95 protein-coding genes, 1 tRNA gene and 2 pseudogenes are annotated in these 115,343 nt (G+C 57.9%); 46 read left to right on the forward strand and 52 right to left on the reverse strand.

From position 1 onward, the window contains the following. Positions 1-17 precede the first annotated feature (17 nt). The 4 genes from HUV30_RS00740 to HUV30_RS00755 all read left to right on the forward strand — a co-directional run bounded on the left by HUV30_RS00740 (position 18) and on the right by HUV30_RS00755 (position 3,994). Positions 18-2,036: a monovalent cation:proton antiporter family protein gene (locus tag HUV30_RS00740; RefSeq protein ID WP_174403488.1), complete on the forward strand. Its 2,019-nt coding sequence runs from the start codon at positions 18-20 to the stop codon at positions 2,034-2,036. Positions 2,037-2,229: 193 nt separating this feature from the next. Next, on the forward strand, positions 2,230-2,934 hold the full coding sequence (locus HUV30_RS00745; RefSeq protein WP_174403489.1) for a DUF1538 domain-containing protein: 705 nt from the start codon (positions 2,230-2,232) through the stop codon (positions 2,932-2,934). After that, complete coding sequence (locus HUV30_RS00750; protein WP_174403490.1) at positions 2,931-3,659, forward strand: DUF1538 domain-containing protein; 729 nt, start codon at positions 2,931-2,933, stop codon at positions 3,657-3,659. Before HUV30_RS00745 ends, HUV30_RS00750 begins: the two co-directional genes overlap by 4 nt. Continuing rightward, a complete protein-coding gene (locus HUV30_RS00755; protein ID WP_174403491.1) occupies positions 3,659-3,994 on the forward strand; it encodes a P-II family nitrogen regulator in 336 nt (111 codons plus the stop codon). Before HUV30_RS00750 ends, HUV30_RS00755 begins: the two co-directional genes overlap by 1 nt. Before the next feature lie 52 nt (positions 3,995-4,046). Here HUV30_RS00755 and HUV30_RS00760 read toward each other — a convergent pair whose 3' ends face one another. From HUV30_RS00760 to HUV30_RS00775, 4 genes are all read right to left on the reverse strand, one after another. Continuing rightward, positions 4,047-4,529, reverse strand: a complete 483-nt coding sequence (locus HUV30_RS00760) for a chemotaxis protein CheX (RefSeq protein ID WP_174403492.1) — start codon at positions 4,527-4,529, stop codon at positions 4,047-4,049. 100 nt (positions 4,530-4,629) lie between these two features. Continuing rightward, positions 4,630-5,685, reverse strand: coding sequence for an HDOD domain-containing protein (locus HUV30_RS00765; protein WP_174403493.1), 1,056 nt, complete (start codon positions 5,683-5,685; stop codon positions 4,630-4,632). A gap of 75 nt (positions 5,686-5,760) precedes the next feature. Next, positions 5,761-6,657, reverse strand: a complete 897-nt coding sequence (locus tag HUV30_RS00770) for a CheR family methyltransferase (protein WP_243452025.1) — start codon at positions 6,655-6,657, stop codon at positions 5,761-5,763. A gap of 193 nt (positions 6,658-6,850) precedes the next feature. Next, a complete protein-coding gene (locus HUV30_RS00775) occupies positions 6,851-7,981 on the reverse strand; it encodes an alpha/beta hydrolase family protein (RefSeq protein ID WP_174403495.1) in 1,131 nt (376 codons plus the stop codon). 562 nt (positions 7,982-8,543) lie between these two features. Here HUV30_RS00775 and HUV30_RS00780 point away from each other — a divergent pair. From HUV30_RS00780 to HUV30_RS00800, 5 genes are all read left to right on the forward strand, one after another. Continuing rightward, positions 8,544-9,662, forward strand: coding sequence for a branched-chain amino acid ABC transporter substrate-binding protein (locus HUV30_RS00780; protein ID WP_174403496.1), 1,119 nt, complete (start codon positions 8,544-8,546; stop codon positions 9,660-9,662). An 87-nt stretch (positions 9,663-9,749) separates the two neighbouring features. Then, entirely contained in the window at positions 9,750-10,655 is a 906-nt protein-coding gene (locus HUV30_RS00785; RefSeq protein ID WP_174403497.1) for a branched-chain amino acid ABC transporter permease, read from the forward strand. After that, the gene (locus tag HUV30_RS00790; RefSeq protein WP_373869320.1) at positions 10,655-11,641 is read left to right on the forward strand and encodes a branched-chain amino acid ABC transporter permease; all 987 of its coding nucleotides are present in this window, start codon (positions 10,655-10,657) and stop codon (positions 11,639-11,641) included. The genes HUV30_RS00785 and HUV30_RS00790 overlap by 1 nt, the downstream gene beginning before the upstream one ends. Next, complete coding sequence (locus tag HUV30_RS00795) at positions 11,641-12,411, forward strand: ABC transporter ATP-binding protein (protein WP_174403499.1); 771 nt, start codon at positions 11,641-11,643, stop codon at positions 12,409-12,411. Before HUV30_RS00790 ends, HUV30_RS00795 begins: the two co-directional genes overlap by 1 nt. Positions 12,412-12,424: 13 nt before the next feature. Beyond that, entirely contained in the window at positions 12,425-13,135 is a 711-nt protein-coding gene (locus HUV30_RS00800) for an ABC transporter ATP-binding protein (protein WP_174403500.1), read from the forward strand. A 72-nt stretch (positions 13,136-13,207) separates the two neighbouring features. Here the strand turns inward: HUV30_RS00800 and HUV30_RS00805 are convergent, their stop codons facing one another. Further along, positions 13,208-14,911, reverse strand: coding sequence for a SulP family inorganic anion transporter (locus HUV30_RS00805; protein WP_174403501.1), 1,704 nt, complete (start codon positions 14,909-14,911; stop codon positions 13,208-13,210). Positions 14,912-15,548: 637 nt separating this feature from the next. Here HUV30_RS00805 and uppS point away from each other — a divergent pair. From uppS to fliS, 8 genes are all read left to right on the forward strand, one after another. Then, positions 15,549-16,289, forward strand: a complete 741-nt coding sequence (gene uppS, locus HUV30_RS00810) for an undecaprenyl pyrophosphate synthase (protein ID WP_276512303.1) — start codon at positions 15,549-15,551, stop codon at positions 16,287-16,289. Further along, positions 16,286-17,089 (forward strand): phosphatidate cytidylyltransferase, encoded by an 804-nt coding sequence (locus tag HUV30_RS00815; protein WP_174403502.1) that lies wholly within the window; start codon positions 16,286-16,288, stop codon positions 17,087-17,089. Before uppS ends, HUV30_RS00815 begins: the two co-directional genes overlap by 4 nt. 20 nt (positions 17,090-17,109) lie before the next feature. Then, entirely contained in the window at positions 17,110-18,600 is a 1,491-nt protein-coding gene (locus tag HUV30_RS00820; RefSeq protein ID WP_174403503.1) for a pyridoxal phosphate-dependent decarboxylase family protein, read from the forward strand. Further along, entirely contained in the window at positions 18,597-19,799 is a 1,203-nt protein-coding gene (gene dxr, locus HUV30_RS00825) for a 1-deoxy-D-xylulose-5-phosphate reductoisomerase (RefSeq protein WP_174403504.1), read from the forward strand. Before HUV30_RS00820 ends, dxr begins: the two co-directional genes overlap by 4 nt. 31 nt (positions 19,800-19,830) lie before the next feature. Further along, positions 19,831-20,889 carry an RIP metalloprotease RseP gene (gene rseP, locus HUV30_RS00830; protein ID WP_174403505.1) on the forward strand — a complete coding sequence of 353 codons (1,059 nt, stop codon included), beginning with the start codon at positions 19,831-19,833 and terminating at the stop codon, positions 20,887-20,889. Then, positions 20,873-21,634, forward strand: a complete 762-nt coding sequence (tsaB, locus tag HUV30_RS00835) for a tRNA (adenosine(37)-N6)-threonylcarbamoyltransferase complex dimerization subunit type 1 TsaB (protein ID WP_174403506.1) — start codon at positions 20,873-20,875, stop codon at positions 21,632-21,634. Before rseP ends, tsaB begins: the two co-directional genes overlap by 17 nt. A 255-nt stretch (positions 21,635-21,889) precedes the next feature. Further along, a complete protein-coding gene (gene fliD, locus HUV30_RS00840) occupies positions 21,890-23,629 on the forward strand; it encodes a flagellar filament capping protein FliD (protein ID WP_243452046.1) in 1,740 nt (579 codons plus the stop codon). Between the two features lie 9 nt (positions 23,630-23,638). Next, entirely contained in the window at positions 23,639-24,418 is a 780-nt protein-coding gene (gene fliS / locus HUV30_RS00845; RefSeq protein WP_174403508.1) for a flagellar export chaperone FliS, read from the forward strand. A 60-nt stretch (positions 24,419-24,478) separates the two neighbouring features. Here the strand turns inward: fliS and HUV30_RS00850 are convergent, their stop codons facing one another. The 8 genes from HUV30_RS00850 to HUV30_RS00885 all read right to left on the reverse strand — a co-directional run bounded on the left by HUV30_RS00850 (position 24,479) and on the right by HUV30_RS00885 (position 33,041). Next, positions 24,479-25,141 carry a hypothetical protein gene (locus HUV30_RS00850; RefSeq protein WP_174403509.1) on the reverse strand — a complete coding sequence of 221 codons (663 nt, stop codon included), beginning with the start codon at positions 25,139-25,141 and terminating at the stop codon, positions 24,479-24,481. Between the two features lie 452 nt (positions 25,142-25,593). Next, positions 25,594-25,929 carry a hypothetical protein gene (locus HUV30_RS00855; RefSeq protein ID WP_174403510.1) on the reverse strand — a complete coding sequence of 112 codons (336 nt, stop codon included), beginning with the start codon at positions 25,927-25,929 and terminating at the stop codon, positions 25,594-25,596. A gap of 38 nt (positions 25,930-25,967) precedes the next feature. Further along, complete coding sequence (locus HUV30_RS18325; RefSeq protein WP_243452026.1) at positions 25,968-27,524, reverse strand: YIP1 family protein; 1,557 nt, start codon at positions 27,522-27,524, stop codon at positions 25,968-25,970. Positions 27,525-27,650: 126 nt separating this feature from the next. Further along, positions 27,651-28,514, reverse strand: coding sequence for a YIP1 family protein (locus HUV30_RS00865; protein ID WP_174403930.1), 864 nt, complete (start codon positions 28,512-28,514; stop codon positions 27,651-27,653). 205 nt (positions 28,515-28,719) lie between these two features. Beyond that, positions 28,720-29,520 carry a hypothetical protein gene (locus HUV30_RS00870; protein ID WP_174403511.1) on the reverse strand — a complete coding sequence of 267 codons (801 nt, stop codon included), beginning with the start codon at positions 29,518-29,520 and terminating at the stop codon, positions 28,720-28,722. A 49-nt stretch (positions 29,521-29,569) separates the two neighbouring features. Then, a complete protein-coding gene (locus HUV30_RS00875) occupies positions 29,570-30,535 on the reverse strand; it encodes a YIP1 family protein (protein ID WP_205245181.1) in 966 nt (321 codons plus the stop codon). 71 nt (positions 30,536-30,606) lie between these two features. Continuing rightward, positions 30,607-31,941, reverse strand: a complete 1,335-nt coding sequence (locus HUV30_RS00880; RefSeq protein WP_174403513.1) for a glycosyltransferase family protein — start codon at positions 31,939-31,941, stop codon at positions 30,607-30,609. Continuing rightward, a complete protein-coding gene (locus HUV30_RS00885; protein ID WP_174403514.1) occupies positions 31,938-33,041 on the reverse strand; it encodes a glycosyltransferase family 4 protein in 1,104 nt (367 codons plus the stop codon). Before HUV30_RS00885 ends, HUV30_RS00880 begins: the two co-directional genes overlap by 4 nt. 373 nt (positions 33,042-33,414) lie before the next feature. Here HUV30_RS00885 and ahbC point away from each other — a divergent pair, with 373 nt between their 5' ends. The 5 genes from ahbC to HUV30_RS00910 all read left to right on the forward strand — a co-directional run bounded on the left by ahbC (position 33,415) and on the right by HUV30_RS00910 (position 39,685). After that, positions 33,415-34,599, forward strand: a complete 1,185-nt coding sequence (ahbC, locus tag HUV30_RS00890) for a 12,18-didecarboxysiroheme deacetylase (RefSeq protein WP_174403515.1) — start codon at positions 33,415-33,417, stop codon at positions 34,597-34,599. 170 nt (positions 34,600-34,769) lie between these two features. Then, entirely contained in the window at positions 34,770-35,762 is a 993-nt protein-coding gene (gene hemB, locus HUV30_RS00895; RefSeq protein WP_174403516.1) for a porphobilinogen synthase, read from the forward strand. Position 35,763: 1 nt separating this feature from the next. Continuing rightward, positions 35,764-37,017 carry a heme b synthase gene (ahbD, locus tag HUV30_RS00900; protein WP_174403517.1) on the forward strand — a complete coding sequence of 418 codons (1,254 nt, stop codon included), beginning with the start codon at positions 35,764-35,766 and terminating at the stop codon, positions 37,015-37,017. Positions 37,018-37,118: 101 nt separating this feature from the next. Continuing rightward, positions 37,119-37,592 (forward strand): siroheme decarboxylase subunit alpha, encoded by a 474-nt coding sequence (ahbA, locus tag HUV30_RS00905; protein ID WP_174403518.1) that lies wholly within the window; start codon positions 37,119-37,121, stop codon positions 37,590-37,592. A 182-nt stretch (positions 37,593-37,774) separates the two neighbouring features. Beyond that, positions 37,775-39,685: a sensor domain-containing protein gene (locus HUV30_RS00910; RefSeq protein ID WP_174403519.1), complete on the forward strand. Its 1,911-nt coding sequence runs from the start codon at positions 37,775-37,777 to the stop codon at positions 39,683-39,685. Here the strand turns inward: HUV30_RS00910 and HUV30_RS00915 are convergent. From HUV30_RS00915 to HUV30_RS00925, 3 genes are read right to left on the reverse strand one after another with little or no spacing between them, the layout of a single operon-like run. Next, a complete protein-coding gene (locus tag HUV30_RS00915) occupies positions 39,682-40,383 on the reverse strand; it encodes a response regulator (RefSeq protein WP_174403520.1) in 702 nt (233 codons plus the stop codon). The two genes, HUV30_RS00910 and HUV30_RS00915, sit on opposite strands and share 4 nt — an antisense overlap. A gap of 29 nt (positions 40,384-40,412) precedes the next feature. Continuing rightward, positions 40,413-42,410: an ATP-binding protein gene (locus tag HUV30_RS00920; RefSeq protein WP_174403521.1), complete on the reverse strand. Its 1,998-nt coding sequence runs from the start codon at positions 42,408-42,410 to the stop codon at positions 40,413-40,415. Continuing rightward, positions 42,407-43,810 (reverse strand): ABC transporter substrate-binding protein, encoded by a 1,404-nt coding sequence (locus HUV30_RS00925; protein ID WP_174403522.1) that lies wholly within the window; start codon positions 43,808-43,810, stop codon positions 42,407-42,409. The genes HUV30_RS00920 and HUV30_RS00925 overlap by 4 nt, the downstream gene beginning before the upstream one ends. Positions 43,811-44,000: 190 nt before the next feature. On the opposite strand from HUV30_RS00925, the gene HUV30_RS00930 reads away from it, so the two are divergent. The 5 genes from HUV30_RS00930 (at position 44,001) to HUV30_RS00950 (ending at position 49,710) form a co-directional block, all read left to right on the forward strand. Further along, positions 44,001-44,609, forward strand: coding sequence for a TlpA family protein disulfide reductase (locus tag HUV30_RS00930; protein ID WP_174403523.1), 609 nt, complete (start codon positions 44,001-44,003; stop codon positions 44,607-44,609). A 39-nt stretch (positions 44,610-44,648) separates the two neighbouring features. Then, the gene (locus HUV30_RS00935; protein WP_174403524.1) at positions 44,649-45,518 is read left to right on the forward strand and encodes a transposase; all 870 of its coding nucleotides are present in this window, start codon (positions 44,649-44,651) and stop codon (positions 45,516-45,518) included. Positions 45,519-45,707: 189 nt separating this feature from the next. Next, a complete protein-coding gene (locus tag HUV30_RS00940; protein WP_174403525.1) occupies positions 45,708-45,926 on the forward strand; it encodes a hypothetical protein in 219 nt (72 codons plus the stop codon). 25 nt (positions 45,927-45,951) lie between these two features. Then, positions 45,952-48,984 carry a formate dehydrogenase-N subunit alpha gene (gene fdnG / locus HUV30_RS00945; RefSeq protein ID WP_174403526.1) on the forward strand — a complete coding sequence of 1,011 codons (3,033 nt, stop codon included), beginning with the start codon at positions 45,952-45,954 and terminating at the stop codon, positions 48,982-48,984. A gap of 3 nt (positions 48,985-48,987) precedes the next feature. Next, positions 48,988-49,710, forward strand: coding sequence for a 4Fe-4S dicluster domain-containing protein (locus HUV30_RS00950; RefSeq protein WP_174403527.1), 723 nt, complete (start codon positions 48,988-48,990; stop codon positions 49,708-49,710). 275 nt (positions 49,711-49,985) lie between these two features. On the opposite strand, the gene HUV30_RS00955 is transcribed toward HUV30_RS00950, so the two are convergent. The 3 genes from HUV30_RS00955 to HUV30_RS00965 all read right to left on the reverse strand — a co-directional run bounded on the left by HUV30_RS00955 (position 49,986) and on the right by HUV30_RS00965 (position 55,033). Beyond that, complete coding sequence (locus HUV30_RS00955; RefSeq protein WP_174403528.1) at positions 49,986-50,447, reverse strand: MarR family winged helix-turn-helix transcriptional regulator; 462 nt, start codon at positions 50,445-50,447, stop codon at positions 49,986-49,988. Between the two features lie 192 nt (positions 50,448-50,639). Next, the gene (locus HUV30_RS00960; RefSeq protein ID WP_174403529.1) at positions 50,640-53,807 is read right to left on the reverse strand and encodes an efflux RND transporter permease subunit; all 3,168 of its coding nucleotides are present in this window, start codon (positions 53,805-53,807) and stop codon (positions 50,640-50,642) included. A gap of 14 nt (positions 53,808-53,821) precedes the next feature. Then, positions 53,822-55,033, reverse strand: coding sequence for an efflux RND transporter periplasmic adaptor subunit (locus tag HUV30_RS00965; RefSeq protein ID WP_174403530.1), 1,212 nt, complete (start codon positions 55,031-55,033; stop codon positions 53,822-53,824). Positions 55,034-55,386: 353 nt separating this feature from the next. On the opposite strand from HUV30_RS00965, the gene HUV30_RS00970 reads away from it, so the two are divergent. The 4 genes and pseudogenes from HUV30_RS00970 to HUV30_RS00985 form a co-directional block, all read left to right on the forward strand. Next, positions 55,387-55,626: a hypothetical protein gene (locus HUV30_RS00970; protein ID WP_174403531.1), complete on the forward strand. Its 240-nt coding sequence runs from the start codon at positions 55,387-55,389 to the stop codon at positions 55,624-55,626. Positions 55,627-55,656: 30 nt separating this feature from the next. After that, complete coding sequence (gene fdnG, locus HUV30_RS00975) at positions 55,657-58,689, forward strand: formate dehydrogenase-N subunit alpha (RefSeq protein ID WP_174403532.1); 3,033 nt, start codon at positions 55,657-55,659, stop codon at positions 58,687-58,689. Positions 58,690-58,692: 3 nt separating this feature from the next. After that, positions 58,693-59,409, forward strand: a complete 717-nt coding sequence (locus HUV30_RS00980; protein WP_174403533.1) for a 4Fe-4S dicluster domain-containing protein — start codon at positions 58,693-58,695, stop codon at positions 59,407-59,409. 473 nt (positions 59,410-59,882) lie between these two features. Then, positions 59,883-60,596: pseudogene (locus HUV30_RS00985) on the forward strand (molybdopterin-guanine dinucleotide biosynthesis protein MobB); the annotation flags it as partial. Between the two features lie 47 nt (positions 60,597-60,643). Here the strand turns inward: HUV30_RS00985 and HUV30_RS00990 are convergent. After that, positions 60,644-61,360 (reverse strand): TerC family protein, encoded by a 717-nt coding sequence (locus HUV30_RS00990; protein WP_174403535.1) that lies wholly within the window; start codon positions 61,358-61,360, stop codon positions 60,644-60,646. A gap of 408 nt (positions 61,361-61,768) precedes the next feature. On the opposite strand from HUV30_RS00990, the gene HUV30_RS00995 reads away from it, so the two are divergent. Together HUV30_RS00995 and hydG are read left to right on the forward strand one after the other, a co-directional pair. Beyond that, positions 61,769-63,232 carry a 4Fe-4S dicluster domain-containing protein gene (locus tag HUV30_RS00995; protein ID WP_174403536.1) on the forward strand — a complete coding sequence of 488 codons (1,464 nt, stop codon included), beginning with the start codon at positions 61,769-61,771 and terminating at the stop codon, positions 63,230-63,232. Between the two features lie 199 nt (positions 63,233-63,431). Then, a complete protein-coding gene (hydG, locus tag HUV30_RS01000) occupies positions 63,432-64,928 on the forward strand; it encodes a [FeFe] hydrogenase H-cluster radical SAM maturase HydG (protein WP_174403537.1) in 1,497 nt (498 codons plus the stop codon). Here hydG and HUV30_RS01005 read toward each other — a convergent pair. The 8 genes from HUV30_RS01005 to HUV30_RS01040 all read right to left on the reverse strand — a co-directional run bounded on the left by HUV30_RS01005 (position 64,925) and on the right by HUV30_RS01040 (position 74,432). Then, a complete protein-coding gene (locus HUV30_RS01005; protein ID WP_174403538.1) occupies positions 64,925-65,887 on the reverse strand; it encodes an ATP-binding protein in 963 nt (320 codons plus the stop codon). The genes hydG and HUV30_RS01005 overlap by 4 nt on opposite strands. Positions 65,888-66,053: 166 nt before the next feature. Further along, positions 66,054-66,869 carry a precorrin-4 C(11)-methyltransferase gene (cobM, locus tag HUV30_RS01010; RefSeq protein WP_174403539.1) on the reverse strand — a complete coding sequence of 272 codons (816 nt, stop codon included), beginning with the start codon at positions 66,867-66,869 and terminating at the stop codon, positions 66,054-66,056. Continuing rightward, positions 66,856-67,479, reverse strand: coding sequence for a substrate-binding periplasmic protein (locus HUV30_RS01015; RefSeq protein ID WP_373869317.1), 624 nt, complete (start codon positions 67,477-67,479; stop codon positions 66,856-66,858). Before HUV30_RS01015 ends, cobM begins: the two co-directional genes overlap by 14 nt. Before the next feature lie 245 nt (positions 67,480-67,724). Next, positions 67,725-68,498 carry a substrate-binding periplasmic protein gene (locus HUV30_RS01020; protein ID WP_174403541.1) on the reverse strand — a complete coding sequence of 258 codons (774 nt, stop codon included), beginning with the start codon at positions 68,496-68,498 and terminating at the stop codon, positions 67,725-67,727. After that, a complete protein-coding gene (cbiE, locus tag HUV30_RS01025) occupies positions 68,498-69,715 on the reverse strand; it encodes a precorrin-6y C5,15-methyltransferase (decarboxylating) subunit CbiE (RefSeq protein WP_243452027.1) in 1,218 nt (405 codons plus the stop codon). Before cbiE ends, HUV30_RS01020 begins: the two co-directional genes overlap by 1 nt. A 58-nt stretch (positions 69,716-69,773) precedes the next feature. Next, positions 69,774-70,910 (reverse strand): cobalt-precorrin-5B (C(1))-methyltransferase, encoded by a 1,137-nt coding sequence (locus tag HUV30_RS01030; RefSeq protein WP_174403543.1) that lies wholly within the window; start codon positions 70,908-70,910, stop codon positions 69,774-69,776. A gap of 69 nt (positions 70,911-70,979) precedes the next feature. Beyond that, positions 70,980-71,945 carry a DMT family transporter gene (locus HUV30_RS01035; RefSeq protein ID WP_174403544.1) on the reverse strand — a complete coding sequence of 322 codons (966 nt, stop codon included), beginning with the start codon at positions 71,943-71,945 and terminating at the stop codon, positions 70,980-70,982. A 45-nt stretch (positions 71,946-71,990) separates the two neighbouring features. Next, a complete protein-coding gene (locus HUV30_RS01040) occupies positions 71,991-74,432 on the reverse strand; it encodes a tetratricopeptide repeat-containing diguanylate cyclase (RefSeq protein WP_243452028.1) in 2,442 nt (813 codons plus the stop codon). Positions 74,433-74,612: 180 nt separating this feature from the next. On the opposite strand from HUV30_RS01040, the gene HUV30_RS01045 reads away from it, so the two are divergent. The 5 genes from HUV30_RS01045 to HUV30_RS01065 all read left to right on the forward strand — a co-directional run bounded on the left by HUV30_RS01045 (position 74,613) and on the right by HUV30_RS01065 (position 79,697). Continuing rightward, complete coding sequence (locus HUV30_RS01045) at positions 74,613-75,128, forward strand: nitroreductase family protein (protein ID WP_174403545.1); 516 nt, start codon at positions 74,613-74,615, stop codon at positions 75,126-75,128. Further along, a complete protein-coding gene (locus tag HUV30_RS01050; RefSeq protein WP_174403546.1) occupies positions 75,128-75,754 on the forward strand; it encodes an MBL fold metallo-hydrolase in 627 nt (208 codons plus the stop codon). The genes HUV30_RS01045 and HUV30_RS01050 overlap by 1 nt, the downstream gene beginning before the upstream one ends. A gap of 314 nt (positions 75,755-76,068) precedes the next feature. Continuing rightward, on the forward strand, positions 76,069-76,725 hold the full coding sequence (locus tag HUV30_RS01055) for a flavodoxin family protein (protein WP_174403547.1): 657 nt from the start codon (positions 76,069-76,071) through the stop codon (positions 76,723-76,725). An 8-nt stretch (positions 76,726-76,733) separates the two neighbouring features. Beyond that, entirely contained in the window at positions 76,734-77,525 is a 792-nt protein-coding gene (locus tag HUV30_RS01060; RefSeq protein WP_174403548.1) for a ComFC family protein, read from the forward strand. Positions 77,526-78,053: 528 nt separating this feature from the next. After that, positions 78,054-79,697, forward strand: a complete 1,644-nt coding sequence (locus HUV30_RS01065; protein ID WP_174403549.1) for a glutamate synthase-related protein — start codon at positions 78,054-78,056, stop codon at positions 79,695-79,697. 277 nt (positions 79,698-79,974) lie between these two features. On the opposite strand, the gene HUV30_RS01070 is transcribed toward HUV30_RS01065, so the two are convergent. After that, positions 79,975-80,403 carry an arsenate reductase ArsC gene (locus tag HUV30_RS01070; protein ID WP_174403550.1) on the reverse strand — a complete coding sequence of 143 codons (429 nt, stop codon included), beginning with the start codon at positions 80,401-80,403 and terminating at the stop codon, positions 79,975-79,977. A gap of 279 nt (positions 80,404-80,682) precedes the next feature. Between HUV30_RS01070 and HUV30_RS01075 the strand changes: the two genes are divergently transcribed. Together HUV30_RS01075 and acs are read left to right on the forward strand one after the other, a co-directional pair. Continuing rightward, positions 80,683-81,579: a LytR/AlgR family response regulator transcription factor gene (locus tag HUV30_RS01075; protein WP_174403551.1), complete on the forward strand. Its 897-nt coding sequence runs from the start codon at positions 80,683-80,685 to the stop codon at positions 81,577-81,579. 80 nt (positions 81,580-81,659) lie between these two features. Further along, a complete protein-coding gene (acs, locus tag HUV30_RS01080) occupies positions 81,660-83,603 on the forward strand; it encodes an acetate--CoA ligase (RefSeq protein WP_174403932.1) in 1,944 nt (647 codons plus the stop codon). Positions 83,604-83,880: 277 nt separating this feature from the next. On the opposite strand, the gene HUV30_RS01085 is transcribed toward acs, so the two are convergent. The 4 genes from HUV30_RS01085 to mqnE all read right to left on the reverse strand — a co-directional run bounded on the left by HUV30_RS01085 (position 83,881) and on the right by mqnE (position 88,185). After that, a complete protein-coding gene (locus HUV30_RS01085) occupies positions 83,881-84,849 on the reverse strand; it encodes a DUF429 domain-containing protein (protein WP_174403552.1) in 969 nt (322 codons plus the stop codon). Positions 84,850-85,035: 186 nt separating this feature from the next. Then, positions 85,036-85,917 (reverse strand): menaquinone biosynthetic enzyme MqnA/MqnD family protein, encoded by an 882-nt coding sequence (locus tag HUV30_RS01090; protein ID WP_174403553.1) that lies wholly within the window; start codon positions 85,915-85,917, stop codon positions 85,036-85,038. A 1-nt stretch (position 85,918) separates the two neighbouring features. Beyond that, on the reverse strand, positions 85,919-87,034 hold the full coding sequence (mqnC, locus tag HUV30_RS01095) for a cyclic dehypoxanthinyl futalosine synthase (RefSeq protein ID WP_174403554.1): 1,116 nt from the start codon (positions 87,032-87,034) through the stop codon (positions 85,919-85,921). Beyond that, positions 87,031-88,185, reverse strand: a complete 1,155-nt coding sequence (mqnE, locus tag HUV30_RS01100) for an aminofutalosine synthase MqnE (RefSeq protein ID WP_174403933.1) — start codon at positions 88,183-88,185, stop codon at positions 87,031-87,033. Before mqnE ends, mqnC begins: the two co-directional genes overlap by 4 nt. Positions 88,186-88,333: 148 nt before the next feature. On the opposite strand from mqnE, the gene HUV30_RS01105 reads away from it, so the two are divergent. Next, positions 88,334-89,173 carry a 1,4-dihydroxy-6-naphtoate synthase gene (locus tag HUV30_RS01105; protein WP_174403555.1) on the forward strand — a complete coding sequence of 280 codons (840 nt, stop codon included), beginning with the start codon at positions 88,334-88,336 and terminating at the stop codon, positions 89,171-89,173. A 138-nt stretch (positions 89,174-89,311) separates the two neighbouring features. Further along, positions 89,312-90,532 (forward strand): HD domain-containing phosphohydrolase, encoded by a 1,221-nt coding sequence (locus HUV30_RS01110; protein ID WP_174403556.1) that lies wholly within the window; start codon positions 89,312-89,314, stop codon positions 90,530-90,532. A 210-nt stretch (positions 90,533-90,742) separates the two neighbouring features. Here HUV30_RS01110 and HUV30_RS01115 read toward each other — a convergent pair whose 3' ends face one another. The 14 genes and pseudogenes from HUV30_RS01115 to HUV30_RS01180 all read right to left on the reverse strand — a co-directional run bounded on the left by HUV30_RS01115 (position 90,743) and on the right by HUV30_RS01180 (position 106,007). After that, the gene (locus HUV30_RS01115; protein ID WP_174403557.1) at positions 90,743-91,720 is read right to left on the reverse strand and encodes a quinone oxidoreductase family protein; all 978 of its coding nucleotides are present in this window, start codon (positions 91,718-91,720) and stop codon (positions 90,743-90,745) included. Between the two features lie 273 nt (positions 91,721-91,993). Continuing rightward, positions 91,994-92,512, reverse strand: coding sequence for a rhodanese-like domain-containing protein (locus tag HUV30_RS01120; protein ID WP_174403558.1), 519 nt, complete (start codon positions 92,510-92,512; stop codon positions 91,994-91,996). Further along, positions 92,509-93,012, reverse strand: a complete 504-nt coding sequence (locus tag HUV30_RS01125; RefSeq protein WP_174403559.1) for a MauE/DoxX family redox-associated membrane protein — start codon at positions 93,010-93,012, stop codon at positions 92,509-92,511. The genes HUV30_RS01120 and HUV30_RS01125 overlap by 4 nt, the downstream gene beginning before the upstream one ends. A gap of 379 nt (positions 93,013-93,391) precedes the next feature. Beyond that, positions 93,392-94,570: a phosphoglycerate kinase gene (locus tag HUV30_RS01130; RefSeq protein WP_174403560.1), complete on the reverse strand. Its 1,179-nt coding sequence runs from the start codon at positions 94,568-94,570 to the stop codon at positions 93,392-93,394. Positions 94,571-94,866: 296 nt separating this feature from the next. Beyond that, positions 94,867-96,864 (reverse strand): transketolase, encoded by a 1,998-nt coding sequence (tkt, locus tag HUV30_RS01135; protein ID WP_174403561.1) that lies wholly within the window; start codon positions 96,862-96,864, stop codon positions 94,867-94,869. Between the two features lie 213 nt (positions 96,865-97,077). Continuing rightward, on the reverse strand, positions 97,078-97,734 hold the full coding sequence (gene rpe, locus HUV30_RS01140; protein ID WP_174403562.1) for a ribulose-phosphate 3-epimerase: 657 nt from the start codon (positions 97,732-97,734) through the stop codon (positions 97,078-97,080). A 920-nt stretch (positions 97,735-98,654) separates the two neighbouring features. Next, positions 98,655-98,882, reverse strand: a pseudogene (locus HUV30_RS01145) (MerR family transcriptional regulator); the annotation flags it as partial. Between the two features lie 88 nt (positions 98,883-98,970). Further along, a complete protein-coding gene (gene pheT / locus HUV30_RS01150; RefSeq protein WP_174403563.1) occupies positions 98,971-101,379 on the reverse strand; it encodes a phenylalanine--tRNA ligase subunit beta in 2,409 nt (802 codons plus the stop codon). 108 nt (positions 101,380-101,487) lie between these two features. Beyond that, a complete protein-coding gene (pheS, locus tag HUV30_RS01155; RefSeq protein WP_174403564.1) occupies positions 101,488-102,525 on the reverse strand; it encodes a phenylalanine--tRNA ligase subunit alpha in 1,038 nt (345 codons plus the stop codon). Between the two features lie 14 nt (positions 102,526-102,539). Next, positions 102,540-102,893 carry a 50S ribosomal protein L20 gene (gene rplT / locus HUV30_RS01160; RefSeq protein WP_174403565.1) on the reverse strand — a complete coding sequence of 118 codons (354 nt, stop codon included), beginning with the start codon at positions 102,891-102,893 and terminating at the stop codon, positions 102,540-102,542. A gap of 99 nt (positions 102,894-102,992) precedes the next feature. Then, a complete protein-coding gene (gene rpmI / locus HUV30_RS01165; protein WP_174403566.1) occupies positions 102,993-103,190 on the reverse strand; it encodes a 50S ribosomal protein L35 in 198 nt (65 codons plus the stop codon). Positions 103,191-103,386: 196 nt separating this feature from the next. After that, entirely contained in the window at positions 103,387-103,893 is a 507-nt protein-coding gene (infC, locus tag HUV30_RS01170) for a translation initiation factor IF-3 (protein WP_174403567.1), read from the reverse strand. 25 nt (positions 103,894-103,918) lie between these two features. Continuing rightward, positions 103,919-105,853 carry a threonine--tRNA ligase gene (thrS, locus tag HUV30_RS01175; protein ID WP_174403568.1) on the reverse strand — a complete coding sequence of 645 codons (1,935 nt, stop codon included), beginning with the start codon at positions 105,851-105,853 and terminating at the stop codon, positions 103,919-103,921. Positions 105,854-105,932: 79 nt separating this feature from the next. Continuing rightward, positions 105,933-106,007, reverse strand: a tRNA-Val gene (locus HUV30_RS01180). 439 nt (positions 106,008-106,446) lie between these two features. Between HUV30_RS01180 and hcp the strand changes: the two genes are divergently transcribed. Both hcp and HUV30_RS01190 read left to right on the forward strand, forming a co-directional pair. Further along, the gene (gene hcp, locus HUV30_RS01185; protein ID WP_174403934.1) at positions 106,447-108,051 is read left to right on the forward strand and encodes a hydroxylamine reductase; all 1,605 of its coding nucleotides are present in this window, start codon (positions 106,447-106,449) and stop codon (positions 108,049-108,051) included. 235 nt (positions 108,052-108,286) lie between these two features. Beyond that, the gene (locus tag HUV30_RS01190) at positions 108,287-109,138 is read left to right on the forward strand and encodes an ATP-binding protein (RefSeq protein WP_174403569.1); all 852 of its coding nucleotides are present in this window, start codon (positions 108,287-108,289) and stop codon (positions 109,136-109,138) included. An 81-nt stretch (positions 109,139-109,219) separates the two neighbouring features. Here HUV30_RS01190 and HUV30_RS01195 read toward each other — a convergent pair whose 3' ends face one another. The 3 genes from HUV30_RS01195 to HUV30_RS01205 all read right to left on the reverse strand — a co-directional run bounded on the left by HUV30_RS01195 (position 109,220) and on the right by HUV30_RS01205 (position 110,879). Next, complete coding sequence (locus HUV30_RS01195) at positions 109,220-109,450, reverse strand: DUF1737 domain-containing protein (RefSeq protein ID WP_174403570.1); 231 nt, start codon at positions 109,448-109,450, stop codon at positions 109,220-109,222. A 46-nt stretch (positions 109,451-109,496) separates the two neighbouring features. Continuing rightward, on the reverse strand, positions 109,497-110,180 hold the full coding sequence (locus HUV30_RS01200) for a Crp/Fnr family transcriptional regulator (protein WP_174403571.1): 684 nt from the start codon (positions 110,178-110,180) through the stop codon (positions 109,497-109,499). A 69-nt stretch (positions 110,181-110,249) separates the two neighbouring features. Beyond that, positions 110,250-110,879 (reverse strand): FMN-dependent NADH-azoreductase, encoded by a 630-nt coding sequence (locus HUV30_RS01205; protein WP_174403572.1) that lies wholly within the window; start codon positions 110,877-110,879, stop codon positions 110,250-110,252. A 252-nt stretch (positions 110,880-111,131) separates the two neighbouring features. Between HUV30_RS01205 and HUV30_RS01210 the strand changes: the two genes are divergently transcribed. Continuing rightward, entirely contained in the window at positions 111,132-111,395 is a 264-nt protein-coding gene (locus tag HUV30_RS01210) for a hypothetical protein (protein WP_174403573.1), read from the forward strand. Positions 111,396-111,503: 108 nt separating this feature from the next. Here the strand turns inward: HUV30_RS01210 and rdgB are convergent, their stop codons facing one another. Then, on the reverse strand, positions 111,504-112,136 hold the full coding sequence (gene rdgB / locus HUV30_RS01215) for an RdgB/HAM1 family non-canonical purine NTP pyrophosphatase (RefSeq protein ID WP_174403574.1): 633 nt from the start codon (positions 112,134-112,136) through the stop codon (positions 111,504-111,506). Beyond that, entirely contained in the window at positions 112,105-113,835 is a 1,731-nt protein-coding gene (locus tag HUV30_RS01220) for a two-component system sensor histidine kinase NtrB (RefSeq protein ID WP_174403575.1), read from the reverse strand. The genes rdgB and HUV30_RS01220 overlap by 32 nt, the downstream gene beginning before the upstream one ends. 150 nt (positions 113,836-113,985) lie before the next feature. On the opposite strand from HUV30_RS01220, the gene rimO reads away from it, so the two are divergent. Beyond that, positions 113,986-115,278: a 30S ribosomal protein S12 methylthiotransferase RimO gene (gene rimO / locus HUV30_RS01225; protein WP_174403576.1), complete on the forward strand. Its 1,293-nt coding sequence runs from the start codon at positions 113,986-113,988 to the stop codon at positions 115,276-115,278. Positions 115,279-115,343: the final 65 nt, after the last annotated feature.

Consider the following 115,343-nt stretch of genomic DNA (forward strand, 5'->3'; position numbering starts at 1 on the left):
TTTACCGTGGAGCTTGTATGGGAATCGCAGCTGATATTGTCATCATCATAGTCGCCGGACTGTTCGGCGGACTCATTGCCCAGTTTTTCAGACAGCCACTCATTCTGGGATACATTCTGGCAGGTATTCTGGTCGGCCCGTACACGGGTGGCATCACGGTATCCGACATCCATGATATCGAGCTGCTGGCCGAAATAGGTGTCGCTCTGCTGCTTTTCGCCCTGGGGCTGGAATTTTCGCTTAAAGACCTCAAGCCGGTGCGGCTGATCGCGCTTATAGGCACGCCCATCCAGATTGTGCTGTGCATGGCCGTGGGATATGTGACAGGCCGCGTAGCCGGATGGGACCCCATTCCCGCCCTGTGGTTCGGTGCCTTCATTTCCCTGTCGAGCACCATGGTCATTCTGAAAACGCTTGAAGGACAGGGCTGGCTCGGCACACTCTCAAGCCGCATCATGATCGGCATGCTCATCGTGCAGGACCTTGCCGTAGTCCCCATGCTTATCATCATGCCCAAACTGGGCATGGCAGATGCGGGATATCTTGATCTGGCATGGGCCGCCGTCAAGGCAGGCCTCTTCCTTGCAGGGATGATGATGCTCGGCACGCGCATCATGCCCCGCATCCTGCGCCGCGTGGCAGAATGGAACTCGCGCGAGATGTTCATGCTCGCATGCAGCGCCATAGGCCTCGGCATCGGCTACGGCACGTATCTGCTGGGTCTTTCCTTCGCCTTCGGCGCCTTTGTCGCAGGCATGGTGCTCAGCGAATCGGACTACGGCCATCAGGCACTGAGCGACATCATTCCCCTACGCGACCTTTTCGGCCTGCTCTTCTTCGCCTCTATGGGCATGCTGGTCGACCCGCACTTCATCTGGGCCAATATAGGCACCATAACCGGCATTGCCATTGCAGCCTTTGCAGTGAAGGGCGTGCTCTTCTCCGTTCTCGGGCGAGTCTTCGGCTACGGCAACGTCGTGCCCATGGCGCTTGGCCTGAGCATGTTTCAAGCCGGAGAACTCTCGTTCCTGCTGGCCCGCGTGGGCGTGGAAAGCGGCAGCCTGCCGCACCAGCAATACACCATGTTCCTTGCCGTCGGCATACTGGGCATGGTGGCCACTCCGCCCATGTCATCCCTTACCGCACCGCTGTATGCACTGCGCAGGCGCTACATGCCCGCACCGATCATGGAAAGCGTCAACCTGCCGCAAGACGGCCTGTGCGGTCACGTGGTCATAGCTGGCGGCGGACGCGTGGGACGCTATGTTGCAAGCATCCTTTCCCGCCTTGCGCAGCCCTTTGTTGTAATCGAATCCAACTCACGCCGGTTTGAGCAGTGCCGCATAGCGGGATATCCGGTCATATACGGCGATGCAGGCCAGCATAACGTACTGGAGGCAGCGGGAACCGAAAAGGCTTGCCTGCTGCTGGTTACCATCCCCTATCTGGCAGATGCCAAGGCTGTGGTTGGCCACGCCCGCAGAATGAAACCTTCTCTTTCCGTAGTTGCCCGCGTGGCGGGCGCGGAACAGATGGAGGCCCTTGCTGATCTCGGCGTGCGCCAGACCATTCAACCAGAATTCGAAGCCGGACTGGAGCTCACGCGACAGGCCCTGCTGCACCTCGGTCTGCCTGTGGGCGAAATTCAGCGTTTTTCCGATACGGTGCGACGTGAACGTTACGCAGCCATATTCGAGGCACATCCCGAATACCGCACACTCACCCAGATAGGCGACGCAGCTTCGAGCATGCAGCTTTCATGGATCGCGCTGGAAGAAGGAAGCAAGCTCGCCGGCCGCAGCCTGGCCGGGTTACAGTTACGTACGACGGTCGGAGTTTCCGTTGTCGGTATACTGCGCAATGGCTCGCTCATGCCCAACCCGGAAGCGGAGTTCGTACTGCAGGCAGGCGACATTGCAGGCATAATGGGTACAACCGAAGCCATGGAAGCCTTCACCGCAAGGGCCAGAAACGAGGTTACCGCCGTGCATGAAGAAGAAGTTCACGCAGGGGGACTTGCCTCAATCCATAGCTGATCCTGCGGATAAAAATTACTTCACATAAGAAGTGCCACATTCCGTTGCAGCCCATGCCGGAATGTGGCATCTTTTCATAAAATGCCCTGACGCGCATTCCTTTGGAAAGGCGCTTCGCTGCCGACCGGCGCGTGTGGCATGCAACAACTTCGGCACCCCCTACTTTTTCCCCCTTATCCCTGTACGAGGCCTCATGAAAAGAGACCATTCTCACCTCACGGAACTTAGCAAAGAAGTGCTGTTTGCCGTTTTGCCCATCGCTGCCATTGTCTGCGTGCTGCAAATTTCGCTGCTCCACATGCCGTGGGACATATTCGCACGCTTCATACTCGGCAGCCTGTTTGTGGGCGGCGGCCTGTTTCTCTTCCTGCTCGGTGTGCGGGCAGGCCTGCTCCCCATGGGAGAAACCATCGGCGGCGAGCTGCCAAAATCGGGCTCGGTTGCCTATCTGCTCATCATGTCCTTTCTGCTCGGCACGGTAGTGACTCTGGCTGAGCCTGACGTGCGCGTGCTGGCGCATCAGGTTGACTATGTTTCGGCGGGGCTTGTGTCCCGCAACCTGCTGGTCATCGTCGTGGCCATAAGTGTAGGCATATGCCTGTGCGGCGCCATTCTGCGCATCCTGCTCGGGATACCCATCGTCCGGGTGCTCACGGCAGGCTATCTGGCAGTGCTCGTGCTGGCCTTTTTCACGCCTGCCAGCTTTCTGCCCATTGCCTTTGATGCAGGGGGCGTAACTACCGGTCCCGTTACCGTTCCGTTCATTCTGGCGCTCGGCATCGGTACCGTGGGCGTTTTGCGTGGCAAGAACTCCTTCAGTGAAGGCTTCGGCCTTGTGGGGCTGGCCTCCATCGGACCTGTCATCGGCGTAATGCTCATAGGAATGCTTTACGGATGAACCTGATACTCGACTTTCTCGATATGCGGCATGTGGCCGCCGAACTGGCTATGGCATTTGCTCCGCTGGTCGTCTTTTTTCTGTATATGCAATACCGCTCATTGCACCTGCCCACCGCCTATGTCATGCGCATGTTCAAAGGCGTTGCGCTTTCCTATGTCGGGCTTGTGCTCTTTCTGCAGGGCGTAACCCAGGGCTTTCTGCCTGCAGGTACAGAAATTGGACGCATCATCGGCGGTGCGGAATGGCGCTGGGCACTTGTGCCGCTCGGATTTCTGTTCGGCTTTGCCGCCACGGCTGCCGAACCGGCTGTGCGTGTGCTCGCCACTGAAATGGAAAAGGCATCATCCGGTGCCGTGAAACAGCGCCCAGTGCTGATAACCCTGTCACTTGGCGTGGGGGTGTTCGTTGCCCTCGGCATGGCCAAGCTGCTGGCGGGTTTTCCGATATTGTGGGTTGTGGTGCCCGGCTATCTGCTGGTGCTGGCCATGGCCCGTTTTTCCAAACCGGACTATGTGGCTGCCGCGTTTGACGCAGGCGGTGTGGCTACCGGCCCCATGACGGTTACCTTCGTCATGGCGGTCGTACTGGGTGCGGCAGAGGCACTGGAAGGAAGAGACCCTGTTGCCGACGGATTCGGTCTTATCGCCATGGTGGCCCTTGCGCCCATTCTGTCGATAATGATCCTCGGCATGATCTATTCGCGGAGAAGGAGCGATACCTGATGAACATTCATGACGATTTCGACTGCATCGTCACTATTGTGAACAAAGGCCACAGCGGCCCCGTGGTTGAGGCATCCCGCAAGGCCGGTGCCGAAGGGGGGACCATTATTCTAGGCCGCGGCACGGGGCTGCGCGAGGTTAAGAGCATAATGGGCATTGCCATTGAACCGGAAAAAGAAATCGTGCTCACGCTGGTGAAGGGCGACATCAGCAGAAAGGTACTTGAATCCATTGTAGAGGCAGGCAATCTGGAACAGCCCGGAGCAGGGATAGCATTCATCCTGCCAGTCAAGGGCGTTGCAGGCATCTGCCATTTGGATTGCGCAATACCTTAGAAATAACAGACGGATCGGCGTTCGCGCGAGGATTCCTTGCGCGACGCCCGGTCTATTCTTCTGCCTTGTTCAGGGATATTTCCACAACCAGATTACCATCTGGCGTGGTGAACGGAATGGAGAGTATGGGCTGCTTGTTGATGTGTCCCAGTGTATGGTTCTTGCCGATAATGACCGAAGGTGTTGAAGCCTGAAACTTCATCCCCTCGTTGGCAAGATGCGCACGGGCCTGCCCCGCGATCATGTTGGTGAGCTCACCGACCGCGTCTGCAATTTCCTCGTTGATCTTGGTATAATCTTCCCCCAGCATGTTGGACACAATGCGCAGTATGCACTTTTCGTCCAGTGTAAGGGAAATAACCCCCTCAGCATAGCCGGTAACACCGATAAGACCTGTAACATCGCCAACCGCAGTCCGGCGGGCGTTGATATACGGCTTGCCGGGACGGGCTTCCACCATGGCCATGGTGCCAAGCACATCGATGACGGCAGCAAGAAAGGGGTTTATGAAACTTACGTTATATTGCGCACTCATGAGAGTTGTTCTTCCAGTGAGCGAACGAGTTGTCAAGTGGAAGCGAGGGGAAGATGAGGTTCAAAAGGCCGGAATAACGTTATTCCGGCCTCCTTGCACACTACAGGAAAGAGGCAAACAATTCGTCGATGTGATTGTCGAACAAACCGACGATGGTCACCAGATCGCTGGATTTCAGCGGCAGCCGTTCCCATGCCCCCTCTTCCATCCCCGGCAGCACATACATGGACCCCAGGGATATCTCCATGGCGTTGGTCATGTTGTCAGCCAACTGAATAATGGAAGCCGCCAGAGGATCCTGAGCACCGGAAGGCTTATGGTGCCATGTCATGGCATCTACGAGGGATGACGGAAAACGCCATTCATTCAGCAGCATGTTGCCTACATCAGTATGATCGAATCCCAGCACGTCACGCTCTGCATCCACCAGCGGCAGCATGTTCTCACGGGCATACAGAAGCGTCTGGACCGATGCATACGGAAGCTTCTTGAAAATGATCAGGCGGCCCACGTCATGCAGCAACCCTGCCGTGAAGAATTTGTCGGCCTTCAGTCCGTCTATCTTGGAGGCTATGAGCTTGGCAAATACGCCGCAGCTCACTGAATGCTTCCAGAAGGTTTTCACATCCATCAGTTCCGGAGGAATATCCTTGAACACCTTGATAGCGGAAATGCCGAGAGCAAGGTTCGAGACTTCCGTCACCCCCACAAGGGCGATGGCGTGCGTCACGTCTTCCACCGTTTCCAGAAGACCGTAAAAGGGGCTGTTCACCAGTTTGAGCAGCTTGGCGGTGAGCTCCATATCGTTACTGACGATACGGGCCACGTCCTCCGCCGAACTGGTCGGAGAATCCAGCACTTCCTTGATGCGGAAATACACATCGGGAAACGAGGCAAGCTGCGCTTCGCTGTCTGCAAGTGATTTGGGATCAACCAACCCCGGCGTGAATGTATCCTTGAGATATTCCGTATTCCGGGTAAGACGAGCATCTTCGTCCGGAATCTCCCATCCCAATCCCAGCGCCGCGCTGGTACGGAACACACTCAAACGGTACAACTCCGCAATAGCGTCGTTGTCATGGTCGGTATACATGAAAAAGTTGCGCACATATTCTTCGCTGAGCGCCATCTGGGCTGCGGGCGATTCGGGTTTCATGCCATTCCTCCGTTTGGCTGATTACGCCTTGGGGCACACGTGACTGTCCGGTTCGTTGCCTTCATTCGCAACGCACTAGCCTTCCTTCCGGTAGCACATGCCGCCGGGTTTGAGCACCGGCTTGAATGCGGTGGAAAGCTTGTGGATACTCTCTGAATGACCGAGGAACAGATAGCCCCCGGGAACCAGATTGTCATAGAAGGCAGTGATGACGCTCTGCTTCATCGGATCATCAAAATAGATGATCACGTTGCGGCAGAACACGATGTGCGACTTGGGAACACGCTTGAGCGCCATGCCATCACTCAGGTTTATCGGCCCGAAATTGATAAGCTTCTTGATGCGTGGCTTGACTCTGAAGTTGTCCCCTTCCTGATCGAAGTACTTGGCAATGATGCCCTTCGGGGTGGTACGCAGGGAGTATTCCGTATACAGCCCCTCTTTCGCCTTGGTGAGCATGGCGGGAGAAAGGTCGTTGGCCGTGATACGTATGTTCCAGCCGATGACGGACATACCCAGAACTTCACTGATCATGATGGCGAGGGTGTAAGGTTCCTCACCCGATGAACAGCCGGCGGACCAGATGAACAGTTCTTTGCGGCCAGCCGCCTCCTGTTCCTTGATTATGTCCTTGAGTATGTCGTTCTGGAAAATGCCGAGCTGGCGTACATCCCGGTAAAAACTGGTTTCATTTGTGGTCACCTTTTCGCAGAGCTTGTCCATCTCAAGGGTCTTGTTCCGGTCAAGACGCAGATAGTCATAATATTCCTTGAAGGTCTTGAGTCCAAGCTCCTGCAGGCGCGACCCCAGACGGTTCTCAAGCAGATATTTCCGCTTGTCGGGAATGCTGATGCCAGTCTTCTCGTAGATGAAGGCACTCAGCTGAGCGAACTCGTCGTCTGAGATCTTGGGGGTTTTGCGCAACGAAAGCCCACCTGAAAAGGCGCGCTCCTGTTTGCTTAAATCGGTCATGAGTCCGCCGGTTCTGCCGCCGGGCAAACCTGTGGATGCTGTCGCCCGGGCACCCGCCGCTGTGGTTGTGGACCCGAATTTACCGGATGATAACAAGGCCATTGTTTCCTCATTTGTTATCAGAAGGTTATCTGGAATACTTTACAGTATACCTCGCAAGAAAACAAAGGCAACAAAAAACTCGAAACTCCTGTTATAACGCTTTGCCTTGCAACTTGTTTCCGAAGAACCGCAGGAGGATATCATTCACGGCCTTATGCACTGCCTCCCGGTCCGCGCTGCCCGAATCCCGGCATATGGCAGGATAATTCGCCTGCATGCGCTCCGAACAAACCGAGTGAAGGGTAAAGCTCGTTGCATCGGACAATATAAAATAGCTGGTACTTTCCGGCAGCAACGTGCGCAGATACCGTGCATGCAGGTCCGGCATATTCATGGCGTCCTGTTCCGCCTCGATCATCACCACGGGTACCTGCATGGAAGCCACCCCCTGCGCCGTGAAGAGCATTCCGTAGCCCGGGGCCAGAAGCGCAAGGCACCTGACTCTGGGGTCCTGCCAGGCACGGCCTTCAACTGGCAACAGCTGCTGCGGGGTCTTCTCCATGAAACGGGCAAGGCGCGCATGGGACCATTCGGAACAATAGGGATCATCCATACCCGCCCGCGTGCAATAGGTGCGCAACCCCGCTGGGTCGGGCACGGCTCCCGCCAGCAGCATGGCACCGGCGGCACCGGCTCCGTAGCCGATCACGCCAATGCTGCTCATATCGGCAATGGGGCCAAGTTCCGGATGCGCGGCCACGACATCCAGCGCCTGCTGCAGATGGTACGGTCTGTCGGTCACCTGATGTTCCGTGTAGATGCGGGAGGTATCAAGGTAATTATCGCCGGGATGCGTGGGGGCAATAACCACAAATCCCCTTCGCGCCAGAAATTCCGCCGTATCATGGTGTGACAGGCCCGATTCCGCGGCAGCGTGGGAAAGGAGGATTACCGGAAACTTACCCTCTTCAGGCATCCCTTCACGGGCGGCGGAGAGAGTATACGGCTCAAGAAACACCGGCCGCTCGGGACGAATAGTCGGATACCATACATAAATGGCTATCCGCGATCCTGAGTTCTCTTCCCATGCGTTCAGGATATGCAGCCCCACCCGGCCGCCATCCGACTCGCCCGCACCCATGGTCCATCCCGGCACCGCAAGACACAGCAGGCACGGTACTACCGCACAGAAAACCAACAGCTTTCCCGCAAGACCGGAGACCGGCCCGGCAACGCCTCGCACACAAGAACCGGCCACCCGCCGCAATGACAATATTAGCATAATCACTCCGATACGAAATTGCGCAACAGGTAGCCTATCCGGAAACCCGAAGCAAGCAGAACAAGGCCCTACGCCGCCCGGCCGTCTCCCCCCTTCATGGCCCACGGCACAAGACCTGTGAGCCTTCCCGGCCATACCATTCCTCCTGATCCGCGAATGGACGTAGAGGAGTAGCACGCATCCTGAAAGGCTACGCGGAAACGCGCAAAATTTATTAATGTCGACAATCGACTGTTTTTCTTAGGGATTGCCTTTCCATCTGAATTTCATATATATTCCCCTGCTTCTCACGCTTGCGATTTTTGTGGTACATTCTGCATGAAAATGCGCAGGAATTGCTGAAAAATGCAGCAATACCCCTGAATTACGCTTTTGTATAAAAAAACTTGCGAAGCATTTGGGTATTTAAACAATTTTTGACAATTCCGTCTTTCCACGTTAGTGTGCCACGCAGTATGCTCCGAGATCCCTTTATGGATCTTGGTGTAAAATTCGGAGGTTGAGGAGAGTGGTTAGGGATCATCTTTACTCCATATGTTGAGCGACAATGAGGAGAGCTTCGATGAAGAAATTGATTCACGCGCTGTTACTCGGACTGGTGCTGTCACTGATGCTGTCGGGAATTTCCTGGGCCGACACCATCAAGATCGGCGTGCAGGCCCCCCTGACGGGCAAATATGCCTCCGAAGGGCAGGACATGAAGAACATTGTGGACATTCTTGCAGAAAAAGTGAACGCCGCTGGGGGCGTGAACGGCAAGAAGGTTGAAATCATCGCGGAAGACGACGCGTTTGATCCCAAAACGGCCGCACTGGCCGCACAGCGCCTGACCACCAGCGGAGTGGTTGCAGTCATAGGCACTTACGGTTCCGCCATCACGGAAGCCGCACAGGGTATCTACGACGAGGCGGAAGTCATTCAGATCGCCACCGGTTCCACCATGGTGCGTCTGACTGAAAAAGGCATGAAGTATTTCTTCCGCACCTGCCCCCGCGATGACGCGCAGGGCGCAGCTGCTGCCAGCATCATCAAGAGCTTCGGCAGCAAGCGCATCGCCATTCTGCATGACAACAGCTCCTACTCCAAGGGTCTGGCAGAAGAAACCAAGGCGCTGCTCGATCCTTCCACCATCGTATTCTACGATGCTCTTACTCCCGGCGAACAGGACTACACCACCATTCTGACCAAGGTCAAAGGCTCCAACCCTGACCTGCTCTACTTCCCCGGCTACTACAACGAAGCCGGTCTGCTGCTCCGTCAGAAGATGGAAATGAAGTGGAACGTGCCCATGCTGGGCGGCGATGCCACCAACAATGCCGACCTCGTGAAGATCGCCGGTGTTGAAGCTGCCAAGGGATTCATGTTTGTAGGCCCTCCCGGTGTTAACGACCTGGACGATCCCGCCACCAAGGAATTTCTTGCAACGTACAAGGCCCGTTTCAACGTCATGCCCGCTTCCATATGGTCCGTATTCGCAGGTGATGCATTCAACGTTATCATCGAAGCCGTCAAGCAGACCGGTTCCACCGAGCCTGAAAAGATCGCTGAATACTTCCACAAGGGTCTGAAGGACTACCCGAGCCTCACCGGCACCATATCTTTTGATGCCAAGGGTGACCGCGCAGGTAAGTTCTACCGCCTGAGCAAGGTCAACGAGAAGGGCGAATTCATCCTTCAGTAACCTTTCGGCCCGTTCGCGGGGCGCGGACGGCCAGACCGGCCGCGCCCCGATTTTCGCTGCGCTTCATCTGCTACCACGGGACACTCCATGGAAGAGTTTTTTCAGCAATTGACCAACGGTCTTGCGGTGGGAGGCATCTATGCCCTTATCGCATTGGGATACACCATGGTGTATGGTGTACTTAAGCTTATCAACTTTGCTCACGGCGATCTGTTCACCATAGGGGCCTTTCTGGGGCTCACGCTGCTCACCTCGCTGGGACTGACCGACCATCTGGGAGCTTTCGCCGGAGTGGTGGTGCTGGCTGCGATGGTTATCGTGCTGGTTGGCCTCATCGGATTCCTGCTTGAGCGCACGGCATATCGCCCGCTGCGCAATTCTCCCCGCCTTTCCGCCGTGGTGAGCGCACTCGGGGCTTCCATCTTTTTCCAGAATGCCGTCATGCTCATCTGGGGTGCCCGCCCTCTGGTCTATCCTCATAACATCCTGCCCAAGACCATCGTCTCGATCTTCGGCATGGATGTTCCGCTTGTGCGCATCATCATGCTGGGCACGTCGCTCGTGCTGATGTACGCCCTGTATTATCTCACCCACAAGACCAAGATCGGCGCAGCCATCCGCGCCGCGGCCATAGATCAGGGCGCGGCCAAGCTCATGGGCATTGACGTGAACCGCGTCATTGCTCTGGTGTTCTGTATCGGACCCGCACTGGGCGGTGCCGCAGGCGTGATGGTCGGCCTCTACTACGGCCAGATCAGCTTCACCATGGGCTGGCTCTACGGTCTCAAGGCATTTACCGCAGCCATTCTCGGCGGCATCGGCAACATCCCCGGTGCCATGGTCGGCGGCCTTCTGCTCGGCGTTATCGAATCATTGGGTGCCGCCTACATCTCGATCGCATGGAAGGACGCCATTTCCTTCCTCGTACTCATTCTCATTCTGATAATCAGACCCACCGGACTGCTCGGCGAAAGGGTGGCAGACAAGGTATGATGGATAAACGCACACTCGCGCTGTTTGCTGGCTGTATCCTGTTCGGCATTCTGCCCATGTTCATCAACCCATACTGGACCGACGTATTGAACAACGTGGGCCTGTATACCATTCTGGCGCTCAGCCTGAATATCATCCTCGGCCATGCCGGACTGTTCCACATGGGCCATGCCGCCTTCTACGCTGTAGGTGCCTACACCACAGCCATTCTGAACACCCAGTACGGCGTACCGGTCATGTACACCATGCCCCTTGCCGGACTTCTGGCAGGCATTTTTGCCTTGATCGTGGCGCGTCCCATCATCCACCTGCGCGGCGACTATCTGCTTATCGTCACCATCGGGATCGTGGAAATCGTACGCATTGCCCTTGTGAACGACATTTTCGGCCTCACAGGCGGTGCCAACGGCATTTTCGGCATTGCCCGCCCCTCCATGTTCGGTTTCAAGATCAAGAAGCCGGAACACTTCTTCTACCTGATATGGGGCTTCTGTCTGCTCACCATCTTCTTCATGCACAGGCTTGAGAATTCCCGCTTCGGGCGGGCGCTCAACTATATCAAGGAAGACGATGTCGCGGCGGAAGGCTCCGGCATAGACACGGCCTACTACAAGCTTATCGCGTTTGTACTCGGTGCTTTCTGGGCAGGAATGACCGGCACCATCTTCGCCGCAAAGATGACCATCATCTCCCCTGAATCCTTCTCTTTCTGGGAATCCGTCGTGCTCTTCACCATCGTCATCCTCGGCGGCATGGGCTCCATACGCGGCGTGCTGGTGGGTGCATTCCTCATCATCGGACTGCCGGAACTGTTCCGCGAACTTGCCATGTGGCGTATGCTGGTCTTCGGTCTGGCCATGATCCTGATGATGATCTTCCGCACACAGGGTCTCATTCCGCCTCCTCCCCGCAAGTACGATGTACTTGCCTATCTTAAGGATGCAATAAAGCCGTCCGCTGCCTCCGCAGAAGGAGGTGCACGCTGATGAGCCTGGTGCAGCTGAAAGATCTTACCAAAACCTTCGGCGGCCTTGTGGCCGTGAATGATGTCTCGTTCAATGTGGAACAGGGTTCCATCGTGGGGCTCATCGGCCCCAACGGAGCCGGAAAGACCACAGTGTTCAACCTTATTACGGGCAACTATATCCCTGATACCGGACAGGTGCTCTTTGACGGCAAGGATCTGGTGGGCATGCGCACGAACCGTATCGTGCAGCATGGCATTGCCCGTACCTTCCAGACCATCCGGCTGTTCCAGAACATGAGCGCTCTGGAAAACGTGCTCTCGGGCTGCCACTGTCGCATGCAGTCCGGTGTGTTTTCCGCCATGTTCCGCACTCCCGCGCAAAAACGCGAGGAACGGCTTGCCGTGGACCGCGCCATGGGTGAACTGCAGTTCGTGGGGCTTCTCGACCAGTGGAACAACGCTGCCAAGAACCTTTCCTACGGCAAGCAGCGTCTTCTGGAAATCGCACGCGCCCTTGCCACGCAACCGCGGTTCATCATTCTTGATGAACCCGCAGGCGGCATGAACGATCAGGAAACTCAGGAACTTATTGAGCTCATCAAGGCTATCCGCGACCGTGGCATCACCGTACTGCTCATTGAACACGACATGAGCCTTGTCATGAAGGTCTGCGAGCACCTTGTAGTGCTGGAATACGGAGCCGTTATCGCACAGGGCGGCCCCAGTGAGATCAAGAACAATCCGCGCGTCATCGAGGCCTACCTCGGTGTCGACGACGATTTGCTCTAGGGAGATTGCCGGAATGCTCGAAATTCGTAACCTGCATGTGAACTACGGCAATGTGGAAGCCCTGCACGGAATCAATCTTTCCGTGCAGAAAGGGGAAATCGTCACCATTCTCGGTGCCAACGGCGCGGGAAAATCCACCACCCTCAACGCCATCTGCGGACTCGTAAAGGCAACCAAGGGCGAAATACTGTTCAACGGCGAGCCGCTGCATACCCAGCGGGCGCACACCATCGTATCCAAGGGCATAGCCCAGTCGCCGGAAGGCCGCCGCGTGTTCTCCACCCTCACGGTGGCGGAAAACATGATGCTCGGCGCCTTCACCATCAAGGACAAGGCGCTCATCAGCAAGAACGAGGATTGGATATATGATCTGTTCCCCCGTCTTGCCGAACGCCGCGACCAGCTGGCAGGCACTCTTTCAGGCGGTGAACAGCAGATGCTCGCCATCGGCCGCGCCCTCATGGCCAACCCGCGCATCCTGCTGCTGGATGAGCCGTCGCTCGGCCTTGCCCCCATTCTGGTGAAATCCATCTTCGACACAGTGCGTACCATCAACTCCCACGGCGTGACCGTGGTACTGGTGGAACAGAACGCCCGCGCAGCGCTCAAGCTGGCCAACCGTGGCTATGTCATGGAAGTGGGTAACATCGTGCTCGAAGACAAGGCCGCAAGCCTGCTCAACAACCCGGATATCCAGAAGGCTTATCTGGGCGGCGGACACTAGGCTCCCCACGAGGCTCACCTTGCAGACACAAAAAAGCCCTCCTTCCGGAGGGCTTTTTCTTTCACATATCCATTACATACTGCTCAATGCAAGGTTGTCTGCCCGCAGCATGGCCGACTTGAGATCCTTCAGGACGTTTCCGTCCCCGAAGCGGTTGAGCGTGCCCAGCTTGGTCAGCACAAAGGTCACCCTTTCCTGCAGGCCGCATACAACCAGTTGTATATGCATTCTGCTGGCATGGGCGATAAAGGTCTCCAGAGCATGAATGGCCGTCGCATCAATGGTTGGCACGTTATCCATGCGGATGACGATGACCTTGGGTGGCTCGCGCAGCGAATGCAGCACACCGAGGAACCGCTCGGCCACACCGAAGAAGAACGGCCCTTCAATTTCATAAATCATGACGGATGAGGGGCAGAACGCACTGTCCGCACAGGCCGCGCGCGAATCATTGGAAAGGTCTTCAGCCTGCTGGTCTCCGGCACCGCCAAGACGCAGATTGCCCACCTCGCTCATGCGGCGCATGAACAGCAGCGCGGCGAGCACCACGCCCACCTGCACGGCAACGGTCAGGTCCACCAGCACCGTAAGCAGGAATGTAGTCATGAGAACGAACACATCGGAACGTGGCGCACGCAGCAGGCGCGCAAACTTGTGCGTTTCACTCATGTCCCACGCCACGATACACAGAACCCCCGCAAGGCTGGCCAGCGGAATGAGCGAGGCCAGAGGCGCTAGGCAGATCATGAACAGAGCAAGGGTAATTGCATGTATGATCCCCGCCACGGGCGACACGGCCCCCGCACGGATATTCGTGGCCGTACGGGCGATGGCACCGGTAGCAGGAATACCGCCGAACAAGCCGGATGCCACGTTGGCAATACCCTGTGCCACAAGCTCCGTAGACGGCTCATGGCGCTCGCCTGTCATACCGTCGGCCACCACCGCGCTCAGCAGTGATTCGATACCGGCGAGCAGCGCAATGGCCAGAGCGTCCGGCAGCATGGTGGCCGCCAGTGCCAGAAAGTCGTGCGGCATGGAGAACGAAGGCAGTGTGGCCGGAATGCCGCCGAAACGGGAACCGATGGTTTCCACCTCAAGCCCGCCTAGCCAGACAACCAGCATGGAAGAGACAATACCCACAATGTGCGCAGGCACACGGGGACAGAACCGGCGGATGAGCACCATGGCAAGAATCGTCACGCCGCCCGCAATGACAGCGCCGTGCTGCATGGTGCCTATGCCGCTCCAGCAGGATTCAAGCTTGCCGATGAACTCCGGCGGCTGCGCCCCGATCTGCAGACCCAGCAAATCCTTGATCTGCGATGAGAAGATATAGAGCCCGATACCGGCCGTAAAACCTGTGGTCACGGGATACGGTATGAACTGCAGCACCTTGCCGAGCTTGAAGAACCCCATGAGCATGAGGAAGAAACCGGCCATGATGGTGGCAACAACAAGACCTTCATAGCCGTGACGGGCAATGACGCCTGCCACGATAACGACGAAGGCCCCTGTGGGACCGCCAATCTGGAACCGGGAACCGCCGAGCAGCGAGATAAGGGCACCGGCGACAATGGCCGTGAAAAGCCCCCGTTCCGGCGGTGCTCCTGAAGCTATGGCGAACGCCATGGCCAGCGGCAAGGCAACAACGCCCACCGTCAGACCGGCGCACAGGTCGCGGGTAAATAATGGTAAGGAATACCCCGCCTTCAAAACAGAAAGCAGAGAGGGCCTGATCTTGAACGAGACCAGGCCGGAACGCTGATCACTCATGGTAACCTCCGAATAGAATCCTTGCGAACAAGGCTCTGAACGGCTTGGTCACGGTCCGGCAGCGCTGGAAGTGTGTCGGGCCGACCGACCCCGCATCTCCGGAAATCCTCATATTCCGGTACGTTCTGACACAGGGTGTCGTCAGGGCTGTTGTATGGAGTATTCACTAACCCCCCAGAAACACAGTTGCAACACTTATTATTTGCACCAGTGCATTAAAAAAAGACACTGTCACAACATATAAATACAGGCACTTCTTCCATCAGCAGCATATCTTTTTGAGGTATCCGCATAAATACTGTGCATTCTGCTTGACAGCTTCTTCCAAGCTGTTATCTTTGAATCAAGGTTAGGAAACGTCTCATTCAACCTTCAGCCAACATCTAAACACAGTTTCAGTTTGTAGGCTTTAGGCCCTGGCCAGAAATCAACATCATGCCTTAATTCCGAACCGGGATCTCCGCACCAGCGGGGGTCCCGTTCTTCATTAGTCAGCCCGCCTTTTCCCCCGCTGCATTGACTGCGACTCTGCACCTTTGCCCCGCAGGGCTTGTTCTGCCTTGACGCCCTGCAGTAAAGGAACTATCATCTCAAGTTCGCAAATTACAATTTACACCACGATATCAAGAGGTTGCAGTTGAGTACGGACAACCGGCCCGATTGGGTCGCCCCAGAAGACCTGCCCGCCCATGTATCCATTATCATGGATGGCAACGGGCGTTGGGCAAAAGCCCGGGGGCTTGAAAGAACGGAAGGACACCGCGCCGGAACGGAAACCGTCCGCACAATCGTCCGTGAGGCCAGGGCTCTGGGCATCCGCCACCTTACCCTCTATACGTTTTCGAGCGAGAACTGGGCGCGCCCCAAGCACGAAGTGGGCTTTCTGTTCGAGTTGCTTGTTTCGTTCCTGAAAAGGGAACTGCCGGAACTCATGGAACAGAACATCCGCCTGCAGATTCTGGGTGAACTGAAGGATCTGCCGCTCCCTGCCCGCACTGCCCTGCAGCACGCCATAAAAAAAACCGCAGCCAACACGGCCATGACGCTGAACCTTGCCTTGAACTATTCCGGGCGGGGCGAGATAGTGCGGGCCGTGAAAGCCATAGTTGCCAAAGGCATTTCCCCCGATGAGATCGACGAGGCAACCATCTCGGACCACCTGTATTCCGCAGGCCAGCCCGATCCGGACCTCATGATACGCACCAGCGGCGAAGAACGCCTCTCCAACTTTCTGCTGTATCAGCATGCATACAGCGAGTTCCATTTCACCACGACCTACTGGCCAGATTTCAGCGTGGAGGAGTTTCGCTCCGCGCTCTGTGCATACGCCAACCGCGAAAGACGGTTCGGCAAGACCGGAGACCAGATCAAGGCATGACCGACTCACATAAACAACGCTGGATAACCTCCCTCGTCGTCCTTCCCTTTCTCATCATTTCCCTGCTGCTCGGCGGGCGGGCTCTTTTTGCGGCAACCCTGATCGTTGCCGCTGCCGGTCAGTATGAGTTCTACTCCATGTTCTGGCCCGGCAGACGCAACCTCGTCTACAAGCTGCTCGGCTGCCTTCTCGGTGCCGGAGTTCTCTACGGGGCGCACATAGACAGCCAGTACACCATGCTGGCCTGTATTACCGGCGCGTTCTGGATGGGAGCCATCGGCTTTCTGGTCCGCTACGGCATGGGCGAGGACCACTCGGTCCGCTTTGAAGAAGCCAACATCCTCACGGCGGGTATTCTGTACCTGCCGCTGGTCATACAGATAGCCCTGCGCCTCACGCCAGTGGAAGCGGCCCTCGTCCTGCTGGCCTGTTTCGCCTCGGACATCGGCGGCTTTTATACCGGCTGCAAGTTCGGCAAGCACAAAATATGGCCTACCGTGAGCCCCAAGAAAACGTGGGAAGGTTCACTCGGCGGCATGACACTCTGCATGATAGTCTGTCTCGCCATAGGTCTTGCTTCCGGCTCCGCGCCGTGGTGGGCATGGCTGATGCTCGGCCTGTTCCTGAACATTGCCTCGCAGTGCGGTGACTTTTTCGAGTCCGCTCTCAAGCGGACCCTCGGGGTCAAGGATTCCGGCACGCTCCTGCCCGGTCATGGCGGCATCCTTGACCGGATCGATTCCATTCTGCTCGCCCTGCCAGCCTATGCGCTGGCCCGTGCCGTATACACCTTCTTCTAGGTTATCGGAGAGCTAACCACATGACCTCCCAGTCTACGGACTATACACTCGACCTTGAGCGGCTGGACGACCATCTGGACCGCGTCATGCAGATCATAGGCGACCACATCCGCACCGTGCGGACCGACCCTGTGGTCGCGCAGACCAGCTTTGAAAAGGTACGCGCCTCGTTCCCCTCGGAACTGCCGTATCAGGGAAACGATCCCGATCAGGTGCTGGATGAGGTTGTCGCCTCCTTCCCGCCCGTGAATACCCGCATCGGCCACCCCCGCTTTCTGGCGTGGATAACCACAAGCCCCTCGCCCGCCGGAACCATAGGCGAGCTGCTCAGCGTGGGATTCAATCAGGCTCCCCTGTCCTTCAAGGGCGGGCCTGCGGCTACGGCGCTTGAGAACATCGTACTCACGTGGTTTTCCGAAATCTTCGGCTACGGCGAGGGCTGGGGCGGCACGCTCGTTTCCGGCGGAACCGTGGCCAACCTCATGGGCATTACCGTTGCCCGACAGGCCCACGTACCCAACGTGGCGGAAAAAGGCCTGCAGGGCATTGAAAAGCCCATCACCCTGTACGTATCCGATCAGGGACACATGTCCATTTCGCGCTCGGCAATGCTGCTGGGTATTGGACACGACCACGTCCGCAGCATTCCTTCGGACGAAAATTTCCGCATGCGGGTGGATGCCCTGCGCGAAGCCGTTGAGGCAGACCACAAGGCCGGCTTCCATCCCTTCTGCGTTGTGGCGCAGGCGGGTTCTGTTTCCACGGGTGCCATCGATCCGCTCAACGATCTTGCCGACTTCTGCGAAGATCAGGGCCTGTGGCTGCACGTTGATGCGGCCTACGGCGGCGCCGCCCTGCTTTCCGAAACGCACCGGCCCAAACTGCACGGCATCAATCGCGCAGATTCCGTCTGCGTTGACCCGCACAAGTGGTTCTTCGTACCGCTGGAATGCGGCATCACACTCTTCAAGAGCAGCGCTCAGCAGAAAGCCACGTTCAGGGCCAAGGCTGCCTATCTCGGGCAGGAATCGGACTGGGATCTGAAGAACACCAATTTCCAGCTTTCACGGCAGGGGCGCGCGCTCAAGCTGTGGTTCTCGTTCCGCACCTACGGACTGGACCGGCTTGCCGCCATTGTGGACAGAAACTGCGCCATGGCACAGCTCTTCCTGACACTTGCCGCTGCCTCTCCCAACTGGACTCCGGCCGCACCTGCCGACCTTTCCATCGCCTGCGCCCGCTTCGTTCCCGAAGGGCATGAACGTTGGACGCAGGAAGAACTGGACCAGCTGCACATTGACCTGCTTGCGGAACTGGAGCGTAGCGGAAAGGGCTTTCTCACCCCTGCGCGCATCGGCGGCAAGGCCGCTGTTCGCCTGTGCATTGCCAACCATCGCACCACCGAAGACGACATCCGCCTGCTCTTCGACGTGATGACCGAGATCGGCCTGCGCCTTTCCGCCAACGGCCCCCGTCAGGCACAGGGCACTGCAGAAGGTTCCCGCACATGATCAATTACATATCTCCCCTGCCGGACGCCGCGTGGGCTGATGCATTTCCCCGCCCCGTGGTCATTCTGGGGTCAACCGGCTCCATAGGCACAAGCGCCCTGCAGGTACTTCGCGAACAGCCGCACATGTTCAGGGTGATCGGCCTTGCCGGTGCCCGCAATGTGGAACTGCTCGCCCGTCAGGCGGGAGAATGGCGCCCCCCCTATCTTGCCGTGCTGGATGCTGCCGCGGCGCAAAATCTCAAGGCTGCGCTGCCTGCGGGCTACACCCCTACCATTCTGCACGGGCCGGACGGTTACGCGCGGCTCGCCACGTTGGATGAAGCCACAACTGTTCTGTCCGCACAGGTTGGCGCTGCCGGCCTGCGGGCCACCTTTGCTGCTGCAAAGGCAGGCAAGGTCATTGCCCTTGCCAACAAGGAATCACTTGTTCTGGCTGGCGACCTCATACGGGAAGTCTGCCGCACGTCAGGTGCCTCCATCCTGCCTGTGGATTCTGAACACAACGCCATATTTCAGGCGCTGTGTGGTCATGACGGCGCAGATGTCCGCCGCATAATCCTCACGGCCTCGGGCGGCCCTTTCCGCGGCAGGGACCGGGAATTTCTCGGCTCAGTCACGCGGGCGCAGGCGCTTGCCCATCCAAACTGGTCCATGGGCGCAAAGATTTCCATAGATTCTGCAACGCTCATGAACAAAGGGCTTGAGGTCATTGAAGCGCATCACCTGTATGGACTTGCGCTCGACAGGATAGATGTGGTCGTTCACCCCCAGTCCATTATCCATTCTCTGGTGGAATATTCCGACTGTTCGCAGATAGCCCACATGGGCCCGCCGGATATGCGCATTGCCATCGGCTACTGTATGGGATGGCCGAAACTCCTGAATACCGGGGTCCGTCCGCTGGACCTTGTGAAGTGCGGCCCCTTGACCTTTGAAGAACCGGATATATCCTCCTTTCCATGTCTGGAGCTTGCGCGTGAGTCTCTGCGGGGGGGCAATGGACTGCCTGTAGTACTTAACGCCGCAAACGAAGTGGCCGTGGAGAGCTTTCTGCACGACCGCATAGGCTTCGCCACCATTCCCGAGCTTATAGAACGGGCCATGCGTACCCATGACGGTTCGCAACCTGAATCCCTTGACGATATCGAAGCGCTAGACGCTGCTACCCGCGCACGCGTGCGCGAATGGGCGACCTGATCTCACCCCCAGCACGGAGCAAAGAACAACCATGACCAGCGCCATAGCCATTATCCTTGTCCTTGGCGGACTGATATTTTTTCATGAACTCGGCCATTTTGCCGTCGCCCGCCTGTTCGGCATTGGCGTACGGGCCTTTTCACTTGGTTTCGGACCTGTCATTCTCAAAAAGCAGTACGGCAAGACCGAATACCGCCTTTCCGCCGTACCGCTGGGCGGATATGTCTCGCTCGCAGGCGAAAACGACGAGAATGATCTTACCGGCGGCTTCACCGACGCCGAAAGCTTCATCAAACGCCCCACATGGCACCGCATGTGCGTCATTGTGGCAGGCCCCATTGCCAACCTTATTCTGGCCTTCTTCATCTACTGGGGCTTGTTCTGGAACAGCGGGCAGATGTTCATGGCACCGGAAATTGGCGACGTACGCGCGGGCACACCTGCAGCGAGCGTCGGCCTTCTTGCCGGTGACTCGGTTCTGGATATCGCCGGAACCCCCATCAAGTACTGGAACGACGTTGCGGATACCATAGGCAAGAGCGGCGGGAGCGAAATCACCGTCACGGTGGACCGGCAGGGGCAGGTGCTGAGCTTTGATGTTGTGCCTGAGCGCCTTACCCGCAAGAATATTTTCGGAGAAGAGGAAGAGAGCTTCCTCATCGGTATAGCCGCTTCCGGCAAAACCATTTCGGTCCCGCTCAATGGCGGCTCTGCTGCCGTGGCCGGTCTTGAACAGACGTGGGATATGATTGTCATCACCGCGCAGGGCTTTGCCAAGATCATTCAGCGCGTCATTCCCATGGACAACGTGGGCGGTCCCATCATGATCGCCCAGATGGTCAGCCAGCAGACCGAGCACGGCGTTGCCGCAGTTCTGGCTCTGGCGGCACTCATCAGCGTCAACCTTGGCCTGCTGAACCTGCTGCCCGTTCCCGTGCTCGACGGCGGACACCTTGTCATGCTGCTCATAGAAACCGTCATCCGCAGGCCCGTGCCGCCCCGCGTCATGGACATTGCCTCGCGTATCGGCATTCTGCTGCTCATAACCCTCATGATCTGGGCCACGTTCAACGATGTACGCAGACTCTAGCCTCACCCTTATCCTGAACGGAGCAGAAGCCCGCCTGCAGATTCTCTGTGGCAACGGAAGCGAACTGCTGTTTTCGCAGGAATGGTTCACGCCGCGACACGGCATGCAGGTGCTTGTGCCAGCCCTTATGGAAGGACTTGCCCGCATGGGGCTGTCTCTGCGTCAGGTGGGCCGCATAGCCATTGTCCGCGGCCCGGGCTCTTTCACCGGACTGCGGCTCGTCCTCTCAACGGCGCTGGGCATGGCACGCCCGCTGAACATGACCATGGGCGGCATCGGGTACATGGACGCCCTTGCCGCAGACCCGCTGGCACTGGCAGGCGAAAGACCTGTCTGGACAGTCACCCATGCACGCCGGGGCATTGTACACCTGCAGGGCTTCTGCAACACCGCAGGTGCGCCCGGAACGCTCTGCCAGCCGGACTCCGCAACACTGGAAGATGCCGCAGCGCGCATTGCCGCCAGCGGCCCCTGTCCCGTACTGCTGGGAACGGGTATACGCAAGAATCTCGATTTCTTTGCCGAGGCGCTGCCACAGGCCCTCGTGCTGCCGGAACGCTTTGATCATCCGGCCCCCGAGACCCTGCTGGCGCTGGCACAGACAGTAGACTATTCAACCGACCCTGTTGATCCGCTCTATATCCGCCCCTGCGATGCGGAAGAAAATCTGGACAGCATAGCAGCCGCAAAAGGCTTGAATCCTGAAGAAGCCCGCGCCACGCTGGCAAAACTGACGACAGCGTAACAGCACACACGCCAAAAATTCTGCCCCGCTTTCAGAATAAGAGCGGGGCATTTTTTTATGCAAAGCCCACCTATTCGCCGTTCCGGCTAAAGATACCGTCACCCTGTCCGATATATATTGTGAGGCAGACAACCTTCCCCGCTTCGATCCTGAAACAGGGTGATTCCAGCCATACGCTGGCATCGGCCTTGCATCTCTCGGGTTGGAATATTTTATCTGGGAAAAAACTGCCCGAGGTATCCTATGGCTGAATTAATGTCTGGCGGCATACACTTCTCCGGTCTCGCATCCGGTAGCGATTTTGACACGATGATCACTCAGCTGAAAAAAGTTGAGTCCATCCAGGTAAATCGCATGAAGCTTTGGAAGGGCGACTGGCAAAAGCGTGTCGATGCATTTGGCACCATCAACACAGAGATTCAGAACTTTCAGAGTGTGGTCCAGAAAATGGATACCATGTCTGAATTTCTTGCAAAATCCGCTACCAGTTCCTTTGACACCGTTGCCACTGCCACCACGGATGCCAAAGCCACAGAAGGCGTATATAAGATCTCTGTCGGCCAGCTTGCCCGCAATGCCATGTGGACCTACAACTCCGGATTTGCCGACAAAACATCCAAGGTTAACACTTCTGGCACCAACCAGACATTTCAGTACACTTACAAGGGTACACAGCGGACACTCTCGGTCGGTCCCGACACCACCGTTGAAGGGTTGGTCAATATCATTAATAGCGATCCCAACAACCCTGGGGTTAAGGCGGGCCTTGTAAAGAATGGCAACGTATACAACTTGCAGATTCGCGGAATGGACTTGGGCGCGGCCAATGAAATGACCATTGATGCCGGAACCAACCTCTCCAATCTGCCGGCACCCAACGGTAGCGGGACAGATTGGAACAGGCAGACAGCGCAAAACGCTTTCTTCCGGATAAATGACTGGCCGCCTCTGAATCTTGACCAGCCTGAACTCAGCTTCATTCAATCCGAGTCGAACACAGTCTCGGAGGCTATTGAGGGATTGACTCTAACCCTCAAAGACGTTGGAACCACCCAAATTACCGTTGCAACCGACACTGAGAAGATCAAACAGAACATCCAGGATTTCGTAGACGGCATGAACGCCGTCCGCACCAAGATGATCGAGTTGACAAAGGTTAGTGCCAACAAAGAGGCCTCGGACCCGAATAAGGGAACGTCACAATTCGATGCGGAAAAGGGGTCGGTACTTACCGGTAACTACGGTGTGCAGTTACTCTCTTCCCGTCTGAAGCTGGCCGTTTCCGGAAGAGGCGACGGCTTTGACTACTATTCTGATGCAAACGGCGGAGAAGGCGATTATTACTCTACGCTGGCACACATAGGCATCCTGACCGTGGCGGACCAGAGCGACAAGGATAACGGTCTGCTCCGCATCGACATGGAGAAGCTGGACAAGGCACTTGCCAAAGACCCCACGGCCGTTGCCGAACTTTTTGCAGCAGACGGCATAGGCACATCTGATTCCCAGCACTTCTCCTACTACTCGCAGATCAAGGGAATCACCAAACCCGGTATCTATGATGTCACCTATGATGTTGACGCCACGGGCAAAATCATTAACGCCAAGATTGGCGGACAGAATGCCAGCATTGACCAGAACACGCACCAGATATCCTCTCTCACAGGCGACTCACGCGGCCTTGTCATACAGGTAAACAACCTTGTTGCGGGCAGCTACTCTGATACGGTCCGCCTCAAGCAGGGCAAAGCCGGTCAGATGGACGACATTCTCAAGGATGTTCTCAGTTCCGACGGAACGTTGAAAATTATTGAGAAGAACTATGAAGATATCATGGATGAGATCGATAAGAAGATAGAACGCGAATCTGACCGCATCATCCGGTGGGAACGCTCCATCCGGCTCAGATTTGCCCGACTCGAAGCGACGCTCACGAAATACAACGGCCAGATGGAATCCCTGAGCAAGCAGGTATCCCAGCTGACCCAGAAGTAGGAGAATTCCATGCAGAAAGCAGCCAAGGCTTACTTTCAGACACAGGTAGCGACCACCTCACAGGGTAAGCTGCTCCTGATGCTCTATGACGGCTGCATCAAGTTTCTCAATCAGTCCAAGGTCAAGATCGAGGAACGGGATTATGCCCAGAAGGGTATACTCATCTCTAAAGCCCTTGATGTTATCAATGAACTGGACAGCAGCCTGAATGCAGAAAAAGGCGGAGAACTGGCGGAGAACCTGCATAAGCTGTATTTCTACTGCTCTACCCGTCTGCTCAATGCCAACCTGAAAATGGATATCGGCTACATTGACGAGGTCATCAAGATTCTGTCTGGACTGCGCAGTGCCTATGCGCAGATCATTGATACTCCCGAGGCAGCCGCTGCAGCCGCAATGACCACTCCGGTGCAGACGGGGCAGACCAATGTGACGCATAATCCCATGGGCGGCATCCCCAAACCGGCAGCTTTTGGCGGAGCCAAGGGCCCCATGCCCAAGGCAAACGCCTTTGCCATGCAGGCACAGGCTGCCACGGCTCCTGCTCAGGAATCAGGTATACGGCCGGGCGCCCCGACAGGCGGATATGCAAAACCGGCCCAGTCCCAGCAGGCCACCCCGCCTGCTCAGGGCCAGCCGGTGCAGACCACAGCGCCTGCCGAGCCTGATGTCACCGCGCCGCAGCAGGCGCAGCCGGATTCCACGGACAGCAAGCCGCTGGACTTTTCCGGCAAACGGCTTTCAGGTGCCGCCATGTACCGGAAGATTGCAGCACACAACAATCCATAAAACAAAAAAGCGGGAGGCCCCAAAGCCTCCCGCTCTCTTTTTGCAGCATATCCGCTCAGCCTAGAAGGCCTTGTCGCCACCTGTAGCTTCCGCTTCCTTTTCAGCCCTGCGCAACGGTTCGGTCCAGGCCAGAATCGGTTTGCCCATGTCGCGCGACAGTGCCTGCATTATGGCTCCCGTAGGGTCTGAAGGCAGGCGGGTGCGGGCAGAAAAAATGATATAGTCGCGGGTCTGCTCGCTCTGCATCATGCCGGCATGCGCCATGGACCACACCAGCGCCCCTGTCACTGTGTCATACACTTCCAGCTGCATGGCCACATAGGTATCGCTGACTGAACCACCGGCCATATAATTGGTTATGTAGCCGCCTATGGCAAGGTCGGCACCCCGCTGTCTGGCAAGCGCTATGGCCCGCTGGGGCGTGTAATACTCCACATAGTCAGCAAACTCGATAACAGGAAATACCTCGTCCGCCACCCACGACTGCCACACAAGACGGGAAAGTTCCCGGCTTATGTGCTGCCCCTGCGGAATATCAACTTTGGGCATGAAGGGGAAAAACAGCGCGGTGGGTTCCACCACAGGTTCTTCTTTCGGATGCACGTATACCTGCACGGCGCCTTTGCGCACCCACTGGTCCCACACTATCTGCGAGGTGGACGTCAGGGATGATGAATAGCCATCGGGCGCAATATGAGACGCCGACTCTTTGACAGAGTCCATGAAACCGCCCTCACCCCCGTCCCCCGACCGTGCGCCGGAGCAGGCGGAGATCATGAGCATGTATATAAAAAAGGCAATGTATACGAACTGTTGCAGATACCGCATAATGACAGACCTTCTTGTTTGTTGCGTCATGGTTGCATCGCGCCGATACGTGACGTTATGCAATTTGCAAAATCAGTGCCTGCCAGCAGCCAAAAGAGTCCAAGAATTCATCAAGAATTCGTAAGACGACTCCCCGTCTGATCCGGGCAGGCAACAGGACAACAGCATTCAGGAAGGAGATACAGACAGGAACACGCTGGCGGGCCGTTAACGGCAGGCAACTGCAAATGACGCTAGCCCAGATTCTGGCAGCACGGAGCACATGCCTGGACGCTGCCTGTCGGCATAATTAGCCGTATGCACCATGGGTGATCTGAGCATGCGCCGTCCGCAAAAGAGTGAGGAAATTACTGTATACGGTCTGTAGGCGCAGGCACGCTCTGCATGGAATCGAGCAGTTGGGCGCGGGAGCGCTCAAGGGAATGGTGCAATTCAAGCCGCCGCTGGGCGGAGAGGCGATGAAATTCCATACGCTCCGTCAGGTCTATGAGCTGCCCCACCTCACTGCGGATACGCTGGATACGGGCAGTGCGATCCGGCACATCCGGATATACGCGCTCCGCAACCCCTGCCAGCTCCTGCAGCTCCACGGCAAGCACGCGAATCCCCTCAGGCGAGATTTTCTTCGAGTACCGCACCCTGTCGCGAATATCTTCCGCAATGCGTTTCAGCCATCCCAGCATGCATAGCTCCGGCTTTTATCGGTAGCCCTTATTCTCCCCTAGACCGCCGTTCCAGATCCTACACCCACAAACCAGAACACAGCAACGAGAATAAGCACAAATACGGGCAGTACCGCCAGTATAGCCTGCTTCCAGTCCGCTTCATGCGCCTGCCGCAGTCCCACAATGGCAAGAATCAGAAACCAAAGCTGTGCCCCCGCGAAGCCTGCCAGAGGCAGCACGCCCAGAAGACCGGCAGCGCTGCTGTACACCATGACACGGAATGTGGTTGCAAAGGATTTGCACCGCGAGAACACAAGACGGAGAAGCAGATGGCAGACAATGCTCATTATCATGAGCCTGCCGAAGGCATATCCGAGCAGACCGAGAGCCATACTCCCCAGAGACAGACCTTCTGCGGATACGGCAGGCAGGGCAATACCGGCCGCAGCAAGGGAGTCACCCCACAGGCTGTGGAGAAGGGACAGGGAACCGGTTTCCAGCCCCACAGAGAGAAGCGCTATAAACAGGAAGAACAGGAAAGGAGCAGCAAAGCCGCCCGCGCCCTGAATGCAGCCGAAAAAGCTGGAAGGAGAAAACAATGCCAGACCGAGTGTCTTACGCCACGCGGCAAACAGGCCGAGCTTACCTCTGTTTTCCCAGGGTATCTGCATTTCCACGGAGGAATGGCGGATGAAAGCACTTACACCGGAATGATCACCGTCGCCCATGGCGGCAATGGCGTCCCAAATGTCACCTTTGCCCCCATGATCTTCGAAATCACTGATGGTTCCGAGATGTCTGTGGGGTTTGGACGACGCGGGCGCGGCGGCAACCGGCTCATGCGCATCCTCCGGTGTCTCGGGAGCATCATCTGCCCCGGGCTCGTCATACTGCCGCATTTCAGCACCGCCGTGCGGCCTGATGACCGTATAGACGGTTTCCTCGTCGTACGCGGCGGCAGCGTCGTATTCATCGTCCTGAACGGTACGGGCGGCATAGGCAGCCTGTTCCATATCCGTACCGGCAACGTCATCTTCTGCGTCATCACCTGCAGGCGCATCATGCAGCACAGAGCCATCGCGCGCGTCAGAATCAGCAGCAGGGTCAGCATCAGAATCCATACCAGAGGCATCTGCGTCAATATAGGATTCTGCAGTCGGAGATACGGGCGATACGGCGGAACGACGCACCACATATTCCACTTCTGCAGCGGCAGCATGCGCATCTGGCCCTTCATGAGCATAATCCGTTTCAGGCTGCGCATCAGGGGCAACTTCCGGAGCAGTTTCACGCTCGCCATACGCAGAAGCAACGTCTTCCGCATAGGCAGCGTCCCTGCCCGCGGCGTCTGCGCTTCCGGCTTCCGGTTCCGGCGAGGCATGATGCCCGTGGGCCGCCTGTTCGTCTCCGTCTCTCAAGGCCGGATGCACATAGGGAGAATCCTGAACTTCCATACTCTCCACAGGAGATACAACGTCAGGAATATCCACGACATATTCGCGGAACCGAAATTTGAAGCGGCACTTGGGGCAGGTCGCAAGCTGGGCGGTGGGCGGAATCTTTGAAAGATCCACCTGACGTTCGAACAGACATTCAGGGCAACGTATGAGCATGAACTATCCCTTTAGAAAATATAACCCATTGTACGACCGGCAAATTGGCAAATCAAGAGTGATAGCCGGAAACTGCATTCATTATAAAAATATTTAAAATCAATGCAATAGAAATCCTCAAGCAGCCTACAGCATACCAAGGTCGCGCATTGTCAGCGCCACGATGACCAGCAGGGAGAGAAACAGCAGCCCGACAGAGGGCAACACCCGCGCCGTTGTGGTGCCGTGTACGGTTCTGAGCCCGACTACTATTATCCACAGACGCAGCAGCCCGCCCAGCAGCGATCCCACCACGGGGATAATGCTCAGCATATCCGCTGCACTCGAATAACAGACAACACGCATGGTCGTTCGCACTCCGCCCTTGGCAGCGCCCGTCAACACAAGGCCGAGATGCAGTATGCCGGAAAGCGCATACAGATACAGCATCAGCACCACAGGGCTGAACATGACAAGCTGAATCATCTCGCCGGGGGAACTTACGGCACCGGAAAATGCTTCGGGAAGAATGGGATTGCCCACGGCCGTCTGCCAGAAAGTTTCCAGACCGATGCCCACCAGCGATATTATGAGATAATAGCTCAGGGGGACAAGAAAAGAGACCTCGCGGCTCATGGTGGCGAAAAAGCCCTGCGGCCGCTGGAGAATATGGCGGGTATTCGCAATAAGTGCGGCCACCACGCCCACCTCGCGGGCATAGGCCCAAATCTCGGCTTCGGCCTTTTTAGGTTGCCCCCAGGAAGGCATGGGACCTTCTTCCGGCGCGGTGTGTGAGGTGGGATGCGGGTGATCCTCTTCAACCACTGCAGAATCGCGGGCAGGTTCTTCCTGTCCGGAATCAAGTGTGAAATCCGGCTCGTTTTCAGGCACTGCATCGCGGAAACGGAACCTGTGCCCGCACTCGGGGCAGGTTGCAAATGTTACCGAGGGGGTGAGAGCAGCCTCATCCACCTCTTTACCATATCCACACTGGGGACAACGAATTTCCATGCAGAATCCTTATTTTGTCAGCATACACTGCACCCCGGCGAAACTTCGCCTGCATGCGTGATAAACGGCCGCATTCGCCATTTTTCAAGCTTTGGCAAACAGCGACAAACTATCGGAAAGCGACAGCTCCCGACTTGTACGGAAAAAACGGCTGCTCGGCAAATGTCCAGATGAGGAATACCGCAGAATGAAAGAATGGGGAGGATCAGAACGGAGAAAGCACCCAGCCGTTGGCCATGGAAACAAGCCATGCTGCTGCAGACACATGCAAAGCCAGCACCGGCAGCACCCTGTGCCAGGGAGAACCGTGCCCGTAATGCAGCCCCGCCGCCAGCACACCCAGCCACCAGAGAATGGCCACATAGCCACCGCTGCCGGGCATTATGGAAAGCAGCCAGCATGCCTGCGCGTAACAGACCGTCTGGAACGTGACAGCATAGCCGCGTTCTCCGGACTGGGCCAGCCTGAGCAGGCCGTGCAACATGGCCGCATATATAGCGAGAGGTACGGGAATGAGCAGCGGAAAGACAAACGCATCGCGCACAAGCCCCATCAGTGAAAGGCGCTGGGGCAGGTAATCAGCCACGGCGATCATGGGGATGGAATCAGGGAGCACCACGTCCAACACGGGCAACAGAACATACAGCATAGCCTGCTGCAGAAGCGGGATAAGGGCTGTGACAATCATCGAAAACGCCAGAGCGCGCCTGTCCCACCTGCTCTCGAACGGGTGGCCGAAAATATTCTGCTGCCGGAACAGCACGTTCCAGATGCTTGCTGCCACGGACCGCACCGAAAGCCGGTCGTCCGCCGGACTGCTGCCGGGCCCTGCTGCCTGCGGTTCCCCGCCTTTGCCGTTCAGTACCCCATCATCGGGTAACTGCGCGCTATCGGGTGACTGTGCGCCATCCGGTGACTGCGCGGCACTGCGCGGCCCTTGCCCTTCATCGAAATCGAAACCGGCAAATCGTTCCTTGCCGGTTTCCGTCGTATCAGTATCAGACATGTCCCTCGTCCGGTTGCACTCGCATCAAATATGGAAGATTTGCAAAAAACTAGTGAGGCATTCCGCCCACGACCAGCGCAAGCACCAGCAGAATCAGCACAGGCAGAAAGACCGCCAGCACCACCTTCCACATGGGCGCCCCGTGCGCATGACGCAACCCCACAAGCAGAACAAACAATCCCCACAAACCGGCAAGAAACTGGCCGATGAACGGCACAAGATACAGCACGTAGGTACAGACGCCGAAACCGCACACCATGGCGGTTGCGCCAAAGCCGTTACGCCCGGCACCAGTAATCCGCAGACAGGCATGCAGCACTCCGGCAGTGATCAGCAGGAACAGCGGAGACAGCACTGCGGTCACCGCCGCCATGCCGAGCGCCATTCCCCAGCCCATGAAGCCACCGCCTGCCACGGCCATTGTCTCGGCAGAAAGGATGTCAGACAGAAAAGTTGTTATTGCCCATGCCCAGATCTGTCCCATCAGCAGCCCGAAAACGGTACAGATGATATAGAAAGGAAAAACACCGGCCTTGCGCCATTCAGTACCGGCATGGGCGAAAAACACGGCGGGGGTCATCAGAACTGCCCGCGTGGTGGCGAGAAAAGCCGCCAGCCAGCCCACCTGCCCTCTGTATACCCAGGGGATATTGGCAACGGCAGGGTCAACAGCTTCACCGTGTCCGGCTGAGAAAGCCGCAGCCTGCCCAGTCTCCTGCCCTGCTCCCTGTACAGGGGCCCGCTCAGAAGCCATGCCGGAGGCTCCCGTTGCGCCGGAAGTGCCATGGGCCATTTCCCCGCCCTCCCGATGCGTGCCATCTTCCGCACCACGCATCAGATTTTGACCGTCATGCGATATGGCACCCTCGTCAACAGAGGGGGCAAAAGTGCTGTCATCTTCCGCTTCCAGACCGAACTGCGGCTCCTCGCCACGAAACCGGAACCGGTGGCGGCAGTTGGGACAGGTGGCATAGACCATTTCCGCCGGAACGACGGCATCATCCAGTTCCTTCATATATTGACACTGCGGGCAAACAAGCTTCACGAAAACTCCTTTTTCGGGCGACGCGGGGCACCCCATATATCTCACGTTGCAACGGGCAGCAGCAGGAACCTGTCCTCTTTGAACAATCCTTCCAGAACTCCGAACAGCTCGCACGGCACCGCGGGATACTCCTCGCTCAGCCTGTGCATAGCATTACGCCCTGCGGCTTCATCAAAGGCACGCAGTTTCTGCGCCAGTATATCCATGTCCTTCCACAGATGGCTGTAATGATCAATATGAATGGTCAGGGCAAGCCCGAGCGAGCCGCAGACATTGCGCACCACTTCGTGCACGTTACGCTCGAAACGGGTTTCCTTCCCCTTTCTGAACAGCCGCAACTGCACATCGGGCCATAGCCCGAATCCGGCACGGCACTCCGCCTCGCTGCCCATCCGTGTCCAACGGGGAAAGGCAAATCCCCCGACCCCGCTCTGCATAAGCGCAGGCAGAGCACTCCACCCCTTGGCGGAAAGACGTTCATCTCCGTCCAGAAAAAAAATCCACTCCGTGGAGCAGGCATCCAGCACGGCATTACGCTGTGCCGCAAAGTTACCCCCGAGGGGCCGCGCAAACTCACGCACAGGCACCGCGCACGCTGACAGGGCAACACGGGCAGCCTGCGGAACGGCATGCATTTCCGCGGCATCCCACACCACCACAACCTCGTGCAGCCAATCCGGTATCTGCGCAAAAAATCCCGCCAGATTCGGTTCATCAGGATGCGCTATGAGCCCCAGCGCAAGCGGGGCATCAGGTCGCAGCCCGGCTTCTTTGCGCTGGCCAGCGTGCTGACTGCCTTGCTGACTGTCGTGCTCACTGTCTTGCCAGCCTGCAGTCTCCTTCACCCCGGCAAACAGTCGCTGCCAGTCGCGGCACCATGCACGTTCTTTCCCTGTCAGCTGCGGATGCAGCATCATGGTCGTGTTTGCGGGCGTCATGCCTGCCTGCACAAGCAACAATAATAATGCCCACGAAGAGGTATCCGTTACCAGACGATGTCTGCCGGATTCCCGCCACCACTGCATCCGGCCTGCTTCCATGGCCGAGCGCACCCTCGCAGGATGTGGTTCCAGCACGGTAAGTGTCACCTGTTCCGGCAAGGCCGTTACAAGAGCATCGGACAATCGACCATCGCCCGCACCGAGCAGCAGAAAGTGTTCTCTGCCTGCACGTTGGGCAGCCTTCAGCGCCTGACTGAGTTGACCGACATGGCGGGCGGCCTCGTCTGTACCGGCATGCACCAGCGGCGGCACATGGTCCCCATCCAGCCGGAACGGCAGCACGGCTGCGGAGTACCGGTGCAACTGATCACGGACAAGGCGCGCTACATCATGCAGGACAGGCTGAACTGGCTGAGCCGGGGGAACGGGCATCATAGATGTCCTCCGCAACGCTGCAGCAGGTCGTCATAAATATGTTCCAGCTGTTTTGCCACGGCCTGCACGCGATACAGCCGCTGCGCCTTTTCACGACCGGCAATGCCCATGTTGCGGGCCACAGCCGGATTGCGCAAGAGATGCAGCACGGCTGCGGCGTATTCATCTGCGGTGCGGGCAACCAGACCCGTTCTGCCGTGTTCCACCAGTTCAAGCTGGGCATTGTCCTTCAGCCCTGCGGCAGGATGCGTCACCACGGGCAGCCCGCAGGCCATGGCCTCGGCAATCACCAGCCCGAAGCTCTCACCCGTGTCGTTGGCATGCGCCAGCAGGGAGATGGAATCGAAAAACGAAGCAAGCTCTCCATCGGTCAGCACCGGCCCGCAGAATTCCACATTGGCCTCAAGCCCCTTCTCAGCAACAAACCGCCTCGCATCGTCAATACCGCCGATGATGCGGTAGCGGATATCCGGCATGGCCAACACGGCAGGAGGCAGAAACTCCAGAGCCAGAGGCGACCATTTGCCGGGGTCGGGGCGCGAGATGCGGCCAATGGCCGGACGCGCATAATCCCGCTGCTCGGGCGTAAGGGCATTGAGCTGAAAGAAATCCGTATCCACGGGATTGTAGAGCACCTGATAGCGTGGCGGAGCAGTGACAATTCCCTCCACCTCTTCATACCGGTGCGCACAGAAATGCGAGACAAACAGCGTGGCATCGAGCGCGGCGCCGCCTGCTGAATCATCCCTGCGGCCGAAAACGTTGGTCTCCACCAGCACGGCGGCCTGCCCCTGTCTGCGCATGGTCTGCCGGTACAGGCGCAGAGGGCGCATCATGCCCGGCTCCGGCCACCCGCCCCGATGAACATGGATGATGTGGGGCCTGAAGCGGTCCAGCGCCGCCCCGGCATCGCCGCCAACATGGGTGGGAATGCCAGCCTGCCGCAGCAGAGCCGCCCGCGGGCCATCCTGCGGTGAATGAACAGCCACTGAAAACCGGACAGGATCGGTGTGGCAGGCCAAAAGCTGCATCACCTTTTCCGTGCCTCCGGCACCCAGCCCCTGCACCACGTGCAGCACTCTGATTTTATTGACGGTCATGTGGTAAATTGTATCGCCAACATCGGAGAAAGAAAAGCGAATCGACCACATTCTTCAATGGTATTTTGACATGTGTCACAGACCGTGCGGACAATGCGGAGCAGAGTGCACAAAAGAGCACTGGTCACCCGACCAACCTGCATGGAGAATGGAAAAGGCTTTGCCCTGCCGTCCGGAGTCTGGTACAGGGGAATGCCCGTCGGGAACGTATACTGATACGGACTTGCCAAGGCCGTGACAGGCGTTATATTCCGTGACGGAGATTTTTCGCACCCCGTGATTATGGAAGGGGACCGGCTGACAGGACGAAATGTGGATGTATTTCGCCCGCAGAAGAGCCAGAGGCCCCATCCAGCATGTATAAGGAGTTACGATGATTGGTATTTCCAAACTCTACTGTGGTCAGGTAGAACCGTCTGACGCCCTGCGTTACGGTCGCCATTCCGGAAAGCTTCCTTCCCACCTGCTCCAGTTCTCCGCAGACAAGAAGCCTGTGGTGGTCTGGAACATGACCCAGCGCTGCAACCTCAAGTGCGTTCACTGTTACGCCCACGCTGTCGAACCCGACGGCAAGGATGCCATCAGCACCGAAAAGGGCAAGGAAATCATCCGCGATCTGGCCCAGTACGGCGCTCCGGTCATGCTGTTCTCCGGCGGTGAACCGCTGGTGCGTCAGGACCTCGTGGAACTGGCCAAGTACGCCACAGATCAGGGCATGCGTGCGGTTATCTCTACCAACGGCACCCTCATCACCAAGCAGAAGGCCAAAGAACTGAAAGAAGTGGGCCTTTCCTACGTCGGCATCTCTCTCGACGGCATGGAAGAAGTGCACAACAAGTTCCGCGGCGTGCCCAACTCCTTCAAGAAGGCGCTGGAAGGCATTGAAAACTGTAAGGCCGAAGGCCTGAAGGTTGGCCTGCGCTTCACCATAAACAAGCGCAACGCTCCTGAAGTACCCAAGATTTTCGATCTGGTGAAAGAGCTGGAAGTTCCCCGCATCTGTTTCTACCATCTCGTCTATTCCGGCCGCGGTTCCGAACTGATCAAGGAAGACCTGGATCATCAGGAAACCCGCGAAATGCTCGACCTGATCATGGACCGCACCCGTGCACTGCACGATGCGGGCATGCCCAAGGAAGTGCTCACCGTGGACAACCACGCCGACGGCCCCTACGTATGGATGCGCATGAAGAAGGAAGATCCCAAGCGCGCCGAAGAAGTATTTGAACTGCTGCAGTTCAACGAAGGCAACAGCTCCGGTCGCGGCATCGGCTGCATCAGCTGGGACGGTTCCGTCCATCCCGACCAGTTCTGGCGCCAGAAGGTATTCGGAAACGTGCTTGAGCGTCCCTTCTCTGAAATCTGGGACGATCCCAACATCGAACTGCTCGCCAAGATGAAGGACAAAAAGCAGTACGTGGGCGGCCGTTGTGCCACCTGCCGCTTCCTGAACATCTGCGGCGGCAACTTCCGCGCCCGTGCCGAAGCCTACTACGGCGACGAATGGGCACAGGACCCCGCCTGCTACCTGACGGACGACGAAATCCGTCCCGAATAGCACGCGACCCAAAGATACTACGCCTCCGGCGGGTAGAGGAATCCGCTTCCCTGCCCGCCGGATTTGTCTCAATCCCATTGCATGGACGGCGCCAAGAACGCCGATGCAACCAGTCCGTTCCAGCGGCACCGGCCGCTTCTTCGGACCGCAAACTTTCCAAGGAGCTTCAGGTGGCAGATTTCTTTCGTGGACGGCGCCTGCGCCGCACGGCCGCTCTTCGTGAACTGGTAAGAGAAAACGAGGTTCGCGCACAGGACCTCATCATGCCCTACTTCGTCGTGGATACCGACGACGCCTCCTTCCGCAAGCCCATAGGCTCCATGCCGGGGCAGTATCAGCTTTCCCTGCAGGAATTTGAAAAGCAGGTGGGGGCCGCCGTTAAAAACGGCCTGCGCTCCGTCATTCTTTTCGGCATTCCCAAGACCAAGGACGGCGTCGGTTCCGAAGGTTATGCAGATGACGGCATCGTGCAGAAGGCCGTGCGCCTGTGCAAGCAGCGCTGGCCCGAACTGGTGGTAGTAACCGATGTGTGCCTGTGTGAATACACCGACCACGGCCATTGCGGCCTGCTGCGCAAGGAAAACGGCGAAGTCACCGTGGAAAACGATGCCACCCTCACCCTGCTGGCCAGAACCGCCGTATCCCACGCTAAAGCCGGAGCAGACATTGTTGCTCCGTCCGACATGATGGACGGCCGCGTGCTCGCCATCCGCGAAGCGCTGGACGAAGCCGGTTTCGACAACATTCCGGTCATGTCCTATGCGGTGAAATACGCCTCCGCCTTTTACGGTCCCTTCCGCGAAGCTGCGGAATCCGCCCCCCAGTCCGGCGACCGCAAGTCCTATCAGATGGACCCCGCCAACAGCCGCGAGGCCCTGCGCGAGGCCACTGCCGATGTGCTGGAAGAAGCCGATTTCCTCATGGTAAAGCCCGCCGGCCCGTATCTCGACATCATCCGCATGGTGCGCGACGAGTTCGACCTGCCCGTGGCCGCCTATCAGGTAAGCGGCGAATACTCCATGATCATGGCAGCTGCGCAGAACGGCTGGATCAACGGCGATGCAGTGGCCATGGAATCGCTGCTGGGCATCAAGCGCGCCGGTGCTGATCTGATCATTTCCTATTTTACCGAAGACTTCCTCGCACGGGGACTGGTGAAGTAATATGCAAGACCACAAGCATTCCGGCTGCCCCTGCGGCCATGGACAGAAGGCTCAGGGCCATCCCGAGGGGCGTCCCGAAGGTCATCCCGGTGGCCATCCGGGCGGACATCCGGGCGGACACCCCAGTGGCCATCCGAAAGGCCATCCCGGCGGCGCAGCCCATGCAGGCGGCCTCTCCGGCATGAAAGCCAGCACGCTTGAAGACGGCACCCCCGCCTGCAAGCTCATCGCATGGGAAGTAACCCGCTCCTGCAACCTCGCCTGCAAGCACTGCCGCGCCGAGGCACACGAAGAGCCCTATCCCGGCGAGCTTTCCACCGAAGAAGCAAAGGCCCTTATCGATACCTTCCCCAGCGTGGGCAACCCCATCATCATCTTCACCGGTGGCGACCCCATGATGCGCAAGGACGTATACGAACTTATCGCATACGCCACAGACAAGGGCCTGCGCTGCGTCATGTCGCCCAACGGCACGCTCATTACGCCCGAAACCGCGCAGAAGATGAAGGAATCCGGCGTACAGCGCTGTTCCATCTCCATCGACGGTCCCGGTGCCGAATTCCACGACGACTTCCGCGGCGTTCCCGGTGCCTTTGATGCTTCCATGCGCGGCATCCAGTACCTGAAGGACGCGGGCATCGATTTCCAGATCAACACCACCGTCACCCGCCAGAACCTGCCCTACTTCAAGGACATCTTCACCCTGTGCGAAAAGATTGGTGCCGTTGCATGGCACATCTTCCTGCTGGTGCCCACCGGCCGCGCAGCCCAGATGGGTGCGGAAGTGATCACCGCAGAAGAATACGAAGAAGTGCTCAACTGGTTCTACGACTTCCGCAAGACCACCGACATGCACCTCAAGGCCACCTGTGCGCCGCACTACTACCGCATCATGCGCCAGCGCGCCAAGGAAGAAGGCATTCCGGTAACGCCGGAAAACTTCGGCATGGACGCCTTCACCCGCGGCTGCCTCGGCGGCACGGGCTTCTGCTTCATCTCCCACGTGGGTCAGGTGCAGCCCTGCGGCTATCTTGAACTGGACTGCGGCAACGTGCGCACCACTCCCTTCCCGGAAATATGGCGCACCTCCAAGCAGTTCCGCCAGTTCCGCACCAAGGAAGAATATGAAGGCAAGTGCGGCGTGTGCGAATACCACAACGTATGCGGCGGCTGCCGTGCACGCGGCTATTCCATGAAGGGGTCGCACATGGCGGAAGAGCCGCTGTGCAGCTACACCCCGCGCAAGTGCGGCTAGGCTTTTCAACGACATCATACTACGGCCCCGTCCGGCGACGGGGCCGCCTTCATGCGAAACGGCAGCGGCCATACGCCCTGCACTGCATCAGCGAGGTATACATGACCCAGCAGATGGATGCGTCCCTTGACGCAGTCGACCGCAAGATACTGACCATCATCCAGTCCGGATTCCCCGTGGAAACGCGCCCCTATCAGGTCATCGGCGACGCCGTGGGACTGACGGAAGCCGAAACGCTGGCCCGTGTGCGCTCCATGAAGGAACGCAAGCTCATCCGCCGCATGGGTGCCAACTTCAATTCAAAGGGACTCGGCTGGCGCTCCACCCTGTGTGCGGCCAAAGTGCCTGCGGACAAGATGGACAGCTTTGTCGCAGAAGTGAACGCACTGCCCGGCGTTACCCACAACTACCTGCGCGACCATGAATTCAACATCTGGTTCACCTTTATCGGCCCCAGCTGGGACGATGTGTGCGAAACACTCGCAGATATCACGCGCAAAACCGGCATCGAAATCCTCAACCTTCCGGCCACCAGGCTCTACAAGATCAAGGTGGATTTCAATCTGGAAGATTGATGCAGGCCTTCTTGTGCCTCTTTTCAGGAACGCTCCGGCGTTCCTTTTTTTTGGCAATGAACTAATAATGGTATTTGCATGCCCTTCCGATGTGGTATGGAAATAATGGCATTCAGGTAACCGACCGGTACCGGAGCATGAATGGAACAGCTGATAACCATCTTCCGCATATTGAGAAAACAATGACGCTTCTTTTCTCAAGCACCATGGCATTCGCCGCGCAGCTTCCGCCAGAGGCAACGGATGCTGCGGATGCTGCCGTTCCCCATGCCCACCTGCAAACTTCGGAATGGATTCTGCTCATCGCCATTCTCGTGCTTGCCATAACCATTTGCTTTTTCCTCATTGCGCGGCGGTTCAGGGCCATGCATGCGGGCATGGACCATCTCACCTCCATGCTCCAGAACCGTACAGAAGCGATGCACGAACTGGACGAAGCCAAACAGGCCTACAAAAACCTGTATGACCTTGCCCTGGTCGCCATTTTCCGTTCAACAATTGACGGCAGCCGTTTTCTCGCCATCAACCAGACCGGTGCGCGTATGTTCGGATACGAGTCCGCGCAGGAAATGCTCGCCATGACATTTCCCCGCGATGTCTACCATCCACCGGATAAACGGACTGAGATGCTGAGGGAGCTTGAACTCAAAGGACTGGTCCAGAACTTTTCCGCCTCCTTCATCCGCAAGGATGGCTCGATCTTTCACGCAATTTTCTCATCCAAGCTCAACCGTGAAGAAAATTACATAGAAGGCACCATTCAGGACATCACCTCGCTGAAGCTGGCCGAACAGCGCATCGGCGAAAGTCGGGACTATCTGCAGAACGTTATCGACGCTATTCCCATTCCTGTAGCCGTGCGCGACACCACGGGCATTTTCACACTGGCCAACGATGAATTTGCCTCCGCCGTGGACATACCCAAAAATCAACTCATAGGAAAACACTCAAGAGAGCTGTTTCCCCTTTCCGCAGTGCTGCTGCAGGAAGAATATGACCGCGCCCTGCTGAACGCGAAAGGCAAGGCCACGCAGCGTTTTGAACAGCACAATCCAAGGGCGAATCCTCCCACCACGCAGCTCGTTTATGAAAACGTTCTGCTGGACAGTAACGGGGAAGTCGCCGGACTTGTGGGAGCCATTATCGATATTACCGCCCGCAAGCGCATGGAAGAAGAGCTCCGCAAGGCCAAGGAGCGCTATCGCAACATCCTCGTCAATTCGCTGGAAGGCATATTCATGGCCACCGTTGACGGCAGGATAACTGCCGTCAATCCTGCAATGGCCAAACTGTATGGATATAATTCTCCGGAGGAGATGATAGATTCCGTCCGCAACCTTGCGCTGGAGCACTGGGTGCACCCGGAAAAGCGTGACCAGATGCTGAAGGATCTGATCAGGACGGACCATCTTTCAGGCTACGAGATTGAAATACGCAGACGCGACGGAGAGCATATCTGGATTTCCCTGAGCATCAGGGCTGTGAGAAACGACATGGGCGTTCTGGAAGCCATCGAGGGCATTGCGGTGGATGTAACGGAGAAAAAACGATCGGTACAGGAACTCTCAGTCCGCGCAAACACCGACCCCCTGACCGGGCTGGCCAACCGCACCCACATGGAACAAAGTCTTGAACACATGCTTGCGCAGGCCAAGCGTTCCCAGAAAAATGTGGGCGTGCTGTTCATAGACCTCGATAAATTCAAGCCCATTAACGACACCTACGGGCACGAGGCAGGCGACACGCTGCTGAGAGAAGTATCCTCACGCCTGAAGGTCCGCCTGCGCGAGGCTGACCTTGCGGCACGCATGGGCGGTGACGAGTTCGTTATTATCCTCTGGGATATCAGAAGCGTGGAAGACCTGTACCGTGTGGGGCGCCCCCTGCTGGAGGAGCTGAACAAGCCCTATACATGGGAAGGCAGAGAGCTGCGCATCGGCGCAAGCATAGGTGGCTGCATATTCCCCGACCACGGCAACACGCCGGGGGAACTGCTGCGCTGCGCCGACAAGGCCATGTACGGCATCAAGCAGTCGGGCAAGAATGCCCTGCACATCTCACCGGCAAACGATAGCTGCCGGATCGAGTCCTAGAACCGCACATCGTCCAGAGACGCAAAGGCCGTGATCTGGCGGGTGATGCCCATCACGTCAAACACCTGCCGGAAGTTGGCGGAAAGCCCGCTCATGGCAATACGCAACCCGTCAGCCCGGGCATTGCGCACGCATTCTGCCAGCACGGATATAGCTGCCCCGTTGATGGAGGTGTTTTCCGCAAAATCCAGAACAATGTTGCTGCGGGAACGGGCAGCGTGCCTGAACGCATCCTTGAGCGCTGATTCAGAAGAGGTGGAAAGGGTACCCCGCACGGTAATGACTGCCGCATCTTCACGCAGAAAGATGGAAAGCGCCGCGGCCTTGTCCTGCACGAGCTGTATACGCTCCTCGGCACGGGCAAGCGCCCCCTGCAGAGCCTCACGCCTCACGGGCTTGTTGATGAAGTCCGTGGCGTCCAGATTCAATGCCTTTATGGCAAGGTCCATGTCGCCATGTCCGGTAATGACAATGACCTCGGTCGCCTGATTCTCTTCCTTGATCTTCTGCAGCACCTCTATGCCGTCCATACCGGGCATCTTGATGTCCGTCAGCACCAGCGGCGGCTGCTCGGCGCGCAGCACTTCCAGACCCTGTTCGCCGGATTCGGCGGTAAGCACTTCGTGGCCCATGGCATTCAGAATGAGCACGAACATCTTCAGAGTCGGCATTTCATCATCAATAACCAGAATACGCATCGCTCATTCCTTTTCTGCCCCGGAGGGGATCACGCCTTCGGAAACCGCAGGGTAAAGGTCGTGCCTTCTCCCTCGCGGCTGCGGATGGTTATATCGCCCATATAATCCCGCACTATGCCATAGGATATGGCCAGCCCGAGCCCCATGCCCTCGCCTGTGACCTTGGTGGTAAAGAAAGGTTCAAACACCTTTTCCAGCACGTGCTGCGGTATGCCTGTCCCGTTATCGCTCACCGACAGGCACACCTGATCGCGGTCCACAAAGGTGCGGATGTCTATCAGGCCACGGGCCGTCTTTTCATCCCCTTTGCGACGCTCGATTATGGCATCGCGCGCGTTGGTCACGAGGTTGAAGAGCACCTGCTGCAGCCTGTTGTCCTGTGCGGTTATTACAGGAAGCCCGGCCGCAAGATCAACCTTAATATCAACCTGATGCAGCAGGAACTGACGGCTGATAAGCGAGGTGACTGCCTGCACGGTCTGGTTCAGGTTCACATCCTCATCAAACAGGTCGGCCTTGCGCCCGAAAGAGCGCAGAGTGTTGATAATGCCGGAAGCACGATCCACCTGTGCGCTGATTTCCGTCACGACCTGCCGGAAATGTTCAGGATGTATGGTCACCCCCTGCTCCAGCGACATGGCAAGGAAATCGCTGCCCATGCGTATGGCGTTGAGCGGCTGATTCAGCTCATGCGCCACCCCCGCCGACATCTCGCCCAGTGACTTCATCTTGGAAGCCTGAATGAGCTGGGCATCCTTCTCCACTATTTCGGTAACATCCGTTGCCGCCACAATTATGGCAGGGCGCCCGCGATAGCTGATGGGACAGGCGTTCACGTTCACGAACATGGGTACCCCGTTCTTGCGGTGATGCACCACGCGGGGTGTGCGCACGCAACCGGCCTCGTCGCCGCCGCCTTCGAAGAGCAGCAGGCATTCGCGGGTCTGCACGGGGCCGAGCTTGGTGAAGTCCATGCCCACCAGTTCCTTGCGGGAGAAGCCATATACCTCTTCAGCGCGCGGGTTGGCATCCAGCACATTCTGGGTGGTGCAGTCCACAACGAAGATGGGGTCCGGACCGCTGTTGAACAATGACCTATAAGTATTTTCCGACTCGCTGAGGCGTCTGCGGTACAGCCGTATGGACCACACCATGTTGCGGAATGAATCCGTCAGCTTTTCCACTTCGTCGCCGCTTTCCCGCTTGCGGTAGAAGACGCATTCCTTGCACCGGCGCAGCGCCTTGTCGTCCGGCGGACGTGTGTCTGTCCTGCGCTGGTCGTCAAAATGCCAGCAGGGCATGTCGGTATCACTGAACGCGGGACAGTCGGAGATATTCCAAGTGTCGTCCGGCAGATCGAGAATACCCGCCGAATCAAAGCTGCCCCGCGACAGGTCGTCCGATATGCGTGTGAGCCTCACTACGGGGTTGGTTATGTACCCCGCGAGCCTGTGCGAAATATAGAAGGTAATGATGATTATGGCGGAAATAAAGCCGAGAAACATGACGCGCAGCTTGCCCACAAGGCTGTCGATATGTTCTTTGGACAACCCCACATGCACCGTGCCTATGCGATACAGGCCCTCTTTCACTGGCACGGCTATGTCATACGCCTCATGCCCCAGCAGAGCCACCAGACGCACACTCTTCTGTATATTCTCCGGCAGCGGATTGCTGCCGGGCAACTCTTCGGGGAATGGCCGTGTAAACGTGTGGCAGAGCACCCTGTTATCCACGTTTTCAACGTAGATATAGTCCACAAGGTGCTTACGTTCACGCAACTGCTTCTCGTCAAAGATGAGACTGAGCAGTTCCGGAATATTATCTTCGAGCAGAAAGGAGCCGCCACGGGCCGCAATGCTTTGTGCCACGGCCGTTCCGCGCAGTTCAAGCTCCTGTGTCAGGCCGGAAACGAGTATCCATCTGGCAAGCAGCGCAATGACACAACTGATGATGAGGATCACAGCCAGAATGGATGTGAAGAACTTGTTCTTGAGGTCCAGATTGGCGAGCGGCTTGAGTATCATTGCGCGCCTCCCTGCCCTGCCTCTTTTGACCGGGCCGCATCGGACGGCACAGCGTCCGGAATGACAATATCCGGGGAGGTTGTACCGGGTGGCACGACAGGCGGGAGCAATGCATTTACGGGCTTCCCATTCTTATTTGCAGAACTCTCGTTCTTATTTGCAGCCCCTTCGTTCCTATTTGCAGGGTCTCCGTCCTTCAGCCCGCCAGCCAGCACGGTGCGGAAGTCGTTCACCAGCTCGAACCGGCCACCGCGCAGTACGGAGAAAAACACAGATTCCATGCCCTGATGATTCCGGGGGCTGAACGAAACGTTCGTTCCGCCCAGCGAGAAGGACGAAAGCGAATCAATGGCATCAATGAATGTCTCGCGCGTGATATCCGGTCCTGCGCGGCGCAGCCCTTCCACCAGTACTAGGGCATTTATGTAGCCCTCCAACCCCACGGCATTGGGGGTTTCGTCCGGAAAAAAGCGCTTCAGGTGCGTCACGTAATCGCTGGCAACCTGCATGATGCGCGGGGCTTCCGGCGCGGTGGGAGGCGGCACCACCAGCGACAGCACGACAGGGCTCTTGAGATCATGCGGCAGGCGGCGCGCAAGCTCTTCACCGCCCACGAACGAAAGATTGTAGTATACGGCCTTCAGTCCAGCGGCATCGGCTCTGCGGATGAACTCGGCACAGGGTTCATAGGTGCCCACCATCACCACGGCCTCGGGCCTTTCTTCCAGAATGCGCTTCAGGCCGTCGGTAACATCGTTGGTACCCCGTATGTACGAACCACGCGCCACCGGTGCCAGTCCCAGTTCACGGAGCACGAGTTCAGCGCCGGTAAGCCCGTCAAAGCCGTACGCATCATACTGATAGAACACGGCGATACGCTTTAGTCCGAGGTCCTGCACAAGGTGGCGCACCGCAGCGCCCGTTTCCTGATAATAGGATGCGCGGACATTGATGACATATCTGTTGAAAGGGATGCGCAGGCCGTTGGCTCCCGTGAACATGCCCAGCAGGGGGATGCGGGCCTCTTCCACCAACGGCAGAATACGCATGGTCGTGGGAGTACCCACATAGCCGAACAGGGCAAACACGTTGCCGTGAATCATCAGTTGCTGGGTGTTTGCAAGGCAACGGGGTGGATCGTAGCCGTCATCGCGGGCATCGAGCACAATCTTTCTGCCGTGCACCCCGCCGCTTTCGTTGACATATTTGATGTAGCTCAGGGCTCCCCGCAGGGTCTGCTCGCCCAGATAGCTTGCATGGCCGGTAAGAGGCAGTGATGAACCGAGACGAATTTCCGATGCCGTAACCCCCTGCCGGGCATATTCGTCATAATCGCGGGTGTCTCCGCCGGTGCAGCCACCGGCGGCCAGCACAAGACAGCACACCAGTGACAAAATCATGCGTCGCAGGAAATTCGGCAAGCATAACGGAACAAAAATCACGGCACCACCCTCCGGTTTGAAACTACTCCTACATGGTCGGGTATTGTATGGCAAGAAACCGTAACACCTCAGTTTACGTAAACAAGACAATTGCCATATCCGGCGCTAACGCCTACGATACGGCACACAACATACCCTGTGAGGCATAATGAACCGAATATTCCTCTATTCCCTTCTGCTCCTGTTCGTCCTGCTGCCGGTTGGCGCGTCTCTGCGCCCCGCCCTTGCAGCGCAGGATACAGCACAGACCGAAAACGGTGATGCACCCGCCGACGTAGCGGGCGTTACCCCCTTTCCCAACCTGCTGCTGCCTGCGGTACCCAATGCAGACCAGTTCGGGTTGCCCCTTCAGGCGGTGCAGATAGGCGAATTGCAGGAAGAGTTCATCATCATAAATGTATACAGCTGGTTTTGCGCCCCCTGTCAGGCAGAAGGCCCGGATCTGCGCGAACTTTCCGAACTCATAGGCCCCGGCGGCACCGACGGCACGGTACGCATCATCGGCATAGCCGCTGGCGATGATATAACGCTGACAAAGCGGTTCCGCGACAAGCATTCCCTGCCCTATGCGCTGTTTCCGGACCCGTCGCTCGCCCTGCACGGCCTGATGCAGTCGCCCCCTGTTCCCACATTCTACATTGTCCGCAACACCACAGACGGCCCGCATCTTCTGGCCACCCACATCGGAGCCATACGAGGCAAGGCCAAGGCCCTGTACTCGGAAGTTCTCAAACTGACCGAAGCCTCGGAAGATTAGCCCCTTGCGCCATGGGGGACTACGCGATACACAGCCAGAATGATTCAACACTCCGCCAGCAGCTCTCCCATATTCAACGAAGTGCGCACCGAATCGGACGCGCGGGAGTACATGCTTTCCCATTGCTGGCCCTCGCATGACCGCTTCTGCCCCCGCTGCGGGGAAAAAAAACTCTACACGCTTTCCGGCGGCCGCTACCGCTGTGCTGAATGCAAATACACCTTTCAGGACTTCAGCGGCCGCTGGATAAACAACGGCAACCTTTCCCCCCTTTCATGGCTGAAAATACTGGATCTTTTCATTCGTGAACACACAGTGCACGAACTGGCCACCGAGCTGGAACTTTCGTACAACGCAGCCTACAAGGCCGTAACCACCATCCGTTTCGCCATCATGGCCCACGCGGTGGATGCCGCCCAGATGTTCGGCCCGGAAACCGGCCTCGGCGTGTATCTGAAAAACAGAAAGCTCACGGGCGACCCCAAGGACAGCCGCCGCCCCCCCATTCCCGTTTTCGGCATCATGGAGCGCAACGGCTGGGTATTCATAGATATTGTCTCCGGCATTGCCGCCGAAACAGTCTTCCATTTCAACCACAGTTTCCACCTTGCCATGCACAGGGCAGGAAACATCGTCTACACGAACCGCTACCGCCACTATGACGCCCTTGTCTTCTGCGGCGACGATTCCCTGCCTTACGAATACATCAGAAAATACGAAGCTGCCGTGCATCTTGAAGAAGGGTCGTTCTGGGCCTTCGCAGGCCAGCGGCTCAAGCTCTTCAGGGGTGTGACTCCCCAGCGCTTCCCGCTCTACCTGAAAGAACTGGAATTCCGTTTCAACAATGCCGGTGCGGACCAGTTCGAGATGCTCGCACGATATCTGTGTGACATTGTTCCCGAATTTTAGAACCCATCCCTCTCCGCCAACTATAGCCGCACCATGCCGGCTGCCAATCTTTTATAAATAGTTCCCTCCCCCCTTTCCGTTTCTCTGCATCTCATCTATAACGGAAAATAGAACCGTCTTGCTGTTCTCCGGCATGGCACCACGCCATACCGGCACTTAAACCGTGCAGAGGGAGACAAAGAGAACACAATGACCCAAGCCCCTGCTTCATTATTGCAGCCGTCCTGCGCGCTACCCTTCTCCGGCCTTGGCCACGACCTTTCGCCTGTCTGCCGCCATGCAGAGCAGGTGCGCCTTGTGCCTGCGTACCGCGTAACGGATTCGGCTGCACCGGTCCCACTGGATACTCCAGCGCTCTACGGCTTTGGCCTGCTTGTGGCGTTGGGACGCGAGATAAGAGGACGATAACCCTAACCTAACGGAAGGAGGCACAATGCCTGTCTCACGCAGAAGTTTCCTCAAAATTTCGGCAGGCGCCGCCACGGCTGCGGTCTTCGGCGGTCTGGGAACAAGCCTGTCACCCACTGAAGCGCATGCACAACTGCTCAAGCTTCACTGGGCCAAACGCACCACTTCAGTTTGCTGTTATTGCGCCGTAGGCTGCGGGCTCATCGTCTCCACAGCCAAAGACGGACAAGGCCGGGCCATCAATGTTGAAGGTGATCCGGACCACCCCGTCAACGGCGGCGCACTCTGCTCCAAGGGCTCATCCATCTGGCAGGTCGCCGAAAACGACCGCCGCCTCAACGGGCCCCTCTACCGCGCTCCCTTCTCCGATGAATGGAAGTCTGTTTCATGGGACTGGTCCATTACGGAAATCGCAAAACGCATCAAGAAAGCACGCGACGACAGCTTCATGGAACGGGACGGCAAAGGCCGCCTTGTCAACCGCACCGAAAGCATGGCCCATCTCGGTTCCGCTGCACTGGATAACGAAGAATGCTGGACCCTGCAGGCGGTAATGCGTGCTTTTGGGCTTGTCTACATCGAACATCAGGCACGCATCTGCCACAGCTCCACCGTAGGTGCGCTGGCAGAGAGCTACGGACGCGGTGCCATGACCAACCACTGGAACGACATAGGCAACAGCGACTGCGTGCTCATCATGGGTGGCAACGCTGCGGAATGTCATCCCATCTCCTTCAAGTGGGTCACGGCCGCCATGAAGAAGGGCGCACCGCTCATCCATGTGGATCCCCGCTATACCCGCACCTCCGCCAAGGCGGACATCTACACCAAGCTCCGCTCGGGAACGGACATCGCCTTCCTCGGCGGCATGATGAAGTACATTCTGGATAAGGAACTGTATTTCAAGGAATACGTGGTCAACTACACCAACGCCGCCTTTATCGTAGATTCCGGTTATTCCTTCAGCAACGGTGTTTTCTCGGGCCTCGACAGAAAAACCGAAACCTATGACAAGTCCAAATGGGCTTTCAAAAAAGATGAAAACGGCGTTCCCCTGCGCGACCCCACCCTCAAGGACCCGCGTTGCGTGCTGAACCTCATGCGCGACCACTACAAGCGCTATACCGTGGAAAAAGTTTCTGCCACCACGGGTACGCCTGTTCCTGAAATTCTCAAAGTATACGAAACCTTCTGTGCCACCGGAAAACCGGACAAGGCCGGCACCATTCTCTACGCCATGGGCTGGACCCAGCATACCGTGGGCGTGCAGAACATCCGCGCCATGTCCATGATCCAGATGCTGCTCGGCAACATCGGCGTTGCAGGCGGCGGCGTGAATGCGCTGCGGGGCGAATCCAACGTACAGGGTTCCACGGACCACTGTCTGCTGGCGCATATCATCCCCGGCTACCTGCCCATTCCCTCGTCCAAGTGGGAAACCATAGAGGCCTACAACAAGGCCAACACGCCGGAAAGCAAAGACCCCATGTCCGCCAACTGGTGGTCCAACAGGCCCAAGTATCTGGCCAGCCTGCTCAAGGCACAGTATCCCGGTGCCTCGCTGGAAAATGCCTACAAATACCTGCCCAAGGTCGACGGTGACACCAAGCTCACCGAATACATGTGGCTGGGACTGTGGGACAAGGTTTTCAAGGGCGAATTCAAGGGCTTGTTCGCATGGGGTCAGAACCCCGCCTGCGGCGGTGCCAACGCCGGAAAGAACCGCGATGCCATGACCAAGCTGGACTGGATGGTAAACGTCAACATCTTCGATAACGAAACCGGTTCCTTCTGGAAGGGTCCCGGCATGGAACCGGGCAAGATCAAGACTGAAGTCTTTTTGCTGCCCTGCTGCGTCTCCATCGAAAAGGAAGGTTCCGTCACCAACTCCGGCCGCTGGATGCAGTGGCGCTATGTCGGCCCCGAGCCGCGCCCCGGCACCAAGCCCGACGGCCAGATCATGCTGGAGATCATGGACAAGGTTAAGGAGCTGTACCGCGCGGAAGGCGGCGCCTTCCCCATGCCTGTTACCGCTCTGAACACAGACACGTGGAAGAACGCCGAAGGCGAATACGATGCGAACATGGTTGCCAAGCTGATCAACGGCTACTTCCTCAAGGATACGGAAGTAAACGGCAAGCAGTTCAAGCGCGGCCAGCAGGTACCCAACTTCACGTTCCTCACGGATGACGGGTCGACCTGCTCCGGCAACTGGCTGTACAGCGGTTCCTACACGGACGAAGGCAACATGGCCGCCCGCAGAGACTCATCCCAGACGCCGGAACAGGCAAAAATCGGCCTGTACCCCAACTGGTCGTGGTGCTGGCCGCTCAACCGGCGCATTCTGTACAACCGTGCCTCGGTAGACGCCAACGGCAAGCCGTGGAATCCCGACCGTGCCGTTATTCAATGGAACGGTGAAAAATGGGTGGGCGACGTGCCGGACGGCGGCTGGAAGCCGGGAACCAAGCATCCCTTCATCATGCAGCAGCACGGTTACGGCCAGTTGTTCGGCCCCGGACGTGTGGACGGCCCCCTGCCTGAACACTACGAACCCATGGAATGCCCCATAAAGCGGCATCCCTTCTCCGGCCAGTTGAACAACCCCGTGGCCTACCAGATTCATTCCGAAGAAAAGGCCGTGGCCGACCCGCGCTTCCCCTACGTGGGCACCACCTACCGCATGACGGAACACTGGCAGACCGGCATCATGACCCGCCATGTGGGCTGGCTCATCGAAGCGGAACCCCAGCTGTACTGCGAAATCAGTGAAGAACTTGCCGGCGAAAAGGGTATCGCCAACGGCGAACACATCAAGGTTTCCAGCCTGCGCGGCGAGGTAACCGCCGTGGCCATGGTGACAAAGCGCATCCAGCCCTACACCATTCAGGGCAAAACGGTGCACCTTGTTGGCCTGCCATGGCAGTATGGATGGTTTACCCCGGCGGACGGCGGCGATTCGGCCAACCTGCTGACCCCTTCCGTGGGCGACCCGAATACCGGTATTCCGGAAACAAAGGCCTTCATGGTGAATGTCATGAAGATAGAGGGAGCGTAACCCATGGCCAAGAAATTCTTCGTTGACCTCACACGTTGTACTGCCTGCCGCGGCTGTCAGGTTGCCTGCAAGCAATGGAAAAAACTGCCTGCCGAGAAAACCGTGAACATCGGCTCGCACCAAAACCCCGCCGACCTGAGCTACGAGACCATCCGGCTCGTGCGGTTCAAGGAAATCGTGCACGACGGCAAGCTGGACTGGCTGTTCTTTCCGGAACAGTGCCGCCACTGTGTCGTGCCGCCATGCAAGGGCATGGGAGATCTTGATGACCCCACAGCCATCCTTCAGGATCCGGAAACCGGCGCCGTTGTCTATACCGACAAGACCAGAATGCTCGACTTCAGCGGTGTACGGTCGGCCTGTCCTTACGACATTCCCCGTCAGGACCCGGAAACCAAACGTATACACAAATGTGACATGTGCATAGACAGGGTTCACAATGGCATGAAACCGGCCTGTGTGCACACCTGCCCCACCGGTACCATGAACTTCGGCGAAGAAGACGAGATGATGTCTCTGGCGGAAGCACGGCTCAAGGAAGTGCAGCAGAAGTATCCCAAGGCCATTCTGGGCGACCCGCACGACGTGCGCGTGGTCTACCTCTTCCACTTTGACCCCATGGAGTTCTTCGAACGCGCCGTATCCGAACTGACGCCGCACCTCATGACCCGCAAACAGATGTTTGCCCGCATCATGGGACACGACAGAAACAAGAACAGAGCCTGATTCAGGCCCTGCAGCGGTTCATGAAACACAAAAAGGGCCGCCGGATTTTCTCCGGTGGCCCTTCAGGTTAATGACAAACCCTCGTTTTCAGTAAAACCGTATTCCCGTTAAGCCGGAATCGAGGTCCAAAAACGGATTTTCATCGCTTATACGAGGTGCAGGAACGTTAGGTTCCTGCCCGGCGGAGCCAATAAATACCAGAAATGACTTTGTCAGCAGTCTGAGGGCCGCCGGATATTCTCCGGCGGCCCTTGCCTATGCGTATGAAAAAGCGATCAGCAGCAATTCAGCCGCTGCGAAATATGATCGATAATGTCCTCACGGGTCTTGCCGCTCAGTTCGAACACCTTGTCGCGCAGCCTGAGCAGAACCTCATGGGTTTTGACCAGTTCTTCTTCAGTGAAATCGGCGTACAGTTCCTGCTCAAACCGCACAATGGTATCGTGCATGTCCTCAAGCAACGGCTCCGCCTTGGAACACAGCTCAACCAGCTTGACCCGCCTGTCTTCCACAGAGGGTTGCCGGCGGACAAGGCCGTCTTCTTCCAGCCTGTCCAGCATGCGGACCAGCGTAGGGCACTCTATGCCAAGCAGGTTGGCTATCCGCTTCTGCGAAACAGGTTCCCCCAGTTCTTCGAGAACCCAGAGCACCTGCCACCGCGCGTTGCTCACGCCATGATCCTTGAAACGGGCATCAATGACGAACCGCAGTTCGCGGGAAATTTCAGATAACGTCAACCCCAGCTTGCTCTTTCCATACCTTGGGCGAATATTGCTCCCCAAAAAACGTTCTTCTTGCATTCTTCTATCCTCACCGGTCATCCCTGCCGCAACTGATGCCCTTTGTCCCCTGAACGCTTCAGGTTTACAGACATCCCGGCCGCAAGGATCGCCCCCGCCGTGACAGGCGGGGGCGACATCTTTCACCTGTTAATGCCCTTGGGCTTCATCTGCCTTCTTATCCACGCCGGAGGCGAGACGTTCCCGTTCTTCAGCACGGGCCTTGCCGCTGGTAAGCAGCGAGATGCCCCTGAAGAAGGCGGGAATGAAGAAGGTAGCGATGAACGTCGCCGCAAGCATGCCACCGATAACACTGGTACCGATGGAATGACGGCTGTTGGCACCGGCACCGGAGCTGATGGCGAGCGGAACAACGCCCAGCACGAATGCCAGAGAGGTCATGATGATCGGACGGAAACGCAGACGGGCTGCTTCAGCCGCCGCGGCCATGTAGCTCATGCCGTCGCGGTGCAGCTGCACGGCAAATTCGACGATGAGAATGGCGTTTTTGGACGCAAGGCCGATCAGCGTCACCAGAGCGATCTGGAAGTATACGTCGTTGGAAAGCCCGCGCATCCAGTTGGCCGCAATGGCACCGAAGAGTGCAAAGGGTACAACCATGATAACGGAAAGCGGCAGGCTCCAGCTTTCATACTGCGCTGCAAGGATAAGGAACACCATGAGCAGACCGAGAATGAACACCAGAGAAGAAGAACCGCCGGTGGCGCGTTCCTGATACGCAGAGCCCGTCCATGCCAGCGAGTAGTCATCGGACAGGTTTTCGCGGACCAGTTCTTCCATGGCGCTCAGGGCCTGACCGGAGCTGTAGCCGGGAGCCGGCTCACCAACAATCTTGGCTGCGGGGAACACGTTGAAGCGCTCCACAACTTCCGGACCGGTGGTCTGATGCACGTTCACCAATGCGAGCAGGGGAATCATCTCGCCCTCGTCGGAGCGGACGAACACCTTGCCAAGATCGTCAGGTCTGCTGCGGTAGTCCGCCTCGGACTGCAACTGCACGCGGAAAGTACGGCCGAGCTTGTTGAAGTCGTTGACATAGTAGGAACCAAAGGTGGCCTGCATGGTCTGGAACACGCGGCTGACCGGCACGCCCATGGCCTTGGCCTTTTCGCGGTCCAGCTGGATATCAAGCTGGGGAGAGCGCACACTGAAGGTGGTGTTGATCTGTCCCAGTTCCGGACGCTTGGCCGCTGCAGCGATGACCTTCGCGGTTGCATCGGCCAGTTCGGTAAGGTTACCGCCGCCACGGCTCTGCAGATAGCCTTCAAAACCACCGGTGTTACTCATGCCCGATATGGGGGGCATGTTGAACGCGAGGATGAAGCCGTCCAGAATGCCGAGGCCGCGATGGAACACCTGACCTACAACATCGGTGGAGGACTGGCCCTCGCCCTTGCGCTCGGCCCAGGGCTTCAGAATGATAAAGCTGGTACCGGCATTGGTCTTGTTGGTTCCTGAGATAAGGTCAAGACCGCTCAGGGATATGGTGTCCTGCACTTCAGGAATGGAGCTGCTTATCTTGTCCAGAGCTGCCATGGTTGCCTCGGTGCGCGAAAGTGACGCGCCGTCGGGCAGCATAGCCATGGCGATAATGTTACCCTTGTCTTCGCTGGGTACCAGCTGGCCGGGGACAATCTGGAACAGCGACCACGTGGCACCTATGACAGAGGCGAACAGCAGAACGGTCAGTGCGCCCCGACGCAGCAGTAAACGCACGCCGCTGGTATACCCTGCCGTCAGCTTGTCGAAGAACCTGTTGAAGGCCTGCAACGGAGCAATGATGGTGGGGTGTCCACCCTTGAGCAGCAGTGCGCAGAGAGCGGGGGTAAGCGTAAGCGCCACAAGACCCGAGATGATAACCGATACAGCGATGGTTACGGCGAACTGCTTGTACATTTCACCCGCAAGACCGCCCATGAAGGCAACGGGAATGAACACCGAGCACAGCACGAGCACAATGGCCACAACCGCACCTGAAACCTCGTCCATGGCCTTGATGGTGGCCTCACGTGGCGGCAGATGCTCTGTTGTCATTATTCGTTCCACGTTTTCGATAACAACGATGGCGTCGTCAACAACGATACCGATGGCGAGCACCAGACCGAACAACGTCAGCGTGTTTATCGAGAAGCCGAGCACATACATCCCCGCAAAGGTGCCGATAACGGATACCGGAACCGCAAGGCAGGGAATGAGTGTTGCACGCCAGTTCTGCAGGAACAGATAGATGATGGCGAACACCAGCAGAAATGCTTCGAACAGGGTGTGCACCACTTCTTCAACGGAAATGCGCACGAAGGTCGTGGTATCATATGGGATGGCGTAGTTGATACCGTCGGGGAGACGCGTGGCCACTTCCTTCATCTTTGCCGTCACAAGGTCACCCACTTCCAGCGCGTTGGCACCGGGAGAGAGGTAGATACCAAGGGCAACGGAAGGACGGCCCGACATCTTGGCGCGCAGCGAGTAGCTGTTTGCACCGAGTTCCAGACGCGCAACATCCTTGAGACGCAGAATGGTGCCGTCGGAATTGGCGCGCAGGATGATCTCGCCGAACTGCTCGGCGTCGGTCATACGGCCCTGCGTGGTCACGGTGTAGCTGAGCTCAACGGGAGAAGACAGCGGGTCACGGCCGATGGCACCGGCCGCGAACTGCGCGTTCTGCTCCTGAATGGCTGTGGCAATGTCCGCCGGAGTCAGCCCCAGCTGGGCAAGACGGTCCGGCTTGAGCCACACGCGCATGGCGTAATCCTGCGAACCGAACACCGCGGCATCGCCCACACCGGGCAGACGCTTGAGTTCGTCAATGATGTTCACAAGCGCATAGTTGCTCATGAAAATGGTGTCATACCGGCCGTCTGCAGAGGTGAGCATGACAACCTGCAAAAGGCTGGAAGACTTCTTGCTGACGGTAACGCCCAGAGCGCGCACTTCCGCGGGCAGCGAGGCAAGCGCAGCCTGCACGCGGTTGTTCACGTTAATGGTGTTCTGGTCAGGCTCGGAGCCGACCTTGAAGGTCACCGTCAGGGTCAGGGTGCCATCACCGGAGTTTACCGAGCGCATGTAAAGCATGTCTTCAACACCGTTGATTTTCTGCTCAAGCGGCGCGGCAACTGTCTGCGCGATGACTTCGGCGCTGGCACCGGGGTAGGATGCCGAAACGCTTACTTCGGGAGGTACGATTTCAGGAAACTCCGCCACGGGCAGCACCCGCATGGAGAGTGCCCCCGCCAGCACGATGACCAGCGAGACCACCGTGGCGAAGATGGGACGTGTTATGAAAAAACGGGAAAACATACGCAATCTCTCCCTTAGTTTGCAGAGCTTGCGTTATCGTTCTTCTCCGCAACCTTGCCGGAGTCCTGGGCCTTTGCGCCGTCTTCGGAAGGCAGAATCATGACGGGCGCGCCGGGGCGCACCTTCATGATGCCGTCGGCAACGACACGCTCACCGGCCTGAAGGCCGCCTTCAACAATAAAGCCGCTTGCAACGGTCTGTCCCAGCTGGACGGGACGGATGCTCGCCACGCTCTTGTCGTCGATGACATACACCATGGGGCCTTTCTGGCTGAACAGAATCGCGCGTTCAGGAACTACCAGCGCATCCTTGTAATACGCGCCTTCAAGCCGCACGCGGACAAACTCGCCGGGCAGCACAAGCGCATCGGCATTGGACACTTCGGCACGGGCGCGGATGGAACCGGTTGCGGGGTCCACGTACCTGTCTTCAAAGTTCATCTTGCCGGTTTCGCCATACACGCTGTTATCGGACAGCGTCAGACGCACGGTGTAGCCGTCAGCGGGAATCACAACCTTGCCTTCGCTGGCAAGACGGCGAATCTGCATGGATTCAGTGCCGGGTATGGCAAAGTTCACATACAGGGGATTCAGTTGGGTGATGGTGGTCAGCAGGCTGCCCGCGGAGTCGGTGGTAACAAGGCTGCCCTCGGAACGGGTTTCCTGACTGGTAATGCCGGAAATGGGGGCGCGCACCTGCGTGTACCCAAGATTCAGCTGATCAGACTGCAGCTTTGCTTCTGCCGCAGCCACTTCTGCCTTGCCGGAATCGAACGCGGCAAGGGCGTCGTCACGTTCCTTGGCGCTGACAACGCCACGGGCGTAAAGATCAGCGATTCGCCGGTATTCAAGACGCGCCTGCTCAAGCTTGGCTCTCAGGCTGGCAAGCTCGCCGCCTGCCTGTGCGGAAGATGCGCGGTACTGTTCCGGATCAAGCAGAAACAGCACGTCACCCTCGCGAACATAAGAACCTTCATGATAGGTGCGCTTGAGCAAAAGCCCCTGCACCCGCGCGCGCACTTCAACAGAGCGGGAACCTTCCGTCTGTCCTACATATTCAAAAAAGACCGGAACGTCGGCACGTTCCATAGTAATGGCCTTCACGGGAACGGCAGGAGCACCGTTTGCCGCCTGCGCGCTTGCGTCCTTTTCCTCACCGCAACCGGCAAGGGAAAGAACGAGGGCAGCAAGGCACATCATCTGAAAAGCTCGTGAAATAAACGTCATATGAACCTCTCGACTGTTGGTATCGAAATAATGCCATCAAAAACTATTAGCTTGCTAATTATTGCTGAAGACAAATGCATCATCCCCCTGCCCGTGTCAAGCGACCACTCAACTTGTTAACAGTGTTTTACAAGTCCTCAGCTTTCGCTTGTGTCAAACCATGACCAAGACGCTCATACTAAATCATAACATTGCTGAATCAATGATTTTTAATCCAAACACTGTGTCATATACGCATGAAGGAAAGTGTTTTTGTATCACCCAATTCAATGCGTTATTGGTGCATGAATAGAAAATTCCGTCCACCAGCCGGCAATCATGCGGGCAGGGGCGGAAAAGGATGTGAAGGAAGTATGGAAACAGTGTTACGTCCCGCAACCGGAGAGGCTTTCGGCCTCCCCTTTACCGGACTCGGACACGACCTTGCCCCCGCTGTCGCCCGCGCCGCTCTGCTTGAGTGGAAGGTGATACCGGTCATGGCCGTGCTGCATCCGAATGCGTCGGGTCTGCGCCCGGCCCGTCCGGAGACGTTGCCCGCAGTTGCCGGATTCGGGCTTCTCGTGGCGTTAGGCCGCGAGATTCGGGGACGCTAGAAACGCACCATCCAATCCCAAGGAGGCATAATGCCAGTCTCACGCAGACAATTCCTCAAACTCACGGCCGGAGCAGCCACCGCCAGCGCGTTCGGCGGGCTGGGTCTGAGTCTCTCCCCCACCGTGGCACAGGCGCAGTTGCTCAAACTGCACTGGGCCAAGCAAACGACCTCTGTATGCTGTTACTGTGCCGTTGGTTGCGGCCTTATCGTGCATACCGCCAAAGACGGCCAGGGTCGCGCCATCAACGTTGAAGGTGATCCCGATCATCCTATCAACGAAGGCGCTCTCTGTGCCAAGGGCGCTTCCATCTGGCAGCTTGCGGAAAACGACCGCCGCCCCGCCACCCCTCTCTACCGTGCTCCCTACAGCAACGAATGGACGCCCGTATCGTGGGAATGGGCCTACGAGCAGATCGCCAAGCGCGTCAAAAAAACCCGCGATGAATCTTTCCAGCTGAAGAACGAAAAGGGTGAACCGGTCAACCGCACCGAGGCCATTGCCTCTGTCGGCTCTGCCGCCATGGATAACGAGGAATGCTGGATCTACCAGAGCTTCCTCAGATCACTCGGCCTGGTGTTCATAGAACATCAGGCACGTATCTGACACAGCGCAACTGTTGCGGCTCTGGCAGAGTCGTTCGGACGCGGTGCGATGACCAACCACTGGATCGACCTCAAGAACAGTGATTGCATTCTGATAATGGGCAGCAACGCTGCCGAAAACCACCCCATTTCCTTCAAGTGGGTGCTTAAGGCCAAGGACAAGGGCGCAACCCTTATCCATGTGGACCCCCGTTTCACGCGTACTTCCGCAAAGTGCGACATGTATGCCCCCATCCGCTCTGGTGCGGACATTCCGTTCCTTGGCGGCATGATCAAGTACATTCTCGATAACGAAATGTACTTCAAGGACTACATCGTCAACTACACCAACGCAGCCTTCATTGTCGGCAAGGACTACAAGTTCAAGAACGGACTTTTCTCCGGTTTCGACCCCAAGAAGGCTTCGTACGACAAGACCAAGTGGAATTTCGAAATGGATGCGGACGGCGTGCCCAAGCGCGACGCTACGCTCAAGGACCCCCGCTGCGTCTTCAACCTGATGAAGGAACACTACAAGCGCTACACGCTTGACAAGGTTGCCTCTGTCACCGGCACCCCCAAGGAAGATATCCTCAAGGTTTACAAGGCTTTTGCTGCCACCGGCAAAAAGGACAAATCCGGCACCATCATGTACGCCATGGGCTGGACTCAGCACACCGTGGGCGTGCAGAACATCCGTGCCATGTCCATGATCCAGCTGCTGCTGGGCAACATCGGCGTGGCTGGCGGCGGTGTGAACGCACTGCGCGGCGAATCCAACGTGCAGGGTTCCACCGACCAGTGTCTGCTGGTGCACATCATTCCCGGGTATCTGGCCACCCCCAACTCCAAGTGGGCGAGCCTTGCGGACTACAACAAGAACAACACCCCCGCCTCCAAGGACCCCATGTCCGCCAACTGGTGGGGCAACAAGCCCAAGTATCTTGCCAGCCTGCTGAAGGCCATGTATCCGGCGGCATCGCTGGATGAAGCCTACAACTGGATGCCCAAGCTGGACGGCCACAAGCCCATGTCCAACTACTACTGGCTCTCGCTCTTCGACAAGATGACGCACGGCCAGTTCAAGGGCTTCTTCGCATGGGGCCAGAACCCCGCCTGCGGCGGCGCGAACGCCAACAAGACCCGCGAAGCCATGGGCGAGCTGGACTGGATGGTGAACGTAAACATCTTCGACAACGAAACCGCATCGTTCTGGAAGGGTCCCAAAATGGAACCCGGAAAGATCAAGACGGAAGTATTCTTCCTGCCCTGCGCGGTTTCCATTGAAAAGGAAGGTTCCGTTACCAACTCCGGCCGCTGGATGCAGTGGCGCTACGCCGGTCCCAAGCCCTTTGCGGAAACCAAGCCCGACGGCGACATCATCCTTGAACTCATGGAAAAGATCCGTGAACTCTACCGCATGGAAGGCGGCGCGTTCCCCTTCCCCGTCACCGGCCTGAACACCGGCGACTGGCAGAACGAGCACGGGCACTTTGATCCGCACAAGGTTGCCAGGCTGATCAACGGCTACTTCCTCAAGGACAAGGAAATCAAGGGCAAGCTCTACAAGAAGGGCGAGCAGGTTCCCACCTTCGCCTTCCTGCAGGACGACGGCTCCACCTGTTCCGGTAACTGGCTCTACTGCGGTTCTTACACCGACAAGGGCAACATGGCTGCCCGCCGCGACAAGACCCAGACCCCCGAGCAGGAAAAAGTGGGCCTCTATCCCAACTGGGCATGGTGCTGGCCGGTAAACCGCCGCATTCTGTACAACAGAGCCTCTGTCGACCCCAAGGGCGTTCCCTACGCACCAGACAAGGCAGTCATCAGCTGGCAGGACGGCAAGTGGGTGGGCGACGTTCCGGACGGCGGATGGGACCCGGGCACCAAGCATCCCTTCATCATGCAGAAGCACGGCTACGGCCAGATATACGGCCCCGGCCGTCAGGAAGGCCCCTTCCCGGAACACTACGAACCGCTGGAATGCCCCGTGAAGGAAAACCCCTTCTCGCCGCAGCTGCATAACCCCACCGCGTTCAAGATCGCCGGTGAAGATCGTGCCGTATGCGACCCGCGCTTCCCGTTCGTGGGTACCACCTACCGCGTTACCGAACACTGGCAGACCGGTCTCATGACCCGCTTCCAGGACTGGCTTGTTGAAGCTGAACCGCAGCTCTTCTGCGAAATCAGCGAAGAACTCGCAGCCCTGCGCGGTATTGAAAACGGCGAGCATGTCAAGGTATCGAGCCTGCGCGGCGAACTGGACTGCGTGGCCATCGTGACCAAGCGCATCAAGCCCTTCAAGGTGCTTGGCAATGAAGTACACATGGTAGGTCTGCCCTGGCATTATGGCTGGGTAACCCCCAAGAACGGCGGAGATTCCGCCAACCTCCTCACCCCCTCCGTGGGCGACCCGAACACCGGTATTCCGGAAACTAAGGCGTTCATGGTTGACGTGAGAAAGAAGCAGGGAGCGTAAGCCATGGCTAAGAAGTTCTTCATCGACCTTACCCGTTGTACGGCATGCCGTGGCTGTCAGATTGCCTGCAAGCAGTGGCACAAGCTGCCCGCAGAAGAAACCATCAACTGGGGTTCTCACCAGAACCCGCGCGACCTGTCGTTCATCACCTACAAGCTGGTACGCTTCACGGAAATCGTGAAGGACGGCAAGGTGGACTGGCTGTTCTTCCCTGAGCAGTGCCGCCACTGCATGGAACCGCCCTGCAAGGGGCAGGCGGATCTGGATGACGAACGCGCTGTCCTTAAGGACGAGCTGACCGGCGCAGTCATCTTCACCGAATACACCAAGCTGGTGGACGGTGAAGGCGTACGCAGCGCTTGTCCTTACGACATTCCGCGTGTTGATCCTGAATCCAAGATCATCTCCAAGTGCGACATGTGTCTGGACAGGGTGCACAATGGCATGAAGCCTTCCTGTGTTCTCTCCTGCCCCACCGGCACCATGAACTTCGGCGAAGAAGATGAAATGATGGCACTGGCGGAAGAACGCCTTGCCACCGTGAAGAAACAGTATCCCGAAGCCGTTCTGGGCGATGCCTTTGACGTGCGCGTGGTTTACCTCTTCCAGCAGGACCCCACGGCGTACTTTGAAAAGGCCGTGGCCGATGCCAGCCCGCAGTACATGAACCGCAAGCAGATGTTTGCGCGCATCATGGGCAGAAACACCCGCAAGGCATAGCGCCCTTCGATGCTGTTGCCCCGGACGCGTGACCATGGAAGGTGTTGCCATGAAACATGTTCCCTCGGAACGTGCTGATAGAACACCGGAACTGCTGAACAGCTGAATAGCTAAAACGGTCCGGCGGATTTCTCCGCAAAAAGAAATCCGCCGGACACAAATTTCACCTTCCGATCCGCCGTTTTCCAAGGGGACGGAAGAATGCCGGGGCGCTCCCCGCGCCTTGCGCATGCATATTGTTTGTTTCGCCTCACCCTGCGAAACGGCATCTCCGACGCTCTCGGAGTCACATCCCTGCCGCCTGCGTTTCACCCGCGCAGGCGGTTTTTCATACCCCCGCCAACCGCATACAATCTGCGCATGGCACGCCGCATTCTGCCCGCATAGTGCCCGCGCCCTGTCTGCATCCGGCGGCTCTCTTCCCATCCGGCATGAAATAGTGCTAGGTTTGCCCATACAACCACAGGAGAACACACATGAAAGCTGTCGGCATAGTTGGCTACAAGAAATCCGGTAAAACCACCCTCACAGCGAAGCTGGCCGATGCGCTTGAAGCACGCGGCCGCACCGTCGCCATTGCCAAATTCACCCACCACGGCCTCGACAAGGACGGAACCGACACCGCAACCTTTGCAGCCCCGAACAGAACCGTCATCGGCCTCGGCCCAGATGAAACCGCCATATTCTGGGGCGGAAAACGCTATCTCATCGATTTGCTCCCCCTTGCACAGGCCGATATCCTGCTCGTTGAAGGTGGCAAGGACCTCACCTGGCTGCCCCGCATACTCTGTCTGAAATCCGCATCGGAAGCGGAAGAACTCGACCGTGGGCTCGCCCTTGCCACCTATGGCGATGTGGCTGCGCCCTATCTCAAGTCCTTCCGCGAAGACACCATGGATAAACTGGCCCAGTTGGTGGAAGAGCGCGCCTTCATGCTTCCCGGTCTGGACTGCGGTGCCTGTACTGCCGCCACCTGCGAAGGCATTGCCAAGTCCATAGTCAAAGGCAAGGGGACCATACGTGACTGCAAGAGCGTGAACACAGACGGCTTTTCTGTCACCGTGAACGGAGCTCCCATCGGGCTGAATCCCTTTGTGGAACGCATCATCCGCTCCAGCATCACCGGCATGCTGAGCGAGCTGAAAGGCTATGCCCCCGGTGAAGTGGTCATCACCCTCAAGAACTAAGCATCCCCCCGCAACAAAAAGGGAGGCGTTTCCGCCTCCCTTTTCATTTATCTGTCCGCCTGAACCCGCTGAACCCTGCGCAGATTCAGCAGCTCCACACCAAGGCTGAAGGCCATGGCGAAATAGATGTAGCCCTTGGGTACATGCACGCCCGCCCCTTCACCCACCAGCGTGAAGCCCACGAGAAGGAGAAAGGCCATGGCCAGCATCTTGAACGAAGGATGCGCCGTGACAAACTCGCCGATGGGTTTTGCCGCAAACAGCATCAGCCCCACCGAGGCAATGACCGCCAGCATCATGATGGGCAGATGCTCGACAAGCCCCACCGCCGTGATGACGGAATCCAGCGAAAAGATGATGTCCAGCAGCACGATCTGCACAATGGCCGCCGGGAAATTGGAAGCTCTGGGCGCCGTTTCGCTATGCGAATTCTCCATTTCGTGATGGATCTCCATGGTGGCCTTGGCCAGCAGGAACAGACCACCCGCAAGCAGGATGATGTCACGGCCGGATATGCCCCTGCCAAGCACCTCGAAGAGAGGCTCGGTAAGCGACATAACCCACGAGATGGAGGCCAGCAGCAGAAGACGCATGCCCATGGCCAGAATCAGGCCCAGCCTTCTGGCCTTGTCCCGCTGCGAAGCGGGAAGCCGTGATGTGACAAGGGAAAGAAAGACGATGTTGTCGATACCGAGCACAATCTCAAGCGCGGTAAGCGTAAGAAAGCCGACCCATGCATGGGGATCGAGCATCCATGTGAACATGAAACATTCCTGAAGCGGACGGGGGGCAAAGTCCGAGAAGCTGTCGGGCGGTCCGTGCGCCTTTCATCTTCCAGGTCTTGCCAAGGCCATCCCGCATGCGCCAGAGCCGAACGGCCCGAGATTGTTGGTACATGCTTTCCGGCTCATGCCGGAAACGGCTACTCCCCTGTGGTGAGGGAGTAATTATTTACACGAACAGCCCCCTCGTCAAGGGGAAAACCCGCATACTTTTTGTCCCACAAAACCGGATACAAAGCGCTATTGCTGAAAATAATAGTACCACCGTACTTGCGTATCAAAAATTGTTTGTGTAAACAAACGAAAAGATCGGGCACGTGGCAAGTCGCTCGCGACGCACGGCAGGCGCGCCGCACGAACGCACACACAACCGCACCAAACGGGATACGCATGTACTTCAAGAACTACGACAATACTATCCATTTCGAAATCATGGTCCGTATAGCCAAGGCCTTCCATAGTGACGACTTTGAAGCTGCCGTAGACAGAATCCCGCAGGAAATGCGTCCGCGTTCTCCCAAAAGCTCGCGTTGCTGTATCTACCGTGACCGCGCAATCATCAAATACCGCTGCATGGCCACCCTCGGGTTTGCCATTGAGAACGAAGAAAACGAACTGAAGCCCCTTTCCGCCTACGCCCGCGAAGCATTGGAACGCGACAGCGTGCGGGGTAACATGATCACCTTCATAGATGAAGCTTGCAACGGCTGCGTGCGCACCCATTACGAGGCCACCAGCGCATGCCGTGGCTGCCTGGCAGAAGCCTGCGTGCAGCACTGTCCCAAAGATGCCGTGCAGGTGATTAACGGCAAGTCCGTGATCGACCCTGAGAAGTGTATCAAGTGCGGCAAGTGCATGGACGCCTGCCCGTATCACGCCATCGTCTACATTCCCATTCCCTGCGAGGAATCCTGCCCCACAGGAGCCATTTCAAAGGACGTGAGCGGCAAGGAAGTCATCGACTACTCCAAGTGCATCTTCTGCGGCAAGTGCCTGGCAGCCTGTCCGTTCACCGCCGTGCTTGAGCGTTCGCAGATGGTTGACGTGATGCAGCGGATGAAAAACGGAAAATCCATGGTTGCCATGATCGCACCGGCCATCGCGGGCGAGTTCAACGCCAGCATGAAGCAGCTTGCAACCGCGCTGCGCCGTATAGGTTTCAGCGACGTGGTGGAAGTGGCCGCAGGCGCGGACATCACCGCACGCCGCGAGGCAGACGAATTTATCGAACGCATGGAGCACGGCGCGTCTTTCATGACCACCTCGTGCTGCCCTGCCTATACCGAGCTTGTGCGCAAGCATGTTCCCGAGCTTGCCCCCCACGTTTCCGACACCCGCACCCCCATGCACTACACCGCACGGATGGTGAAAGAGCGTGATGCGGAAAGCTGCACCGTCTTTGTGGGTCCCTGCGTTGCCAAGCGGCACGAAGGCACCAATGACGAATACGTGGATCACGTACTGACCTTTCAGGAACTGGAAGCCATGTTTCAGGCACACGGCATCGTGATTGCCGAATGCGAAGAAAGCGAATTCGGCATAGCCGGATGTCGCGAAGGTCGTAGCTTCCCCGTGAGCGGCGGGGTAACGGCCGGAATCCGTTCCATGATCAACGAGCGAGCGGAGATTCTTCGCCCCACCATCGTGGATGGCCTTACCTCCAAAACGCTCAAGGAACTCAGAAATTTTGTCAAAAAAGGCGCACCCGGCAACTTTGTGGAAGTCATGGGATGCGAGGGCGGCTGTGTGGCCGGTCCCGCAACCGTAGTACCCGCCCGCAAAGCCGCCAAGAAGTGCACCGAATACGCATTATCCAGTCCGAGCGCTCTCAGCGTCGAGAGAGCCAGCGACTGATCCACAAAGAGAGACAACGGAGTTTGCCCACTCCGAGTTTGATCATGCCTGCAAACTGTTCTCTCAAGCCCACTGGACCGGGGCCAGCCCACGTCCCCGGTCCGAATTTCCCCTTCTGCGGGGGCGGCATAACACTCCTATAGCACCCCCCTTCCCCAGCCGTCCCCGCAGAAATCCAGGCACCCCACAGGAGTTCTGCATGCACCACAGCACCCGCCATCTGCCCGATTTCATAGATAACAGCCGCATTGAAAACGCCCTTTCAGACACAGGGTTCAGTGACGATTCGGTTGCCATACGGGACATACTCGCCAAGGCTGATGCCAAGGCAGGTCTCAGCATGGAAGAGGCGGCATGCCTGTTGAAAACGCAGAACCCGGAATCCGTGCAGGCCATTCTGGAAACAGCTTCGCGCCTCAAAAAATCCATCTACGGCAACCGTCTTGTCCTTTTCGCTCCCCTTTACGTTACCAACGAATGCTGCAACCGCTGCCTGTACTGCGGTTTTCAGGACACCAATGCGCAGCTTGAACGCCGCACGCTGACGGATGAAGAACTGCGCGAAGAAGTGCGCATTCTGGAATCGCAGGGGCAGAAACGCCTGCTGCTGGTCTACGGCGAGCACCCCACGCTGGGGGCGGAATGGATGGCCCGGACCATGCGCACGGTCTATGAAACAAGCTCCGGCGATTGCGGCCAGATACGCCGTGTGAACGTGAACTGCGCCCCGCTTTCCGTGGAAGGGTTCCGCACCCTCAAAGCAGAGGGCATAGGCACCTACCAGTGTTTTCAGGAAACCTACCACCGCCCCACCTATGCGGCCATGCACCTGCGCGGCCCCAAAAGCGACTACCTGTGGCGGCTCTATGCCCTGCACCGCGCCATGGAAGCAGGCATTGACGACGTGGGCATAGGCCCCCTTTTCGGCTTGTACAATCCCGATTTCGAGGTGCTCGCCACGCTCAACCACGCAGCGCAGCTGGAAAAGGATTGCGGCGTGGGTCCGCACACGGTTTCCTTCCCCCGTCTGGAACCTGCCCTTGGAGCGCATGTTGCCAGCCGCCCGCCGCATGCCCTTTCCGACTCCCATTTCACGCGCATAGTGGCCGTGCTGCGCCTTGCGCTGCCCTACACGGGACTCATTCTTTCCACACGGGAATCCGCAGAGCTGCGGACCAGACTCATCGAGGTGGGCGTATCGCAGATATCCGCAGCCTCGCGCACCTATCCCGGCGGCTATGCCGATGCGGAAAAGGCCACAAAGAGGTCATGCTCCTGCAGCAATGCGGACTCACACAGCCAGAACACGCCGGAGCAGAACCACGTGCATGCAACCGGGAAACCGGAAGCCCAGCAATTTGCCACCGGCGACCACCGCACGCTGGATGAAGTGGTTCACGACATTGTGGCCAACCACGGCTACCTGCCCTCATGGTGCACGGCCTGCTACCGCGCAGGGCGCACCGGCGACCATTTCATGGACCTTGCGAAGACAGGGGGCATACAGAAGTTCTGCCACCCTAACTCTCTGCTCACCTTTCAGGAATACCTGCTGGATTACGCCACCGCGCAGACACGCGAGGCGGGTGAACGACTCATCGCCGCAGAGCTGGCCGGACAGCCGGAATCGCGCCGCCTGAAATTACAGGCAATGCTGGAACGCATCCGCAACGGCGAACGGGATCTATATATCTAGGCGGCTTCATCTTTCCGGCCGGACATGAGGGAATCAATCTCCAACGGGTCGCTGGCTTCACTGTTGCGCACGAGCGATATGGCATCGTTGGCGCACTGAAAACGGCACACTCCGCAGCCCATGCATTCTGCGGCATCCACAACCGCAGTACCCCCATCCATGTGTATGGCGCTGAACTGGCATTTCTTCGCGCATTTGCCGCAGCCCACACAGCGTTCCGCATCCACCGTTGCAAGGTAGCCCGAGGATTCCAGCATGGGCACGCCGTTGAAATGCGCCCGCATGGCCCCGCAACAGCATGAGCAGCAGTTGCATATGGCGTAATAGCGGCCGAGCACCGCCTCCTTGAAAAAGGCGTGCGTCACATGCCCCCTGCGGTTTTCTTCCTCTATCACACGTACAGCCTCGTCCGGCGTTACCCGACGGGTCTTGTCCGGGTGATGCTCCTCCACAAAGGTCACGAACGGCTCACCCACGATCATGCACACATCCAGCGGCAGGCAGGGATTCTCGCTGTTCACGCGGCATGGGCAATCGAACAAAACAATATGGTCGGGATGTTCAAGGATAAGGTCCTTGGCCGAGGAATACGGCAGCACCTTCTCAAGATTGGGGAGTGCTATGCTCCGCTTTACCATTATCAGCTTGCGGGCTGATTCGGTGCGCAGCACCTTGCCGTGGTAGGTATCCGCAAATCCGCCGGTCCCTTTAGGTGAGGCAAAGTCGCTCTCCTTCCACAAACCAAGGCGGTCCGCTATCCAGCAAAGCGGTTCGCTGAGATAGCGCGACAGGGGATGATGGCCCTTGCCTATCCCAATGTAAAAATAGGGAAAACGCAGGTAGAAGTAGCCGTGCAGGAACTCCGCAAAGGAAAAATCCTCCTTCTTGCGAAACTCTCTGTACAGCTGCACGGTGGAAGGATGGGCTATGTGCTCAAGAACCCGTTCAAACTGCAGCATGGGTGTTGCCTCCTTTCGTGCCGTGTGGTCCCGGTTGCGGACGAAAGGACATGACGGGATCATACACCATTCCGTCAACGGGTGACAACCACCTGATGAAATCCCGACCGGTGCACCGGTCAGTATTCTGATCGAATGTCGAGGGAATATCCTGAGCTATACGGAATCAGCCGTCGTTGCGGCTCCGTCTGTATCCGTGGGGAAAGCCGGGGTCATAGAGCTTGGAAAAACGGGCAGAACCGTCTTCACCCGGCAGCACAAGAAACACGGTCTGGCGATGCAGCCCATGTTCGCGCACGGCCTCAAGCATACCGCCTATGGTGGTGTGTACTAGCTTCTGCTCCGGCCAGCCCACACGATAGGCCACAATAACGGCCACAGTATCTTCCAGCCCGCCCGCGCGCAGTTCATCCACTATGCCCTGCGGGTTGGCCGCGGAAAGATAGATGGCCATGGCGCACCTGTGGCGGGCCAGATCGCGGAGCTTTTCCGTATCGGGAACGGGCGTGCGCCCTTCCAGCCGGGTGATGATGAAGGATTGAGAGAGATCGGGAACCGTCAGCGAGGTGGACGAGGCAGCAGCGGCAGCAAACCCTGCGGTCACCCCGGGTACCACCGCATGGCGGATGCCTTCTGCATCCAGAAGATGCATCTGCTCGCGTATGGCCCCGTAGAGAGAAGGATCGCCCGTATGCACGCGGGCCACCATGCCGCCCGCCGCAACTGTGCGCATGATGCAGGCATGGGTTTCTTCAAGGTTCATGGGGGCGGAATCCACAACCAGCGCATCGGCACGGGCATGGGCAACAACCGCTTCGGGAACAAGCGAACCCGCATACAGCACAAGGTCGGCCTCGGCGATGAGTCGCTGTCCTTTCACGGTAATCAGCTCAGGGTCTCCCGGCCCTGCGCCTATGAACCAAACCTGAATCCGCTCCTCTCCCTGCGCACCGGTCGCGGCGCCCTGCTCATGAACCTGCATTAACTTTCCTGTAATATTTCTCGGTAATGGAATCTATGGTGCCGTCGTGGTGCATCTGCAAGAGAATCTTGTCCAGTTTTTTGCGCACATCCGTCAAGTTGGACAGACGGGAAAAAGCAATATACGAGGGAATTTTATCTCCGACAGGCCCCAAGGCATACAGTTTGTCCGCGAATCCGGCCTGTTCTGCAAGATAAATGGCCACATCCCGCTCCAGAGGTGCCACCTGCACCTTGCCGGCAGCGACCGATTCCATGAGCTCCGCCAAAGTATACATCTCTATCTGTCGCGGAAATAAGCCGCTGCGCAAAGCTTCGTCCACGACCGGCCCGTAACTGTAGCTGAGAACCACGCCCACGGTCTTTCCGGCAAGGCTGCGCATATCCCCTTTCCACTTCAGCGAAGCATCTGTGGTGAAAAAGTAGACGTGATCATAAAACATCTCATTGGTGCAGAAATCGAAAATCTCGCTCCGCTCCTGCGTCCAGTAGATGTTGACGATGGCGTCCGCTCCGCCGTTCTTCACCAGATACATGGCACGGGACCACGGAACCGTTTTGAGTTCAAAATCGATATCCGCGCGGCGCATGGCCTCCGCAACAATATCCACCGCTGCTCCGGTTGCCCCCAGAGGTACCGATGGAGTGCGCACTATCTGCGGCGGAAATTCCGGCGCAACAAGAACAATTTTTTCAGCCTGTACAGGGAGGCAAAAACACATGACTAACACAAGAGTAAGGAATCCGGTCAGCCGCCTCATACGTCCCCTCCGCTCTCCCGTGAGCAATTTCAGCCGCCCGCTCAAAGCCTTTATGCCCGTCCGGAGACGGGCATAAAGGCTTTAAACGCAGAGCCTTATTTATCTGATTTGTCCTGATGCCCGTAATATTTCCGTTCCCACAACGCAATGTCTCCATTCTCCCGCATGGCCCGAAGAACCTCATCAAGCCTGTCCCGCAGCTGCTGCAGGTTGCGCTTTTTTGAAAAAGCCACATAGGAAGGCACGCTTTCCACAATGGGGTTCAGCGCAACAAGCATACCTTCTTTTCCGACGGATTTGGCCAGATAGCGGGCAACATCGCTGTCACTTAGAACAACATCAACATTCCCGTCCATTAGAGCATTGATGTTTTCCTGCATGCTATAGAATTCTATGATGTTAATTTCTCCGGAAACTTTGGCAGCATCCGCCCTGGCTCCGTGGCTGAACCCCAGAGCCACACCAAGACGTTTGCCTGCTATGCTCCTGAAGTCGCCATTCCATCCTATCGTTGTTCCGGCGCGGGCAAAGAGATACACCCTCTCGAAGAAAAGCGGCTCGGAACAATAATCCAGCACCTGTTGTCGTTCCGGCGTCATATACAGATTGATGACTCCGTCCACAACTCCCTGCTCGACAAGATACAGACTCCTCGCCCACGGGTAGACCTTAAGCGTGTAGGATACGCCCATCTTGTCCAGCGCAGCGGAAACGATATCCACCGACAGGCCGGAAGCCCCATGCGGGCTCGATGAATCTGCAAAGGAATGGGGCGGGTATTCCGGAACAACAAAGGAAAGCGGTTCCGCAGCTTCAGCGGTTCCCGCAACAAACAGCATGACAATCAGAAGTATCGGGAAGACACGCATTACGCACCTCCGGGCTTCTCCGCAGCGATGATGTATACGGGATTCTGCCCTTCCATGCGGAGGTCGCCCGCAAGAGGAACAGACACGGAAGACTGGATCATGGTTATATCCACCGCCCAGCCCTGTTCGGCCAGATACCGGCGGCAGCGTTCGAGGGTTCCCAGCAGAACACAATGGACGACAAGCCGTCCTCCCGGTCGAAGACGGGGGCAGACGACATCAAGCAGCGCGCCGTCCTTGCCGAGTCCGCCGCCGATAAAAATGCGGTGCGGATCGGGCAGTTCCTTGAGGCAGGCAGGCAAGGTGCCATGCACCACCTCCAGCGCCAACGCCCCGAACCGCTTGCGGTTTTCACGAATCATTCCCACGCGGTTGCCGTTGCGTTCCACGGCGTACACCTCTCCCGCCTGCAGCAGGGCACAGGCTTCTATGCCCAGTGAACCGCTACCGGCACCAAGGTCCCACAACACGTTGTCCGGAGCAAGGCGAAGGGCTGCAAGTCCGGCGGCACGCACCGGCCATTTGGTGATGAGCCCTTTGTCTGAAATATAGGCATCGTCCATGGTACCCAGAGCAAGGGGGTGTTCCGGGTTGCCTTTTCTTTCCAGCAGTACAAGGTTGAGGCGGGAAAAACTCTTTGTTGCCGCCTTGGCAAGCGGATAACGGTCAAAATGCTCATCTTCCGAACCGAGGTTCTCGAACACCCACATGGAGAACCATTCCGCGCCCTTATCAAGCAGGCGCTGCGCAATGGCGGCGGGTATATTCCGGTCGTCGGTCAGAATCGCAACCCAGTTACGCATGCGAAGCGCATTATAGAGCGGAACATAGTCGTCACGGCCGTGCAAAGAGACGCAAACCACCTCATGCCACGGCACCTTGGCCCGTGCGGCTGCGGCTTGCAGGGACGTGATATTGGGATAGAAATGCACTCCGTCGGGACCGAATTCATCCACAAGACGGGTACCAATGCCGAAGAAGAGAGGGTCGCCATCTGCCAGCACAACGATATCCCTTCCGGCTCCGTCGTGGGCGGCAATGTCGGCAAATACGGATTCAAGCGGTGCGGTTATGGCAATCTTGACAGCGGGATGATCTTCAAACATGACCAGCTGACGCTTGCCACCCACAAGTACCTCGGCACCGTCTATGACCCCCGAGTGCAGGTCGGGCAGAGCTTCCGAATCCACTCCCAGACCGACAACCTGAATCGGCATATGCACTTTCCCCTTTTGGCGAAGGAACTCGCCGGCTAAAAAAGCGGCCGCTCTCCGCCTACACTACGGCAAGCTGCCTGCCGTCAAAATCAAACACGTGCACTGTTACATGGGCCTTGTTTCCGGTCCAGTGCAGGGCGCATATCTTTGCGCGCTGCGCAACAGCCTTTACAATATGCTCCATGACACGGCCGTTTTCAATTATTTGCAATGCCTGCCGCGCGGTATTGGCCTGCTGCACCTCACGCGCAAGCTCTTCGGAGGCGCCCCCTTCACGGCACCAGCCGGCAAGCAGGGCAAAATCCAGCGACTCGGTGCGGGCATGCGTATAGGCATGTCCCTGCGCCAGTTTGACCAGCTTGCCGAAGAAGCATCCCCACGCAATACGCTCAAATCCCTTCCCCACGGCCTGCTCAAGTGAGAATGCCGCAAAATCCGCCGCCTGCACAAAGGCACGCTCCGGCCAGTCCGGATACTGCGCCATGAGCAGGCGTTCGCTGCGCCTGCCGGTGGAAAGACCTATGCCTGTGCAGCCCGCCGCGCGGGCCACATCCAGCCCCTGCGCTATGGTTGCCATCCACGCGCTGTGGCTGAAAGGCCGCACCGTACCCCGTGTGCCGAGAATGGAAATGCCGCCCATAATGCCGAGTCGAGCATTCATGGTATTTTTTGCCCGTTCTTCACCGTCCGGCACCGATATCAGCACGTCCACACCGCCCGTGTAGCCATACAGGGCGCACACCTCGCGCACACCCGCTGCAATCTGCTTGCGGGGTTCGGGGTTGATGGCGGCCTCGCCCACAGCTACGGGCAGACCGGGCAAGGTCACCCTTCCCACGCCCTTTCCGCCTTCCAGCGTTACCATGCCTTCAGCACCGGCAAGGCGCACTCGGGCCTGAATGACGGCCCCATGTGTGGCGTCGGGGTCGTCACCACCATCTTTCACTACTTCGGCAGTGGCACAGTGCTTCTCATCCTTGTTCAGAATGCTGCCGGCAATCTGTATATCCAGACGCGCCTGTTCCCCGCCCTGCTCAGGCGGAAAAGGCGGCAGGGGAACGTTCACGGTTTCCGGCGGGCTGCCGCCCAGCAGCAGATGCAATGCAGCCACCGCCGCAGCAGTTGCAGCGGTACCCGTGGTAAAGCCTTCGCGCAATCCGTCCGCACGGGCAGCATCGTTTTCTCTGATATCCATGATCGTGCCGAAACCTTGGCAAAGAGATTCAAAGAATGCCCCGGCAACTGCCGGAACCATCCCTCATGATTACTTGTTGATAGTGCGCCGCTGCGCGGACTGCTGCCCGGATATGCCCACCCATATGGCGAAAATGGCCATGCAGGCACCGAGCACACCGAGCGGCCCCGTGGGACGGTCGAACAGCAGAATGTCCCATATGAAGGAGAGTGTCGGCTGAATGAGCATGAGCAGTCCCGCCACGGCCGCTGGCAGCTTGGGCAGGGCTGAAGAAAGGAGCACCCAGCCCACGCCCTGACACAGCAGGCCGTAGGCGATAAGATAGCCGCCATCCTGCAATGTGGGAATGGCAAACGAAACATCGTGGAACTGGCTGGAAATACCGCTGAAAAGAGCCGTGCCCAGGGAAACCACTGCCATGTTCATGATGAGCGGCAACCGCCCGGCCACACCCTGCGAACGGCGAAGAGTGAGAATGTAGCAGGCATAGAACACGGCAGTGAGCAGACCGAATATCACACCGGGAATGGTGCCTTCGGGCAGGCCGCCCACATCCACACCAAGCAGCAGCCACAGTCCGCCTATGGCCAGCGGCAGTGCCATGATGAGGCGGAGCGATATCCGTTCCTTGAACACCACCGCGCCGATAAAGGCGAGAATGAAGACCTGAAAATTGCCGAGAATGGTCGCCAGCCCCGGCCCCACATAGAGGATGGAGCGATGCCACGCTTCAAGATCGAGCGTGAAGAAAAAGGCCGCGGCAAGCACTATGCCCCAGATGCCCCGTCCCACACGCAGGCGTTCGCCCCTTGCAAGGGCCAAAATCAACAGGGCCACGCCGCCGAAAAAAACGCGGTAGAAAACCGAGGTGCTGGGGCCGACATTGACCAGCTTAACGAACACTGCCGCAAAGCTGATCATGGTACCGCCCGCAAGCACTCTCAGCAGAGGGCCGAGCGGCAGCCTGTCCGTTGTGCTCTGCACAGCAGCATAGGGTACGGAGCCGGAACCGGCTCTGGATGAAGTTTTTTTCATTGAATAGATATAGTGCGCCCTGTACGGCGCTGACAACTGAAAAGATTAGAGAGCGCCTGCCTTGAGCAACGCATCGCGGGCATCCTGATGCTTGCCGCGCACCTCAAAGGCCCTTGCCAGCTCAAGCCACGCCGACTTGAGGTCCGGTCGCAGCGCCGCTGCCTGCCGGGCAAGCACCTCGGCGATTTCCGGATCTTCACCGCCATCCAGATACAGCTTGGCCATGAGCTGCAGGGCAAGTGCATCCTGCGGATTGTGGATGAGCGCCTGATGCAGGCATTCGCGAGCCTCGTCAAGCCGCCCCTGCCGCATGCACAGGCGGGCAAGGTGACGCTGCACCAGTGCCTGATTTTCTCCCAGCTTGGCGGCCTTGTTGTAATACTGGCGGGCAATACTGTATTTTTTCTCGCCCTCGGAGAGCTGTCCCAGCCTGATCAGCGCAAAGAAGTGCGAAGGATTCTGTTTGAGGCACTTGCGGTAAAATTCACGGGCCTCTTTCACTTCTCCCATGGTGTGACAAACGTTGCCAAGGTTATAGAGCGCCATCACATCCTTACGGTTGCGCTTGAGCGCCTCTTCAAACTGCTTGCGGGCATCCTGCGGCCTGCCGAGACCGGCATAACACACGCCGAGAGAATTCCACGCCATGGTGTTGCCGTCGTCTGCCAGCAGCGCACGCTTGTACTCCTCAATGGCCTCGAAGGTGTCCCCCTTCGAGAACAGCTTGTCCGCGCTGATGTTCAGCGCCACGGAATCCATGAGGCCCACCTTGGGCTTGGCGCACAGCATGGCATATTCCAGCGCCTTCAGGCAATTCTCAAGGCTGTCGGCCTTGCGGTAGCTGAGAAAGGGATGACAGGCCACACCGGCGGCGGATTCTATATGCAGCTTGGTATCCAGCGTTCCGCACAGGGTGGTGTAGAGTTCCAGCATCTGCGCCGGTGTCACGTTTGCATGGAAGTAGACAAGGGAATTGAGACCATAGCGCCCGCCCAGCACATCCGGCCCCAGGATGCTGCGGCACACCTCGGCGGATTCGGCAATGAGCTGCTCGGCATGCGAGGCGCGGTTGCCGAACGACCTGTCCGCACCGGTGAGGCGCAGCAGGGCCACGGCAAAGGTATCGCACTTCTCCCGCTCGCGGCTGAAGCGTGCCAGAAAATCCCTGTGGCGGAACAGCCCGGTAATCGGGTCAAGATGCGCCTCTTCCGAATCAGACGGCGCGGCAATGCCCTTTTCTTCCGGCATAAGCGTAATTCTGTCGCCCGGCTCGATTGCCCATGTGGGATCGCCAAGGTGCATGACCTCGGCCAAAGACTGCGTTTCACGAATCTCCATGAGCACGATCTCCCCCTTGTACATGGGGGCCTTGCCGCCGTTCTGCCCGTTGCCCCCGTTCTCGGGAACGGAAATCTTCCGGGAGTCATACTCCGTGGACCACACGGAATACCGGCCGCCTTCGCGGGCTCCCATGGAACGGCCAAGGCTGACCATCACCCTGCTCATGGGCATGGTTTCCAGCACCTTGCCCCCTTCCACCAGAATGCGGTTGTAGCCCATGACATATTCAAGGGCTTCGCCCACGCTCTTTTCGCCTGCTATGCCTGAGGCGATGCGGGCCTTTCTGAGCAGCAGACGCGCCTGTTCGCTTATCTCACGCTCGAAGAGATAGCCCTCGAAATCCTGCGGATAGGCAGCATAGCCCGCACAGGCGTTCACACCCACCTTGTCTTCAGTGAGTTCGTGCACAAGGCGCACGGCACGCAGTTCGCGCACAGCCTGTTTGGCCAGCTTGCGGCAGGCCGTGACCGTGCCGCCGGGAATGAAAACGGTAAATTCGTAGTCGCCGGTGCGGGAAACAAAGGCGGATTCAGGCGCACAGGCCACAAGGGTATCTGCCAGCATGACGGTCAGATCATCGGCAAAGATGAAACCGTAATCGCGGATGACATGCTTCATGGAATCGAAGGCAAAGGTCACCACGCCCATGCAGGCGTGATAGCCGCCCTGCACCGCAGAGGCGTTGATATCGCAGCAGCCGTCGCCCGCAGGGCGGAAGCATTCACGGATGAGTTCCACCTCGCGGCAGATGGCCTGCTTCAGGTACTGTCTGGAGAAAAGGCCCGTTGCGGGGTCCGTAATGCTCATCTTGTACAGATAGAGCTTTTCCAGTGCCTGTTCCGCAAGCCCGGGCAGCAGAGGCAGCATGCCCCGACGCCCGCGCAGACTTATCCCGCGGGCCACGAATACGCCGAGCATTCTGCCCTGCAACTGCAGAGGCAGCAGCAGCTTGCGGTCGCTGGGGTCCCATACGGCCTCGGCAGGCTGCTTGCCCTTGGGAAAATAGAGACTGTATGATTTGAAAGGAAGAAAACGGCTGACGGCCTCCGCAAGCAGATGGTCGTAAGTAATGAGGTCGTGCCGTGTCAGAGTGGTCCGCGTGCCGGTGAAAATGTCCTGTTGCGCCTTCATGCTGGAGGTATACATACACAGGCCGAAATTGGGAAGTACCTGCCTTGTCCTGCAGGGGCAGGCTTTGCCCCGTTCTCCCCCAAACCTTGCAACACCTGCGACGATGAGGTAGCTACTTTCTAGCCCTGTTGCACCTTACAAAATATTTTTCCCAAAAAACCCGGGGCCGCACAAAATTGCGACCAAGGAGCTGACATGAGCGCAGAAGCCATACTTGCCGCCATACAAGAGCGACGCAGCATACGCAAATATACCGATGAACCGGTTGCGGACGAGGCAGTGCGCGCCATTCTCGAAGCCGGACGCTGGGCCCCCAGCGGCATGAACAACCAGCCGTTCCGCTTTCTCGTGCTGCGCAGGGAAGACCCGCGCTTCGAAACGCTTTCCGGCCTCACCAAATACACGCACATCGTGAAAAGCTGCCCCGTGATGATTGCCCTGTTTCTCGACAAAAAGGCAACCTATCACGAGCACAAGGACCACCAGTCCGCCGGTGCCTGCATACAGAACATGATGCTGGCAGCACACGCGCAGGGGCTCGGCACCGTCTGGCTCGGCCAGATGATGAACAATGCCCCGCAGGTTCTTGAGGCGCTGCAGCTTTCGCCCGACGAGTACGAATTCATCACCGTCATCACCGTGGGGCACCCCGCTGAACCGGGCAAGGCCAACCGACACCCCCTCGATCATTACATGCTGGAGAAATTTTGATGCAGATAAAGACCTTTCCCCTCGGCCCGCTGGAAACCAACTGCCACCTTGCATGGCATAACGGACTTGCCGTGGCCGTTGACCCCGGCGGAGACCCTGCCCGCGTCATTACCTTTTTGCAGCAGAATAACCTCAAGCTCACCCATATTCTGAACACGCACCTGCATTTTGACCACATATACGGCAATCAGGCACTGCACGAGGCCACGGGCGCGCCCATTCTCGCCTGCAGCAAGGATGCCTACATGCTCGATTCCGAGCTTGGCAGCGGCGGCATGTGGGGCTTTCCCAAGGTAACGCCCTTTGCCTTCGAATCCATCGAAGAAGGTGCAAGCAGCTTCATGGGTCTGCCCTGCACAGTGCTGCACACCCCCGGCCACACACCGGGCAGCCTCTCCTTCCATTTCCCGGACGCAGGCGCCGTATTCGTGGGCGACCTGCTCTTCTATCGCTCCATCGGCCGCACTGATTTCCCCGGCGGCAGCATGGACGACCTGAAGGATTCGGTCATACGCAAGATTTTCCCGCTCCCCGGCGAAACGGTGGTCTATTCCGGACACGGGCCCGTGACTTCCGTACAGGATGAAAAACTGAACAACCCCTATTTAACGGAATTCGTCAGGTAGACACCATGCAGGAGATTCCGCACACACCCGCCGGAAACGGCGGACCGATCGACCTGCGAAACAAGTGCTGAGGCGTGAGCCTGGAGATAAGTTGGTATCTCCGATTTCACAGGGGCGATACAATCACCTTTCTCGTCGGCGACAATGCGATGGGGCAGGTAGAACACGCCCTGTACATAGAAACCGGCTGGAAGTTTTCCGCCAGCCCCGCGGCGGAAGAATCGGGCGGCCTGCGCGTTGTGATGACCCGCAAAAATGCCCGGGGCTAGCCGCACCGCGCAGCATGCAGCGGCTGTAACAACCAAGGCAACATCATGACGAACAGTGTTTCCCTATCCGCAACGCAGACCGATGGCTTTCCCATCGTTGCCATATCATGCAGTCCCCGCGCCGGTGGAAACAGCGATCAGGCGTGCAGGCTGTTCATGGAAGGGGTCTCTGCGGCAGGCGGTACATCCAAACTGGTACTGCTGCGCCATTACGACGTGCACCACTGCGTATCCTGTCAGCGCTGCGAGCACGACCCGGCAAAGGCCTGCTATCTCACCGAAAAGGACCAGAGCAACGAGCTTTTCAGCTTCATGCTGACTGCTCCGGTGGTGTTCTTCGCCTCACCCGTATACTTCTATCACGTGCCATCGCACTTCAAGGCCTTCATCGACCGCTGTCAGTGTTTCTGGATGCGCTACCATGCCGGTGAAACGAGCATGACCGGCCTGCCTCCCAGAAAAGCCTTCCTCGCCATGATGGGCGCGCGGCAGAAAGGTGAAAAGCTGTTTGAAGGGAGCGTGCTGACCATGAAGTGCTTCCTGCAGCCGTTCAATTTCACGCTGCAACAGCCGCTGCTCATGTACGGACTGGATGGCCCCAAGGACCTTGCCAACAACGAGGAAGACTGCGAAAGCCTGCGCCGCATGGGCATGGACGCCCAGAAAGCCGTAGAAGAATTTCTGGAGCAACATAAAGGCTGATACCCCTGATGCCATCGCCTCTGCTCACCCGCATTACGCACGCACTGCACACGTTCAGCCATGCTGCAGGGTTTGATGTACGCCGCTGCACGGCATGCGGAGCCCCCTGCACACCGGAAAAATCCGCACCGTTGATGGCCCGAGAGGACAACAGCCCGCTCTGCGAAGCATGTGCGGACTCCATGCGACCGCGAAAAGGCGGCTACTGCACCCGCTGCGGGCTGATATTCGCCGACGAATCCCTTCCGCCCGCCCCATGCGCGGACTGCCTGAAGAACCCGCCTGTGTGGGATTCCCTGACCTTTGTCACCGTGTATCAGAACGACCTGCGCCACGGTATGCTCCGTTTCAAGTTCCACGGTGCACTGGAGCAGGGAGCCGTGCTCGGTGAACTGCTGGCCGAGCGCTGCCTTGAGAACAGAAAGGCCATAGGCACCCCCGATGCAGTAGTTCCCGTCCCCCTGCACCGTGGCCGCCTGCATGAACGCGGCTATAACCAGACGCTTGAACTGGCCCGCCCCGTTGCCGCAGCCCTTGGCGTACCGCTCATGCAGCACCTGCTGCGCCGCACAGCTGCCACGCCCCACCAGATAGGCCTGAGCAAGGAACAGCGTAACCGCAACCTGCAAGGGGCCTTTGCCGCTGATGCCGCCGCCAGAGGCAAATCAGTTCTGCTGGTGGACGACATCATGACTACCGGCGCAACCATTCAGGCTGCAGTACAGTGCCTGCGTACCGGCGGTGCCGATGCGGTGCACGTGGCCGTGGTCGGCCGCACACCGGACATGATTGCCCGCTAACCTCACCTGCCCATGAATACCGGACTCGTTGCCTGCCTGGCCCGTCCGCACCATCCACCATACCATCCGGACCATTTACGCACCGCCTGATTCCCGTCTCGCTGCTCCGCTTCTCGCCTTTTCCCACTTTCGTCACACCTGCACGAGGCACCTCCCTTCTCCATGCCACATAGGCAGATTGCGTCCGGTCCGCAGCATTTCTTTGGCAGGCAAAACAGCACAGCACCAGACTGCAGCAGCACACCGAAACACAACAACGCCACACTATTGCAGTAGCGTCGCACAGGCTCACAACAACATGCTGCAACATATTGAAACGCTCTGTGAAACAACACCACACCATCTGCCATTGTTATGTTCGCCGTACTACATTCCAGCAACATTTAAACTAATCAACAATACAATAATTTGAGCGCATAAACACCTAAACATAGGTCAAAAACGACAAAATTGTAGTTGACAAACATGTCAATTGTCATGATTTTAGCGCGTCCCACATAAAATATTTCAAAATTGTCGGAGAAGATAATGTTTCAATGGTCCAAATCGAATGATGTTCTTGGCACTGTGAACCGCGGCAACGCCATTGAATCCGGCCTGTGCACTCTGTGCCGCGCCGACTGTCAGGGCAAGTGTGAAACCTGGCTCAGCGCCATGCGCGGTCGCGAGATCCTGTATCCCCGCGACTTCGGCACCGTAACCGCAGGCAGCGGCAACACCACCCACGTGGGCGTGAGCTACAACTCCCTGCGTATTCAGGGCAACAGCTTCGGCGCTCAAGGCATGAGCGACAACGGCAAGGCACAGAGCGGCGACGTACTCTTCACCGACGTTTCCCTTGAAACCAGCTTCGGCGCGAAGGAAAAGACCAAGGTCAAGGTTCCCTTCATGACCGGCGCTCTCGGTTCCACCTTCATCGCTGCCAAGTACTGGGATTCCTTTGCCGCCGGTTGCGCACTGGTTGGCGCTCCCATCGTCATCGGTGAAAACGTGGTGGGTGTTGACCGTCAGGCAGAACTGCAGAGCGGCCGCATCACCAAAGCGCCCGAACTGGAACGCCGCATTGACACCTACCTGCGCTACTACGACGGCTACGGTGCCATCATCGTGCAGCTGAACGTGGAAGACACCCGCAACGGCGTGGCCGAATACGTCGCCGAGAAGTACGGCGACAAGGTCATCATCGAGCTGAAGTGGGGCCAGGGCGCAAAGAACATCGGCGGCGAAATCGAAGTAACCAGCCTTGATTACGCTCTGTTCCTCAAGAAGCGCGGCTACCTTGTGGACCCCGATCCCGAACTGGCCGAAGTGCAGGAAGGCTTCAACAAGGGCGCCATCAAGAGCTTTGCCCGTCACAGCCGCCTCGGCTACACCAACCTTGATTCCGTGGAGAAGGTCCGCGCCGAGTTCATGAACTCCGTCGCCTACCTGCGTTCCCTCGGCTTCAAGCGCATTTCCCTGAAGACCGGCTCTTACGGCATGGAAGCACTGGCCATGGCCCTGCGCTTTGCCACCGACGCCGAACTCGACCTGCTCACCATCGACGGTTCCGGCGGCGGCACCGGCATGAGCCCCTGGAACATGATGGAATCCTGGGGCGTGCCTTCCATCCTGCTGCACGCCAAGGCATACGAATACGCCAGCATGCTGGCCGCACAGGGCAAGAAGGTTGTGGACCTCTCCTTTGCGGGCGGTTTCGCCAAGGGTCCGGACATCTTCAAGGCTCTGTCCATGGGCGCTCCCTACACCAAGCTCATCTGCATGGGCCGCGCAATGATGATTCCCGGCTTCCTCGGTTCCAACATCGAAGGCGTGCTCTTCCCCGAGCGCCGCGCCAAGGTGAACGGCAACTGGGACAGCCTGCCTGCAGCCGTTTCCAAGTTCGGCTCCACCGCAGAAGAAATCTTCGTGGGCTACCAGGACGTGAAGAAGATCGTGGGTGCCAAGGAAATGGAAAACCTGCCCCTCGGCGCAGTGGCCATGTGGTGCATGGTGGACAAGCTCTCCTGCGCTCTGCAGCAGCTGCTTGCCGGTGTACGCAAGTTCTCCCTCAACGAGATCTCCCGCGACGACATCGCCTCCGGCAACCGCGAAACCGCCGCTGAAACCGGTGTTCCCTTCATCACCGACGTCATGGACGAAAGCGCCCGCCGCATTCTGACCATGCGCTAGGCTTCAGCCTACCTTCACCAGACAGATACGACAAAGGGCCGGAGTGTGAACTCCGGCCCTTTTTTAGACTGCTGACAAAATCATTTCTGGTATTTTGGGCTCCGCCGGGCAGGAACCTAACGTTCCTGCACCTCGTATACGCGATGAAAATCCGTTTTTGAACCTCGGTTCCGGCTTAGCGAGAATATGATTTACTGAAAACAAAGGTTCGTCATTAACCTGCAAAGGGCTGGAATTCGCACTCCTACCCTTTTTTCATTTTACGCGTACTCTGCGCCTATCCCAGAGTATCCGGCAGCCCTTCGGCCCAGCGACGGATTTCGTCCCGCACACGGCGGTAATGGCCAAGGGCTTCCTCTTCCGTCTTCGCATCCTTTGCCAGACGGGGCGGATCATCAAATCCTGCATGCACCCGCCGGGCGCTGCCGGGGAAGTAGGGGCAATTCTCGCTGGCATGGCCGCACACGGTCACAATGTAGTCATATTCCTGCTCCGGCAGTTCTGCCGCAAGCTTTGACCAGTGTGCAGAGATATCCACGCCCGCCTCCGCCATCACCTGTATGGCAAAGGGGTTCATGCCGTGCTTCTCTATTCCTGCCGACCACACGTCAAACAGGTCTCCCTTGAGCGCCCTCACCCATCCTTCGGCCATCTGGCTGCGGCACGAATTGCCCGTGCACAGTATAAGCATCTTCCTGCGTGTCATTCTTCCTCCCGGCTTCCGGTGCATCTGCCCCGCGCCATTCTGGTTTCGCCCTCTCGTTGCAAGGACATTTCGGTCATGGCATGGCACATCATAATGGCCCATGCGGGTAACATTCAATATATTGATTTGGTGACAACACGGTGACAGAAGCAGCAGCTGACCGCTCTCTATGCCGATTGCACGCACAAACAACAGCAAAACCCGCTAACCTCTTTTCATGATTCACGTATCGTTGTAGAGTGGCATGAATCCACTGTACGATCGTAAAAGAAGGGTTACATGGCTCACCTTACCACGCTGCTTGTTCATCCGGATGCCGCAACGCGCGCAAAGCTCCGCGCGCTGCTGGAACCGGTGCCGTTTGTGCGGGTGCTCGGTGAGGCCACATCCGCACAAGAGGCTCTCCAACTGCTGGAGGCCATACCGTACGCCATATTTTTTCTGGGAATAGGACTGGACGGCCCCATGGACGGCCTTGAGCTTGCACGCATGCTCATGGGCCGCAAACAGCGCCCTGCCCTTGTGTTTCTGGCAGAAGATGAGCAGCACGCCTTTGCCGCTTTTGAGCTGGAAGCCACGGACTACATAATTTTCCCCTGTCAGGAAAGCCGCTTTGCCCGCACCATAGACCGGCTGCGGCAGTTCAAGACCCACTACAACCTTGCGCCGGAACCTTCTTCACGCTGGAAGGAACCGCATGCGCCCGTTGCGGTGGACCACGAAGGCGACTATGACGCGCTGGAAGAAACCGTGCAGCTGCCCCTTGCGGACGATGAGCAGGAGAGCTTTCTCTCTGCGCTCAAACAGGCATGGGAGTACAGCAGCAAGTTCCGCCCCGTGGAAATAGAACGACTTGCCATCACGCTGGAAGGCAAGACCATGCTCCTGCCCTACAACGAGATCATTTTTGTGGAGGCGTATGAGGACTATTCCTATGTCCACACCGCCACACAGAAATACCTGACCTCGTACCGGCTGAAGGTGCTTGAAAGCAGGCTGCGTTCGCACCGCTTCTTCCGCGTGCACCGCAAATATCTCGTTAACCTCGACATGGTGACGGAAATCGCCTCGCTTCCCGGTTCCAACTTCATGCTCCGCTCGGCAGGCAGAACGCGTATCGAACTGCCCATCAGCCGTCGCAGACTCGCCGAACTCAAACAGGTACTGGGGCTATAATCATGACCAGACAGAAAAAAACAGACGCCCCCGCCCCTACCGTTCCGGCAAGCTGCAACGCACCGGAAACCCGAGCGACCATGCGGGGCACCATAGACAACCTGCTGGTGGAAGAACGTGTTTTCCGCCCCCTGCCACGCATTGCCGCAGAAGCCACCGTCAACCCGCAGGATATTCTTGCCGCGCGCAAACATGCGGATGCCGACTGGAAGGGATTCTGGGAAGAGGCAGCGGATGAACTGCAGTGGTTCCGCAAATGGGAAACCGTGGTGGACGAGACAAACGCCCCGTTCTACCGCTGGTTCTCCGGTGCGCGCTGCAACATCGTGCACAACGCGCTGGACCGCCACATAGAAACGGTGAACAAGAACCGGCTCGCCCTCATATGGGAAGGTGAACCCGGCGACACCCGCAAGCTTACCTATTTCGAGCTCTACCGCGAGGTGAACCGCTTCGCCAACGTTCTGCGCGGCCTCGGTGTGAAGAAGGGCGAACGCGTACTCATCTACATGCCCTCGCTGCCGGAAACCGTGATTGCAATGCTCGCTACGGCCAAGATTGGTGCCGTGCACAGCGTGGTGTTTGCAGGGTTCTCATCCGGTGCGCTTGCCGACCGCATTGAGGACGCCCAGCCCCGCGCCATCGTGACCGTGGACGGCTTTTACCGCAACGGTCGTGTAATACCCCTCAAACCTCTGGTAGACGAGGCGCTGCAGCATTGCCACTCGCTCGTTGAGGCCGTTGTAGTTGTGCACCGCGCCCACCTTGATGTGGCCATGCACGACGACCGCGACCGCTGGTGGCATGATGTCATGCTGCATCAGCCCACCGAGGCCCTTACCGAGGTTGTTGAGGCCAATGATCCTCTCTTCATGCTGTATACCTCCGGCACCACGGGCAAGCCCAAGGGCATAGTCCACTCGCACGGCGGCTACATGGTGGGCGTGCACCGCACCCTGAACTGGGTATTCGACCTGAAGCCCACAGACATTTTCTGGTGCACCGCCGATCCCGGCTGGATCACGGGCCACTCCTACGTCATTTACGGCCCGCTCATGGCGGGTACCACCACCCTGCTCTACGAAGGGCATCCGCTTTATCCGGAAGCGGGGCGCCTGTGGTCCATGGTGGAGCGCTGGGGCGTGACCATTCTCTATACCGTACCCACGCTCATCCGCATGCTCATGCGTTTCGGCACGCAGTATCCCGCCGGACACGACCTCACCACGCTGCGCCTGCTGGGTACCGTGGGCGAACCTATTTCGCCCGAAGCGTGGGTCTGGTTCTACAAGAATATCGGCCGCGGCCAATGCCCGCTGCTCGACACATGGTGGCAGACAGAAACCGGCATGATCATGATCTCGCCGCTGCCCGTCTCCCTGCTCAAACCGGGGTCCGTGACCAAGCCCATGCCGGGCATAGATGTGGATGTGGTGGACGAACAGGGCAATTCGCTGCCGCCGCGCACCGGCGGATATCTGGTCATAAAACGCCCGTGGCCCGCCATGATGAGCACGGTATTCAATGATCACGCAGCCTATGTGGATATGTACTGGTCCCAGTTCCCGGGCTGGTATTTCCCCGGCGACGTGGCCCGCAAGGACGACGACGGCTACATCTGGATTCAGGGACGGGCCGACGACGTTATCATGATAGCGGGGCATCGCGTGGGTACGGCGGAACTTGAGGCTGCGCTTTCCTCGCACCCCGCTGTTGCAGAATGCGGCGTTATCGGCGTGCCTGACGAAATTCGCGGCGAGGTTGCCAAAGCCTTCGTGATGCTGCACGACGATCTGCCCCCGTTTGGCGGCTATGTGCAGGCGGACGACATGGAAACCGAACTCATGGAGCATGTACGACGGGAACTCGGCCCCGTGGCCGTGCTGAAGGCGGTGGAGTTCCGCAAGGAGCTGCCCAAGAACCGAAGCGGCAAGATCATGCGCCGCATTCTGCGTGCCGAAGAGTTCGGCGAGGATGTGGGTGATACCAGCACGCTGGAAGAAGGCCCCTTCTGCCTGCGCTGACCAAGGCCAGACTACAGAAAAGACAAAAAGCCCCGCATGCATCATGCGGGGCTTTTAAAATGGTTGGTATTTTTATGTCTCCGACGGGCAGGGGGATAATCCCCCTGCACCCATGCGAGCGACAGAACTCATTGGCCTGGCCACATATACGTCTTAATGCAGTCTGTGTTTTCATTCATGCAGGGTTTGTCTCAAAGAATAGCTGGAGTTACAAACAAGACCAACCTTACTTGATATTCACTCTGCACTCACCCGCAACGCATCCTTCACTTGTCTTTCAAGGCAAATCAGTTCCCAGAATCCAGCCTTCCGTCCGCCGCATGCATTCCAGAGCCTTGTTGCGGACTTCGGCACTGCCATCCACCGCATCGGCATGCTCCGATGGCATGCCCCAATCCCCCAGATGACTTGCACAGGCGACCTGCACCGCACAGAGAAAGGCATCCAGATAATCGCCGCGCCAGTCATGCAGCATGGTTTCGGCAAAGACGTAAGGCACATCCAAGACAAGTCCGCCGTTCTGTTCTGCATACACGGCAAGCCCCTGCACCAGTCGCCCCCTGTTCTGCGCCCTCTGCTCCCTCTGTGCCGCTGGGCCTTCCTTGTAGGAATCGGAACCGATCACGGCCCGCGCCACAAGAGCGGGATAGGCTTCCAGCAACAGGCGGGAATCACCTCTCATGCGCAGCGGAAACACATCGGCCCCGCTTTCCAGAACAATGGGGGCAAGCGCATGAAACATGCGCCCCACCGGCACATAGGCAAGGCTCATGGGGCTTATGGCATTGGCGGCCACGTCCGTCAGCCTGCGGATGAGCTTGCGTCCCTTGGGGCGCTTGGCCATGACCGCATAAATTGCCTCTGCATACTCTTCCCTCGACAGGCTGCCCGCATGACGCACATAGACTTCCCATTCTGCAGGCCAGCCCGCTTCTGCCAGAAATTCCGCAGCCTGACCGAAGGGAAAGTCCAACCCAGCAATCCAGCTGTACCCGCCGTCGGACGGGTCTGCAGCGTCAGCGCATTGCCCAACAGCACTGCATTGCACAATGAACCGACGTTGCACATCAAGCTGGTATTGCGCGTCAGCAAGAGCGTGCCGGAAATCGACAACCGATTCCAGCCCCCGCAGGGAAAGCAGGGTCAGCCTGTTCCCCTCCAACGTGCAGATGGCGCAGGTAATGGGCTTTTGCCGCGACGGGGCGGATGTCATGTCAAAACCGCATATGGTGCGCGCAGCGGGCATGGAACCTCCGTTCAATAAAAAAGCGGCGTGATGGTCACGCCGCTTTCAATATCCTGCAATCCTGTCCCGCGCAAATCCCTGCGGACTGCTGCGGAAAGCTGTACTGTCCGATCGCCTTGGTCTGGTTGATCAGCCTGAACAAGCTAAACAGGCTGAACAGGCTGAAAGGCTGAACAGGCATTGTGCCTAATCGTCTTCAGGCTCCTGCCTGCATTCGGGCGGCGTCATGGTGCCATGGTCATAGAACACCAGCTCGGGCACAGCAGGAATCTCACCGGCTTCGGCAAGACGCCGGTAGAAGAGGCGCAGCCCCTCCTGCTCCTTTGTCCGCAGGTTGTAGACAAGCCCCTTGGTGAAGTAGGTGCGCATGTCTTCCTTGGACAGGTAGCCCGTGTCCGCAGCCATGGAAACCATCTGCTCCATATTGGCCACGCCCCAATCCTTGGCGCGGATGAACAGCGTTGCGGGATCGCGGTTGAAGCAGCCATCTTCCACGGCCTTGCGGGAGATGACCCACACACCAAAAATGAAGGGCAGGCCGGTCCATTCGCGCCACGCCTCGCCAAGGTCCATGCGATAGGGATAGCGGTCGTCGGAACGCAGCCGCAGGGCATCGTCGCCGATGCACAGGGCTGCCGTGGGCAGATCGCCCGATTCAATGCTCTCCATCACCGAGCCGGTTTCATACTGCACGTTGATCTTGAGATAATCGCGGAACAGCATGCGTAGCAGGCATGCCGAGGTGTGTGACTGCGCCGTAGTGAGCACGGTTTCGCCCTCAAGCTCCCATATGGGCTTGCGGCTTATGAGCAACACGCTCATCACAGGGCCGCAGCTGCCTATGGCGATGTCCGGCACCAGATAATACTGGTCGGCATGGCGGGCATATTCAACGGATGATGCAGAGGCCACATGCAGTTCGCCCCGCGCCATCATGTCATTCAATTCAGCGGGTGCGCCATACACGAGCTTGAAGTCACGTCCCATGACACCGCTTTCCATGGGGTAGTAGATGGGCAGCACGTTCAGATATCTGATGCGCCCTATGCGTAGTTCCTTTTCAGTCAAGCTACACCTCTGGCTGGGGATCGATGAATTCGTAGGTCATGTTGCGCTGGCGGGGTTCAAAGCCTGCTGCGCGGACTATCTTGTGGATATCTGCGCGGGAAAGGCGGAAGGAAACTCCGGCGGCGGCCACCACGTTCTCTTCGATCATCAGAGAGCCGAAGTCGTTGGCACCGTAATACAGGGCCAGCTGGGCAATTTCCGGTCCCATGGTCACCCACGAAGCCTGAATGTTATCCACGTTGTCCAGCACGATGCGCGACAGCGCAAGCACGCGCAGATACCCGGGAGCCGGTTCGGGCGTTACCTTGATATTGGTGTTTCCGGGCTGGAAGGTCCACGGAATGAAGGCGGTAAACCCGCCCGTGCGGTCCTGCACTTCACGCACGGCAAAAAGATGTTCAATGCGGTGCAGGTGCGTTTCCTCATGCCCGAACATCATGGTCGCCGTAGTGCGCAGGTCCTGATAATGGGCCTCTTCCATCACTGCCAGCCAGCGTGAGGCGCTGCACTTGTTGGGAGAAACCTTGCTGCGCACTTCGTCCACCAGAATCTCTGCACCGCCACCGGGAATGGAATCCAGACCGGCCGCGCGCAGACGGGCGATGACTTCTTTCACCATCAGCCCTTCCAGCTCCGCAAAGAAAACGATTTCCGGCGGCGAGAAGGCATGCACGTGGATGGAAGGATAGGTCTCCTTTATCCAGCGAATCATGTCCTCATACCATTCCAGACGCAGATCGGGATGATGCCCGCCCTGCATGAGAATCTGCGTGCCGCCGAGAGCAATGGTTTCCTCTATCTTGCGGCCAAGCTCCTCGCGGGTGATCACATAGCCGCCCTGCTCCTCCGCCTTTTCAGGGGGGCAGAAGAAGGCACAGAACCGGCAGGCGCAAACACATATGTTGGAATAATTGATATTGCGGTCAGCCACATAGGTGACGATGGTGTCAGGGTGCTTGCGCAGGCGCACGGCATGGGCAAGGGAGCCGAGGGTAAACAGGCTTGCCTGCTCATACAGCACCCGTGCCTCGGCAAAATCTATGCGCCCGCCCCGCAGCACTTTTTCTGCCACGGCAATGACGGCCGGATTCTCGTTGAACGCGCTGCCGGACATCATGCGGCACCTCCTTTGCCTGCGCAGCCGCAGGCAGAAGCACCTGACTGCACGGGGTTGTAGAAAGCATCGCGGCGCACCGGGGTGAAACCGGAACGGCGGATCATCTCATCAAGCTGCACCGTGGTCATGGCCTGATCGGACTGGGCACCGGCATCGTGACCGATCTTTTCTTCCACGATGGTGCCGTCCAGATCGTCGGCCCCAAAGTACAGGGCGGTCTGCGCCGTTTTCACGCCCAGCATCACCCAGTAGGACTTGATGTGCGGAATATTGTCCAGCATGAGGCGGCACAGGGCGATGGTCTTGAGCTTGTCCAGACCGTTGTGCTCGCCGTAGCGTTCCGCAGGGAGCTTGAGCAGGCTGTTTTCCGTGAGGAACGGCAGGGGAATGCAGCAGGTGAACCCGCCGGAAATATCCTGCTGGCGACGCAGTCTGTCCAGATGGTCCAGCCTGTCTTCAATGGACTCTATATGACCGAAAAGAATGGAACAGTTTGTGGAAATGCCAAGGGAATGCGCTTCGCCGTGCACGCGCAGCCATTCATCCGCCGTGGACTTGCGCGGGCATATCTGCTCACGCACGGCAGGCGCGAATATCTCGGCACCGCCGCCGGGCATCATTTCAAGCCCTGCCGCCTTCAGGCGGGTAAGCACTTCAAGGGTGGTAATGCCTTCAAGGTGGGCAAAGTGGGCAATTTCCACAGCCGTGAACGCCTTCACCACAATGGAGGGGAAAGCAGCCTTCACCTTGCGTATGGATTCTTCGAAAAAGGAAAGGGGCAAGGTGGGGTGACAACCGCCCACGATATGGATTTCGTTGAAGGGCATGCCGTCGTGGTCGGAAATCTTGCCGACGATGTCGTCCACCGAAAGGCGGTACGCACCGGGCTGTTCCGCCTTCTCTTTCTGGAAGGCGCAGAACAGGCACCCGTTCACGCAAATGTTTGTGTAATTGACGTGTCTGTTCAGAACGTAATAGGCTTTGTCCCCGTTCAGACGGGTGCGCGCATGATGCGCAAGAGCACCAACGGCGTTCATATCGTTACAGGCAAAGAGCCGCGCGCCGTCTTCGACGCTCAGGCGCTCGCCCGCGAGAACCGCATCATGAATGCGTGCCAGCCCCAGGCGGGCAAAATGGTCGGCAGTGAGCATGAATTCCTCCGCTGTTTGGCGACGTTGCATCCCCTTTTCCGCAAGCGGAGGGATGCGCTACGCCGGGTCGTGAGTATCTGCTCAGACCCCCGCCATGTCAACCTTAAGCACAGCAAACCGGCCATTTGACGGCCTTCAGGTAGCAACCATGCAACGTTTTGAACTCGGCATTTCCCCCTGCCCCAACGACACTTTCATTTTTTACGCCCTTGCCAACGGGCGCATAGACCTGCCCTTTTCCGTAGACCTGTTCATGGCGGACGTGGAGCAGCTCAACGCACGCGCCCGCAAGGCGGACATAGCCGTTACCAAGCTCTCGGTAGCCGCCATGGTGGACGCGCTGGACAACTACATTCTGCTGCGGGCCGGCGGGGCGCTGGGCTACGGCTGCGGCCCCATAATGGTGGCAAAGGAAAATGCCTGCGTTTCCAGCCTTGCCAATGCCCGTATAGCCATTCCCGGCCGTATGACCACGGCAAACATGCTGCTCTCTCTGCATGGCGTGCACAAGGGGGAGCGTGTCGAAATGGTGTTTGATGAGGTCATGCCCGCGGTTGCGCGCGGCGATGTTGCCGCAGGCGTGGTAATACACGAAGGCCGCTTCACCTATGCCGGTTACGGACTGGAAAAACTCTTCGACCTCGGCAAGTGGTGGGAAGACGCAACCACCCTGCCCATTCCGCTCGGGGCCATTGCGGTGCGTCGCGATCTGGGCATGGAAACGGCTCTGGCTCTCGAAGACGCCATCCGCCGCAGTCTTGCCTTTGTGCAGGCCAATCCGGAAGAAGCACGCGCATGGATCAAGCAGCACGCGCAGGAAATGGACGACACGGTCATAGACCGCCATATCGAAACCTTCGTCAACAATTTCAGCATGGAACTCGGCGAGGCCGGTCAGGACGCCATACGTATTCTGCTGGAAAAGGCATTCGAAATTGCAGGACGCCCCATGCCAGACCTGCCTCTTTTCGTTCAGGATCAGTCCTGATTATTAGCTTACAAAACAAGGGCCTATTGCCTTTACCCACAAATGTGGTCTAGTATTGCAATCTGAGGCTGAACGGGCAGGCGTATTGCCGCGCCCGCCAGCCTCTGCAGCACCTTCCGGCCACAGGGAGCATGGCAGATGACGGACATCAACACCCCGGAAAACATGATCAACAGCTTTCTCAGGATCAGTGACGAACTGAACCAGCTGAAGGACGTTGATACCATTCTCGACAGGACTCTGCTCGAAGTCCGGGCGCTGACCAATGCGGATGCCGGTTCCATCTTCCTTGTGGAAGAGGACCAGCTGCGCTTCAGCTATGTCCACAACGACACCCTTTTTGCCAAGGATGCCACCAACGCGGCGGTCTATTCCAACTTCGCCGTTCCCATAACCGAGAAATCCATTGTTGGATATTCGGCCCTGTCCGGTGAAACGCTGGTCATTGACGATGCTTACAACCTGCCGGCCGGCACGCCTTTCAGCTTTAACGAGTCCTACGACAGGGCCACCGGCTACCACACAACGTCCATCATGGCCATTCCGCTCAAGATGGCGCAGGGCAAACTTGTGGGCGTAATGCAGATTCTCAACGCCAAGGACAGCTATGGCAGGTACATCCCCTTTGACAAACAGGCGAAGACCTACGTCACCCTTTTTGCCAACAACACGGCCATAGCCATTGAACGCGGTATTCTGACCCGCGAACTGATTCTGCGCATGATGAAGATGGCCGAGCTGCGCGACCCTTCGGAAACCGGCGCTCACGTCCAGCGTGTAGGGGCCTATTCCGCCGAAATCTATCACCGCTACGCCCTGAACAAGGGAACGCCCATCAGGGAACTGAAGCGCACCAAAGACCTTCTCCGCCTTGCCGCCATGCTGCACGATGTGGGCAAGGTGGGCATTTCCGATTCCATTCTCAAAAAGCCCGCCAAGCTGACCGAAGAGGAATTCGGCGTCATAAAGATGCACACGGTGTTCGGCGCAAGGCTGTTTGAGAATGCCACATCCGACCTTGATGTCATGTGCCGCGACATTGCCCTGAACCACCATGAAAAGTGGGTGGGCAACGGGTATCCCGGTGTCATGGACAACGTCTTCGAAGGGCAGCCGCATCTGGGCAAGCGCGGTAAATCCGGCGAAGAGATTCCCCTTGTGGCCCGCATATGTGCTCTGGCCGATGTGTATGATGCCCTTGTCTCCGCACGTTCCTACAAGGATCCCTACCCGGAGGACAAAGTGCTTGATATCATCCGGCAGGACACCGGCACCCATTTCGATCCGGAAGTGGTGGAAGCCTTCATGCAGATTCACGACGTCATTCTGGCCATTCGCGCCAAGTACAACCAGAAGTAACGCCCGCTTTCGCGGGCGTTTCAAGTTAATGGCAAACCCTCGTTTTCAGTAAAACCGCATTTCCGTTAAGCCGGAACTGAAGTCCAGAAACGAATTTTCATCGCGTATACGAGGTTCAGGAACGTTAGGTTCCTCCCCGGCGGAGCCAAAAATACCAAAAAATGACTTCGTCAGCAGTCTGAACGCCCGCTTTCGCGGGCGTTTTCATGTCTACACCATCAGTATGGTAGATCCTGTCGTATTGCGGGCTTCCAGCGCCCGATGCGCTGCCGCTGCCTCATGCAGGGCAAAACGCTGGCCGATGGAAATGTGCACGGCTCCCTTCTGCACCACCTCAAACAGATCACGAGCATGGGCCAAAAGATCTTCCCGCGCCTCGGTATAGTGCATGAGGCTCGGGCGGGTGAGAAACAGCGATCCCTTGGCCGCCAGTATGCCGGGATCAAAAGGCGGCACAGAGCCGGAGGACTGGCCGAAGGATACCAGCATGCCCATGGGCCTGAGACAGCTCAGGGACTTCATGAACGTGCTCTTGCCCACGGAATCGTACACCACGTCCACGCCCCTGCCTTCGGTCAGCTGCATGACCTTGGCGACAAAATCCTCATCACGGTAGAGAATTGGATGCTGGCAGCCGTTTGCGCGGGCCACTTCCGCCTTGGCAACCGAACCCACCGTGCCGATAACGGTAGCCCCGAGGTGCCGCGCCCATTGGCAGACCACCGACCCCACGCCACCTGCGGCAGCGTGAATGAGAATCGTATCCCCTGCCTTGAGCGGAAAACAGCCGAAGAGCAGATAGCGGGCTGTCATGCCGCGCAGCATCATGCCTGCGGCCTGATCGAAGGGAATGGCATCCGGCAGCGGTACCAGCCTGCGGGCCGGAATGAGCCGCACTTCGGCATAGGCACCGGGAGGATTGCCCGCATAGGCCACCCTGTCTCCGGGCCTGAATTCGGTAACTCCGTCTCCCACCGCCTCCACCACACCGGCACCTTCCATCCCGATTATTGCAGGCAGAGTGGGCAGCGGATAGAGCCCGCTGCGGTGATACACATCTATGAAGTTGACACCGACAGCCACGTGGCGAAGCAACACCTCTCCGGATGACGGTTCACCGGGATCATATGCCTCCCACTGGAGCATGTCGGGTCCGCCTGTCGCATGCATGCGGATCGCGTGAGTCATATATATCTCTCCTTGCTGCGGGCTGCCCGTTCCGGAACACCCGAAAGCGGACTCCCACGGTTCCATATATACCGCAATCCGGCGATTCGTGTGAAGCCCAAATGCATAGCAGGCACAAAAAGACTTCGCCTGCACTCCGGTGCTACTCGGCACTCACTTTCCGCCCCACCTCGACAAACCGCACCACGCCTCTCCGGTACCTGGCAAAGGCACAAAAAAAGAGCCGGATGCGCATAAACGCATCCGGCCCAGAACAAGCTGCTCGCAGCGGAACTACTTGATGGAATCGACAGTGTACTTGGCTTCGATCCAGGAGGTGATGCCGCCGGGCTGACGGTACACATTGGTGTAGCCGAGCTTGCGCGCCCATGCAGCACCGTTGTGAGAACGGGTGCACTTTACGAAACCGCAGTAGAAAACGATGGGGCGGTTCAGGTCTTCGCCCAGCAGAGCCTTGAAATCTTCCACGCTCTTGCCGTCGGTTTCCTTGGCGTCCCATTCGTTCATGTCAGGAATGGGGAACAGGAACTGCACAGCACCGGGAATGTGATTCTTCTTGTAGGAAGCTTCGTAGGGCATGGTGTCCACCACAAGCAGATTCTTGTCGGCTTCCATCATCTTCTTCAGTTCTTCGGTGGAAACCAGCTGGTAGTCGCCGCGCTGAACTTCCTTGGAAAACTTGATGACCTTGGCTTCCAGATCAACTTCGCTCGCCTTGGAAAGGAAATCCAGACAACCGGTCAGAGAGAGCGCGGCCGCAAGGCACACGAGCGCAAAAAGAACCTTTTTCATACTGTCTCCTCGATTTCTTGACAGGACATCACGTTGGAGTCGGACCTTCCCGACCAGTAAAGATACAGACACCCCAGCAGCAATCCGGCATCGCGCCAGAAGGCAGTCTTGAGCATGGAACCATCCTCAACGCCTTCAGGCAACTCCCCCGGCTCAAAGCAGCCGCAGTCGCCTATGGTCAATCCGGCGGCAATGGCATAGGCGAGCACGCCCATGAAAAGCACCGTCATTCCGGTTATGGCGGTAAGGCTGCCCCGGACATTGAACACCAGTGCGGCACCGGCCACCACCTCCACAAGAGGCAGCACCAGAGCCACAAGCGCCGGAAGAGGCTGCGGAAGAATGCGATATTCCTCCACCACGCGCGCAAAGGCTTCAATGTCCATGAGCTTGCCGACACCGGCATAGATATAGACGGCCGCAAGAGCCAGACGCACGACCAAGGGGAGCAGCGATTTCACATTGCCCCACGGGCCGTTTTTTCTATGGATTGCAGTCATTCCCGTTGGATAGCAGGCATACCGCAGAAGAGGAAATCGAAAGTCAAAATATGCTTGGTTGTAATGCATAGATAAAATCAATAGCAAGGCGAGACATATCCGCCTCTCCATATATGGGCTGCATTCACAAAAAATCCCCCAAGAAAAAATCCCCCGGATACGAATATCCGGGGGATTAAAAGCAAGTCGTCTAAAGTGACCGGAGAGACAAGGCATAAGCCTGCAGTTTGATGACACCCCCTCGTTTTCAGTACAACATATTCCCGTTACGCCGGAACTGCGGTCCAAAAACGGATTTTCATCGCGTATACGAGGTGCAGGAATGTCTGGTCCCTGCCAGACAGAACCCAAAAATGACTAGCAGTCTGCAGACAAACGTCTAGCCCTTGGCGCGCTCTTCAAGCACCGCCACAGCGGGCAAAACCTTGCCTTCGAGGAATTCGAGGAAGGCACCGCCACCGGTGGAGATGTAGGAAATGCGATCGGCCACCTTGTATTTGCCCACGGCGGAAACCGTATCGCCGCCACCGGCAATGGAGAATGCGGGGCTGTTGGCAACGGATTCGCACAGGGCCTTGGTGCCTGCACCGAACTGGTCGATTTCAAACACACCCACGGGACCGTTCCAGACAATGGTTCCGGCCTTGGAGAGTATTTCGTCATACAGCTTGGAGGTTGCAGGGCCGATGTCCAGAATCATCTCGTCGTCGGCCACGGCATCCACAGGCTTGAGCACGGCTTCGGCGGTTTCGGAAAACTCCTTGCCCACAACAACGTCCACAGGCACGGGAATTTCGCCACCGGCAGCCTTTGCGGCTTCCATCAGGCGCTTTGCCTCGGCAACAAGCTCTTCTTCATACAGGGACTTGCCCACGTTGAAACCGGCCGCACGGATAAATGTGTTGGCAATGCCGCCACCCACGATAAGACGGTCCACCTTGGAAGAAAGGTTGTCGAGCAGAGTCAGCTTGCCGGACACCTTGGAACCGCCGATAATGCCCACCACAGGGCGGGCAGGCGTGCCAAGGGCCTTGCCCAGTGCTTCCAGTTCCTGCACCATCAGAGGCCCTGCGCAGGCCACGGGAGCAAAACGGGCAACAGCACTGGTGGTTGCCTGTGCACGGTGTGCGGTGCCAAAGGCATCCATCACAAACACATCGCACAGGGCAGCCATCTTCTTGCCAAGCGCTTCATCATCCTTCTTCTCACCCTTGTTGAAGCGCACGTTCTCGCACAGCACAACCTGGCCGGGGCGTACGTTTAGACCGTCCAACCAGTTTGCTACGCAAGGCACTTCCATGCCCAGTGCTTCGCTCAGTGCGGCAGCCACGGGTTTGAGAGAAAATTCTTCCGCATATTCGCCTTCGGTGGGCCGTCCGAGGTGGGACATGACGATGACGGCGGCGCCCTTTTCCAGCGCCAGACGCAGGGTCGGCACCGAGGCGTTGATGCGCTTCATGGAGGTGATCTTTCCCTCCTTGATGGGCACGTTCAGGTCCTGACGGATAAGTACACGCTTGCCGGAAAGATCGAGGTCAGCCATTTTCAGCACTGCCATCGCAGTTCTCCTGTTCTTATGGGGCGGTTATACCAGTCGGCCGAGAGCGCCGTCCGAAACGGGCCGGACAGCGGTTCGGCGGAATAAGCAGACACGTTATCATGCTCGCTCCTCCCCAGTCAGCATACCCGGGAGAAACTCGTGCGCACCGGCCGCAAAAGCGGGTTCGCGCGCCGGCCGGAACGTCCTACAATAAAAAACAATTTCATGCAAAAGGCCCGAACGTGCGCATAATAGCACGTTCGGGCCTCAAGTCCATAGTATATACGGCAGCGGTTACCCGTACCGGAATACGGCTACTTCAGCACCTTTTCCGCCGTGGCAACAACGTTGTCCACGGTGAAGCCGAAGTGGCTGAAGAGCTGTGCGCCGGGAGCGGATTCGCCGAAGGTGGTCATGCCCACCACGGCACCGTTCAGGCCCACGTACTTCCACCAGAAATCGGCAGAAGCGGATTCAACTGCCACGCGGGCAGTAACGGCTGCGGGCAGCACGCTTTCCTTGTAGGCGGCATCCTGCGCGTCAAAGACGTTGGTGCAGGGCATGGAAACCACGCGCACCTTACGGCCTGCGGCAGTCATCTTTTCCGCTGCCTGTGCGGCAAGGCCCACTTCGGAACCGGAAGCGATGAGAATCAGTTCGGGGGTGCCTTCGCAATCACGCAGCACGTAGCCGCCGCGCTTGATGTTTGCCAGAGCCCCTTCGCTGCGCTGCATGAAGGGAAGGTTCTGACGGGTCAGCGAGAAGCAGGAAGGACCGGTCTTGAATTCCACAGCGCTACGCCATGCCTCGGTGCACTCCACGGTATCGCAGGGGCGCCATACATGGCAGTTGGGGATGAGGCGCAGACCGGCAACCTGTTCCACCGGCTGGTGGGTGGGGCCGTCTTCGCCGACGCCGATGGAGTCGTGGGTCAGCACCCATATGGTGCGGATGCCCATGAGCGCGGAAAGGCGGATGGCGTTCTTGGCGTAGTCGGAGAAAATGAGGAAGGTGCCGGCGTAAGGCAGAAGGCCGCCGTGCAGGGCCATGCCGTTCATGATGGCACCCATGGCGAACTCGCGCACGCCGTAGGAAACATAGTTGCCGTTCCAGTTACCGGGCTTGAGCACCACGGAATTGGCCCACTTGGTGCCTACGGAACCGGTCAGGTCGGCGGAACCGCCCACCATTTCGGGCAGCTTCACACCCAGCGCGGCAAGAGCCTTCTGGGAAGCGATGCGGGTGGCCAGAGTTTCACCGGCGGCATTGAAGTCGGCCAGCGTTTTGGCTACGTGTGCTTCCCAGTCTGCGGGCAGGTCGCCCTGCATGCGGCGCTCGAACTCGGCAGCCAGTTCGGGATGGGCAGCCTTGTATGCGGCAAACAGGTCGTTCCATGCGGTTTCGCGGGCAATACCGGCTTCGCGGGCATCCCAGCCCTTGTATACGTCGGCAGGAATCTCGAAAGGCGGATAGTCCCAGCCGATGTTCTTGCGGGTCAGTGCAATTTCTTCATCGCCGAGGGGAGAGCCGTGGGTGGAAGAGGAACCGCCCTTGTTGGGGGAACCGCAGCCGATCACGGTCTTGCAGCAGATGAGACTGGGCTTGCCGGTCACAGCCTGTGCTTCCAGCACTGCCTTGCGGACAGCTTCGCCGTCGTGACCGTCAACACCGCGCACAACGTGCCAGCCGTAGGCTTCGAAACGGGCGGGGGTGTCATCGGCAAACCAGTCGTCAACCTTGCCGTCGATGGAAATGCCGTTGTCGTCCCAGAAGGCGGTCAGCTTGCCCAGGCCGAGGGTTCCGGCAAGGGAACAGGCTTCGTGGGAAATGCCTTCCATCATGCAGCCGTCGCCAAGGAATACCCAGGTATTGTGGTCGACAACTTCAAAGCCTTCGCGGTTGAACTGCGCGGCCATCAGGCGTTCGCCCATGGCCATGCCCACTGCGGTGGCAATGCCCTGTCCCAGAGGACCGGTGGTGGTTTCCACACCGGGGCAGATGCCGTATTCGGGGTGACCGGGAGTCTTGGAGCCCATCTGGCGGAAGTTTCTGATTTCATCCATGCTCAGATCGTAGCCGCTGAGGTGCAGCAGGGAATAGATGAGCATGGAACCGTGCCCGTTGGAGAGCACAAAACGGTCCCTGTCATACCAGTGAGGGTTGACGGGGTTGTGCTTCAGGAAGTCGTTCCACAGAACTTCGGCGATATCGGCCATGCCCATGGGCGCACCGGGGTGACCGGACTTGGCTTTCTGGACTGCGTCCATGCTCAGGGCGCGGACGGCGTTGGCGAGATGCTTACGAGAGGGCATTGTTTCCTCCTGGGAGAGATACAAAAATTCGTCTGCCGCACTCCTGCAAGGGATTTGGAGAGCGGACCATTGTATACGTCCGGACACTGCCGGACGTTCGCGCCGCCTGCTCGCATGGCGTGCCGTGCGGTAGCGGTTGGCAGTCAACTAGACTGTTACGGCGCATATGACAAGTATGAATTTGCCCCGTGCAGAACACGGGGCTTTTCGTCGTTATGCCTTGGCGGCTGCGGCTTCGAAGGTCTTCAGACGCTCGGCGTAGGGGGGGAATCCGAAGAACGCGGAACCGGAAACCAGCACGTCTGCACCACGCCGGACCAGCTCTGCAGTGTTGTCGGGGTCCACACCGCCGTCCACCTGAATCAGGGTCTTCAGACCGCGGGCCTTTATCATGGCGGAAAGGTCTTCAATCTTGCGCATGGTAAAGGGCAGGAACTTCTGGCCGCCGAAGCCGGGGTTCACGCTCATGAGCAGCACCATATCCAGCTGGTCCAGCACATAGTCCAGCACGGTGAGCGGGGTATGCGGGTTCAGTGCCACGCCGCACTGCACGCCCTGCCGCTTGATCTCGGCAAGAGCACGTTCCACATGCGCGGTGGATTCGGCATGCACGACAATCATGTCGGAACCGGCGTCCACAAAGTCGCCGATATAGCGTTCGGGACGGTCAACCATCAGATGCACGTCAAAGAACAGCTTGCTGGCCTTGCGCAGGCGCTTGATGATGGGCGCGCCAAGGGTGATGTTCGGCACGAAGGAGCCATCCATGACATCCCAGTGCACCCACTTGCATCCAGCAGCTTCCAGAGCGGCCAGTTCATCAGCCAGTCTGCCGTAGTCCGACGACAGCAACGAAGGGGAAAGAATCATGATACTCTCTCATTGTTCGCCCGAGGGGTTGCATACCGCCGGGCAGTGTACCGTGTGAACGGGATGCTCTTTCACCGGCGGCATTGCGCCGGCCCGAGCGGTAAAATTAGCGGTAAAATCTATCTGAAGCGGCGCGGAGAAAGCATCTCGCGCAAGGATTCCAGCTCTTCTATCACTTCCTTCACCAGTCCGGCCTGCGGTGGGGCCGCCTGTTCGGAAGCAACGGGGGGTGATGCCACGGGCTCCTGCCCTGCTGCGCCCTGCGTCATTGTTGCACCCTGCGTCATTGCTGCAGCAGCGGCCTGCTGCGCATAGAACAGCAGCGAGCCTTGCATCTCCTGCACCAGTTGCTGCCCCAGCTGATGGCTCAGTTGGTGACCGGGAGGCTGGGCCAGCTGATGATCTGGCTGATGTTCTGGCCGATGTTCTGGCCGATGTTCAGGCTGATAATTTGGCAGCTGGCCGGATTGGTGACCGGATTGCGCCGGCGATGCCCCCCCGAAGGGAAGCGATTCCGGCGTCACGTCGTCCTGCGGATAGGCAGATGCCTGCAGGCCGGATGCGGAACGGTTGGCCGCAACAGGGGCAAGTCCGTCATGATCCGGCATATCCTGATCCGACAGATGGGAATCGGAACCGACCTGATCCGAACCGGCCACCGCAGATGACGGCCTGAAATCCGGAGGCACTCCCTCGCCCGACGCGATGACACGGGCCACGATGGCTTCTATGGATTGGGTGTCAGGCGCGGCCTCGTCCTCATCATCATGGGGACCAAGATAACCGCTCTGCCCTGTGCGCTGCAATGCGCTGAGAACGGCTTCGGCCAGAGCCGCGCTGTAGAGAGGCTGGGTGATTTCCGGAACCACCGCCTCGGGAGGGAGAGAATCCCCCTCCCCGAGGGGCAGCATTGAATCTTTTTGTTCGGCGAGAATCTTGCGCGCGCCTTCAATGGTCAACCCACGCTCATGGAGCAGATGCCGGATGGTACGCAGCATGGCAACATCCTGTTCTGAATACAGGCGTTGTCCTTTCTCCGTACGATGCGGGGTAAGCTGGGGAAACTCGGTTTCCCAGAATCTGAGCACATAAGTCTTCAGATTCAGCAGCTTGGCCGCTTCTCCAATCCGGTATGTCCTCTCCTGCATGAATCCTCCATCCGGGGGCTTGCCGTTTTCAGCCATGCCCGTCACTGCAGCGTTTCGGGCCATGCCATGTCGGGAGTGACATGGCGGGCTAAATGCGGACAGCCAGCGCCTTTTGCAGCGATTCTGCCACCTTTGCGCGTTCCTTGTCCACTTCCTTGTCCGTAAGCGTCTTGCTTGCGTGGCGGAAGGTCAGGCGATACGTCAGGTTGCGTTCCGCGTCCTTGCCCTCTTCCGCCTTGGGAACGAACACGTCGATAAGCACGATGTTCTTCAGCAGCGGCAGCTTCATGCCTTCCACATGATCAATCACGGCCTGCACGTTGAGCGTGGCAGGAGCCATGACCGTAATGTCGCGGCGCGAAGGCGGATACACGGGCAGCGACTGGAACTCGATGGCGTTTCTGGCGTGCAGGTCGCACAGCAGGTCGGTATCGAGGTCAGCCATCCACACATCCTTCTTCGCATGGTAGGCATCGGCAATTTCCGGCTTCACGCGGCCGATAACGCCCACACGGGTGCCAGCCACGGTCACGGAGACGCAGGGAGACATCCAGCTGTGGTCCTTCTCAAGCTCGAAAGCAGGACGGCCGAGATGCAGGTGAGCCAGCAGATGTTCCGCATAGCCCTTGATATCCTGATAATCGGCTTCTGCCTGCACCTGAGGCCACTCGGCATCATACCGGTCGCCGTACACAAGCATGTTCAGGCGGCCTGATTCACGGGCGGTGGTATCGGAAGTGCTGTCGGCTTCGAAGATGTGTGCAAGTTCGAAGAGACGCAGACCGGTGTTGCCCTGCGCAAGGTTGTGGCGCAGGTTCTGCAGCAGGCCGGGAGCCAGTTCGGTACGCAGCACATCCTGCTCCGCGGTCAGCGGATTCATGATGGGAATGCGGGGCTCCTTGGGCAGGCCGAGGTGATCGAGGTCCTTCTGTCCCACAAAGGAATAGTTGATGACTTCGTTCAGACCGAGGCCGCTGGCCCAGCGCTTGATCTTGGCCCAGAAAAGATATTCGTTGCGGGCATCGTCGCGGGCTTCCAGAGGACGGCTCACCTTGGGCAGCACGGGGGCAATGTTGTCCATGCCGTATACGCGTGCCACTTCTTCAATAAGGTCAGCCTCGCGTTCGTAGTCCTGACGATGGCTGGGAGGAATGATCTTCCAGTCGGCAGCGTCGGAAACGTCCACGGAGCAGCCGAGCTTTTCCAGCGTCTTGCGGCAGAAGGCATCGGCAATGTCCACGCCCAGCAGGTCGCGGGCACGCTCGGGGCGGAAACGCAGCACCGGCGCCTTCCACGGACGGGGTTCGGACTTGCAGATACCGGGGCGCAGCGCAGCACCGGAAAGCTCCGCCATCATGGAGGCGGCACGGTTCATGGCGAACAGGCAGTTCACCTGATCCACACCACGCTCAAAGCGGTAGGACGCATCGGAAGAAAGGCCGAGACGGCGCGCAGTCTTGCGCACGGAACCGGGACGGAACACGGCGGCTTCAAGGAAGACGCGGGTGGACTCGTCGTTCATTTCGGTATTCAGACCGCCCATGACACCGGCAATGCCCACACTGCGTACATCGTCCTTGATCATCAGGTCAGACTCCTTCATGGAGCGTTCCTGACCGTCCAGCGTGACGAAGGTTTCGCCTTCGTTGGCGAAATCAACCACGATGCGGTTGCCTTCCAGCAGATCAAGGTCATAGGCGTGCATGGGCTGGCCCAGTTCCATCATCACATAGTTGGTGATGTCCACCATGTTGGAAATGGGGCGCAGGCCGATGGCAACAAGGCGGTAGCGCAGCCACGCGGGGCTTTTGCCAACCTTGAAACCTTCAAGAATGCGGCCGTGGAACACGGGGCACTGGTCGGGGTCGGCAATCTCGATGGCGACATCGCGCGAGCAGTCTTCGCCGGATTCCTTCAGTTCGAAGGAAGGCATGGTCAGCGGCAGATCAAAGGCCAGTGCCACTTCACGGGCAAGGCCGAGCACCGACAGACCGTCTGCACGGTTGGGGGTGATGGAAATATCCAGCACCACTTCATCAAGATCAAGAGATTCCACGAGATTGGCACCGGGGACAAAGTCTCCGGGCAGAACCATGATGCCGTCGTGGTCTTCGGAGAGACCCAGCTCACGCTCGGAACAGATCATGCCGTGCGAGGGCTGGCCACGCAGCTTGGCCTTCTTGATCTGCATGCCGTCGGGCATGGTGGTGCCCACCTTGGCAACAGGCACCTTCTGGCCCTTGGCCACGTTGGGGGCGCCGCACACAATGGTCAGCGGTTCGGCCTCGCCCACGTCCACGGTGCAGACGGAGAGCTTTTCGGCTTCAGGATGCTTGACGCATTCCAGCACATGGCCGACGACCATGTCCTTGATGGCGGCAAAGGGATGGATGATCTCTTCCAGCTCAAGCCCCAGCATGGTGAGCTTGTCGCCAAGCTCCTGGGGAGTGCCTTCGAAGGGAACGAATTCACGCAGCCATTTGAGACTCAACAGCATGTCAGACTCCCATGCACTGCACGGATACCCGTGCGGCATGCCTGCCCGCCGCACTTGCGACGGAAGATATGATCATTGCCGGGCACAGTTTGCCCGGCAAGCCCTGTATTACACGAACTGGTTCAGGAACCGCACATCGTTCTCGAAGAACATGCGCAGGTCGCCTATACCATACTTGAGCATGGTCACGCGCTCCACGCCAAGACCGAAGGCGAAGCCGGAATACAATTCCGGATCGTAGCCGACGGACTTGAAGACTTCGGGATCGATCATGCCGCAACCCAGAATCTCCACCCAGCCGGTCTGCTTGCAGACGCGGCAGGGAGCCCCGTTCACGGTACCCTTTCCGCCGCAGATGCAGCAGGAAATGTCCACTTCGGCACTGGGCTCGGTAAAGGGGAAGAAGCTGGGGCGGAAGCGCACCTTCGTGTTGCCGCCAAACACCGCCTGCAGGAAGGCGGTAAGCGTGCCACGCAGTTCCGCCATGCTCACCTTGTGGTCCACCATGAATCCCTCGATCTGATGGAACATGGGGGTGTGGGTCAGGTCGGAGTCGCGGCGATACACCTTGCCGGGGGCAATGGCGGCCACGGGGGGCTTGCGCTCTTTCATGGTACGGATCTGCAGCGGCGACGTATGCGTACGCATAAGGATTTCCTCGGTAACATAGAGGGTATCCTGCATGTCGCGTGCGGGGTGATCCGACGGCATGTTAAGGGCTTCAAAGTTGTAGAAGTCGTTCTCCACTTCCGGCCCTGTCACGATATCGTAGCCGAGTCCTCTGAATATATCACAGATCTCGGTCATGACGAGGGTTACGGGATGCAGAGAGCCCTGCCACGGCTGACGACCGGGAATGGTAGGGTCGAAAAGCGCGAGCCGTGCGTCTTCGGCAGCTCGGGAAAGCGCAGCGGTGCGACCATCCAGAAGCTCGGTGAGCTGCTGCTTGACTATGTTGGCGGTTTTGCCGACAGCGGGGCGATCCTCAGGCGACAACTCGGGAAGACGCTGCATTATCTGTGCGAGACGGCCCTTACGACCGAGAAACGCAACGCGCAGCTCTTCCAGAGCTTCCAATGAAGAGGCCTGGTCCAGGCCGCTTTGGAGCTCCTGGACCAGGCCTTCAAGTTCATGGGTCAGGTTCATACCTGAGATCCCTTCTAATTGAGTTTGGATTTGGCAAGTTCCGCCAGCTTGGCGAAATCTTCCTTTTCCCGAACTGCGAGGTCGGCGAGGACCTTGCGGTTCAGTTCAATACCGGCCAGGTTCAGGCCATGGATGAACTTGCTGTAGGAGATACCGTGCAGACGTGCGCCTGCGTTGATACGAAGAATCCAGAGCTTGCGGAATTCACGCTTTTTGACCTTACGGTCGCGGTAGGAGTATACTAATGCGTTCTCAACTGCTTCGCGTGCAGTGCGGTACAGTTTGGAACGGGCTCCGCGGTAGCCCTTGGCCAACTTCAGATATCTTTTATGGCGGCGATGTGCAGCCATGCCTCTCTTGACGCGCATGGAAACCCTCCAGGGTCTTTGTCACTCCGTGAGGCGAGAGATTTAAGCCAACGGAGTGCGTGTAAATTGTCTGAGCCTGTGACAGATGCAAACTACGCCTTAGGCGTAGGGCATCATGCGGCGTACTGCTTTCTCGTTGGTAGAGTCCACGATAGCGGACTGACCGAGATTCATCTTACGCTTCGCACTCTTCTTCGTCAGGATGTGACGCAGGTTCTGCTTGCGGCGACGGAACTTGCCGCTGCCGGTCACAGAGAAGCGCTTTGCAGCGCAACGCTTGGTTTTGATCTTGGGCATGGTATTCTCCTTACCGTATTGTGCCTGTGCCGCCGCGCCACAAGGACGCGCCGGCGCAAAACGCGACAGAAAACCCCCTGCATTTGCAGGGAGTTTTCATGAAATTCCTCTTGAGCAAACGCTACTTGCACCCATAAGGGCACACAGAGCGGGGATATTGCGATAAAATCCCGCGCAAAGCAAGCCCCAAATGCACCTATTTTTTCGGCAGGGGTACCAGCAGCATATGCAGGGTACGGCCTTCCGAACTCGGAGCCTGCTCAACCTTGGCGATGTCTCTGGTATCTTCAACCACACGCTCAAGAATGACCTGCCCGCGATCCTTATGGACGATTTCGCGCCCACGGAAGAATACCGTCACCTTGCAGCGGTCGCCTTCTTCAAGGAACCTGCGGATGTGCTTGAGCTTGGTCTGGTAATCGTGCTCGTCCGTCTTGGGGCGAACCTTGATTTCCTTGATCTGCACAACCGTAGCATTACGCTTGGCTTCCTGCTTTTTCTTGCTCTGTTCAAACTTAAACTTGCCATAGTCCATGATCTTGCAGACCGGCGGTTCTGCATTGGCGGCAACTTCGACAAGATCAAACCCACGCTCTTTGGCGAGGTCGATGGCGGCGTTACGGTTCAAAATCCCCAACTGCTCGCCCTGATCATCGATAACACGCACTTCGCGCGCACGAATCTGTTCGTTGCGACGCGTCATGTCCTGCGGCTCTGGACGCCGGTTCTTAGGAAAAGCGATAGCTCATCCCTCCGTTGTTGAACGGTTCCTCACAATCAGCCTTAATAAGCTCTACCACTTCCTCAAGAGTCTTGAAGCCGAGGTCCTCACCCTTGCGAGGGCGGACACTCACACCTTCAGACTCCACCTCCTTATCCCCGATGACAAGCATATAGGGGATCTTCGCAACCTGTGCCTCACGAACCTTAAAGCCCAGTTTCTCGTTGCGGACATCGGCCTCTACACGGATACCCTGCTTGGCCAGAATGTCTTTCGCTTTCAGGGCGAAATCAGCATGTGCGTCGGTAATGGGAAGCAGGCGTGCCTGAACAGGTGCAATCCAAGTGGGGAAAGCACCTGCAAAATGTTCGGTCAGGATGCCGATGAAGCGTTCCACAGAACCGAGAATGACGCGATGAACCATAACTGGTCTATGCCGTTCACCATCCTCCCCGATGTACACCAAGTCAAAACGATCAGGCAAGGTAAAATCACACTGCACAGTTGCGCACTGCCATTCGCGGCCAAGACAATCGCGCAGCTTGATGTCGATCTTGGGGCCGTAGAACGCGCCGTCGCCCTCGTTGATGGCATAGGGCAGACCCACGCGGACCAGAGCTTCGGTCAGTGCATTGGTGGCCAGATCCCAGTCGGCATCGGAACCAATGGACTTTTCAGGACGGGTGGACAGCTCGAGAGTATACTCGAAGCCGAACACGCCCATCACGTCGCGCACGAAGTCGAGCACGCCGATGATTTCGTCCTGCAGCTGGTCGGGACGGCAGATGATGTGCGCATCGTCCTGCGTGAACTGACGCACGCGCATAAGGCCGTGCAGCACACCGGATTTTTCATGACGATGCACCACACCAAGCTCGAAGAAACGCTTGGGCAGTTCGCGATAGCTGCGCAGCTGCGACTTGTAGATCAGCATGTGCGCGAGGCAGTTCATGGGCTTTACGCCATACGGAGTTTCGTCAATTTCCGTGAAATACATGTTTTCACGGTAGTTGGCGTAGTGGCCGGAACGTTCCCAGAGTTCGCGCTTGAGAATCTGCGGACCCTGCACGATATCGTACCCGCGCTTCAGGTGCTCTTTGCGTTCAAAATCTTCGATCACGGTACGGATCAGCGCGCCCTTAGGATGCCAGTAAGCCATACCTGCGCCACCTTCCTCCTGGAAGCTGAACAGGTCGAGCTGGGCACCGAGCTTGCGGTGATCGCGCTTTTTCGCTTCTTCCAGCATGGTCAGGTACTTCTTCAGCTCCTTGGGGTCGCTGAAGGCGGTACCGTAAATGCGGGAAAGCATGCGGTTCTTTTCGTTACCGCGCCAGTAGGCCCCTGCCACACTCATAAGCTTGAATGCCTTGATGAAGCTGGTGTCAGGAATATGGGGGCCGCGGCACAGGTCGACAAAGTCGCCATGCCGGTACAGGGAAACCACATCATCAGGCACTGCGTCGATCAGTTCGAGCTTGTAGCTCTCGCCCATTTCTTCGAACAGCTTCTTCGCCTCTTCCTTGGAGCACACGGAGCGCTCGAAGGGCTGGGCAGCTTCGATGATCTTGGCCATTTCGCCCTCGATGGCTTCGAGGTCTTCGGGGGTGAAGGAGCGGCTGAAATCGAAGTCGTAGTAGAAGCCGTTTTCGATGGAGGGACCAATGGTCACCTTCACGTCAGGGAACAGGCGCTTTACTGCATCTGCCATGATGTGGGCCGTGGAGTGCCTAAGCAGATCCAGGCCCTCGGGAGTGTCTATGTAAACAGGGGTGAGGGTTTCGCAACCTGCGGGAATAGTGGCAGTGAGATCAAGCATGGAATCGCCGCACTTGACCGCCAACACTTGCTTGAGCTTCTTTCCGCTCAATGCTTCCTTCAGGGCGTCGCGACAGACAGCGTCCGCGGCGACCTCAACAACCTGTCCTTCGATAGACACGTTCACGATGGTATCTCCTGAAAAAAATTAAGTAATACAAAGCAAAAGAGGGAGGCTATCCGCCTCCCTCTGCTCCGATTCAGTGTGGTAGGCACGAGCAGCTTTGAACTGCTGACTCCTACCATGTCAAGGTAGTGCTCTACCCCTGAGCTACGCGCCTACACCGTTACGGCGGAGTCGGTATCTACGCACTTGGTACGGGTTCGTCAAGCAGAAAAGCTTTTTTTTGTATTTTTATTTCGTTCCCTCGCATGGGAACCTGCGTTTCACTCGTCCTCAAATAACTCCACCCGGCGATCAGTCAATCCGATGTGACATCTTTTCCATCATATAATATACGAAAAAGGCTCAACCTGAAAAAAAATGAAAGTTCTCTCTCTTTTTGACGCGAGTCACATACGGGAGTGGCAGCATGGTCTAGTTTGCACTCAACGACGCACAAAAGGGCGTGTCCGCCAAAGAACCGCACAAGCAGTCAGACGGCGAAAAACACTGCACTGCCCGACAGGAGCAAGCACATGCTTAAAAAATTCATTTCGTTCTTTTCCGGCGGAAGCGCCCAGACCAATACCGAATCAACATCCAAGAAGGAGTTTGCCATGTTCTGCAACCAGTGTGAACAAACTGCCAAGGGTACCGGCTGCACCAAAGTAGGCGTATGCGGCAAGCAGCCCGAAGTTTCCGACATTCAGGATCTCGTTGTCTACTCCCTGCGCGGACTTGCTCTGGCAGCCCAGAAGACCGGCAACAAGGATGCAGCTCTCGGCCACTTTGCCGCCAAGATGCTGTTTACCACCCTGACCAACGTGAACTTCGACCCCGCCCGCTTCCAGACCTTCATCAACCAGATCGTTGCGAAGCGTGATGAAATTCTTGCCAAGGGCGGCGCATCGTTCTCTTCCGGTCCTGCCGCTTTCAAGCCCGCAGCTACCATTGACGGTCTTGTCGCACAGGCAGAAGGCCATGGCGTTGCCAACTTCGACTCCAACGACGACATCCGCTCCGTCAAGCAGCTGCTGGTTTACGGCATGAAGGGCCTTGCCGCCTACACCGACCATGCCGCAGTGCTTGGCCAGCAGGATCAGGCTGTATACGACTTCCTCTACAAGGGTCTGGCTGCCGGTTACGACGGCGTGGAACGCGACCTGAACGCATGGGTCGGCCTGCTGCTCGAATGCGGCAACGTGAACCTGCGTGCCATGGAACTGCTGGACGCCGGCAACACCGGCACCTACGGCCACCCCGTACCCACCGAAGTGCCTCTGGGCCAGAAGAAGGGCAAGGCCATTCTCGTTTCCGGCCATGACCTGAAGGACCTGTACGAACTGCTCAAGCAGACCGAAGGCAAGGGCATCAACATTTACACCCACGGTGAAATGCTGCCCTGCCACGGCTACCCTGAACTGAAGAAGTTCCCCCACTTCTACGGCCACTACGGTACCGCATGGCAGAACCAGCAGAAGGAATTCCCGGCTTTCCCCGGCGCCATTCTCTTCACCACCAACTGCATCCAGAAGCCTGCAGACAACTACTCTGCGAACGTGTTCACCACCGGCCTTGTGGGCTGGCCCGGCCTTGTGCACTGCGAAAACCACGACTTCTCTGCCGTGATCAAGCGTGCTCTGGAACTGCCCGGCTTCACTGAAGACACCCCCGGCAAGACTGTCATGACCGGCTTTGGCCGCAACGCCGTGCTCAGCGTGGCTGACAAGGTTATCGATGGTGTGAAGGCAGGCGCCATCCGCCACTTCTTCCTCGTGGGCGGCTGCGACGGTGCCAAGCCCGGCCGTAACTACTACACCGAGTTCGTGGAAAAGACCCCCAAGGACACCATTGTACTCACCCTCGCCTGCGGCAAGTTCCGCTTCTTTGACAAGCAGATCGGCGACATCGGCGGCATTCCCCGTCTGCTCGACGTGGGCCAGTGCAACGATGCCTACTCCGCCGTGCAGATCGCCCTGGCCCTTGCCGGTGCCTTCAACTGCGGCGTGAACGACCTGCCCCTGTCGCTGGTTCTCAGCTGGTACGAACAGAAGGCCGTGGTCATTCTGCTCACCCTGCTGGCACTGGGCATCAAGGACATCCGCCTCGGACCCACGCTGCCCGCCTTCGTAAGCCCGAACGTGCTGAACTTCCTTGTAGAAAACTACAACATCAAGCCCATCACCACGCCTGACGAAGACCTGAAGGCCATTCTCGGCTAATTGAGCTCGTGCAAAACAGATCGGGAGGGGAACCTCCTCCCCTCCCGATTTTCACCTCACCTCTCGCCAACAGGGCAGAAATGCTTACCTTACGCAGAGGTATTCGCCCCTTCAGACGCTGGCCGGTCACGCAATTACCGGCTACCGCCCGAACGGGTGAAGCCCGATAAATCAACACTACAGCCGCAGACCATGCGGCATGAAAACAACAGAACTCTCCACGGGGGTAATTCATATGTCCAAGCAGTTACGCAAGATCATCGAAATTGACGAAGAAAAGTGCACCGGCTGCGGCCTGTGCATCATAGACTGTGCAGAAGGCGCGCTGGCCATTGTGGACGGCAAGGCCAAGATCGTGAAGGACTCTTTCTGTGACGGCCTTGGCGCATGCCTTGGCGCATGTCCGGAAGGCGCTCTGAACATCGTGGAACGCGAAGCCGACGACTTTGACGAAGATGCCGCCATGGCATGGGTGGCAGAGCGCGATGGCAAGGCCCCCGCAGGGCATCATCATGGCCACGGCAAGCCTGTCCACGCCCCGCATGGTGCCGGCCACCCCGGCCACTCCGGTCCTCACGGACATGGTCACGGGCATCCTCACGGCCACGGAGGTGGCGGTTGTGCCTGTGCAGGCTCCATGGCCAAGCAGGTTAAGCCCATTCAGGCAGCCGTTGTTTCCGGCGGCCCTGTTTCCGGCCCCGGCCACTGGCCGCTGAAGATTCGTCTCGTTCCGCCCACGGCTGACTATCTCAAGGGTGCCGACGTGCTGGTGGCCGCAGACTGCGCCTCTGCCGCTTCCCCCATCTTCCACAGCGAATTTGCGCGCGGCAAAGTTGTGCTGATCGGCTGCCCCAAGTTCGATGATACTGACGCCTACGTGCAGAAGATCACCGACATACTCAGCACCAGCGGCATCAAGTCCATCAGCGTTCTGCGCATGGAAGTGCCCTGCTGCCGCGGCCTTTCCGCATCCGTTTTCGAAGCCGCAAAGCGCGCTGCCGCCAACACCGGCAACAACACCCCCGTTCAGGAAATCATCATGACCTGCGGCGGCGCACGCGCCGAGCAGACCCTGTTCGGTCAATAACAGGCCCCAACCTCCTTGCTGCTATATACGGAAAAGGCCACCCCATCGGGGTGGCCTTTTTCAGTTCAGCACCAAAAATCGTTACTTGCCGCAGCCGCACACCTTGCTGTCCAGCGGGCCGAGCGGACGCACCTGCACGGCCTGCTCTTCGGGCCACACCAAGGCCTGCGCCACGTAGGCCACGCCCTTTCCGGCGTGAAAGGTAATGGAAGGAGAACCGTGCAGCACGTATCCTTCTTCCAGCGCATCGCAAACACGCTTGCAGAAAGCGGAATCATCGGGGCCGGTCAGCAGTCTGTATTTCTGTTTCATGGCAGTACCTGTCTTTAGGGTGTTCGTCTTTCCAACTCAAAAAAAATTACAAGCTCTCCAATCCGGAAGCCAGCGCTTCCAGCGCATCGCGATCCAGAATGGTTATCTGCCTGCCTTCCACACGCACCATACCTTCCTCCGCCATTTTGGTCAGCGCACGCGAAAGCGTCTCGCGGGCGGTTCCCAGCATGCCCGCAAGCAATCCTTTGGCAATGTCGAGAGTAAAGGTATCTGCCCCGTCCTTCAGTTCGCTGGCAGTAACAAGATATGCGGCCAGACGCTGCGGGGTTTCCTTCAGTGTCAGCGCCTCTATCTTGTTGGCAAACTGCCGCAGACGGCTTGAAAGAGCCGCCAGCATGTTGAGAGAAAGGGCGGGGTCGGAAGAAATGCGCGAAACAAGTCCTTCGCGCGGCAGGAACAAAAGTCGTGATTTTTCCACGGTTACTGCGTGGGCAGGATAGGTGCCGCCCTGAAACACGGCCACCTCGCCGAAGGGTTCGCCGGGGCCGAAGACGTGCAGAATGGCCTCTCTGCCATCGGGAGCGCTTTTGTAAATCTTCACACGCCCTTGCGCGATGACATAGAACCCCTTTGCGGCGGTTCCTTCAAAAAAGATCATCTCGCCCTTTTCATAGGGCTTATCCACAATAATGGAAGCCAGGGCTTCCAGCTGGCTCTGCGTCAACCCGTTGAACAGGGGCAGATTGGCAATGATGTTTTGTACGAACATCCGTGACTTTCCCGCGCCCTGCAAGCCTGTCCTGCCCGTCAAGGGACGGGCAGGACGGATTTCGGGCAATTAGAAGTTGCCGGCAAGTTCGGCCGCCTTGGCTACGGCAGCCTTGCGCCGTTCTGCGGCCACATCGGGTCCGCCCGCAAGGGTCGGTTCCACCTCCACGGTGGTTATATCCGTGAAGCCCATGAAGCCGAGAATGAAGTTGAAATAGCGCTTCTGAAAATCATAATTTTCAGCAGGCGTACCGGCAGGATACTCTCCGCCGCGCGAATAGGCAACAAAGGCGGGCTTTCCCGTCACAAGACCAAAATAGCCGTTTTCGTTGTAGCCGAAGGTGTGCGTGGGATGCGCCACCAGATCAACGAACTGCTTGAGCTTATAGGGAATGCCGAAGTTCCACATGGGGACGGCAAAGACATATTTGTCTGCGGCCTTGAACAGGGTGATAACCTCAATCACCTTATCCCATGCGGCCTTTTCTTCGGGCGTGGCATCAAGCCCCTGTCCGAGCTTGTAGCGGCCGGAAACGCCGTCTGCATCGAAATCGGGAAGCTTGGTTTCAAACAGGTTCAGCACAGTCACCTGTGCCGTGGGGTCCTTTACCTTGTAGGCAGCGACAAATGCATCCGCCGCGGCAATGGAATGCGACCGTTCCTTACGGGGAGAAGCTTGTATGTACAGGATGTTGCTCATGACGACCTCCGATAGTTCGATGTTGAATCAATGAAGTTTGAATTAATATAGGCACGACTGGCTCCGGCGCAAGTGCCTTGTCTAAAAAAACACCCTGACCGCTTATACCATTCTCCCCAGTATCTGCACAATTGCCCATGATAAGCAGAACACAGATATGCGCTCATTCTTTGCGACCACACACCAGAAAGCGATTTGCCAGTCATGGCAGCCTGTCTTATAGTCATCCCCACCATTTCAGGAGAATGCCCAATGAACAGAATTTCAAAAGAAGTGGCTGCCCGCGTCGAGGAACTGCTCCGCGAACAGCTTGAAGACCTTGGCGTAGACATTGCCAAACTGGAACCCCATGTTATTTCTGAAAATATGCACTGCGACATGTATCCGGACGAAAGCATGGTATACAGCTGGAAGGAGACGCAGTTGCTGCGCATCGTCCCTGAAAAGGACGAGGATGGCACTGTCATCCGCTGGCGCATGTTCACCAAGGACGATACCGACCCCGTGGTTCACTAGCCACTCTTGTTTCCAAAACAGAAGCCGCCTGAACAACCTCATATGGCTGTTCAGGCGGCTTTTGTACGTTATATGCGGCGTCCTGTGGCCTGCAGCAGGCGGAACCGCTTACCCGTTGTTCACCTTTGCCCAGAAAGCGGGCCACTTGACCAGCAACGCCTTGAGCGCGTTACCGCGGTGCGAACGACGGTTCTTCTCTTCCTTGGGCAGTTCGGCGGAATGCTTGCCGTCTACGGGGTCTATGAACAGCGGATCGAAGCCGAAACCATTGTCACCCTTGTATTCATGGCCGATACGGCCTTCCCAGGCACCGGAAGCGGTGATGTATTCACCGTTGGGAGCATAGGCGGACATGACGCAGCGGAACCGTGCCGTGCGCTTTTCATCCGGCACGGCTGCCAGCGCTTCCAGCAGCTTCTGATTGTTTCGGTCATCCACGCCCGGTCCGGGCAGATCGGGACGGTCAGAGCTGTAACGGGCCGAATACACGCCCGGTGCGCCGTTCAGGGCGTCCACTTCCAGTCCGGAATCGTCAGCCACGGCAATGTGGCCGGTGGCCAGTGCCACGGTACGCGCCTTGATCAGAGAATTTTCCTCGAAGGTCACACCGTCTTCCACAATATCACCGATCTCGGGAAAGGCGTCCAAACCTATGACAGTAAGGCCGAAATCGCTCAGAGTGCGTTCCAGTTCGGCTATTTTTCCCTTGTTACGGGTTGCCAGTACTATTGTCGTTGTCATCTGAAGTATCTGTTTCCTTGCATGTATTCGTGAAAACACCGACGTGCGGAGCAGCAATACCTGACACGGCGGACACCTGCATAACATTGGGTCCCGAGGTTACCCTCTTCGACCGGACATGTGTTGACCCGCCTTCTCCGATTCCGCCCGACAAGGCATGAGCAGGCAATTCCGGATTGTCAGAACCGGCCTGTCGTTCCTCCTCCGCGCTCTCCCCTCCATCCTCAACCGCCAGCGTGGGCAGCAAATACAGGGAGATGGTTGTTCCTTCTCCCTCCTTGCTGACAAGCTCCACGTAGCCGCCCATTTCTTCCACAATCTTCTTGGTCATGGCAAGCCCGAGACCGGCCCCCTTGTCCTTGGTGGAAAAGAACGGAGAAAACACCTTTTCGCGCAGCGCGTCGGGAATGCCGTAGCCGGTATCCTGCACGGTGACGAAGACATGCGTCTGCGTCATGCCGGTAACCACTGTGAGCTTGCCGCCCTCTTTCATGGCTTCCAGCGAGTTTTTCACCAGATTGATCAGACACTGCTTTATCATGCCCGCATTGCCTTTTGCCACAGCAATGGAGGGCGCAAGGTTTACAGTGAACTGCAGCCCCCGCTCTTCGCAACCGATGCGCATGAGCTGCAAGGTTTCTGCCGTGACAAGGTTTATATCCACCACACCCTCGGCGGAGTCTGTGGGGCGGGCAAAGTTCAGCGTGGTTTTCAAGATGGCATCCAATCGCTTGGACTCTTTGAGAATAATCTCAACCTTCTCACGGGCAGCCTCGTCCAGGGATGTTGAGCGCAGCAACGAGTTGGCAAACCCGCCGATGGCAAACAGCGGATTGCGGATCTCATGGGCAATATAGGTGGAAAGCTCGCCGATGGCGGCCATTTTCTCGGCCTGCTGCAACCGCTGCTCCATGTGCGTACGGTGCGTGATATCGCGGCGCATTTCGATAATGCGGGTTATACGGCCGTCTCCCCCGAACACGGGATAGGTATATATCCGGAAGAACTGGACCTTGCCGTCATCCGTCACCTTGGAATGGATGCGTTCGGCCTTACGACCGGTCTGCAGGGTCTCGCGGAAGGTGCAGCCGCCCTTGTCCGGCGGGCAGCAAAAGTTGCCCCCGTCCAGCTCCCAGCAGTTGCGGCCTATGTAGTCCGCCTTGGTTCCGCCGCGCGCCACTATGATGGAACGGTTTACATCCATGATCTTGCCGTCGGTGTCGAGCAGCATGATATCCTCGTCCACCTGATCGATAAGCGTGGCAAACAGGTCCTGCGCCCGTCGCAAATCGCGCATGCACGAGTGGCAGAGCTTTTCGGAAAGCAGCAATTCCCATATCAGCCCTGCCGCATCACCGTGCAGCACGGAACACCCGGCAGGGGCGTCCTTGCGCAGCTCGGCCATGAAATCGCCGCCGTCCGAAAGATCGATGACAATGTTGACTTCCGGCATGGCCTGGAATAGGGCCGTGTGGGTCTCGAACATGGGCAGCGGATCGAAACAGGGAATGGCCCTGATCGCACTTTTAGGAATACTCGCCAGCCCTGCAACCCTGATCCACGGAAAAGCTTCGCCGAAATCAGGCCTGCACACCAGCTTGGAAAATGCCTGAAGCGGCTTGCCCGAACCTACGAGGGCGACGGTAAAACGCTTTACGTCCGTAATATCTATATCATACTTTTCAATGGTGTTTGCCATTACAGTCTCCGGCTACTGAAACCCATTTGAAGTGGAACAGAATCCGACGGAATGTCCTTTCCGTACCGAGGCAGGCAATCGCCGCGCGGTCGCAGTGCATATCTGCGCGGCAATTAAAAACTATCGACACCATAACCGGAATACCAACATATGATAAGCATTTATTCCATCAGTCTCGGATGCCCGAAAAACAGGGTGGATACGGAGTGGCTGCTCGGCGCTGTACCCGGCACTGTGCAGGCGGTTGACGATCCCTCAGGGGCGGACCTTGTGGTCATAAACACCTGCGGCTTCATCCAGCCCGCCGTGGAAGAATCTGTCCGCACCATTCTGCAGACCATCAACGAAGTGGAAGACGCAAAAAAACGCCCCCTGCTCGCGGTTACGGGGTGCCTTGTCGGGCGTTACGGCCAGAAGGAACTGTCGGCGGAACTCCCCGAGGTGGACCTGTGGCTGACCAACCTCGACATGGTGCGCTGGCCGGAAATGGTGGCAAACGCTCTGGGGCTTGCTCCCAAGGCAGACCCCATGCGTATTCTTTCCACCGGTCCTTCGTATGCCTATCTCAAGATCAGCGACGGTTGCGACCACAACTGCGCCTTCTGCACCATCCCGTCCATACGCGGCACGCTGGCCAGCGCTTCTGCAGACAGCATTGTGCGCGATGCCCGGCACATGCTCGATCAGGGCGTGAAGGAACTCATCTTCGTGGCGCAGGATGTAACCGGCTACGGCAAGGATCTCGGCCTCAAGCACGGCCTGCGTGAGCTGCTCGACCGCATCCTGCCACTGGACGGCCTTGCGCGCCTGCGGCTCATGTATCTCTACCCTGCGGGCCTGACCAAAGATTTTCTGCACTATCTGCGTGACGCGGGTGAACCTTTTGTTCCCTATTTCGACGTTCCCCTGCAGCATGCCCACCCCGATGTGCTTTCGCGCATGGGCCGCCCCTTTGCGCGTAACCCGCGCGAGGTTGTGGACCGCATCCGCGACGTTTTTCCCGAAGCGGCACTGCGCACCAGCTTCATTGTGGGCTACCCCGGCGAAACCGAGGAGCACTGGGAGCACCTTCGCGATTTCATGGTGGAAACCCGCTTCCACCACATGGGTGTTTTCGCCTACAAGGCTGAAGAAGGCACCCCCGCAGCCGAAATGCCCGATCAGGTAGAGGATGCCGTAAAAGAATGGCGCCGCGATGCGCTCATGGAAATTCAGGCCGAGATAAGCGAAGAAATTCTCGCCACCTATGAAGGCGAACGCATGTCCGTGCTGGTGGATGCCGAACACGAAGAGTGGCCGGGCCTGCATGTGGGCCGCACGTGGTTTCAGGCTCCGGAGGTGGACGGCGTGACCTATATCAGCGGCCCCGGAGTGGAACCCGGCGCACTGGTGGATGCCGACATCGTGGAAACACGGGAATACGACCTTGTTGCCCTGAGCTGAAAAAAAATAACAGCCGGGTGACAAAAGAACGTATTTAAAATCAGTGCCGCTCCCCCTGCGGTGTC

The organism is Desulfovibrio subterraneus (assembly GCF_013340285.1).
Lineage (GTDB): Bacteria > Desulfobacterota > Desulfovibrionia > Desulfovibrionales > Desulfovibrionaceae > Halodesulfovibrio > Halodesulfovibrio subterraneus.

Coding starts and splice junctions, on each gene's coding strand:
- HUV30_RS01105 (WP_174403555.1), top strand. CDS start 88,334: ATGCAACGTTTTGAACTCGGCATTTCCCCCTGCCCCAACGACACTTTC.
- HUV30_RS01120 (WP_174403558.1), bottom strand. CDS start 92,512: ATGAAAAAGGTTCTTTTTGCGCTCGTGTGCCTTGCGGCCGCGCTCTCT.
- HUV30_RS00740 (WP_174403488.1), top strand. CDS start 18: ATGGGAATCGCAGCTGATATTGTCATCATCATAGTCGCCGGACTGTTC.
- HUV30_RS00805 (WP_174403501.1), bottom strand. CDS start 14,911: ATGAGTGATCAGCGTTCCGGCCTGGTCTCGTTCAAGATCAGGCCCTCT.
- acs (WP_174403932.1), top strand. CDS start 81,660: ATGCGGGGCACCATAGACAACCTGCTGGTGGAAGAACGTGTTTTCCGC.
- cobM (WP_174403539.1), bottom strand. CDS start 66,869: ATGCAGGTTCATGAGCAGGGCGCCGCGACCGGTGCGCAGGGAGAGGAG.
- HUV30_RS00965 (WP_174403530.1), bottom strand. CDS start 55,033: ATGACGTTTATTTCACGAGCTTTTCAGATGATGTGCCTTGCTGCCCTC.
- mqnC (WP_174403554.1), bottom strand. CDS start 87,034: ATGATGTCCGGCAGCGCGTTCAACGAGAATCCGGCCGTCATTGCCGTG.
- HUV30_RS01070 (WP_174403550.1), bottom strand. CDS start 80,403: ATGACACGCAGGAAGATGCTTATACTGTGCACGGGCAATTCGTGCCGC.
- rpe (WP_174403562.1), bottom strand. CDS start 97,734: ATGATTCTTTCCCCTTCGTTGCTGTCGTCGGACTACGGCAGACTGGCT.
- fliD (WP_243452046.1), top strand. CDS start 21,890: ATGTCTGGCGGCATACACTTCTCCGGTCTCGCATCCGGTAGCGATTTT.
- HUV30_RS00980 (WP_174403533.1), top strand. CDS start 58,693: ATGGCTAAGAAGTTCTTCATCGACCTTACCCGTTGTACGGCATGCCGT.
- HUV30_RS01045 (WP_174403545.1), top strand. CDS start 74,613: ATGAGCGCAGAAGCCATACTTGCCGCCATACAAGAGCGACGCAGCATA.
- HUV30_RS01040 (WP_243452028.1), bottom strand. CDS start 74,432: ATGTATACCTCCAGCATGAAGGCGCAACAGGACATTTTCACCGGCACG.
- HUV30_RS00970 (WP_174403531.1), top strand. CDS start 55,387: ATGGAAACAGTGTTACGTCCCGCAACCGGAGAGGCTTTCGGCCTCCCC.
- HUV30_RS01210 (WP_174403573.1), top strand. CDS start 111,132: ATGAACAGAATTTCAAAAGAAGTGGCTGCCCGCGTCGAGGAACTGCTC.
- HUV30_RS00910 (WP_174403519.1), top strand. CDS start 37,775: ATGACGCTTCTTTTCTCAAGCACCATGGCATTCGCCGCGCAGCTTCCG.
- HUV30_RS00820 (WP_174403503.1), top strand. CDS start 17,110: ATGACCTCCCAGTCTACGGACTATACACTCGACCTTGAGCGGCTGGAC.
- HUV30_RS01085 (WP_174403552.1), bottom strand. CDS start 84,849: ATGCCCGCTGCGCGCACCATATGCGGTTTTGACATGACATCCGCCCCG.
- HUV30_RS01205 (WP_174403572.1), bottom strand. CDS start 110,879: ATGAGCAACATCCTGTACATACAAGCTTCTCCCCGTAAGGAACGGTCG.
- HUV30_RS00800 (WP_174403500.1), top strand. CDS start 12,425: ATGCTCGAAATTCGTAACCTGCATGTGAACTACGGCAATGTGGAAGCC.
- HUV30_RS01030 (WP_174403543.1), bottom strand. CDS start 70,910: ATGGATATCAGAGAAAACGATGCTGCCCGTGCGGACGGATTGCGCGAA.
- HUV30_RS00885 (WP_174403514.1), bottom strand. CDS start 33,041: ATGACCGTCAATAAAATCAGAGTGCTGCACGTGGTGCAGGGGCTGGGT.
- HUV30_RS00870 (WP_174403511.1), bottom strand. CDS start 29,520: ATGTCTGATACTGATACGACGGAAACCGGCAAGGAACGATTTGCCGGT.
- tkt (WP_174403561.1), bottom strand. CDS start 96,864: ATGCCCTCTCGTAAGCATCTCGCCAACGCCGTCCGCGCCCTGAGCATG.
- HUV30_RS01130 (WP_174403560.1), bottom strand. CDS start 94,570: ATGGCAGTGCTGAAAATGGCTGACCTCGATCTTTCCGGCAAGCGTGTA.
- HUV30_RS00790 (WP_373869320.1), top strand. CDS start 10,655: ATGGATAAACGCACACTCGCGCTGTTTGCTGGCTGTATCCTGTTCGGC.
- pheT (WP_174403563.1), bottom strand. CDS start 101,379: ATGCTGTTGAGTCTCAAATGGCTGCGTGAATTCGTTCCCTTCGAAGGC.
- HUV30_RS01060 (WP_174403548.1), top strand. CDS start 76,734: ATGCCATCGCCTCTGCTCACCCGCATTACGCACGCACTGCACACGTTC.
- HUV30_RS01065 (WP_174403549.1), top strand. CDS start 78,054: ATGTTTCAATGGTCCAAATCGAATGATGTTCTTGGCACTGTGAACCGC.
- rpmI (WP_174403566.1), bottom strand. CDS start 103,190: ATGCCCAAGATCAAAACCAAGCGTTGCGCTGCAAAGCGCTTCTCTGTG.
- HUV30_RS00995 (WP_174403536.1), top strand. CDS start 61,769: ATGTACTTCAAGAACTACGACAATACTATCCATTTCGAAATCATGGTC.
- ahbC (WP_174403515.1), top strand. CDS start 33,415: ATGATTGGTATTTCCAAACTCTACTGTGGTCAGGTAGAACCGTCTGAC.
- dxr (WP_174403504.1), top strand. CDS start 18,597: ATGATCAATTACATATCTCCCCTGCCGGACGCCGCGTGGGCTGATGCA.
- HUV30_RS00915 (WP_174403520.1), bottom strand. CDS start 40,383: ATGCGTATTCTGGTTATTGATGATGAAATGCCGACTCTGAAGATGTTC.
- cbiE (WP_243452027.1), bottom strand. CDS start 69,715: ATGCCGATTCAGGTTGTCGGTCTGGGAGTGGATTCGGAAGCTCTGCCC.
- HUV30_RS00875 (WP_205245181.1), bottom strand. CDS start 30,535: ATGAAGGAACTGGATGATGCCGTCGTTCCGGCGGAAATGGTCTATGCC.
- HUV30_RS00920 (WP_174403521.1), bottom strand. CDS start 42,410: ATGATACTCAAGCCGCTCGCCAATCTGGACCTCAAGAACAAGTTCTTC.
- HUV30_RS01050 (WP_174403546.1), top strand. CDS start 75,128: ATGCAGATAAAGACCTTTCCCCTCGGCCCGCTGGAAACCAACTGCCAC.
- HUV30_RS00935 (WP_174403524.1), top strand. CDS start 44,649: ATGATTCAACACTCCGCCAGCAGCTCTCCCATATTCAACGAAGTGCGC.
- HUV30_RS00850 (WP_174403509.1), bottom strand. CDS start 25,141: ATGGACTCTGTCAAAGAGTCGGCGTCTCATATTGCGCCCGATGGCTAT.
- HUV30_RS01020 (WP_174403541.1), bottom strand. CDS start 68,498: ATGCGTGTCTTCCCGATACTTCTGATTGTCATGCTGTTTGTTGCGGGA.
- HUV30_RS00865 (WP_174403930.1), bottom strand. CDS start 28,514: ATGGAAATTCGTTGTCCCCAGTGTGGATATGGTAAAGAGGTGGATGAG.
- HUV30_RS00765 (WP_174403493.1), bottom strand. CDS start 5,685: ATGAAACCCGAATCGCCCGCAGCCCAGATGGCGCTCAGCGAAGAATAT.
- mqnE (WP_174403933.1), bottom strand. CDS start 88,185: ATGCTCACTGCCGACCATTTTGCCCGCCTGGGGCTGGCACGCATTCAT.
- HUV30_RS00950 (WP_174403527.1), top strand. CDS start 48,988: ATGGCCAAGAAATTCTTCGTTGACCTCACACGTTGTACTGCCTGCCGC.
- HUV30_RS00795 (WP_174403499.1), top strand. CDS start 11,641: ATGAGCCTGGTGCAGCTGAAAGATCTTACCAAAACCTTCGGCGGCCTT.
- rimO (WP_174403576.1), top strand. CDS start 113,986: ATGATAAGCATTTATTCCATCAGTCTCGGATGCCCGAAAAACAGGGTG.
- rdgB (WP_174403574.1), bottom strand. CDS start 112,136: ATGACAACGACAATAGTACTGGCAACCCGTAACAAGGGAAAAATAGCC.
- ahbD (WP_174403517.1), top strand. CDS start 35,764: ATGCAAGACCACAAGCATTCCGGCTGCCCCTGCGGCCATGGACAGAAG.
- HUV30_RS18325 (WP_243452026.1), bottom strand. CDS start 27,524: ATGCTCATACGTTGCCCTGAATGTCTGTTCGAACGTCAGGTGGATCTT.
- HUV30_RS01055 (WP_174403547.1), top strand. CDS start 76,069: ATGACGAACAGTGTTTCCCTATCCGCAACGCAGACCGATGGCTTTCCC.
- HUV30_RS01110 (WP_174403556.1), top strand. CDS start 89,312: ATGACGGACATCAACACCCCGGAAAACATGATCAACAGCTTTCTCAGG.
- HUV30_RS01220 (WP_174403575.1), bottom strand. CDS start 113,835: ATGGCAAACACCATTGAAAAGTATGATATAGATATTACGGACGTAAAG.
- ahbA (WP_174403518.1), top strand. CDS start 37,119: ATGACCCAGCAGATGGATGCGTCCCTTGACGCAGTCGACCGCAAGATA.
- HUV30_RS00755 (WP_174403491.1), top strand. CDS start 3,659: ATGAACATTCATGACGATTTCGACTGCATCGTCACTATTGTGAACAAA.
- pheS (WP_174403564.1), bottom strand. CDS start 102,525: ATGAACCTGACCCATGAACTTGAAGGCCTGGTCCAGGAGCTCCAAAGC.
- HUV30_RS01195 (WP_174403570.1), bottom strand. CDS start 109,450: ATGAAACAGAAATACAGACTGCTGACCGGCCCCGATGATTCCGCTTTC.
- HUV30_RS01125 (WP_174403559.1), bottom strand. CDS start 93,012: ATGACTGCAATCCATAGAAAAAACGGCCCGTGGGGCAATGTGAAATCG.
- HUV30_RS00785 (WP_174403497.1), top strand. CDS start 9,750: ATGGAAGAGTTTTTTCAGCAATTGACCAACGGTCTTGCGGTGGGAGGC.
- HUV30_RS00750 (WP_174403490.1), top strand. CDS start 2,931: ATGAACCTGATACTCGACTTTCTCGATATGCGGCATGTGGCCGCCGAA.
- fdnG (WP_174403526.1), top strand. CDS start 45,952: ATGCCTGTCTCACGCAGAAGTTTCCTCAAAATTTCGGCAGGCGCCGCC.
- HUV30_RS00925 (WP_174403522.1), bottom strand. CDS start 43,810: ATGATTTTGTCACTGGTGTGCTGTCTTGTGCTGGCCGCCGGTGGCTGC.
- HUV30_RS00855 (WP_174403510.1), bottom strand. CDS start 25,929: ATGCTGGGATGGCTGAAACGCATTGCGGAAGATATTCGCGACAGGGTG.
- HUV30_RS01200 (WP_174403571.1), bottom strand. CDS start 110,180: ATGTTCGTACAAAACATCATTGCCAATCTGCCCCTGTTCAACGGGTTG.
- HUV30_RS00745 (WP_174403489.1), top strand. CDS start 2,230: ATGAAAAGAGACCATTCTCACCTCACGGAACTTAGCAAAGAAGTGCTG.
- HUV30_RS00815 (WP_174403502.1), top strand. CDS start 16,286: ATGACCGACTCACATAAACAACGCTGGATAACCTCCCTCGTCGTCCTT.
- rplT (WP_174403565.1), bottom strand. CDS start 102,893: ATGCGCGTCAAGAGAGGCATGGCTGCACATCGCCGCCATAAAAGATAT.
- hydG (WP_174403537.1), top strand. CDS start 63,432: ATGCACCACAGCACCCGCCATCTGCCCGATTTCATAGATAACAGCCGC.
- hcp (WP_174403934.1), top strand. CDS start 106,447: ATGTTCTGCAACCAGTGTGAACAAACTGCCAAGGGTACCGGCTGCACC.
- infC (WP_174403567.1), bottom strand. CDS start 103,893: ATGACGCGTCGCAACGAACAGATTCGTGCGCGCGAAGTGCGTGTTATC.
- HUV30_RS01190 (WP_174403569.1), top strand. CDS start 108,287: ATGTCCAAGCAGTTACGCAAGATCATCGAAATTGACGAAGAAAAGTGC.
- HUV30_RS00930 (WP_174403523.1), top strand. CDS start 44,001: ATGAACCGAATATTCCTCTATTCCCTTCTGCTCCTGTTCGTCCTGCTG.
- HUV30_RS00775 (WP_174403495.1), bottom strand. CDS start 7,981: ATGCTAATATTGTCATTGCGGCGGGTGGCCGGTTCTTGTGTGCGAGGC.
- HUV30_RS00940 (WP_174403525.1), top strand. CDS start 45,708: ATGACCCAAGCCCCTGCTTCATTATTGCAGCCGTCCTGCGCGCTACCC.
- rseP (WP_174403505.1), top strand. CDS start 19,831: ATGACCAGCGCCATAGCCATTATCCTTGTCCTTGGCGGACTGATATTT.
- fliS (WP_174403508.1), top strand. CDS start 23,639: ATGCAGAAAGCAGCCAAGGCTTACTTTCAGACACAGGTAGCGACCACC.
- HUV30_RS01075 (WP_174403551.1), top strand. CDS start 80,683: ATGGCTCACCTTACCACGCTGCTTGTTCATCCGGATGCCGCAACGCGC.
- HUV30_RS00770 (WP_243452025.1), bottom strand. CDS start 6,657: ATGACCGATTTAAGCAAACAGGAGCGCGCCTTTTCAGGTGGGCTTTCG.
- HUV30_RS00780 (WP_174403496.1), top strand. CDS start 8,544: ATGAAGAAATTGATTCACGCGCTGTTACTCGGACTGGTGCTGTCACTG.
- HUV30_RS01035 (WP_174403544.1), bottom strand. CDS start 71,945: ATGAAAAAAACTTCATCCAGAGCCGGTTCCGGCTCCGTACCCTATGCT.
- HUV30_RS00880 (WP_174403513.1), bottom strand. CDS start 31,941: ATGATGCCCGTTCCCCCGGCTCAGCCAGTTCAGCCTGTCCTGCATGAT.
- tsaB (WP_174403506.1), top strand. CDS start 20,873: ATGTACGCAGACTCTAGCCTCACCCTTATCCTGAACGGAGCAGAAGCC.
- HUV30_RS00760 (WP_174403492.1), bottom strand. CDS start 4,529: ATGAGTGCGCAATATAACGTAAGTTTCATAAACCCCTTTCTTGCTGCC.
- HUV30_RS01005 (WP_174403538.1), bottom strand. CDS start 65,887: ATGCTGCAGTTTGAACGGGTTCTTGAGCACATAGCCCATCCTTCCACC.
- HUV30_RS00990 (WP_174403535.1), bottom strand. CDS start 61,360: ATGTTCACATGGATGCTCGATCCCCATGCATGGGTCGGCTTTCTTACG.
- HUV30_RS00960 (WP_174403529.1), bottom strand. CDS start 53,807: ATGTTTTCCCGTTTTTTCATAACACGTCCCATCTTCGCCACGGTGGTC.
- HUV30_RS01115 (WP_174403557.1), bottom strand. CDS start 91,720: ATGACTCACGCGATCCGCATGCATGCGACAGGCGGACCCGACATGCTC.